Annotated in this window: 96 protein-coding genes, 1 tRNA gene and 3 riboswitches (1 of these 100 running past the window's edge); of the genes, 56 read left to right on the top strand and 41 right to left on the bottom strand. The window is 73.3% G+C overall.

Features of this window, described 5'->3' with window-relative positions:
• The 4 genes from gdhA to PUR56_RS11810 all read left to right on the top strand — a co-directional run.
• Positions 1–532: the 3' portion of an NADP-specific glutamate dehydrogenase gene (gene gdhA / locus PUR56_RS11825; protein WP_329948850.1), read on the top strand. Its footprint begins 848 nt before the window's first position; only the last 532 of its 1380 coding nucleotides appear in the window; its start codon lies beyond the left edge, outside the window; its stop codon occupies positions 530–532.
• 210 nt (positions 533–742) lie between these two features.
• Complete coding sequence (locus PUR56_RS11820) at positions 743–1615, top strand: AraC family transcriptional regulator (RefSeq protein ID WP_329948849.1); 873 nt, start codon at positions 743–745, stop codon at positions 1613–1615.
• 194 nt (positions 1616–1809) lie between these two features.
• Positions 1810–2718, top strand: coding sequence for an NADP-dependent oxidoreductase (locus tag PUR56_RS11815; RefSeq protein WP_329948848.1), 909 nt, complete (start codon positions 1810–1812; stop codon positions 2716–2718).
• A gap of 66 nt (positions 2719–2784) precedes the next feature.
• A complete protein-coding gene (locus PUR56_RS11810; RefSeq protein WP_329948847.1) occupies positions 2785–3549 on the top strand; it encodes a VOC family protein in 765 nt (254 codons plus the stop codon).
• Here the strand turns inward: PUR56_RS11810 and lnt are convergent.
• On the bottom strand, positions 3525–5198 hold the full coding sequence (gene lnt, locus PUR56_RS11805; RefSeq protein ID WP_329948846.1) for an apolipoprotein N-acyltransferase: 1674 nt from the start codon (positions 5196–5198) through the stop codon (positions 3525–3527). The genes PUR56_RS11810 and lnt overlap by 25 nt on opposite strands.
• 216 nt (positions 5199–5414) lie before the next feature.
• Positions 5415–9041, bottom strand: a complete 3627-nt coding sequence (cobN, locus tag PUR56_RS11800; protein WP_329948845.1) for a cobaltochelatase subunit CobN — start codon at positions 9039–9041, stop codon at positions 5415–5417.
• Positions 9042–9369: 328 nt separating this feature from the next.
• Positions 9370–9435: riboswitch (cobalamin riboswitch) on the bottom strand.
• A 180-nt stretch (positions 9436–9615) separates the two neighbouring features.
• Here cobN and PUR56_RS11795 point away from each other — a divergent pair.
• The 4 genes from PUR56_RS11795 to PUR56_RS11780 all read left to right on the top strand — a co-directional run bounded on the left by PUR56_RS11795 (position 9616) and on the right by PUR56_RS11780 (position 15175).
• Positions 9616–10971 (top strand): hypothetical protein, encoded by a 1356-nt coding sequence (locus tag PUR56_RS11795; RefSeq protein ID WP_329948844.1) that lies wholly within the window; start codon positions 9616–9618, stop codon positions 10969–10971.
• Positions 10968–11594 carry a precorrin-8X methylmutase gene (locus PUR56_RS11790; protein ID WP_329880364.1) on the top strand — a complete coding sequence of 209 codons (627 nt, stop codon included), beginning with the start codon at positions 10968–10970 and terminating at the stop codon, positions 11592–11594. The genes PUR56_RS11795 and PUR56_RS11790 overlap by 4 nt, the downstream gene beginning before the upstream one ends.
• A complete protein-coding gene (locus PUR56_RS11785; protein ID WP_329880362.1) occupies positions 11591–13117 on the top strand; it encodes a precorrin-2 C(20)-methyltransferase in 1527 nt (508 codons plus the stop codon). Before PUR56_RS11790 ends, PUR56_RS11785 begins: the two co-directional genes overlap by 4 nt.
• A gap of 528 nt (positions 13118–13645) precedes the next feature.
• Positions 13646–15175: a UDP-N-acetylglucosamine 1-carboxyvinyltransferase gene (locus PUR56_RS11780; RefSeq protein ID WP_329880360.1), complete on the top strand. Its 1530-nt coding sequence runs from the start codon at positions 13646–13648 to the stop codon at positions 15173–15175.
• A 75-nt stretch (positions 15176–15250) separates the two neighbouring features.
• Here the strand turns inward: PUR56_RS11780 and PUR56_RS11775 are convergent, their stop codons facing one another.
• The 4 genes from PUR56_RS11775 to cbiE all read right to left on the bottom strand — a co-directional run bounded on the left by PUR56_RS11775 (position 15251) and on the right by cbiE (position 18612).
• Positions 15251–15790 (bottom strand): DinB family protein, encoded by a 540-nt coding sequence (locus PUR56_RS11775; protein WP_329948843.1) that lies wholly within the window; start codon positions 15788–15790, stop codon positions 15251–15253.
• A gap of 61 nt (positions 15791–15851) precedes the next feature.
• Positions 15852–16601 carry a cobalt-precorrin-6A reductase gene (locus tag PUR56_RS11770; protein WP_329948842.1) on the bottom strand — a complete coding sequence of 250 codons (750 nt, stop codon included), beginning with the start codon at positions 16599–16601 and terminating at the stop codon, positions 15852–15854.
• On the bottom strand, positions 16601–17362 hold the full coding sequence (gene cobM, locus PUR56_RS11765; protein WP_329948841.1) for a precorrin-4 C(11)-methyltransferase: 762 nt from the start codon (positions 17360–17362) through the stop codon (positions 16601–16603). Before cobM ends, PUR56_RS11770 begins: the two co-directional genes overlap by 1 nt.
• Positions 17359–18612, bottom strand: a complete 1254-nt coding sequence (gene cbiE / locus PUR56_RS11760; RefSeq protein WP_329948840.1) for a precorrin-6y C5,15-methyltransferase (decarboxylating) subunit CbiE — start codon at positions 18610–18612, stop codon at positions 17359–17361. Before cbiE ends, cobM begins: the two co-directional genes overlap by 4 nt.
• A gap of 175 nt (positions 18613–18787) precedes the next feature.
• On the opposite strand from cbiE, the gene PUR56_RS11755 reads away from it, so the two are divergent.
• Entirely contained in the window at positions 18788–20248 is a 1461-nt protein-coding gene (locus tag PUR56_RS11755; protein ID WP_329948839.1) for a catalase, read from the top strand.
• Positions 20249–20342: 94 nt separating this feature from the next.
• On the opposite strand, the gene PUR56_RS11750 is transcribed toward PUR56_RS11755, so the two are convergent.
• The gene (locus PUR56_RS11750; RefSeq protein ID WP_329948838.1) at positions 20343–20777 is read right to left on the bottom strand and encodes a gamma-glutamylcyclotransferase family protein; all 435 of its coding nucleotides are present in this window, start codon (positions 20775–20777) and stop codon (positions 20343–20345) included.
• A gap of 331 nt (positions 20778–21108) precedes the next feature.
• Here PUR56_RS11750 and PUR56_RS11745 point away from each other — a divergent pair, with 331 nt between their 5' ends.
• Positions 21109–22140, top strand: a complete 1032-nt coding sequence (locus tag PUR56_RS11745) for an EamA family transporter (protein WP_329948837.1) — start codon at positions 21109–21111, stop codon at positions 22138–22140.
• Here the strand turns inward: PUR56_RS11745 and PUR56_RS11740 are convergent.
• The 9 genes from PUR56_RS11740 to PUR56_RS11700 form a co-directional block, all read right to left on the bottom strand.
• Complete coding sequence (locus PUR56_RS11740) at positions 22118–22699, bottom strand: dihydrofolate reductase family protein (protein WP_329948836.1); 582 nt, start codon at positions 22697–22699, stop codon at positions 22118–22120. The genes PUR56_RS11745 and PUR56_RS11740 overlap by 23 nt on opposite strands.
• A 155-nt stretch (positions 22700–22854) precedes the next feature.
• On the bottom strand, positions 22855–23406 hold the full coding sequence (locus PUR56_RS11735) for an AAA family ATPase (protein ID WP_329948835.1): 552 nt from the start codon (positions 23404–23406) through the stop codon (positions 22855–22857).
• 122 nt (positions 23407–23528) lie between these two features.
• Complete coding sequence (locus PUR56_RS11730) at positions 23529–24161, bottom strand: AAA family ATPase (protein ID WP_329948834.1); 633 nt, start codon at positions 24159–24161, stop codon at positions 23529–23531.
• Between the two features lie 54 nt (positions 24162–24215).
• Entirely contained in the window at positions 24216–24779 is a 564-nt protein-coding gene (locus PUR56_RS11725; RefSeq protein WP_329880345.1) for an EF-hand domain-containing protein, read from the bottom strand.
• A 244-nt stretch (positions 24780–25023) separates the two neighbouring features.
• Positions 25024–25545, bottom strand: a complete 522-nt coding sequence (locus PUR56_RS11720) for a hypothetical protein (RefSeq protein WP_329948833.1) — start codon at positions 25543–25545, stop codon at positions 25024–25026.
• A 107-nt stretch (positions 25546–25652) separates the two neighbouring features.
• The gene (locus PUR56_RS11715; protein WP_329948832.1) at positions 25653–27452 is read right to left on the bottom strand and encodes an ABC transporter ATP-binding protein; all 1800 of its coding nucleotides are present in this window, start codon (positions 27450–27452) and stop codon (positions 25653–25655) included.
• Positions 27453–27483: 31 nt separating this feature from the next.
• On the bottom strand, positions 27484–28476 hold the full coding sequence (locus tag PUR56_RS11710; protein WP_329948831.1) for an ABC transporter permease: 993 nt from the start codon (positions 28474–28476) through the stop codon (positions 27484–27486).
• A 97-nt stretch (positions 28477–28573) separates the two neighbouring features.
• Positions 28574–30325, bottom strand: a complete 1752-nt coding sequence (locus PUR56_RS11705; RefSeq protein ID WP_329948830.1) for an ABC transporter substrate-binding protein — start codon at positions 30323–30325, stop codon at positions 28574–28576.
• A gap of 113 nt (positions 30326–30438) precedes the next feature.
• Positions 30439–31488 carry an ABC transporter permease gene (locus tag PUR56_RS11700; protein ID WP_329948829.1) on the bottom strand — a complete coding sequence of 350 codons (1050 nt, stop codon included), beginning with the start codon at positions 31486–31488 and terminating at the stop codon, positions 30439–30441.
• Positions 31489–31794: 306 nt separating this feature from the next.
• A riboswitch (ZMP/ZTP riboswitch) is annotated at positions 31795–31891 on the top strand.
• A 21-nt stretch (positions 31892–31912) separates the two neighbouring features.
• Between PUR56_RS11700 and PUR56_RS11695 the strand changes: the two genes are divergently transcribed.
• Together PUR56_RS11695 and PUR56_RS11690 are read left to right on the top strand one after the other, a co-directional pair.
• Positions 31913–33370: a glycine hydroxymethyltransferase gene (locus PUR56_RS11695; RefSeq protein WP_329948828.1), complete on the top strand. Its 1458-nt coding sequence runs from the start codon at positions 31913–31915 to the stop codon at positions 33368–33370.
• 408 nt (positions 33371–33778) lie between these two features.
• Positions 33779–34780: a class I SAM-dependent methyltransferase gene (locus PUR56_RS11690; protein ID WP_329948827.1), complete on the top strand. Its 1002-nt coding sequence runs from the start codon at positions 33779–33781 to the stop codon at positions 34778–34780.
• Between the two features lie 132 nt (positions 34781–34912).
• On the opposite strand, the gene PUR56_RS11685 is transcribed toward PUR56_RS11690, so the two are convergent.
• Positions 34913–36607, bottom strand: coding sequence for an APC family permease (locus tag PUR56_RS11685; protein ID WP_443034479.1), 1695 nt, complete (start codon positions 36605–36607; stop codon positions 34913–34915).
• A gap of 286 nt (positions 36608–36893) precedes the next feature.
• Positions 36894–36978 (bottom strand) — tRNA-Leu (locus PUR56_RS11680).
• 513 nt (positions 36979–37491) lie between these two features.
• Between PUR56_RS11680 and PUR56_RS11675 the strand changes: the two genes are divergently transcribed.
• Positions 37492–37971 carry an ATP-binding protein gene (locus PUR56_RS11675; protein WP_329880648.1) on the top strand — a complete coding sequence of 160 codons (480 nt, stop codon included), beginning with the start codon at positions 37492–37494 and terminating at the stop codon, positions 37969–37971.
• Positions 37972–37990: 19 nt separating this feature from the next.
• Here the strand turns inward: PUR56_RS11675 and idi are convergent, their stop codons facing one another.
• Entirely contained in the window at positions 37991–38668 is a 678-nt protein-coding gene (gene idi / locus PUR56_RS11670; protein ID WP_329880329.1) for an isopentenyl-diphosphate Delta-isomerase, read from the bottom strand.
• Positions 38669–39126: 458 nt separating this feature from the next.
• On the opposite strand from idi, the gene PUR56_RS11665 reads away from it, so the two are divergent.
• From PUR56_RS11665 to PUR56_RS11595, 15 genes are all read left to right on the top strand, one after another.
• Positions 39127–39882 (top strand): phosphocholine cytidylyltransferase family protein, encoded by a 756-nt coding sequence (locus tag PUR56_RS11665; protein ID WP_329880328.1) that lies wholly within the window; start codon positions 39127–39129, stop codon positions 39880–39882.
• Positions 39870–40931, top strand: a complete 1062-nt coding sequence (locus PUR56_RS11660) for an iron-containing alcohol dehydrogenase family protein (RefSeq protein ID WP_329948825.1) — start codon at positions 39870–39872, stop codon at positions 40929–40931. The genes PUR56_RS11665 and PUR56_RS11660 overlap by 13 nt, the downstream gene beginning before the upstream one ends.
• A gap of 91 nt (positions 40932–41022) precedes the next feature.
• Positions 41023–41760 (top strand): CDP-alcohol phosphatidyltransferase family protein, encoded by a 738-nt coding sequence (locus PUR56_RS11655; RefSeq protein ID WP_329880646.1) that lies wholly within the window; start codon positions 41023–41025, stop codon positions 41758–41760.
• A gap of 113 nt (positions 41761–41873) precedes the next feature.
• Positions 41874–42719 (top strand): glycosyltransferase family 2 protein, encoded by an 846-nt coding sequence (locus tag PUR56_RS11650; RefSeq protein WP_329880644.1) that lies wholly within the window; start codon positions 41874–41876, stop codon positions 42717–42719.
• A gap of 196 nt (positions 42720–42915) precedes the next feature.
• The gene (locus PUR56_RS11645) at positions 42916–43842 is read left to right on the top strand and encodes an ABC transporter permease (protein WP_380362178.1); all 927 of its coding nucleotides are present in this window, start codon (positions 42916–42918) and stop codon (positions 43840–43842) included.
• A gap of 70 nt (positions 43843–43912) precedes the next feature.
• The gene (locus PUR56_RS11640; protein WP_329880642.1) at positions 43913–44689 is read left to right on the top strand and encodes an ABC transporter ATP-binding protein; all 777 of its coding nucleotides are present in this window, start codon (positions 43913–43915) and stop codon (positions 44687–44689) included.
• 343 nt (positions 44690–45032) lie between these two features.
• Positions 45033–45962 carry a squalene synthase HpnC gene (gene hpnC, locus PUR56_RS11635; RefSeq protein ID WP_329880323.1) on the top strand — a complete coding sequence of 310 codons (930 nt, stop codon included), beginning with the start codon at positions 45033–45035 and terminating at the stop codon, positions 45960–45962.
• A 41-nt stretch (positions 45963–46003) separates the two neighbouring features.
• Entirely contained in the window at positions 46004–46861 is an 858-nt protein-coding gene (gene hpnD / locus PUR56_RS11630) for a presqualene diphosphate synthase HpnD (protein WP_329948909.1), read from the top strand.
• A gap of 145 nt (positions 46862–47006) precedes the next feature.
• Positions 47007–48443, top strand: coding sequence for a hydroxysqualene dehydroxylase HpnE (gene hpnE / locus PUR56_RS11625; RefSeq protein ID WP_329948824.1), 1437 nt, complete (start codon positions 47007–47009; stop codon positions 48441–48443).
• A 155-nt stretch (positions 48444–48598) separates the two neighbouring features.
• A complete protein-coding gene (locus PUR56_RS11620; protein ID WP_380362183.1) occupies positions 48599–49687 on the top strand; it encodes a polyprenyl synthetase family protein in 1089 nt (362 codons plus the stop codon).
• 7 nt (positions 49688–49694) lie between these two features.
• Positions 49695–51788 carry a squalene--hopene cyclase gene (gene shc, locus PUR56_RS11615; RefSeq protein WP_329948823.1) on the top strand — a complete coding sequence of 698 codons (2094 nt, stop codon included), beginning with the start codon at positions 49695–49697 and terminating at the stop codon, positions 51786–51788.
• Positions 51785–52477, top strand: coding sequence for a 5'-methylthioadenosine/S-adenosylhomocysteine nucleosidase family protein (locus PUR56_RS11610; RefSeq protein WP_329948822.1), 693 nt, complete (start codon positions 51785–51787; stop codon positions 52475–52477). The genes shc and PUR56_RS11610 overlap by 4 nt, the downstream gene beginning before the upstream one ends.
• A 2-nt stretch (positions 52478–52479) precedes the next feature.
• A complete protein-coding gene (gene hpnH / locus PUR56_RS11605) occupies positions 52480–53505 on the top strand; it encodes an adenosyl-hopene transferase HpnH (protein WP_329880316.1) in 1026 nt (341 codons plus the stop codon).
• A gap of 125 nt (positions 53506–53630) precedes the next feature.
• Positions 53631–55556 (top strand): 1-deoxy-D-xylulose-5-phosphate synthase, encoded by a 1926-nt coding sequence (gene dxs / locus PUR56_RS11600; RefSeq protein WP_329948821.1) that lies wholly within the window; start codon positions 53631–53633, stop codon positions 55554–55556.
• Positions 55546–56955 (top strand): aspartate aminotransferase family protein, encoded by a 1410-nt coding sequence (locus tag PUR56_RS11595; RefSeq protein WP_329948820.1) that lies wholly within the window; start codon positions 55546–55548, stop codon positions 56953–56955. The genes dxs and PUR56_RS11595 overlap by 11 nt, the downstream gene beginning before the upstream one ends.
• A 153-nt stretch (positions 56956–57108) precedes the next feature.
• On the opposite strand, the gene PUR56_RS11590 is transcribed toward PUR56_RS11595, so the two are convergent.
• The gene (locus PUR56_RS11590; protein WP_329948819.1) at positions 57109–57381 is read right to left on the bottom strand and encodes a DUF6343 family protein; all 273 of its coding nucleotides are present in this window, start codon (positions 57379–57381) and stop codon (positions 57109–57111) included.
• Positions 57382–57501: 120 nt separating this feature from the next.
• Here PUR56_RS11590 and PUR56_RS11585 point away from each other — a divergent pair, with 120 nt between their 5' ends.
• Positions 57502–57690 carry an I78 family peptidase inhibitor gene (locus PUR56_RS11585; protein WP_329948818.1) on the top strand — a complete coding sequence of 63 codons (189 nt, stop codon included), beginning with the start codon at positions 57502–57504 and terminating at the stop codon, positions 57688–57690.
• On the opposite strand, the gene PUR56_RS11580 is transcribed toward PUR56_RS11585, so the two are convergent.
• Together PUR56_RS11580 and fabG are read right to left on the bottom strand one after the other, a co-directional pair.
• Positions 57641–58483, bottom strand: a complete 843-nt coding sequence (locus PUR56_RS11580) for a phosphatase PAP2 family protein (protein WP_329948817.1) — start codon at positions 58481–58483, stop codon at positions 57641–57643. The genes PUR56_RS11585 and PUR56_RS11580 overlap by 50 nt on opposite strands.
• A 232-nt stretch (positions 58484–58715) precedes the next feature.
• Positions 58716–59483, bottom strand: a complete 768-nt coding sequence (gene fabG, locus PUR56_RS11575; RefSeq protein ID WP_329948816.1) for a 3-oxoacyl-ACP reductase FabG — start codon at positions 59481–59483, stop codon at positions 58716–58718.
• A gap of 475 nt (positions 59484–59958) precedes the next feature.
• Between fabG and PUR56_RS11570 the strand changes: the two genes are divergently transcribed.
• Positions 59959–60825, top strand: coding sequence for a MarR family winged helix-turn-helix transcriptional regulator (locus tag PUR56_RS11570; protein WP_329880307.1), 867 nt, complete (start codon positions 59959–59961; stop codon positions 60823–60825).
• Between the two features lie 162 nt (positions 60826–60987).
• Here PUR56_RS11570 and PUR56_RS11565 read toward each other — a convergent pair whose 3' ends face one another.
• On the bottom strand, positions 60988–61851 hold the full coding sequence (locus PUR56_RS11565) for an aldo/keto reductase (RefSeq protein WP_329880638.1): 864 nt from the start codon (positions 61849–61851) through the stop codon (positions 60988–60990).
• Between the two features lie 338 nt (positions 61852–62189).
• On the opposite strand from PUR56_RS11565, the gene PUR56_RS11560 reads away from it, so the two are divergent.
• The 11 genes from PUR56_RS11560 to PUR56_RS11510 all read left to right on the top strand — a co-directional run bounded on the left by PUR56_RS11560 (position 62190) and on the right by PUR56_RS11510 (position 73138).
• On the top strand, positions 62190–63980 hold the full coding sequence (locus PUR56_RS11560; protein WP_329948815.1) for an ABC transporter ATP-binding protein: 1791 nt from the start codon (positions 62190–62192) through the stop codon (positions 63978–63980).
• A gap of 145 nt (positions 63981–64125) precedes the next feature.
• A complete protein-coding gene (locus tag PUR56_RS11555; protein ID WP_329880304.1) occupies positions 64126–65922 on the top strand; it encodes an ABC transporter ATP-binding protein in 1797 nt (598 codons plus the stop codon).
• 106 nt (positions 65923–66028) lie between these two features.
• Positions 66029–66274, top strand: a complete 246-nt coding sequence (locus PUR56_RS11550; protein ID WP_329880303.1) for a LapA family protein — start codon at positions 66029–66031, stop codon at positions 66272–66274.
• Between the two features lie 65 nt (positions 66275–66339).
• Positions 66340–67059 carry an amino acid ABC transporter ATP-binding protein gene (locus tag PUR56_RS11545; RefSeq protein ID WP_329948907.1) on the top strand — a complete coding sequence of 240 codons (720 nt, stop codon included), beginning with the start codon at positions 66340–66342 and terminating at the stop codon, positions 67057–67059.
• Between the two features lie 8 nt (positions 67060–67067).
• Positions 67068–67961 carry a glutamate ABC transporter substrate-binding protein gene (locus PUR56_RS11540; RefSeq protein WP_329880301.1) on the top strand — a complete coding sequence of 298 codons (894 nt, stop codon included), beginning with the start codon at positions 67068–67070 and terminating at the stop codon, positions 67959–67961.
• Between the two features lie 14 nt (positions 67962–67975).
• Entirely contained in the window at positions 67976–68620 is a 645-nt protein-coding gene (locus PUR56_RS11535) for an amino acid ABC transporter permease (protein WP_329880299.1), read from the top strand.
• Positions 68617–69486 (top strand): amino acid ABC transporter permease, encoded by an 870-nt coding sequence (locus tag PUR56_RS11530; RefSeq protein WP_329948814.1) that lies wholly within the window; start codon positions 68617–68619, stop codon positions 69484–69486. Before PUR56_RS11535 ends, PUR56_RS11530 begins: the two co-directional genes overlap by 4 nt.
• A gap of 135 nt (positions 69487–69621) precedes the next feature.
• Positions 69622–70536, top strand: a complete 915-nt coding sequence (locus tag PUR56_RS11525) for a LysR family transcriptional regulator (protein ID WP_329880296.1) — start codon at positions 69622–69624, stop codon at positions 70534–70536.
• Between the two features lie 89 nt (positions 70537–70625).
• Positions 70626–71192 (top strand): cysteine dioxygenase family protein, encoded by a 567-nt coding sequence (locus PUR56_RS11520; RefSeq protein WP_329948813.1) that lies wholly within the window; start codon positions 70626–70628, stop codon positions 71190–71192.
• 7 nt (positions 71193–71199) lie between these two features.
• Positions 71200–72294 carry a YeiH family protein gene (locus PUR56_RS11515; RefSeq protein ID WP_329948812.1) on the top strand — a complete coding sequence of 365 codons (1095 nt, stop codon included), beginning with the start codon at positions 71200–71202 and terminating at the stop codon, positions 72292–72294.
• 82 nt (positions 72295–72376) lie between these two features.
• The gene (locus PUR56_RS11510) at positions 72377–73138 is read left to right on the top strand and encodes a spermidine synthase (protein ID WP_329948811.1); all 762 of its coding nucleotides are present in this window, start codon (positions 72377–72379) and stop codon (positions 73136–73138) included.
• 57 nt (positions 73139–73195) lie between these two features.
• On the opposite strand, the gene PUR56_RS11505 is transcribed toward PUR56_RS11510, so the two are convergent.
• The 4 genes from PUR56_RS11505 to PUR56_RS11490 all read right to left on the bottom strand — a co-directional run bounded on the left by PUR56_RS11505 (position 73196) and on the right by PUR56_RS11490 (position 79469).
• Positions 73196–75475 carry a glycoside hydrolase family 18 chitinase gene (locus PUR56_RS11505; RefSeq protein WP_329948810.1) on the bottom strand — a complete coding sequence of 760 codons (2280 nt, stop codon included), beginning with the start codon at positions 75473–75475 and terminating at the stop codon, positions 73196–73198.
• A gap of 467 nt (positions 75476–75942) precedes the next feature.
• Positions 75943–77805, bottom strand: coding sequence for a hypothetical protein (locus PUR56_RS11500; protein WP_329948809.1), 1863 nt, complete (start codon positions 77803–77805; stop codon positions 75943–75945).
• A 147-nt stretch (positions 77806–77952) separates the two neighbouring features.
• Positions 77953–78714: a TetR/AcrR family transcriptional regulator gene (locus PUR56_RS11495; protein ID WP_329948808.1), complete on the bottom strand. Its 762-nt coding sequence runs from the start codon at positions 78712–78714 to the stop codon at positions 77953–77955.
• A 245-nt stretch (positions 78715–78959) separates the two neighbouring features.
• The gene (locus tag PUR56_RS11490; protein ID WP_329880286.1) at positions 78960–79469 is read right to left on the bottom strand and encodes an NUDIX hydrolase; all 510 of its coding nucleotides are present in this window, start codon (positions 79467–79469) and stop codon (positions 78960–78962) included.
• Positions 79470–79531: 62 nt separating this feature from the next.
• Here PUR56_RS11490 and PUR56_RS11485 point away from each other — a divergent pair, with 62 nt between their 5' ends.
• The gene (locus PUR56_RS11485; protein ID WP_329948807.1) at positions 79532–80752 is read left to right on the top strand and encodes a serine hydrolase domain-containing protein; all 1221 of its coding nucleotides are present in this window, start codon (positions 79532–79534) and stop codon (positions 80750–80752) included.
• 7 nt (positions 80753–80759) lie between these two features.
• Here PUR56_RS11485 and PUR56_RS11480 read toward each other — a convergent pair whose 3' ends face one another.
• From PUR56_RS11480 to PUR56_RS11470, 3 genes are all read right to left on the bottom strand, one after another.
• Complete coding sequence (locus PUR56_RS11480) at positions 80760–81083, bottom strand: nuclear transport factor 2 family protein (RefSeq protein ID WP_329880284.1); 324 nt, start codon at positions 81081–81083, stop codon at positions 80760–80762.
• 225 nt (positions 81084–81308) lie between these two features.
• Positions 81309–82832, bottom strand: coding sequence for an acetaldehyde dehydrogenase ExaC (gene exaC / locus PUR56_RS11475; RefSeq protein ID WP_329948806.1), 1524 nt, complete (start codon positions 82830–82832; stop codon positions 81309–81311).
• 518 nt (positions 82833–83350) lie between these two features.
• Complete coding sequence (locus PUR56_RS11470) at positions 83351–84298, bottom strand: terpene synthase family protein (RefSeq protein ID WP_329880282.1); 948 nt, start codon at positions 84296–84298, stop codon at positions 83351–83353.
• Between the two features lie 293 nt (positions 84299–84591).
• On the opposite strand from PUR56_RS11470, the gene PUR56_RS11465 reads away from it, so the two are divergent.
• The 7 genes from PUR56_RS11465 to PUR56_RS11435 all read left to right on the top strand — a co-directional run bounded on the left by PUR56_RS11465 (position 84592) and on the right by PUR56_RS11435 (position 95500).
• Positions 84592–87636, top strand: coding sequence for an ATP-binding protein (locus tag PUR56_RS11465; RefSeq protein ID WP_329948805.1), 3045 nt, complete (start codon positions 84592–84594; stop codon positions 87634–87636).
• Positions 87637–87928: 292 nt separating this feature from the next.
• Positions 87929–89011 carry an aldose epimerase family protein gene (locus PUR56_RS11460; RefSeq protein ID WP_329948804.1) on the top strand — a complete coding sequence of 361 codons (1083 nt, stop codon included), beginning with the start codon at positions 87929–87931 and terminating at the stop codon, positions 89009–89011.
• Between the two features lie 313 nt (positions 89012–89324).
• Positions 89325–90602 carry an extracellular solute-binding protein gene (locus PUR56_RS11455; protein WP_329948803.1) on the top strand — a complete coding sequence of 426 codons (1278 nt, stop codon included), beginning with the start codon at positions 89325–89327 and terminating at the stop codon, positions 90600–90602.
• Between the two features lie 115 nt (positions 90603–90717).
• The gene (locus PUR56_RS11450; protein WP_329948802.1) at positions 90718–91719 is read left to right on the top strand and encodes a carbohydrate ABC transporter permease; all 1002 of its coding nucleotides are present in this window, start codon (positions 90718–90720) and stop codon (positions 91717–91719) included.
• Between the two features lie 37 nt (positions 91720–91756).
• Positions 91757–92671: a sugar ABC transporter permease gene (locus PUR56_RS11445; protein ID WP_329880275.1), complete on the top strand. Its 915-nt coding sequence runs from the start codon at positions 91757–91759 to the stop codon at positions 92669–92671.
• A 77-nt stretch (positions 92672–92748) separates the two neighbouring features.
• A complete protein-coding gene (locus PUR56_RS11440) occupies positions 92749–94455 on the top strand; it encodes a glycoside hydrolase family 13 protein (RefSeq protein WP_329948801.1) in 1707 nt (568 codons plus the stop codon).
• A 25-nt stretch (positions 94456–94480) separates the two neighbouring features.
• Positions 94481–95500: a LacI family DNA-binding transcriptional regulator gene (locus tag PUR56_RS11435; RefSeq protein ID WP_329880273.1), complete on the top strand. Its 1020-nt coding sequence runs from the start codon at positions 94481–94483 to the stop codon at positions 95498–95500.
• Between the two features lie 65 nt (positions 95501–95565).
• Here PUR56_RS11435 and PUR56_RS11430 read toward each other — a convergent pair whose 3' ends face one another.
• Positions 95566–95766: a hypothetical protein gene (locus tag PUR56_RS11430; RefSeq protein WP_329880272.1), complete on the bottom strand. Its 201-nt coding sequence runs from the start codon at positions 95764–95766 to the stop codon at positions 95566–95568.
• A gap of 189 nt (positions 95767–95955) precedes the next feature.
• Complete coding sequence (locus PUR56_RS11425) at positions 95956–97299, bottom strand: transglycosylase family protein (RefSeq protein WP_329948800.1); 1344 nt, start codon at positions 97297–97299, stop codon at positions 95956–95958.
• A riboswitch (cyclic di-AMP (ydaO/yuaA leader) is annotated at positions 97291–97472 on the bottom strand. (Overlaps the previous gene by 9 nt.)
• 244 nt (positions 97473–97716) lie before the next feature.
• Between PUR56_RS11425 and PUR56_RS11420 the strand changes: the two genes are divergently transcribed.
• Entirely contained in the window at positions 97717–99936 is a 2220-nt protein-coding gene (locus tag PUR56_RS11420; RefSeq protein WP_329948799.1) for a hypothetical protein, read from the top strand.
• A gap of 137 nt (positions 99937–100073) precedes the next feature.
• On the opposite strand, the gene PUR56_RS11415 is transcribed toward PUR56_RS11420, so the two are convergent.
• Positions 100074–100985: a sirohydrochlorin chelatase gene (locus PUR56_RS11415; protein WP_329948798.1), complete on the bottom strand. Its 912-nt coding sequence runs from the start codon at positions 100983–100985 to the stop codon at positions 100074–100076.
• A gap of 526 nt (positions 100986–101511) precedes the next feature.
• Between PUR56_RS11415 and PUR56_RS11410 the strand changes: the two genes are divergently transcribed.
• Positions 101512–101757 (top strand): DUF397 domain-containing protein, encoded by a 246-nt coding sequence (locus tag PUR56_RS11410; RefSeq protein WP_329880265.1) that lies wholly within the window; start codon positions 101512–101514, stop codon positions 101755–101757.
• Between the two features lie 357 nt (positions 101758–102114).
• Here the strand turns inward: PUR56_RS11410 and PUR56_RS11405 are convergent, their stop codons facing one another.
• Positions 102115–102636, bottom strand: a complete 522-nt coding sequence (locus PUR56_RS11405; protein ID WP_329880263.1) for an ATP-binding protein — start codon at positions 102634–102636, stop codon at positions 102115–102117.
• A 415-nt stretch (positions 102637–103051) separates the two neighbouring features.
• Between PUR56_RS11405 and PUR56_RS11400 the strand changes: the two genes are divergently transcribed.
• The gene (locus PUR56_RS11400) at positions 103052–103918 is read left to right on the top strand and encodes a helix-turn-helix domain-containing protein (protein ID WP_329880262.1); all 867 of its coding nucleotides are present in this window, start codon (positions 103052–103054) and stop codon (positions 103916–103918) included.
• A gap of 60 nt (positions 103919–103978) precedes the next feature.
• Here the strand turns inward: PUR56_RS11400 and PUR56_RS11395 are convergent, their stop codons facing one another.
• Positions 103979–104584: a TetR/AcrR family transcriptional regulator gene (locus PUR56_RS11395; protein WP_329948797.1), complete on the bottom strand. Its 606-nt coding sequence runs from the start codon at positions 104582–104584 to the stop codon at positions 103979–103981.
• A gap of 231 nt (positions 104585–104815) precedes the next feature.
• Positions 104816–106333: an MFS transporter gene (locus PUR56_RS11390; protein ID WP_329948796.1), complete on the bottom strand. Its 1518-nt coding sequence runs from the start codon at positions 106331–106333 to the stop codon at positions 104816–104818.
• Positions 106334–106420: 87 nt separating this feature from the next.
• Here PUR56_RS11390 and PUR56_RS11385 point away from each other — a divergent pair, with 87 nt between their 5' ends.
• Positions 106421–106873: a MarR family winged helix-turn-helix transcriptional regulator gene (locus tag PUR56_RS11385; RefSeq protein ID WP_329948795.1), complete on the top strand. Its 453-nt coding sequence runs from the start codon at positions 106421–106423 to the stop codon at positions 106871–106873.
• An 18-nt stretch (positions 106874–106891) separates the two neighbouring features.
• Here PUR56_RS11385 and PUR56_RS11380 read toward each other — a convergent pair whose 3' ends face one another.
• The 5 genes from PUR56_RS11380 to PUR56_RS11360 form a co-directional block, all read right to left on the bottom strand.
• The gene (locus PUR56_RS11380) at positions 106892–107839 is read right to left on the bottom strand and encodes a M56 family metallopeptidase (RefSeq protein ID WP_329948794.1); all 948 of its coding nucleotides are present in this window, start codon (positions 107837–107839) and stop codon (positions 106892–106894) included.
• Positions 107840–108037: 198 nt separating this feature from the next.
• Entirely contained in the window at positions 108038–108679 is a 642-nt protein-coding gene (locus PUR56_RS11375) for a DUF5134 domain-containing protein (RefSeq protein ID WP_329948793.1), read from the bottom strand.
• Positions 108680–108824: 145 nt separating this feature from the next.
• Complete coding sequence (locus PUR56_RS11370; protein WP_329948906.1) at positions 108825–109577, bottom strand: amino acid ABC transporter ATP-binding protein; 753 nt, start codon at positions 109575–109577, stop codon at positions 108825–108827.
• A 104-nt stretch (positions 109578–109681) separates the two neighbouring features.
• Positions 109682–110623: an ABC transporter permease subunit gene (locus PUR56_RS11365; protein WP_329948792.1), complete on the bottom strand. Its 942-nt coding sequence runs from the start codon at positions 110621–110623 to the stop codon at positions 109682–109684.
• Positions 110620–111486 carry an ABC transporter substrate-binding protein gene (locus tag PUR56_RS11360; RefSeq protein ID WP_329948791.1) on the bottom strand — a complete coding sequence of 289 codons (867 nt, stop codon included), beginning with the start codon at positions 111484–111486 and terminating at the stop codon, positions 110620–110622. The genes PUR56_RS11365 and PUR56_RS11360 overlap by 4 nt, the downstream gene beginning before the upstream one ends.
• A 262-nt stretch (positions 111487–111748) precedes the next feature.
• Here PUR56_RS11360 and PUR56_RS11355 point away from each other — a divergent pair, with 262 nt between their 5' ends.
• From PUR56_RS11355 to PUR56_RS11345, 3 genes are read left to right on the top strand one after another with little or no spacing between them, the layout of a single operon-like run.
• Entirely contained in the window at positions 111749–113149 is a 1401-nt protein-coding gene (locus PUR56_RS11355; protein WP_329948790.1) for a DUF6421 family protein, read from the top strand.
• A complete protein-coding gene (locus PUR56_RS11350) occupies positions 113146–113901 on the top strand; it encodes an SDR family NAD(P)-dependent oxidoreductase (RefSeq protein ID WP_329880246.1) in 756 nt (251 codons plus the stop codon). Before PUR56_RS11355 ends, PUR56_RS11350 begins: the two co-directional genes overlap by 4 nt.
• The gene (locus tag PUR56_RS11345) at positions 113898–114977 is read left to right on the top strand and encodes a threonine aldolase family protein (RefSeq protein ID WP_329948905.1); all 1080 of its coding nucleotides are present in this window, start codon (positions 113898–113900) and stop codon (positions 114975–114977) included. The genes PUR56_RS11350 and PUR56_RS11345 overlap by 4 nt, the downstream gene beginning before the upstream one ends.
• The last annotated feature ends 366 nt before the right edge of the window (positions 114978–115343 follow it).

Here is a 115343-nt window from a genome sequence, read left to right as displayed (position 1 = left end):
GAAGGGCATCGACCTCGCGCTGCTCAAGGAGGTCAAGGAGGTCCGCCGCGGCCGGCTCACCGAGTACGCGGAGCTGCGCGGCAGCCACGTCCGGTACGCCGAGGGCACCGGTGTGTGGAGCGTGCCGGTGGACGTGGCACTGCCGTGCGCGACGCAGAACGAGCTGACCGGTGCGGACGCGCTGGCGCTGGTCCGCAACGGGGTGCGGGCGGTCGCCGAGGGGGCCAACATGCCGACCACGCCCGAGGCGGTCCGGGTGTTCCAGGACGCCGGGGTGGCCTTCGGCCCGGGCAAGGCGGCCAACGCGGGCGGGGTCGCCACCAGCGCGCTGGAGATGCAGCAGAACGCCTCGCGCGACTCCTGGTCCTTCGCGCGGACGGAGGAGCAGCTGGCCGGGATCATGCGGCACATCCACGACTCCTGCCACACCACGGCCGAGAGGTACGGCCGACCCGGCGACTACGTGCTGGGCGCCAACATCGCCGGCTTCGAGCTGGTGGCGGACGCGATGCTGGCGCAGGGCCTGATCTGACGCGTCGCCGTAGCCGTACCCGCACCTCCCCGACCGGTCCCCGCGGCCGGTCGGGGAGGTGTTCGTCGCCGTGTCGCCGTGCCGCCGTGTCGCCGTCCCCGGGCCGCGGTGACGCGGCGGCCGACCCGACCGGAGCGGGCACAGGATGTCGGGTGCGGCCCGCGGGCGCTGCCTACGGTGGAACGCAGTAAGGGAAAGGACGGGGCGCGGATGCTGGAACGGCTGAACCAGGCCATGGAGTACATCGAGGAACACCTCGACGGGACGGTCGAGGTGGCGGAGCTGGCGCGGATCGCGACGACGTCGGAGTACCACTTCCGGCGGCTGTTCTCGGCGCTGGCCGGGATGCCGCTGTCGGAGTACCTCCGGCGCCGGCGGCTCACCCTGGCCGGGGCCGAAGTGCTCTCCGGCGAGCGGACGTTGCTCGATGTCGCGGTCCGGTACGGCTACACCTCCGGCGAGGCGTTCGCCCGGGCGTTCCGTGCGATGCACGGGGTCGGCCCGGGGGAGGCGCGGCGCGGCGGTGCGGTGCTCGTCTCGCAGCCCCGGATGTCCTTCCGGCTCGTCATCGAAGGGAGCAGCAGCATGCGGTACCGCATCGTGGAGAAGCCGGCGTTCCGGGTGGTCGGCAGACGGGCCCGGGTCCCGCTGGTCCACGTGGGGGTCAACCCGGCCATCGCCTCGTTCATCAGGGGGCTCGGCCGGGAGACCGTCGACCGGATCGCGGCCCTCTCGGACCAGGAGCCGGACGGCGTCGTCTCGGTCACCGAGTTCTTCTCGGACAGCCGGGAGGAGGGCGTCGAACTCGACTACTACCACGCGGTGGTGGCCGGCGCGGAGGTCGAGGTGCCGGAGGACCTGGACGTGCGCGAGGTCCCGGCCGGCACCTGGGCCGTCTTCTCCAACACCGGGACGTTCCCGCAGGCGTTGCAGGAGATGTGGCGGGACGTCTACACCCAGTGGTTCCCGTCCAACCCGTACGAGTCGCGGCCCGGCCCGGACATCCTCCGCACCCGCTTCCCCGCGGAGGCGGGGCAGGCCGAGGCGGAGATCTGGGTCCCGGTGGCCCGCGCGGGGCGGTGACGGACGACGGCTGACGGTGCCCGCCGGGCAGCGGGCGGCGGGCACCGTCAGCCGTCGTCCGTCCGCGCCCGTCCGCCGGCCCGGCCCTCCGCCCGTTCGGCCCAGCACCACCGGCCCGCCCGACGCCCCGCCCGCATGCTGGGCGGGGAAGCACCGAGGCGGCCGGGGGCCGGCGAGCGAGGAGTGGATCGAGGATGGCCGAGGCGTTCGGGTTCGTCGACTACGGCGGGCCGGAGAAGCAGGAGTTCCTGGACCGGCCCGTGCTGGAGCCGGGACCGGGACAGCTCGGGATCGCGGTGCGGGCGGCCGGGGTGAACCCCGTGGACTGGAAGGTCCGCCGGGGTCTGCTCGGCCGGGACCGGGAGCTGCCGGCCGTCATGGGCCAGGAGGCGGCGGGCGTGGTGGAGCGGGTCGGGCCCGGGGTGACCGGCTTCACGCCTGGCGACGAGGTGTTCGGGATCGCGGCGGCCGGGGCGTTCGCGGCCCAGACGCTGCTGCTCGCGCGGATGAGCGCGCCGAAACCGGCGAAGGTCGGCTTCGACCAGGCCGCCACCCTGCCGGTGGCGGCGGCGACGGCCGACGACGCGGTCCGGGACGTCGGGGTGGGCGCCGGGCAGACGCTGCTGATCCTCGGTGTCTCCGGCGGTGTGGGCAGCGCGGCCGCCCAGATCGCCCGCAGCCGGGGCATCCGCGTCATCGGCACGGCGAGCGACGCCAACCGCGGCTACGTGGAGTCCCTGGGGGCGGTGCAGGTCCGGTACGGCGCCGGGGTCGCCGAGCGGATCCGGGCGGTGGCCCCGGACGGGGTCGACGGGATCCTCGACCTGGTCGGCGGCGACGACGTGCGGGCCGCCGCGACCACGCTGGCGGACCGTTCCCGGCTGGTCGCCACCTCCGACCCGGCCGCCGCGGCCGAACTCGGCGGCCGGTTCGTCACCCGCTCCACCACGCCGGAGACGCTCGCCGCGCTGGCCGGGCTGGTGGCCGCAGGCGAGCTGGACCCGCAGATCAGCGCCCGCTACCCGCTGGCCCGCGCCGCCGAGGCGCTCGCCCTGGTCGAGTCGGGCCACGCGCGCGGGAAGCTCGTCCTCGAAGTCGCCTGAGCGGCGTCCCCGGCCACCGATCCACCCCGGTCCGCCCGGACCGCCGAACAGTCCTGAGGAACGCGGATGAAGATCGACGAGGTAGCGGTCGGCGGCCCGTGCTGGGTGGAGCACGGCAGCACCGACCCCGTGGCGGCCCAACGGTTCTACGGCGAGCTGTTCGGCTGGCGGCCCGAGACGGACGAGCGGCCCGAGGCCGGCGGGTACACCTTCATGAGGCTGGACCGCGCGATCGCCGCCTCCGTCTCCCCGCTGTACGGCGAGGGGCAGCCCACCGCGTGGACCGTCTCGTTCCTGGTGGCCGACGCCGACGACGCCGCCGCCCGGATCACCGGGGCGGGCGGCAGTGTCGTCGTCCAGCCGATGGACGCACTCGACTTCGGCCGGTTCGCGATCGTCGCGGACCCGTCCGGTGCGGTGTTCGGGCTCTGGCAGGCGGGACGCCTGGTCGGCGCCGAGGTGCTCAACGCCCCCGGCGCGCTCGGCTGGGTGGAGCTGCTCACCCGGGACCGGGAGGGCGCCGCGGCGTTCTACCCGGCGGTGTTCGGCTGGACGGTCGGCCCGTCCGGGCAGTACACCCAGTGGGGCCTGGCCGGCGACGACTTCGGCGGCATGCTGGTGATGGGCGAGAACTTCCCCCCGCAGGTGCCGCCGCACTGGCTGCCGTACTTCGCGGTCGCCGACGTGGACGTGTCGGCGTTCCGGGCGGGCAACCTCGGCGCGGACGTGCTGATGGCCCCGGCCGCGGTGCCGGACGGCCCGCGGATCGCCGTCCTGCGCGATCCGCAGGGCGCGGCGTTCGGCATCTACCTGGCGGGCTCCGAGGGCTGACCGTCCGCCGCCGGGGCCGGCCGGCCCTGCGCGGACCTGCCCGTACCGCGTCCGCGCAGGGCGCCGACCGCGGCGCCCGCCGTCACCAGCAGGGCCGCCGGCGGCACCACGTCCCCGACCCGGTCGTACCAGGTGAGCGCGGACGGCGCGGTCAGCGGCAGCCGGACGACCAGCGTGCCCGTCCCGTCCGTGCCGAGCCGGGCGAGCTCGCGCCCCTGCGCGTCGAAGGCGGCCGACACCCCCGTGAGCGAGGCCTGGACGGCCGGCCGGCCGGTCTCGGCGGCCCGGATCGCGGCCAGCGACACGTGCTGCTCGGGCGCCCAGGTGCGTTGGAACGTCGAGGTCGAGGACTGGTAGACGAGCACCCGTGCACCCGCCCGTGCGGCCGTCCGGGAGAGGTCGGGGAACGCCGACTCGAAGCAGATCAGCGCGCCGACCGGCAGCGCGCCGCCCGCGCGGTCGACGGCCGGCAGGAGGTGGAAGGCGCTGCCGGGGGCCCGGTTCTCGCCGGCCGCCCGGCTGACCCCGGCCACCCAGCCGAGCACCGGCCGCAGCGGTACGTACTCGCCGAACGGCACCAGCCGGATCTTGCGGTACCGGTCGACGATCCCGTCCGGCGAGATCAGCACCGCGTCCTTGGAGATCCGTCCGTCGGCCTTGCGCGCGTCCTCGCCGGCCAGCACCCGGGCGCCGGTCGTGGCGGCCAGCCCGCGCAGCCGGTCGAGCGCCGCCGGGTCACGGTCGAGGTCGGCGGTGGTGCTGGACTCGCCCCAGACGACCAGGTCGACGGGCCGTCCGCCGAGGGCCTCGGTGGCGCGGACACCCGCCTCGAAGCGGGCCTGCGGTTCGTCGACGATGCCGGGCTGGACCAGGGCGAGGGTGATCGCGCCACCGGCCCCGCCCGCCCCGGCCCCGCCCGCCCCGGCCCCGCCCGCCCCGGCCGGTTCGGGCGCGGGTCGCAGGGCGAAGAGCAGCGGCCCGGCGGCGAGCAGACCGGCCACCACGAGGGCGGCCACCGTCCGGGGCCGCCGTTCGGCGGCGGTCAGCACCACCAGGACGGCGGTGTTGACCGCGACCACGGCCGCGCTGACCAGCCAGATCCCGCCGATCGAGGCCAGCGCGAGGACGGTCGGGTGCTGCCACTGGGTGGCGCCGATCAGGGCCCACGGCCCGCCGAGGGCGTGCCAGGACCGCGCGTACTCGGTGGTCAGCCAGACCGCGGCGACGACCACCGGTGCGAGCAGCGCCCGCCGGGTGGTCGGCGGCGGGTGCAGCAGCCCCCACACCGCCGCGCCGACCCCGGCCTGGAGCGCGCCGAACAGCACGGCGAGCAGCGGAAGCGCGGGCCCGACGGACGGCACCAGCCAGTACATGCCGGTGAGGATGAAGCCGGCGCCGAACCACCACCCCCGCACCGCCGCCTCGCGCATCCCGGGTGCCCGCTGCATCAGCAGCAGCCCGGGGACGAGCGCGACCCACGCCAGCGTGGCCAGCCCGGGCGCCGGGAAGGCGAACACCGGCACCGCCCCGGCGGCCAGCGCGGCCAGCCGTGGCCGGTACCGGGCGGCCCGGTCCGGGCGGCCGGGAGCGGCGACGGCCGCGGGACCGGCGGGACCGGCGGGACCGGTGAGCAGGGAGCGTCGCGACATGCCCCGTATTGTCCGCTCGGCGCGGCCCGGTCACCAGCCCTGTGATCACCCGAACGGGTCCGGCGTGTCGCGGGACGGCCGTGCGGGTCCGTACGGACCCGCACGATCCCGGAGGGGGCGTGCGAACGCCGTGCGCCGCCCGCGAGGGATCGCGGGCGGCGCACGGGGGGACACCACCGGACGGTGGGGCGACGGGCGGGAACCGCCCGGGGCGGCTCAGCCGTCCTCGCCCTCCAGGTCACCCTCGGTCTCCAGGAACGCCGCCTGCAACTGCTCGATCAGCTCCGGGTCCGGCTTCTCCCAGAGCCCGCGGCTCGCCGCCTCCAGCAGGCGCTCGCTGATGCCGTGCAGCGCCCACGGGTTGGCGTCCGCCAGGAACTCCCGGTTGACCGGGTCCAGCACGTACTCCTGGGTGAGCTTCTCGTACATCCAGTCCGCGACCACGCCGGTCGTGGCGTCGTACCCGAACAGGTAGTCGACGGTGGCCGCCATCTCGAAGGCGCCCTTGTAGCCGTGGCGGCGCATCGCCTCGATCCAGCGCGGGTTGACCACCCGGGCGCGGAACACCCGGGCCGCCTCCTCGGTGAGGGTCCGGGTGCGGACCGTCTCCGGCCGGGTCGAGTCGCCGATGTACGCGGTCGGCGCCTTGCCGGTGAGGGCGCGCACGGTGGCCACCATGCCGCCGTGGTACTGGAAGTAGTCGTCCGAGTCGGCGATGTCGTGCTCGCGGGTGTCGGTGTTCTTGGCGGCGACGGTGATCCGCTTGTACGCGGTCTCCATCTCCTCGCGGGCCGGCCGCCCGTCCAGCCCGCGCCCGTACGCGTAGCCGCCCCAGACCGTGTACACCTCGGCGAGGTCGGCGTCGGTGCGCCAGTCGCGGCTGTCGATCAGCTGGAGCAGGCCCGCGCCGTACGTCCCCGGACGGGAGCCGAAGACGCGGACGGTGGCCTTGCGCTCGTCGCCGTGGACGGCGAGGTCGGCCTGGACGTGCGCGCGGACGTAGTTGTCGGCCTCCGCCTCCTCCTGGGCGGCGGCGAGCCGGACGGCGTCGTCCAGCAGGGCGACCACGTGCGGGAAGGCGTCCCGGAAGAAGCCGGAGATGCGCAGCGTGACGTCGATGCGCGGGCGGCCCAGCTCCTCCAGGGAGATCGTTTCCAGGCCGGTGACCCGGCGGGAGGCGTCGTCCCAGACGGGGCGGACGCCGAGGAGCGCGAAGGCCTCGGCGATGTCGTCGCCGGCGGTGCGCATCGCGCTGGTGCCCCAGAGCGAGAGCCCGACCGACGGCGGGCAGGCGCCGTCGTTGTCGGCCCGGTAGCGCTCGACCAGCGAGGCGGCCAGGGCCTGCCCGGTCTCCCAGGCGAGCTTGCTGGGTACGGCCTTCGGGTCGACGGAGTAGAAGTTGCGGCCGGTCGGCAGCACGTTGACCAGCCCGCGCAGCGGCGAGCCGGACGGCCCGGCCGGGACGAAGCCGCCGCGCAGCGCGTGCAGCACGGCGTCCAGCTCGCCGGTGGTGGCGGCCAGCCGCGGCACCACCTGGGCGGCCGCGAAGTCCAGCACCTCGCGGACCGCCGTACGGACCTGCTCCGGCAGCTCGGCGGTGACCTTCTCGACCGCCTCCGGGGCCCAGTCCTCGGCCTCCATCGCCTCGACCAGCTCGCGCGCCGCGGCCTCGGCCGCGTCGGTGGCACCGAGGGTGAGCGCGGACTCGTCCAGGCCGAGCGCCTCGCGCAGGCCGGGCAGGGCGTTGACGCCGCCCCAGATCTGCCGGGCGCGCAGGATGGCGAGCACGATGTTGACCCGGTCGGTGCCGGCCGGGGCCTGGCCCAGGACGTGCAGGCCGTCCCGGATCTGGGCGTCCTTGATCTCGCAGAGCCAGCCGTCGACGTGCAGCAGGAAGTCGTCGAAGCCGTCGTCCTCGGGGCGCTCGTCCAGGCCGAGGTCGTGGTCGAGCTTGGCGGCCTGGATCAGCGTCCAGATCTGGGCGCGGATCGCGGGCAGCTTGGCCGGGTCCATCGCGGCGATGTTGGCGTGCTCGTCGAGCAGCTGCTCCAGGCGCGCGATGTCGCCGTAGGAGTCGGCGCGGGCCATGGGCGGGACGAGGTGGTCGACCAGGGTGGCGTGGGCGCGGCGCTTGGCCTGGGTGCCCTCGCCCGGGTCGTTGACCAGGAAGGGGTAGACCAGCGGCAGGTCGCCGAGGGCGGCGTCGGGGCCGCACTCGGCGGAGAGCGCGGCGGTCTTGCCGGGCAGCCACTCCAGGTTGCCGTGCTTGCCGAGGTGGACCACCGCGTGGGCGCCGAAGCCGCCGTCGGCCTGCTCGGCCGCGATCCAGCGGTAGGCGGCCAGGTAGTGGTGGGACGGCGGGAGGTCCGGGTCGTGGTAGATCGCGACCGGGTTCTCGCCGAACCCGCGCGGGGGCTGGATGAGGACGAGCAGGTTGCCGGAGCGGACGGCGGCGAGCACGATGTCGCCGTCCGGGTTCTGCGAGCGGTCGACGTACAGCTCGCCGGGGGCCGGGCCCCAGTGCTCCTCGACCCGGGTGCGCAGCGCCTCGGGCAGGCCCGCGTACCAGCGGCGGTAGTCGGCGGCCGGGATACGGACGGGGTTGCGGGCCAGCTGGTCCTCGGTGAGCCAGTCCTGGTCGTAACCGCCGGCGGCGATCAGCGCGTGGATGAGGGCGTCGCCCTCGTGCTGGCCCTCGGCCGACTCGTCGAGCCCGGGCAGGCCGGTGCCCAGGTCCATGCCCTCCTCGCGCAGCGCGGTCAGCAGCCGCACCGCGCTGGCCGGGGTGTCCAGACCGACCGCGTTGCCGACCCGGGCGTGCTTGGTCGGGTAGGCGGAGAGGACGAGCGCGAGCCGGCGCTCGGCGGCCGGGATGTGCCGCAGGCGGGCGTGGGAGACGGCGATGCCGGCGACCCGGGCGGCGCGCTCGGGGTCGGCGGCGTAGACGGTGAGGCCGTCCTCGTCCAGCTCCTTGAAGGAGAACGGGACGGTGATCAGGCGGCCGTCGAACTCGGGCACGGCGATCTGGGTGGCGGTGTCCAGCGGCGAGAGGCCGTCGTCGCTGGCCTCCCACTGGGCGCGCGACCAGGTCAGGCAGAGCGCCTGGAGGATCGGCCGGTCCAGGGCGGCGAGCGCGCCGGCGTCCCAGGCCTCCTCGTCGCCGCCGGCCTGCGCGTCGGCCGGGCGGGTGCCGCCGGCGGCCAGCACGGTGGTGACGAGGGCGTCGGCCTCGCCGAGGGCGGCCAGCAGGTCGTCCTCGGCGCCGCGCAGCGAGGCGCAGTAGTACGCCCGGGCCTGCGCGCCCCGGTCCTCGATCGCCCGGCAGAGGGTCTCGACGAAGGCGGTGTTCCCGCTCATGTGGTGGGCGCGGTAGTAGAGCACGGCGATGACCGGGCCGCCGTCGGTGCGGGCGGTGCGCTCCAGCGGTCCCCAGGCGGGGGCGGAGGCGGGCGGCGCGAAGCCGTGGCCGGTGAGCAGCACGGTGTCGGAGAGGAAGGCGGCCAGCTCGGCGAGGTTGGCCGCGCCGCCGTGCGCCAGGTAGGCGTGGGCCTCGGCGGCGATGCCGGCCGGCACGGTGGACAGCTCCATCAGCTGGGCGTCGGGCGCCTGTTCGCCGGTCAGGACGACGACGGGGCGGGGGCCGGCCAGCAGCGCGTCCAGGCCCTCCTGCCAGGCACGGCGTCCGCCGAGCAGGCGGACCACGACCAGGTCGGTGCCGTCGACCAGGGCGGGCAGGTCCGCGGGCGTGAGCCGGGCCGGGTTGCCGAGCCGGTAGCGCACCGGTCCCTCGGCGGAGCGGGCGCTGAGCAGGTCGGTGTCGGACGTCGACAGCAGCAGGATCATGCGAAGGCCCTCCCGGCCTCGGAGGCGCCCCGAGCCGAAGGGCACGCCGGCGTGGAATGTGACGAGTGACGAGCGACTGGCGAAGGACGGCGGAACACCGGAGCGGGGGCCCCTCCGGCCCGGCGGCGGGCAGGGAGGGCGTGCGTCAACGGCGGGTCCGGGAGCCCGGCGGATCCCTCCGGCCCGCCTGGGGCAGGGAGGGGGAGCGGCCGAGTCACGGTGGACCGGACCGCGGGAGCGGGCATGCGGCGGCGCATGGCTTTTCGAGCCTTCCTCGGGGTCCGCGCCCCGGGCCGGTGGAGGACGGCAGGAGTTCCTGGCTCCCGCGGTCTCCCGGCGTTCCGGTGGACCGCGGTCACAGTGGCGGGACCGCACCGGGCTCGCACCGGTTTCCTCCCCTGCGCCGTCGCTGGCGTGTGGGCGGCCTGCGGGGACCGCCCGCCAGCATCGTACGGGGTGTGGCTGACCTGGGGGAGTGCCCTTCGGCAAGGCGCTCTTCCGGCACCGGGTCCGGCTCGGTGCTGTGACCTTCGGTACGGCGGCATCCGATCGGATCATCGGTATGCTCGCCGCCATGCCACCGACATCCGACGCCGTCACGCCGGGCGCCGCCGCGCCCGACCGGGGGCGTGCGGACGTCTGTCCGGGGGCGCTTCGTCTGCACACCGCCGACGACGGCGCCCTGGCCCGGGTCCGCCTGCCGGGCGGACTTCTGACGGTCCGTCAGGCCGTGGCGCTGGCCGACGCCGCGGAGGCGCTCGGCGACGGCGCGCTGGAGACCACCTCGCGCGGCAACGTCCAGCTGCGCGGACTGGCTCCGGACTGCGGCGGCGAACTCGGCGAACGGCTGCGCGCCGCCGGCCTGTTGCCCTCGGACACCCACGAGCGGGTGCGCAACATCGTGGCCTCGCCCGGCCCGTCGGACGGCGGTCGCACCGGCGTCGACGTGCACGCCTGGGCCCGCGCGCTGGACGCCGGCCTCTGCGCGAGCCCGTGGGCGACCGGCCTCTCCGGCAAGTTCCTGTTCGCGCTGGACGACGGCCGCGGCGACGTCGCCGCGCTGGACGCCGATGTGACATTGATCGCAGGCCGGGACGGGACCGCCCTGCTGCGCCTCGGCAGGGCCGCCACCGCGCGCGCCGTCCCCGCCGCCCGGGCGGTGGAGGCGGCGCTGGACGCCGCCCGTTCCTTCCTGGAGGCCCTGCGCGTCTCCGGGGCAGGGGCCTGGCACCTGCGCGAGGTCCCCGGCCTGCTGCCGCCCGGCGACGTCCCGCTGCCCGACCTGCCCGGACTGCCGGTGCCGCTCGGCGCGCTGCCCGGCGGGCTCTCCGTCGGACTCCGGTTCGGCCGGGCCACCGCCGCGCAGTGGCGCGTCCTGGCCGCCGCCGCCGAGGGGGAGCTCCGGCTCACCCCGTGGCGCGGTGCCGTCCTGCCGAGTGCCCCGGCCGACCGGCTGCCCGCCCTGACGGCGGCCGGGTACCGTACCGAGCCGGGCTCGGCCTGGGACCGGGCCACGGCCTGCACCGGGCTGCCGGGCTGCGCCAAGTCGCTCGCGGACGTCCGGACGGACGCGGCGCGGGCACTGGACGCGACGGCGGCTCCGGTCGTCGTGGTGCCGAGCCCCGCGGTGGCGGGCCCCGTGGCGCCGGCCGCCCCGGCCGGTACCGGCGTCCTGCCGGTGCACTGGTCCGGCTGCGAGCGGCGCTGCGGCCACCCGGCGGGACGCTGGGTGGACGTGCTGGCGACCGGGCGGGGCTACCGCGTGAGGGTGTCCGGCACCGCTCCGGAACCGCCCGGCGGTCCCGCGGGCAGCGTGACGGGCAGCCCTGCGAGCAGTCCCACGAACGACCCGGTGAACGACCCGGTGAACGATCTGACGAACGAGGAGACGGCCGTGGCGGTCGCCGCGGCCAGGAGGACCACCAAGTGATCGAGTACGAGAAGGACGGCGCGTCCATCTACCGCCAGTCCTTTGCCACCATCCGGGCCGAGGCCGACCTCGCCGCGCTCCCCGCGGACGTCTCCCAGGTCGCCGTGCGGATGATCCACGCCTGCGGCATGGTCGACCTGGTCGAGGACCTGGTGTACTCGCCCGGCGTGGTCGCCTCCGCCCGTGCCGCCCTGCGCGCCGGCGCGCCGATCCTCTGCGACGTCAACATGGTCGCCAGCGGCGTCACCCGCAAGCGGCTGCCCGCCGACAACGAGGTGGTCTGCACCCTCACCGACCCGTCCGTGCCCGAGCTGGCACGGGCGATGGGCAACACCCGCAGCGCCGCCGCGATGGAGCTGTGGCTGCCCCGGCTGGAGGGTGCGGTGGTCGCCGTCGGCAACGCGCCGACCTCGCTCTTCCGCCTGCTGGAGATGATCGAGGCCGGCGCCCCGCGCCCGGCGGCGGTGATCGGTGTGCCGGTCGGATTCATCGGCGCGGCCGAGTCCAAGGAGGCCCTGGCCGTGCACCCCGCCGGCCTGGAGCACCTGGTGGTGCGCGGCCGGCGCGGCGGCAGCGCGATGGCCGCCGCTGCGATCAACGCGATTGCGAGCGAAGAAGAGTGACGAACCATCAGGACGACAGTGTGACGACCGGCCGGCTCTACGGGGTCGGCCTGGGCCCCGGTGACCCGTCGCTGGTGACCGTCCGCGCCGCCGAACTCATCGGCAAGGCCGACGTCGTGGCCTACCACAGCGCGCGGCACGGCCGTTCGATCGCCCGGTCCATCGCCGAGCGGTACCTGACGACAGGTCAGATCGAGGAGAAGCTGGTCTACCCGCTCACGGTGGAGACCACCGACCACCCCGGCGGCTACCGGGGTGCGCTGGACGACTTCTACACGGAGGCCGCCGACCGGCTGGCCGCCCACCTGGACGCCGGCCGTGACGTCGTGGTGCTGGCCGAGGGGGACCCGTTCTTCTACGGCTCCTACCAGCACATGCACAAGCGCCTCGCGGACCGCTACCCGACCGAGGTGGTGCCCGGCGTGACGTCGGTCAGCGCCGCGGCCGCCCGGCTGGGCATGCCGCTCACCGAGGCCGACGAGACGCTCACCGTCATCCCGGGCACGCTGCCCGAGGAGGAGCTGACCGCGCGGATCGCCGCCGCCGACTCCGCCGTCGTCATGAAGCTCGGCCGCACCTTCCCGGCCGTGCGCCGCGCCCTGGAGCGGGCCGGCCGCCTCGGCGACGCCCAGTACGTCGAGCGCGCCTTCATGGAGGGCGAGCGGACCGCCCCGCTGGCCTCGGTCGACGCCGAGACCGTCCCCTACTTCGCGGTCGCCGTGCTGCCCAGCAGGGTCGCGCCGCTGGAGCCCCCGGCGCCGGCCCTGGAGGGCCCGGGCAGTGTGACCGTGATCGGCACCGGCCCGGCCGGCCCGCTCTGGCTCACCCCCGAGGCGCGCGGCGCCCTGTCGGCCGCCACCGATCTGGTCGGCTACACCACCTACCTGGACCGGGTGCCGGTGCGCCCCGGTCAGGCGCGGCACGGCTCCGACAACAAGGTGGAGTCCGAGCGCGCCGAGTTCGCCCTCGACCTGGCCCGCCGCGGCCACCGGGTCGCGGTCGTCTCCTCCGGCGACCCGGGCGTCTTCGCGATGGCCACCGCCGTCCTGGAGGTCGCCTGCGAGGAGGCCTACCGCGAGGTGCCGGTCCGGATCGTCCCCGGCATGACCGCCGCGCACGCCGCCGCCTCCCGGGCGGGCGCCCCGCTCGGCCACGACTACGCGGTGGTCTCCCTCTCCGACCGCCTCAAGCCCTGGGACGTCGTCGCCCGTCGTCTGCGGGCCGCCGCCGAGGCCGATCTCGTCCTCGCGCTCTACAACCCCGGCTCGCAGTCCCGCACCACCCAGGTCGGCCGTGCCCGCGACCTCCTGCTGGAGTACCGGGCCCCGGAGACCCCGGTGGTCATGGCCCGCGACGTCGGCGGCCCCACCGAGCGCGTCCGCACCGTACGCCTCGCCGACCTGGACCCGGCCGAGGTCGACATGCGCACCGTCCTCCTCGTCGGTTCCTCCCAGACCCGGCACGTCACCCGGTCCCCCCACCCCGACGTCACCTGGACCCCCCGCCGCTACCCCGAGGCCTGACCTCCCGGCCGCGGCCCCTCGGGGTCCGACCACCGGGCACCCCGCTCCGGCGGGGTGCCCGGTGGTCGCGGTAGATCTCGGAACGGTGGCCGACCCTGACCGCGAGGACGAGTAGCAGGCCACCGTCGACGGTGGAGATCACCCTCGTCCCGGCGCTCCTCGACGAGGCGCACCGGCTCGCGCTCCTCCCACTGCCGGTACTCGCGCAGGAACTCTGTCGGGACGACGGCGGCCACTTCCGGCCCGCGGCGGCCACCGACCGGCGCGCGTTCCCGAATTCCGCGCTGATCGCGTCGGTGCGGGAGCGGCGGTCCGGTTCCACGGTGCGGGTCCGGGGTCGAGTCGGGTCGCGCCGCCGTCGGCGATGCCGTCGGGTCTGCTGACGGCTCCTTCTGTCTCGGTCGTGTCATAAGAACTTCGCTGTGATGTGAAGATCTGACGCCCATACGGGGAGGGAAACGGACAAATGTCGCGTCACATGGGAGGCCGATCCTGGCGCTATCTCAGTCATGAGATATGGTCTGGCAGGTGACAGGCGACTATCTCACCCGTATCGGCACCCTCATCCGCACCGCGCGTCAGCACCGCGGTTGGTCCCAGGCTCAGCTCGGCGAGGCCCTCGGCACCAGCCAGAGCGCGGTCAACCGCATCGAACAGGGCAAGCAGAACGTCAGCCTTGAGATGATCGCCCGCATCGGCGAAGCGCTCGACAGCGAGATCGTCTCCCTCGGCTACGCAGGCCCGATGCACCTGCGGGTCGCCGGCGGCACCCGGCTCTCCGGCGCGATCGACGTCCGTAGCAGCAAGAACGCCTGCGTGGCCATCCTCTGCGCCTCGCTGCTCACCACCGGCCGCACCACCCTGCGCAGCGTCGCCCGCATCGAGGAGGTCTACCGCATCCTCGAAGTGCTCAACAGCATCGGCGTCAAGAGCCGCTGGACCAACGACGGCCGCGACCTCGAACTCACCCCGCCCGCCGAGCTCGACCTCGACGGCATGGACGTCGAGGCCGCCCGCCGCACCCGCAGCGTGCTGATGTTCCTCGGCCCGCTGATGCACCGCGCCGACCGGTTCGCCATCCCCTACGCCGGCGGCTGCGACCTCGGCACCCGCACCGTCCAGCCCCACCTGACCGCGCTGCGCCGCTTCGGCCTGGAGGTCGCCACCACCGGCGGCGCCTACCACGCCTCCGTCCAGCCCGGCACTCCGCTGGACCGGCCGATCGTGCTGACCGAGCGCGGGGACACGGTCACCGAGAACGCCCTGCTCGCCGCCGCCCGCCACGACGGCGTCAGCGTCATCCGCAACGCCTCGCCCAACTACATGGTCCAGGACCTCTGCTTCTTCCTGGAGAAGCTGGGCGTCAGGATCGACGGCGTCGGCACCACCACCCTCACCGTCCACGGGGTCCCCGAGATCACCTGCGACGTCGACTACACCCCCGCCGAGGACCCGGTGGAGGCGATGAGCCTGCTGGCCGCCGCCGTCGTGACCGGCTCCGAGCTGACCATCCGCCGGGTGCCGATCGAGTTCCTGGAGATCGAGCTCGCGGTGCTGGAGGGCATGGGCCTCGACTACGACCGCACCGCCGAGTACCCCGCCCACAACGGCCGTACCCGGCTGGTCGACCTCACCGTCCGCCCGTCCAAGCTGACCGCGCCGGTCGACACCATCCACCCGATGCCGTTCCCCGGCATCAACATCGACAACGTGCCGTTCTTCGCCGCGATCGCCGCGGCCGCCCACGGCACCACGATGATCCACGACTGGGTCTACGACAACCGCGCCATCTACCTCACCGAACTCACCCGTCTCGGTGCGGACATCAAGCTGCTCGACCCGCACCGCGTCCTCGTCCAGGGCCCGACCCGCTGGCGCGCCGCCGAGATGGTCTGCCCGCCGGCCCTGCGCCCCGCGGTCGTCATCCTGCTGGCGATGCTCGCCGCCAAGGGCACCTCGGTGCTGCGCAACGTCTACGTCATCAACCGCGGCTACGAGGACCTCGCCGAGCGCCTCAACTCCATCGGCGCGCAGATCGAGACCTTCCGCGACATCTGACGGAGCGCGTCCGTCGGCACGTCGGTTCGGTGCCCGGCCCGGGATCGGAGGATCCCGGGCCGGGCACCGGCGTGTTCACTCGCCGGTGCGGCCGTCGAGGTGTTCGCGGAGGAGGTCGGCGTGGCCGTTGTGGCGGGCGTACTCCTCGATCATGTGGGTGAGGATCCAGCGGAGCGAGTAGGCGTCGTCGCCGTCGGCCCCGGCGCTCCCCCGGTAGTGCCCGACGAAGTCCAACGACTCCGTGGCGGCGACGAGTTGCCGGGCGTGCTCGCACTCGCCGCGCCAGACGGCGAAGGCCTCCTCCGGATCGGCGTCCTCGACGTCGAACTCGCTGAAGCTCCCGTCGGGGCGCTTCCAGTAGCCGGGCACGGCCTCGTCGGCGAGGACGTTGCGGAACCAGCCGCGCTCGACCTCGGCGAGGTGGCGGGCCAGGCCGAGCAGCGAGAGGTCGGAGGGCGCGAGGGGGCGGGCGCGGAGCTGTTCGGTGGTCAGTCCGGCGCACTTCATCACGAACGTGGCCCGCTGGTGGTCCAGGAAGGTGACCAGGGTGGCACGCTCGTCGGCGGTGCGGAGGGGTTCGGTCCGCGCGGCGTCGGCGCGATCGTAGGCGTCCATCGGATCATGCTCGCAGGGCGGTCGGCCCACGGCACCGGGTTTTCGAGGGGCGGACGCGGGCCTAGGCCCTCGGGTCGAGCCCGGCGATCCACTCCTGCGCGGCTCCGACGGTCTCCACGACCGGGACGCCGGCCGGGAGCGGCGGACGCTCCACGACCACCACGGGCAGGGCCAGTTCACGGGCGGCCGTGAGCTTGGGGGCGGTGGCCGCGCCGCCGCTGTCCTTGGTGACCACGACGTCGATGCGGTGCTCGCGGAGCAGCGCGCGTTCGCCCTCCAGCGTGAACGGGCCGCGGTCCAGCAGGACGTGGAGCGAGGCGGGCACCGGCGGCTCGGGCGGATCGACCGACCGGGCCGTGAAGTGCAGACCGTCGAGGTGGGCGAACGCGCCGATGCCCTGCCGTCCGGTGGTGAGCAGGATCCGCCGGCCGAGCGGGGGAAGCAGCTCCGCCGCGGCGGCGAGGGAGGCGGCCGGGTGCCAGCGGTCGCCCTCCACCGGCGTCCAGCCGGGGCGGCGCAGTGCGAGCAGCGGCACGCCGGTCGCGGCGGCGGCCTCGGCGGCGTTGCGGGACATGACGGCGGCGAACGGGTGGGTGGCGTCGACCACGGCGTCCACCCGTTCGGCGCGCAGCCACGCGGCGAGGCCGTCCGGACCGCCGAAACCGCCGATCCGGACCTCGCCGACGGGCAGCCGCGGGTCCGCGACCCGCCCGGCGAGGGAACTGGTGACCCTGAGCGGCGAGCCGGCCAGGGCGGCGGCGAGCGTCCGCGCCTCGGTCGTCCCGCCGAGGACGAGCAGGTGGGGCGCCACTACGACCCGCAGGGCTCGTGCGGGCGCTCGCGGTCCGCCGAGTAGAGGTGGCTGTCGCGGAACTGCTCGGCGGCGAGGGTCCGGCCGACGATGATCACCGCGGTGCGGACCACGCCCGTCTCCTTCAGCTGTCCGGCGATCGAGCCGACGGTGCCGCGCAGCACCAGCTCGTCCGGCCGGCTGGCCATCGCGACGACGGCGGCCGGGCAGTCGGCGCCGTAGTGCGGCAGCAGCTGCTCCACCACGTCGTCGACGTACCCGGCGGCCAGGTGCAGGACGAGCAGGGCGCCGCTGCGGCCGAGGGTGGCGAGGTCCTCGCCCTCCGGCATGGGGGTGGCGCGCTTGGCGATCCGGGTGAGGATGACGGTCTGGCCGACGGTCGGCACCGTCAGCTCGCGCTTGAGGGCGGCGGCCGCGGCGGCGAAGGCCGGCACGCCGGGTACGACCTCGTACGGGACACCGGCCGCGTCGAGCCGGCGCATCTGCTCGGCGACGGCGCTGAACACGGACGGGTCGCCGGAGTGCAGGCGGGCCACGTCCTGTCCGGCCCGGTGGGCGCGGACCAGCTCCTCGACGATCTGGTCGAGGTTGAGGTTGGCGGTGTCGACCAGGCGGGCGCCCAGCGGGCACTCGTCCAGCAGCTCGCGAGGCACCAGACTGCCCGCGTAGAGGCAGACCTCGGCGCGGGCCAGGATCCGCTGGCCGCGCAGGGTGATCAGGTCGGCGGCGCCGGGGCCGGCCCCGATGAAGTGGACGGTCACGAGGCGTTCTCCCGGGGGGTGAGGGGCTGGGCGGCAGGCTTGGCGGCGGACCACTGGGTGACCGGCATGGCCTGGCGCCAGCCGGTGAAGCCGCCGACCGGGACGGCGTGGGCGACGGCGAGCCGCAGCAGCTCGCCGCCGTGCCGCCGGTACCACTCGGTGAGCAGTGCCTCCGACTCCAGGGTCACGGTGTTGGCGACCAGCCGCCCGCCCGGCGCCAGCGCGGTCCAGCAGGCGTCCAGCAGACCGGGCGCGGTGAGCCCGCCGCCGACGAACACGGCGTCGGGGCCGGGCAGCCCGGCGAGCGCGGCGGGTGCGGCGCCGGTGACGACGCGCAGCCGGGGGACACCGAGCGCGGCGGCGTTGCGGGCGATCCGCTCGGCCCGGACGGGGTCGCGTTCGACGGTGACGGCCCGGTTGTCGCGGTGCGCGCGCAGCCACTCGATCGCGATCGACCCGGAGCCGCCGCCGACGTCCCAGAGCAGTTCGCCGGGGACGGGCGCGAGGGTGGCCAGGGTGGCGGCACGGACGTGGCGTTTGGTCAGCTGGCCGTCGTTCTCGTACGCGCCGTCGGGCAGGCCGGGGACGACCGGGGTGCGGGGGCCGGTGTCGCCGAGGTCGGCCGCGATCAGGTTGAGCCGGTCGCCGGGCGGGTGCGGCCAGCCGTCGGCGGGCCCGTCGAGCTGCCGTTCGGCGGGGCCGCCGAGCTGTTCCAGCACCCGCAGCCGGGCGGCGCCGAAGCCGCTCGCGGTGAGCAGCGCGGCGACGGCACCGGGCCCGTCGGCGTCGGCGCTGAGGACGAGCAGGCGGCGCCCGGGGTTGAGGGCTAGGCGCAGGGCGTCCAGGGGGCGGCCGACCAGGCTGACGACCTCGGTGGACTCCAGCGGCCAGCCGAGCCGGGCACAGGCGTACGTCACGGAGGAGGGGTGCGGCAGGACGCGCAGCCGGTCGGGGCCGGCGATCTCCGCGAGGGTGCGGCCGATGCCGTAGAACATCGGGTCGCCGCTGGCCAGGACGGCGACGCGGCGGTCCGCGTACCGGGCGAGCAGCCCCGGGACGGCCGGGCGCAGCGGGGTCGGCCACGGCACCCGTTCGGCGGAGACCTCGTCCGCGGGGAGGAGGTCGAGCTGCCGGGGGCCGCCGATCACCACCTCGGCCGTCCGCAGCGAGGCCCGCGCGGTGCCGGCGAGGCCGGGCCAGCCGTCCGCCCCGATCCCGACGACGGTGAGCGGGGGAGGCTGCTGGGGCACCGGGGGGCTCCTTGTGGATCTGCGGGGGTGGCTCGGGGCCCGCCGGCCGGGTTTGCGGTTTCGGCCCCGGGGCAGCCTACCTGGCGCTGTCCGTCCGGGGGGTGGCCAGGGTGCATGCCCTGCCGGGCGGGGTTAGCGTCGACCGGGGGGACCTCAGCACGCAACGGAGGGCACCATGTCCGAGTCAGCGGTCCCGTACACCACCAACAACGCCGGGATCCCGGTGCCGAGCGACGACAACTCGCTCACGGTGGGGAGGGACGGCCCGATCCTGCTCCACGACCACTACCTGATCGAGAAGATGGCCCAGTTCAACCGTGAACGGGTGCCGGAGCGGGTGGTGCACGCGAAGGGGTCCGGGGCGTACGGCGTCTTCGAGACGACGGAGGACGTCAGCCGCTACACGAAGGCGACGTTGTTCCAGCCGGGCAAGCGGACGGAGATGCTGGCCCGGTTCTCGACCGTCGCCGGTGAGCAGGGCAGCCCGGACACCTGGCGCGACCCGCGCGGCTTCGCGCTGAAGTTCTACACCGAGGACGGCAACTACGACCTGGTCGGCAACAACACGCCGGTCTTCTTCGTCCGCGACACGATCAAGTTCCAGGACTTCATCCGCTCGCAGAAGCGGCGCACGGACAACGGCCTGCGCGACCACGACATGCAGTGGGACTTCTGGACGCTCTCGCCGGAGTCCGCCCACATGGTCACCTGGCTGATGGGGGACCGCGGCCTTCCGAAGTCGTACCGGCACATGAACGGGTACGGCTCGCACACCTACATGTGGATCAACTCCGGTGGCGAGCGGTTCTGGGTGAAGTACCACTTCAAGACCGACCAGGGCGTCGAGTTCCTCACCCAGGCCGATGCCGACCGGCTGGCCGGCTCCGACCCGGACCTGCACCGCGAGGACCTCTGGCAGGCGATCGACGGGGGCAACCCGCCGTCCTGGACGCTGTACGTGCAGGTGATGCCGTTCGACGAGGCGCCCGGTTACCGGTTCAACCCCTTCGACCTCACCAAGGTCTGGCCGCACGGCGACTACCCCCTGGTCAAGGTCGGCACGATGACCCTGAACCGCAACCCCGAGGACTACTTCGTCCACATCGAGCAGTCCGCCTTCGAACCGGCCAACCTGGTGCCCGGGATCAGCGTCTCGCCGGACAAGATGCTGCTCGGCCGGATCTTCTCCTACCCCGACACCCACCGGTACCGGATCGGTCCCAACTACGCGCAGCTGCCGCCGAACCGGCCGCACGTCCCGGTGCACTCGTACGCCAAGGACGGCCCGATGCGGTTCGACCCGGCCCGTACCGCGGCGCCGTACGCGCCCAACTCCAAGGGCGGGCCGGCCGCGGACCCGAAGGTGTACGACGATCCGTCCGCCGGCTGGCAGACCTCCGGCGACATGGTGCGCGAGGCCTACTCGCTGCACGCCGAGGACGACGACTGGGGTCAGGCAGGCACGATGGTCCGCAAGGTGCTGGACGACGCGGAGCGCGACCGGCTGGTCTCCAACATCGTCGGGCACCTCAAGGGCGGGGTGAGCGATCCGGTGCTGGACCGGGCGGTGCAGTACTGGCGCAACGTCGACAAGGCGCTCGGCGACCGGGTCGCCTCGGGCGTGGGCAAGGACTGACGCCCGAGGTGCGAGGGCGTGACGACCTGAGCGCGTGACGACCTGAGGGCGTGACGGCGAGGGAGGGCGCGGGCCGAGGACGGGGCCCGCGCCCTCAGCGTGCCCGCAGCCAGTCCCCGGACGCGATCAGCGCGGGGTGCGCGCGCAGCCGGGCGGCGACGTCCGGGCCGGCCAGGTACACCCACGCCTCCGCCGTGCCGCCGTCGGCGGTCCGGACGGCCAGCCGCTCCCGGACGTACTCCCCGGTGCCGTCCGTCCGGCAGTCCTCCAGGCGGTCCAGGGCGGTGAGCGCCTCCGGGTACGCGCCCCGGCGGACCGTGACGAGTTCGCCGACGATCCGCCGCCCGGGCGCGGCGTCCGGTACCGCGTAGGGGAACCCCGGTCCCTCGTGCAGGGCCGCTCCTTCCAGGACCGCGCCGCGGACCTCGGCGCACCGGCCCGCCAGGTACACGGCGTGGTTGCGCCCGCCGGGGCGGAGCGTGCCGTAGACGAAGAAGGGGAGGTCGGGGGCGGGCGGGGCGGTGGGCATGGGGCTCTCCTGCGGGACCGGGCGGCCGACGGACGGCATCGGCGGGTGACAGATTCCAGCACTCGTCGTCCGCCGGGCGCCACCCCCCGGTCGTCGTTCGTGGTCCGGAGTCCGCGCGCCGCCCGTCGGCCTCCGTCCGCTGCGTCGTCCGCAGCCTCGTCCGCTGCTCTGCCGTCACCCCGCCGCCGGCTGCCGTCCGGTGCCGGGTTTGTCCGGATGGGGCTGCTTTCGGTGCCCGGTGGCCGATCGTCCGGTGATACCCACTGGCGTCCAGGTCGGCTGATGCGGTGTCATGGCGGGTGAACGCCAGTACCGTCTTAGGGGGACACCCATGACAGCACCCGTCGCAGGCAAGCCGGGCGCGGCCTCTGCCGCCGCACCCGCCGGTGCCGCACCCGCACCCGCCGATGCCCGTCCCGCCGGCGCCGGCCCCGTCGACGCGGGCCCCGCCGGTGCCGGTCCCGCGGCGGCGCGGTTGGGAGGGCAGGTGTGGGTGGCCCTCGGGATCGTGTACGTGGTGTGGGGGTCGACGTACCTGGCGATCCGGATCGCGCTGGAGACGATGCCGTCCTTCCTCTCCGCCGCGGCACGGTTCCTGACCGCCGGCCTGCTGCTCGTCGGGTTCGTCGCGCTCCGCCACGGGCGCGAGGGGCTCCGGGTGGACCTGCGGCAGCTGGGGTCCTCCGCGCTGGTCGGCGGGCTGCTGCTGACCGGCGGGAACGGCCTGGTGGTGCTCGGCGAGAACTCGATCCCGTCCGGTCTGGCCGCGCTGGTGGTGGCCGTGGTGCCGCTGTGGATGGTCCTGTTGACGGCGGCGGACGGCCACCGGCCCAAGCCGGTGGAACTGGCCGGCGTCCTGTTCGGACTGGTCGGGCTGGGGGTGCTCTCGGCGCCCGCGATCGGCGGCGACATCGCGATCGGCGGCGTGATCGCGGTGGTCTGCGGCACGGTCACCTGGGCGTTCGGGTCGTTCGCCGCGAAGCGGATCCGGATGCCCGGCAACGTCTTCGCCGCGAGTGCCTACCAGATGCTCGCCGGCGGGCTCGGCAACCTGCTGATAGGACTGGTGCGCGGTGAGCAGCACGGGCTCGACCTCGGCGAGGTCTCCGGGCGGTCCTGGCTGGCACTCGGGTTCCTGGTCGTGTTCGGCTCGCTGGTCGCCTACACCGCGTACGCGTGGCTGTTGCGCTCGGCGCCGCTGACCCTGGTCGCCACCTACGCCTACGTGAACCCGGTGGTGGCGGTGCTGCTCGGCTGGCTGGTGCTGGCCGAGCCACTGACCGGCCCCACCCTGCTGGGTGGGGCGATCGTGGTCGTGGGTGTCTGCCTGGTGGTGAGCGTCAGTCGGACTTCGCGTAAGTGAGGACGGCGACCCCGTTGTCGAAGGTGCGGGACGCTTCGAGTCGGAAGGTGTGCGGCGCGAAGCCCGCGCGGAACATCGGAATGCCCGAGCCGGTCACGACCGGATACTGCTTGACAATCAACTCGTCGATCTCGGGGAGGAGTTGTCCGGCCAGATCGGCGCCCCCGCACAGCCAGATGCCGAGGCCGTCCTCCTGCTTGAGTGCGCGGACCCGGGTCAGCGGGTCGGCGGCCGTGACCTCGACCGCGGGGTCGGGGCTCTGCGTCAGGGAGTGGGAGAAGACCAGCTGTCGCAGGTGGGCGTAGGGGTTGGCGAGCCCGAGGGGCAGCCCCGGTTCGTACGTGCCGCGACCCATGAGCACGGTGTCGAAGCGCCTGTTGGGAGCGTCCGCCGCGCCCAGTGCGGTGCGGCCCGGCGTGGGCAGGGTCTCGGGGAACTCGCCGACCATGAAGGAGAGGAAGTCGCCGGAGACGTACTGCATGAGGACCTCGAAGTCGCCGTCCGGCGCGGCGATGAAGCCGTCGAGGGTGGCGCCGACGTAGTAGGTGAGCTTGCGCATGCACGTCCTTGGGTTTCGGTGAGGGCCTCGCGCCCTGACCACGACAGTTATAGTACTCCGATCGTAGTGGCTGCAAGGGGGATCCGGGAGGAGCTGATCTCCGACCCGTGACCGCGTCCGCCGTCCCGTCCCTCACCTCGTCCGGTGGCTCGCCCTCACCGGTGCGGCGCGGTGCGCGCGAGGACCGCCTCGATCAGGTCCGCCCGCTCGGCCACCCCGGCTGCCGGGACGTCGATCAGCCGGTAGCCGCGCGCCCGGTAGGCCCGCTCGTGCAGCCGCTCGAAGGTCAGCGCGTCCTCGAAGGAGATCCGCCGGGCGGCCGTCGGCTCGACGAAGCCGAGGTTGCGGACGAAGAACACCTCGCTCCGGTAGACGTGTTCGTCGCCGATGCGCCGCAGCTCGGCGGTGAGCGCGGGGGACGCGGGGCGGCCGAGGAAGGTGCGCAAGGCCTCGGTGCAGACCGGGGACCGGTCGTGGAACCGGACCTCCCCGGGCGCCGTCGCCGTCGCCGCCCGCTCGCGCTGCAGGGTGACGACCTCGTCGACGAAACCGGCCCGCGTCCACGGCTCCGGATCCCCGGCGGCCTGCCGGCGGGCGATCACGTCGGTGGCGGCCTCCGCCGTGACGGAGTAGCCGCGGCGGGCCAACTCTGCCAGCAGGGTGGTCTTTCCGGCGCCCGGTGTGCCGGTGAGGATGTAACGACGCACGTCTTCCCCCGTCTTTCCTTCTCTTCCCCTGTTCGCTCCGTCCGTTCCGTCCGTGCCGCCGGTGCCGTCCGTGGGGCTCGTGCCGCCGGTCGACCGGTCGCCGCTGCCGGGCCGCCGTCCGCTCAGACGAACCGGATGTGCCGGACCCCGACCAGGGCGCGTCGAAGGCGCCCGCGCAGCGGGCCGTCGGTGTTCGGCGTGAGTGTCAACCCGGCTGCCGCGGCGAGGTGTTCGGCCACCTGGGGCACGGTGAGGCGGTCGGTCCGGACGTGTTCGCCGAACTCGTCGCGGCTGAGGCGGTCCAGGCAGTGGTCGAGCCGCGACACCGCGAAGCTCTCCCGGCGCAGTGGCGCGTCCTTCCCGGCGACCAGCCGCACGGCGTGCCCGGCCCCGCGTTCGCGCAGCCGTCGCAGCACCTCCTCCCGTTCGGCCAGGAGGGCGAAGTGCCGGACGTCGTGGCCTCGTTCGCGCAGCCGGCCCACGGTCTCGGCGAGGTAGGCGGGCTCGGTGACCGTCATCGGCGCGATCACCGTGCCCCGGTGGTGGCCGAGCGTGCGGTCGAGCACCTCGTACACGCCCTGGCGCCAGGCGGGCAGGTCCTGGAAGTCTCCCCGCAGTGGCCGGGGGGTCATCCGGTGCAGCCCGAAGCCGACCTCCTCGGGGTCGCAGACCACGCTGCCGGGCAGCCGTCGCCGCAGCTCGTGCGACACCTGGGTCTTGCCGCCGCCGAACGGGCCGTTGATCCACAGGAGCATGCCGACCAGCCTACGCCGGGACGCCCGCGCCCCCGGCCGACCCGCCCGGGTCGGTCAGAACAGTGCGGACGGCTTGCCGGCCCACCAGTTGCCGGGCGCGTCGGGGTCGCGACTGGTCCAGAACTCGACGATGCCGGAGACGAATTCGGCGGCGGAGAGCCGCCCGTCACCGTCCAGGTCGAGCCGGCGGAACGCCTCGTCCGCGTCGTCGCGGGAGAGCGCGGAGAAGTGGCCCCGCTGGAAGACGAAGAACTCGCCGGCGTCGACGGTCCCGCTGCCGTCCACGTCGGCGACGGCCAGGAACGCCTCGGCCAGCGTCCCGAAGACGGCCCGTGCGGCGGCCGGGTCGTCGGCGACCGAGAGGGTCGAGGCGGTGAACTGCTCCCGGGTGACCGCCGTGGTGCCCTCCGGCAGGTGGGCGAGGTGCAGGTCGCGCCAGATGGCCAGGTAGGCGCCGACGATCCGTTCCTCCGTCGCCGACCCCTCGGCGTGGCCGAGCGACCGGGCCACCGCGTGCCCCATCAGGACGTGGTCGCGCTCGGTCAGCAGGCCGTCCCCGTCGGCGTCCAGATGGTCGAAGCCGTGGTTGATCTTGGCGACCAGCAGTTCCTCCGACACGGTGCCCCCTCGGTTGGTGATCGCTCCGAAGTCTGCACGCTAACCCGCCGCCGCGCCGTCGCGCAGCCGAAGCCGGCAACCGCCTCCCGCCCCCGCCTCCCGTCCCGGCCGCCCCTGCCGGACCCGCCGCCCCTGCCGGACCCGCCGCCCCTGCCGGCCCGGTGGCGGCCGTCGGCGGCGAGCGGCGCGACACGGGTGTGCCGCACGCTCCTCGCCGCCGACCGTCCCGGGCGGGAGCGCGTCCTCAGCCCGCGCTCCGGAGCGCCGCGTCCGCCAGTCGTTCCGCCAGGTCGCCGAAGGCGGAGCCGAGTTCCTCGTCGGCGACGCCCCCGGCGTAGGACTGGAAGGCCAGCGCGGCCTGGGCCTGGACGGCCGGGGTGGCGTACACGGGGTCGATCGGGTAGGGCTCCCCGGGCGGCCAGGGCAGCGGCCAGTGCTTCGGCCACGGGATCCTGCCGTGCGGGGTGCCGCACCAGTCGTCACCGACCTCGGTGAGGATGTTCCGCACGTTGCCACCGGAGAGGCGGGCGGTGATGGCGGCGTTGGCCACCGCGTTGACGGTGCCGGAGACGGCGAGCCGCAGCTCGGCGGCGCCCGGCGGGATCGGTTGCGGGTCGAGGGTCACGGGCCCGCCGCCGCTGTTGGCGAGGTGCACGTGCCGGGTGGGGCCCAGGACGGGCAGGTGCGGGGTGATGCCGTCGATCGCCTCGGGATGGAGGCGGCCCAACAGGTAGAGGAGGGTGGCGGATTGGCGGACTAGGCTCATCGGAACCCCTTCTTGGGGACGCGCGGGTCACTGCCGGTGATCGATCGTAGACGGAGCGGTGCCGGGGTGCCGGAACCGACACGGCGGGAAGGGGCGCCGGCCGGGCCTCAGTGCGCGGCTGCCAGCAGCTCCCGGGTGTACTCGGTGTGCGGGGCGGCGAACAGCTGGTCCCGGTCGGTGGACTCGACCAGCCGGCCCCGGTGCATCACGGCCACCCGGTCGCAGAAGTGCCGGACCACCGCGAGGTCGTGGGAGACGAACAGGAAGGCGACGTCGAGCCGTTCGCGCAGCTCCATCAGCAGGTTGAGCACCTGGGCCTGGACCGAGACGTCCAGTGCGGAGACCGGTTCGTCGGCGATGATCAGCCGGGGTTCGGGGGCGAGCGCGCGGGCGATGCCGATCCGCTGGCGCTGGCCGCCGGAGAACTCGTGCGGGTAGCGGTCCAGGTGCGAGGACGGCAGGCCGACCTGTTCCAGCAGTTCGGCGGACCGGTCGCGGCGTTCCGCCGGGGTCAGCGCGGTGTGCAGGCTCAGCGGGGTGTCCAGGGTCTGGGCGATCGTACGGCGCGGGTTGAGCGAGGCGTACGGATCCTGGAAGACCAGCTGGATCTCCTTGCTGAGGCGCCGTCGGAGCGCCCGGTCCGGGGCGGTGGCGTCCACGCCGTCGTACCGCACGGTCCCGCCGGTGACGGGCTGGAGGCCGGCCAGGACGCGGGAGGTGGTGGACTTGCCGGAGCCGGACTCGCCGACCAGTCCGAGGGTCTCGCCGGGGGCGATCCGCAGGCTGACCTCCTCGACCGCCCGGACGGGTTCGGCCCGGCGGCCGGGGAAGCGGCGGCGGCCGGGGAAGTGCACGGCGAGGTCCTCGACCTCGACCAGCCATCGACCGTCCCGCGCGGCCCCGCCGGGTGAACCGCCGGGAGCGTCCTGGGGAGCACCGGCTCCGGCACGGGCACGGGCTCCGGTGTCGGCGCCGGAACCGTCGCGCCCGGCGAAGGAGAACGAGGGCGACGGGTCGTCGACCGTCGGCAGCGGCGTGCCCGGCACCGTGTCCAGCGTGAGCGCGGCGCCCACCAGGGCCCGGGTGTAGGGCTGCCGGGGGGAGGCGAGCAGCGACGCGGTCGGGGCGGTCTCCACCTGCTCGCCCCCGCGCAGCACCAGGGTCCGGTCCGTCGTGCCCGCGACCACACCCAGGTCGTGGCTGACCAGCAGCACCGCCGTGCCGTGTTCGCGCTGCAACTCCCCGAGCAGGTCGAGGACCTGGCGCTGGACGCGGGCGTCGAGGGCGGTGGTCGGCTCGTCGGCGATCAGCACGTCGGGGTCGTTCATCAGCGCCATCGCGATCATCACGCGCTGTCGCATGCCGCCCGAGAACTGGTGCGGGTAGTCGCGGACCCGGGTGCCCGGGATGCCGACCCGGTCCAGCATCTCGGCCGCCCGCCGCCCGGACTCGGCGCGCCCGGCACCGGGGTGGTGCAGCCGGTACATCTCGGCGAGCTGCGCACCGACCCCGTGGAACGGGCTGAGCGAGGTGAGCGCGTCCTGGAAGACGAGCGCCACCCGGCCGCCGCGCACCTCGCGCAGCACGGACTCCTCGGCGCCCACCAGCTCCTGCCCGCCCAGCCGGATCGAGCCGGTGACGGTGGTGGTGCGCGGGTCGTGCAGGCCGAGCACGGCGAGTCCGGTCACGGACTTGCCGGAGCCCGACTCGCCCACCAGACCGAGCACTTCGCCCCGGGCCAGGTCGAAGGAGAGGCCGCGTACGGCGGCCACGGGGGCGCCGCCGCGCGGGTCGGCGAAGGAGACGGTCAGGTCGCGGACGCGGAGCACGGGCTCCTCGGCGGGGGCGGATGCCGACGCGGACGCGGCCGTGGCGGCGGGGTCCGGGGTGGTGGCGGGCTCGGTCATCGGGACAGGCTCCAGGAACGGCGGGGCGGGGTCAGCTGAGGCGGATGCGCGGGTCGAGCCAGGCCACCACGAGGTCGGCCAGCGCGACGAAGAGCACGACGAAGCAGGAGGCCAGCAGCACCGCACCGACCACGGCCGGCAGGTCCTGCCCCTCGACGGCCTCGATGGCGAACCGGCCGATGCCGTTCAGCCCGAACACCGTCTCGGTGATCACCGCACCGCCGAGCAGCGCGCCCGCCTCCAGGCCGAGCAGCTGCACCAGCGGTCCGGCCGCGCCGCGCGAGGTGTACTTGAGGTGGGCGCGGAGCCGGCCGAGGCCCTTGCCGCGCGCCGTCCGGACGTACTCCTCGTTCATCGTCTCCAGCAGCTGGGAGCGCGAGAGCCGGGCGAACACGGCCGAGTTGACGAAGCCGAGGACGAGCCAGGGGAGCAGCATCCCGCCGGCCCAGGCGGCCGGGTCGGTGGCCGGCGGGGTGTAGGAGGGCAGCGGTAGCAGCCCGCTGGTGTAGACCAGCCCCCACTGTGCGACGTACCCGAGGAAGTAGATCTGCACGCTGGCGCCGACCAGGGTGAAGCCGGAGAGCAGCTTGTCCGTCCGGGTGCCGTGGCGCAGGGCGGCGACGAAGCCGGTGCCGAGCCCGAACAGCAGCAGGAACGCGAAGGCGCCGACGGCCAGCGAGACGGTGACGGGCAGGTGGTCGACCAGAGCCTCGGTGACCGGCTGGTGCAGCCGGTAGGAGTAGCCGAGGCAGGGCGCGTCGCAGTGGATGACCGAACCGTCGACGTCCTTGATGTCCCGGCCGGCGACGACCCCGGCCAGGTAGTCGGTGTACTGGGCGAGGAGCGGCTGGTCCAGGCCCATGCTCGAACGGACCGCCGCGACCTGGCCGGTGTCGCAGCGCGGACCGCAGGCGGCGCGGGCCGGGTCGGCGGGGGCGGCGTAGAAGAGGACGAAGGCGGCGGCGGAGACCGCGGCCAGGACGGCGATCGCCTGGAGGATCCGCCGCAGGGCGAAGGAGAGCATGGTGGCCGGTCCGAATCAGAGGGCGTCGGGGTGGGCGGCCCCGCCCGCGCGTGCGGTGCACGGCGCGGCGGGCGGGGCCGCCGGGGACTTCGGGGCGTCAGGACTTCAGGTAGACCCAGGCCAGGCTGACCGAGCCGTAGATCGGGTGGATGAACGTCCCGCCGACGTTGGCGCCGCGCAGCTGGTTCATGTTCGGGTAGGCGAACGGCAGGACCGGCAGCTCCTTCATCACGGTCTGCTCCAGCGCGTACAGCTCCTTGGCCTTCTGGCGCGGCTCGCCGATCTGGTTGATCCGGTCGATCTCCTTGTCGACCTCGGCGTTGCGGTAGCGGGCGGAGTTGAGGTCGCTGTTGGCGCGGCCGTCGAAGGAGAACGGGATCAGCGTGGAGGGCGTCGGCCAGTCGACCGAGCTGGTCTCCTCCCACAGGTCGTAGGGGGAGTCGGCGCGGTGCGTCTCGTCCAGCAGCGCCTTGGGGTCGATCGGCTTGGGCACGACGGTGATGCCGGCCTTGGCGAAGCCGTCGACCAGGACCTGGGCGACCCGCTGCCCGTTGGGCGTGTTGGCGTACGCGTAGGTGAGCGAGGCGGGGGCCTGCTTGGCCTTGGCGAGGGTGGCCTTGGCGGCGTCCGGGTCGCCCTCCGGCTTGGCCGGGTCCAGGTCGTACTTCTGCCAGTCGACGAGCGCGGGGGAGCTGAGCGTGGTGGCGAGTTCGCCGGCCCGGGTGCCGCCCTGCACCTGGCGGGCCTGCTGGCGCGGGTAGGCGAGGTGGAGGGCCCTGCGGACCTCGACGTCGGCCACCCGCTCGTTGTTGATCACGAGCTGGGTGACGAAGGCGCCCTGCCGGCCCGAGACGACCAGTTCCTTGGCCTTCGGGTCGGTGTCCACGGTCTGGTACAGCTCGGGGGAGAGCTGGGTGGCGACCGTGGTCGCGTCCGCTCCGCCGTCGCGCCCGGAGAGGATCTCCTGGTTGATGTTGAGCGCTTCCTTGCCGAACGTGAAGACGAACTTCTCCGGGTACTGGTTGCGGATCGGGTCGCTCTCCGGCTTCCAGTGCGGGTTGCGCTCCAGGACCAGGCGGGTGTTCTGGACGTGCTCGACGATCCGGTACGGGCCGCTGGAGTACGGCAGCCGGTCGTAGTCCGTGCCGGTGTCCTTGTCCTTGCGCACCGGGGACGAGGAGGACTGGGCGGCCATGTAGGGCACGTCGGCCTGCGGCTGCGGGAAGTGGAAGACGATGGTGCGGTCGTCCGGCGTCTCGATCGCGGCGAGGTCGCCGTCCTGCGGGCCGCCGTACTTCTTGCGGGCGTCGTCGTAGCTCGCCTCGCCGGTGAGCCACTGCGGCCAGTACGGCGGGCCGACCTCGTAGCCCTTGCCGAAGCTGCGCTGGATGCCGTACTTGACCTGCTGGGAGGTGATCGGCCGGCCGTCCTCCCAGGCCACGCCCTCCTTCAGCCTGTACGTCCAGGTGCGGCCGCCGTCGGCGGGGGTGCCGGTGTCGGTGGCGAGGTCGCCGACCAGCTTCGCCTTGCCGTCCACCACCTGGTACTGGGTGAGCTGGCGGCCCCAGAGCAGCGAGGTGTTGTAGGCGGCGCCCGCGTACACCTTCTGCGGGTCGAGGTGGCGGAAGTCGGTCGCGTTGTAGACGTTCACCGTGCCGCCCGCGCGGGCACCGGGCACGGCGGGGGCCGGTCCGGCGCTCTCCTTCTCGGTGCCGAGCGCGGCGGTCAGCGGCGAGGTGTCCTTCGGCGAGGCGGCGGTGCCGGTGGAGGTGGAGCCCGCGCCGGCCGAGCAGGAGGTCGCCAGCAGGGCGGTCGCGACGACGGCGAGGGACGGTCTGATCCAGCGCATGGCGAATCTCTCCTTGCCCCGGGGGCCCGGGGCGGATAGGTGAACGGCGAAAGAAGGGAGGAAGGTCGGGGAGGGCCGGACGGCCGGCGGCGAGCGGTCGGGGACCGGCCGCCTCAGCGGGCGCTGCGCGGGTCCAGCGCGTCCCGGACGGCGTCGCCGAGCAGGTTGAAGGCGAGGACGAACAGCAGCAGCGCGATGCCGGGGAAGAACATGTACGTCGGATCGGCCTGGAAGACCTCGGAGCCGCGGGAGATCATCCGGCCCCAGTCCGGGATCGGCTCGTTGATCCCGACGCCGAGGAACGACAGCACCGCCTCGGAGGCGACGAACGTCGGCACCGCCATGGTGGCGTGCACCAGCAGCTGCGCCCGGACATTCGGCAGGAGTTCACGGAAGACGATATGGAATCCGCTCGCTCCCATCGCCCGTGCGGACTGCACGAAATCCCTTTCCCGGAGCGACCTGACGGTGGCGCGAAGGGAAAGCGCCAGCGGAATCCAGCCGAACGCGGAGAACACCAGGATGAGGACGAGGAACTGCATCCAGTCGGGTTCCGCGGTGCCGGGATCGACCAGCCGGGACTGGATCACCGGGCTGATCGCGAGCAGCAGGAGCAGCGTCGGGAACGCCAGCAGGACGTTGGAGAGGAAGCCGAACAGCCGGTCGGTGATCCCGCCGAGGTAGCCCACCGCGACCCCGGCCAGCACCCCGAGGGTGGTGGTGACGGCGGCCGCGACGAAGGCGATGAGCAGCGAGGTGCGGATGCCGTAGAGCAGCTGGGTGAGCACGTCGCGGCCGAGACCGGGCTCCAGGCCGAACCAGAACTCCCCGGAGATGCCGCCGTTGGGCGCGACCGGCAGGCCACCGTCGCTGAGCAGGCCGGGAGTGTTCTGGCCGTAGTGCTCGGTCGGGTTCTTGCCGTACAGCGCGGCGATCAGCGGGGCCGCGACGGCGAGCAGGAGGAAGAGGAGGACGACGGCGAGGGAGACGGCTCCCGTGCGGTCGCGGCAGACGCGCCGCAGCAGGCTCGCGGGGGCGGGCGCCCGGTCCGGCGCCGGGCCGGGATCCTGGGAGCCCGACCGGGTGGGCGCCGTGGGCGCCGTGGGTGGCGTCCGGGGGGCCGGCTCCGCGGCGGGCCCTGCGACTGGTTCGACCACTGCCATGAGAGGCGTACTCCCCGAATTCTCCGCCGCCCCGTGGGTGAGGGTGCGCTGACGTGCATTTTCGGGCGGCCGGTCCGGGGGTTTCCCGGTGGGCCGCCGAGCGCCATCAGATCGGATACCGAGGGAGTTCCGCAAATCATTCCCCGGGCCTGTCGTCGGCTTTGTTGCGGGAATGACGGCGGCTTCATTCCGCCGCAATACTGCCGTAGCAGTAGAACGGACATACGCGGACAAAAGTCATGTCATGTCCGCTGTCGTCCCGCATTTTGAGATCTCCGACACAGGAGCGGCGGCGTTGATACGATTCCGGCGGGCCGCGACTGGCGCGCACGGATGGAATCGACCATCGGGAAGCGGCCCCGTGCCGAATCACGTCAAGTCGCCGAGCGCCTGGGCCCCCCGAACCTCCTTCCAGGAGACCGTCATGGCCCAGCAGCCCCACACGGCCGCCACCCCCTCCGCCAACACGGCGTTCCGATCGGCCCTCGACGTCGTCCGCGAGGTCGAACCGCGGATCGCCGCCGCCGTCGGCCAGGAGATCGACGACCAGCGCGCCTCGCTCAAGCTCATCGCCAGCGAGAACTACGCCTCCCCGGCCGTCCTGCTCGCGATGGGCAACTGGCTCAGCGACAAGTACGCCGAGGGCACGGTCGGCCGGCGTTTCTACGCGGGCTGCCGCAACGTCGACACCGTCGAGAGCATCGCCGCCGAGCACGCCCGCGCCCTGTTCGGCGCCGAGCACGCCTACGTCCAGCCGCACTCGGGCATCGACGCCAACCTGACCGCGTTCTGGGCCGTCCTCTCCCAGCGGGTGGAGAGCCCCGCCCTCCGGCGTGCCCGGGTCCGCAACGTCAACGACCTCACCGAGCAGGACTGGGCCCTGCTGCGCCAGGAGCTCGGCAACCAGCGGATGCTCGGCATGTCCCTGGACACCGGCGGTCACCTCACCCACGGCTTCCGCCCCAACATCTCCGGCAAGATGTTCGACCAGCGCAGCTACGGCACCGACCCGGTCACCGGCCTGATCGACTACGACGCGCTGCGCGCCACCGCCCGCGAGTTCCGCCCGCTGATCCTGGTGGCGGGCTACTCCGCCTACCCGCGGCTGGTCAACTTCCGCGTGATGCGCGAGATCGCGGACGAGGTCGGCGCGACCCTGATGGTCGACATGGCGCACTTCGCCGGCCTGGTCGCGGGCAAGGTGCTCACCGGCGACCACGACCCGGTCCCGCACGCCCAGATCGTCACCACCACCACCCACAAGTCGCTGCGGGGCCCGCGCGGCGGCATGGTGCTCTGCACCGCCGAGCTTGCCGAGCACGTCGACCGCGGCTGCCCGCTGGTCCTCGGCGGCCCGCTCTCGCACGTCATGGCGGCCAAGGCGGTCGCGTTCGCCGAGGCCCGCCGCCCGGAGTTCCGGACCTACGCCCGCCAGGTCGTCGACAACGCCCAGGCGCTCGCCGAGGGCCTGCTGCGGCGCGGCGGCACGCTGGTCACCGGCGGCACCGACAACCACCTCGTCCTCGCCGACGTCTCCGGCCACGGCCTGACGGGCCGCCAGGCCGAGGCGGCGCTCCTCGACTCCGGCATCGTCACCAACCGCAACTCCGTCCCGCAGGACCCGAACGGCGCCTGGTACACCTCCGGCGTCCGGATCGGCACGCCCGCGCTCACCACGCGCGGCCTGGGTGTCGCCGAGATGGACGAGATCGCCGCCCTGATCGACACCGTGCTGCGGTCGACCACCCCGGCCGCCACCGCCGCGGGCGCCCCCTCCAAGGCCCAGTACGTCCTGGACCCCGCCGTCGCCGACGGCATCGCCAAGCGCGCCGCCGACCTCCTCGCCGGCTTCCCGCTCTACCCGGGCGTCGACCTGGCGTAGTCGCCCCCGCGGGGTGCGGGGGCGACCCCCGCACCCCGCCGCCGCACCCCGCCCCTGGCGCCGCGGGCGGAGATCATCTCCGTGATGATGACAAATCGGACACCTGGGCGGCAGTATGGATGAACGCTCCTCCGCCCCCCGAACATCTCCGATCAGGTCCTTCCACAGAATCGCCGGGCGGCGAAATACTTTGCTCCGGGCTCTCTCCAACTCCGTTCGGTGACCGGTAGATTGCAGCGAGCTCGGGTACCGGGGCTACCGTTTGCGGCAGGTTGAGCCGCGTTCGCGCGCCCGGTCCGCCGTCCGTCCCGGGCGGTGAACCGGCGGAGACCCGTCACCGACCGGCAGCAGCGCGCCCGGAGACGGGGAGCGGCCGACGGTCGGTCGTACCGTGTAAGGAGCCACCTCGTGACCGACACCGCACTCGGCACCGAGCAGCACCCGCTCACCGAGCCCGCCGTGCTCGACGACGTCCCCGGCTGGTTCTGGGACCATGACCGTCATCTCTTCGAGTGGTTCCTCGGCCGGCAGGAAGCCGCAGGTCTCACCGGCGACCTGCTGGAAATGGGCGCCTACCTGGGGCGCAGCGCGATCGTGATCGGCTCCCACCTGCAACCCGGCGAGACGTTCACGGTCTGTGACCTCTTCGATTCGGACGCCCCGGACGTCGAGAACGCCGCCGAGATGGACATGTCCTACCGGCGGTCGCTCACCCGGACCGCGTTCGAGACCAACTACCTGTCCTTCCACGACAGGCTGCCGGAGATCGTCCAGGCGTCCACCTCCGTGCTGGCCGGCGGCCGCCTCCCGGCCGGCACCTTCCGCTTCGTCCACATCGACGCCTCGCACCTCTACGAGCACGCGGCCTCCGACCTCGACGTGGCCCGTACGGCGCTGGCCCCGCACGGGGTGGTGGCCGTCGACGACTACCGCTCGGCGCACACCCCCGGCGTCGCGGCCGCCACCTGGGAGGCCCTGTTCAACCACGGCCTCAAGCCGATCGTGCTCACCGACAGCAAGTTCTACGGCACCTGGGGCGACCCGGAGCCCGCCCGGCTCGACCTGCTCGCCCGGCGCGGCACCCTCCCGCACTGCGCCATCACCAGCGAGGCGCTCGCCGGGCACCGGCTGGTGCGGATAGGCGGCAGCGCGGAGGGCGCCGCCCCGTCCCCGGTCTCGCGCCACCACGCCCGACTCACCGTCGAGGCCGAACGCCGCGAGGCCGAACGGGCCGCGCACCAGGCCCTCCACGAGGCGGAACTGGAGCGCCGGGCGGCCGTGCTGGACCTGACCGAACGCCGGGCCCTCGCCGCCGAACGCCGCCGCCCGGCCAACGTGGCCAAGCGCGTCGCGGGCGACCTCCTCCCGCCGGTCGTCACCTCCGCCATCCGCCGCGCCCGCCGCGGCTGACCGCCGCACTCCGCCGCAGGACCACCCCGACGAACCCGGCGCCCCCCGCACAGCGGAGCGCGAAAGCGCCGGCCGGAAAGAATCCCGGCCGGCGCTTTCGCGCGGCACACGGGGCCCGCGGCGCCCGGTGCCTCAGACCCGGGAGGGCTGGGCCGTTCGGTGCGGCGGTTCGGCTTCGGTTCCCCCGGTCCCGCCGGCCTCCGCCTCGGCGGCGAGTTCGCGCTTCACCGCGTCGAGGGAGGGGTTGGCCCAGGCGCTGCGGACGCCCCAGGCGTAGAAGGTCAGGCCGATCGCGGCGACGACCAGGAGGTCCCAGCCCCCGGGGAGGTAGCCCTCGCCGCCGAACTCGGTGGAGCCGGCCCACGAGACGCCGGCCATCACGAACAGGTAGGCGATCATCCAGGCGCCGGCCTTGAGGTGCGGCTTCAGCTCGGAGAACGGCTTGCGCAGCTCGTACCAGGCCCAGATCGGCAGCCCGGCGGCCATCAGCAGGATGACCTTGCCGGTCAGCGGCCAGCGGGCCCAGTAGAGCACCAGCGAGCCGAAGACCATGGCGACCGGGGCGATCACGGGCATGGCGCGCAGCCGGACGGGGCGGGGCAGCTCGGGGGCCAGGCGGCGCAGCGCCATCACCGCGACCGGGCCGGTGACGTAGGAGATCACGGTGGCCACCGAGACGATCTCGGCGAGCGAGCCCCAGCCGCGGAAGACCGCGAGGAAGGCGAAGGCGACCACGAGGTTGAGCACCAGCGCCGGGCGGGGGATGCCGGTCCTGCGGTCCACCCGCCCGAACAGGGACGGCAGGTGGCCGTTCTCCTGGACGCCGTGGATCATCCGCGAGGTGGTGGCGGCGTAGATCATGCCGGTGCCGCTGGGGGAGACGAAGGCGTCCGCGTACAGCAGCAGTGCGAGCCAGTTGAGGCCCCAGGCGATGGCCAGGTCGGCCAGCGGCGAGGTGTAGCCGAGGTTGCTCCAGCCGTTCGCCAGGTCCGCCGACGGGATGGCGCCGAGGAAGGCGATCTGCAGGGCGACGTAGATGACCAGGGCGATCAGGATCGAGCCGATCACGGCCTTGGGCAGCGACTTGCCGGGGTTGCGGGCCTCGCCGGCGAGGTTGAGCGGGGACTGGAAGCCGTTGAACGCCCAGACGATGCCGGAGACGGCCACCGCCGTGAACACGGCGCTCCAGCCGTTCGGCGCGAAGCCGCCGTGGTCGGTGAAGTGCGCGGTGTCGAAGTGGGCGAGCAGGAGCGCACCGGCGGTGAGTGTCGGGACGACGACCTTGAAGACGGTGATCGCCGTGTTGGTCTTGGCGAACAGCGTGATGGCGAACCAGTTCAGGGTGAAGTAGCCGACCAGCAGGACGCTCGCGAGCGCCACACCGCTGAGGGAGAGTTCCTTCCCGTCGTACAGGTCCTTCGCCCAGCCGAAGTCCCAGGAGCTCATGTACTGCACCGAGGCGGTCGCCTCGCCGGGTATGACCGAGACGATGGCGATCCAGTTCGCCCAGGCGGCCAGGTAGCCGGCCAGCGAGCCGTGCGAGTACTGCCCGTACCGCACCATTCCGCCGGCCTTGGGGAACATCGACCCGAGCTCGCTGTAGGTGAGGGCGATGGTCAGCGCGACGGCGGCTCCGATCACCCACGCGACGATCGACGCCGGCCCGGCCAGCCGGGCGGCCCGTTCGGCGCCGAACAGCCAGCCCGAGCCGATGATCGACCCCAGCCCGACGGCTGTGAGGCTGATGGTGCCGAGCGAGCGGCGGTAGTTCTGATGGGATGCCGTCGTCGACTCGCGCTCACTCAACGTATCGGTCCTCTGTCTCATCTGCTCATCGGGTATCCGCACAAACGGACAGCAGCTTATGGGGCGAAATCGGACCAAACCTCAGATCGGCCTCAGATTTACCGCAAATCGTCCGATCGTTGCCGTCCCGTGTCCGGTCGTCGGACATTCGGCGGGGGTCGCACCGGGCTTCCGGCGGGGGTCCCGGCGGGACGGGCAGCCGGAAATCCGGGCCGGAAGTCCGGGTCGGAAGTCCGGGCCGTAAACGCACCCGGAAAAAAGAAATTCCCCCGGGGAACTCTTTCGAGTTCCCCGGGGGAATTCACGGTGTCCGAGGGGGGACTTGAACCCCCACGCCCGATAAAGGGCACTAGCACCTCAAGCTAGCGCGTCTGCCATTCCGCCACCCGGACAGGGTGTGTGCTTCGGGGACTTTCTCGGCGCCCCCTCGGCGACAGAGAGAACATTACCAGGCTCCCGGAGTGCTTCTCACCTGCGTTTCCCCGGTGGGGATGGGCGGGGTGACGGGGACGGGTCGCGGATGTGCGCGAAGCGGTGGTTCGAGGGCGGTAAACGGTCGGTTCAGGGGTGGCGAACGGTCGGAAGCGGTCTGGAGCGATCCGACACGGGCAAGTTGTCGACGGTGCCCCGGTCCCGGGGGCGGCTCTCCTAGCCTCTGTGGATCGAGGGCGCCATGAGCGGAACGCCTGATTCCCGGGGTCGCGGACGAAGGGCGGCTGGACGTGGAGCAGACCAGCGAGGAAGAGACAGGGGCCGGGCCGGAGGTGGAGACCGCGGCGGCCGATGCCGGGAGCGGGCCGGCCGGCGCGGCCGGGGCGGTCCGGGACACCGGCGCGGTGCTCGCCACCGCGATCCTGGAGGCCGGAGCGGTCCTCGCCGCCGTGGCGCAGGCGGGAGCGGCCACGGTGGCGCGGGCCGGGGCGGCGGCGAAGGCCCGGGCCCAGGACGGGCCCGCCGAGGGAGTGTGGCGGTTCACCGTGCCGGCCGAGCAGGCCTCGGTGCCGCGGACCCGGCACGCGGTGCGGGACCGGCTGCTGGCCCAGGGCATGGCGGAGATCCGCTACCAGGAGCTGGTGGACGACGTCCTGCTGATCGTCTCCGAGCTGGTCGGCAACGCGGTGACGCACGCCGCGGAACTGTCACCGGAGGTCACCACCGAACTGGCCGTCCAGGACGGCTGGGTGCGGGTCTCCGTCGAGGACGGCGACCCGTACCGGCCGAAGGCGCTGGAGACCGACACCGGCCGGACCGGCGGGCGCGGCCTGCTGCTGGTGAAGAGCATCACGCTGCAGGCCGGCGGGGTGTGCGACGTCGAGCAGGCGGGGGAGGGCGGCAAGGTGATCTGGGCCTCGCTGCCGCTCCCCCGGAGGGACCCGGAGCGCTGAGGCGGGCCGGGCGTCCGTCCTACCAGTCGTTCCCGGCGATCTCCCGGATCCCCGGCAGCGCGGCCTCGAAGACGGTCCGGAACCACACCGAGAACGGCCGGTCCGCCTCCAGCTCGCGCAGCTCCGCGGCGGTGACGAAGGCGTAGTCGTCCACCTCGTCGGGGTTCGGCCGGACCGGCTCGGTGACCAGGCCGACGAACAGGTGGTTCCACTCGCGCTCGATCAGCCCGGACGCCTCGTCCGGCAGGTCGTAGCGGACCGTGCCCGCCTCGCAGAGCAGTGCCGGGGCGACCCCCAGCTCCTCCGCGGTCCGCCGGGCGGCGGCCACGAACGGCGGCTCGTCGGGGTAGGGGTGGCCGCAGCAGGTGTTCGACCAGACGCCGGGGGAGTGGTACTTGCCGAGGGCCCGGCGCTGGAGCAGCAGCCGGCCCTGGCGGTCGAAGAGGAACACCGAGAACGCGCGGTGCAGCCGTCCCGGCTGCTGGTGGGCCCAGAGCTTCTCGGCGGTGCCGATGGTCACGCCTTCGTCGTCGACCAGCTCCAGCAGGATCTCGGCGGGGGCACCGACGGCCTCCGCGCCGGTCGCCACGTCGGTCTCCACATCGAGGCCGGTGTCGAGGCCGGTGTCGAGACCGGTCCCGATCTCCGTGGTGTCCGAGGCGAAGCGCGTCGGATCGGTCGGCAGACTCTGGGGCATGAGGCCTCTTTCGGAAGCTTCGGGAGCAATGGGAGCAACCACGGCACCGGTGGCGTCGCGGTCAAGTCTGCCGTACGGGTGGCACTCCCCAGGGGGTCCCACGCACAACCGGCCGGATCAGGACCGCCCCCGACCCGTTCCGGGCCGCCTGAGGGCATGGGAATAGCAGAGTCGTTCGGAACCTGTTCGACTCCCGTTCGATCAGGTGGCCCGGCCGTACGGGAACGCGCACCTGGGCGTCACCCCTTCTTCACCGCGCCCCGCGCGGCACCCGCGCACCGTGCCGCACAGCCCCCCGGCCGCGTTCGGGCTGGTCGTCGCGGTCGCCTACCATCACATAGGACACGGCGGCCGCACCTCGGCGGCCCCGGGCGCGCCACCCGAAGGGGCCGGCCCCGCCGTCCCGCGGACCGGTAACCGGCGCGGTAGCGCACAGCACGACGGATCAGGAGAACCGCATGATCGGCCTCGTTCTGGCAGCCGGCGCCGGCCGCCGGCTGCGCCCGTACACCGACACCCTGCCGAAGGCACTGGTGCCGGTCGACGGGGAGCGGACCGTCCTGGACCTCACCCTCGGGAACTTCGCCGAGATCGGCCTGCGCGACGCCGCGATCGTCGTCGGCTACCGCAAGGAGGCGGTCCTCGACCGCAAGGCGGCCCTGGAGCGGAAGTACGGCGTCAGGCTCACCCTGGTCGAGAACGACAAGGCCGAGGAGTGGAACAACGCCTACTCGCTCTGGTGCGCCCGCGACCTCTTCGCCGAGGGCCTGCTGCTCGCCAACGGCGACACCGTCCACCCGGTCTCGGTGCAGCGCACCATGCTGGAGGGCAACGAGCGGCTGACCGCCGAGGGCCGCGCCCCGGGCATCCTGCTCGCCCTCGACACGGTGAAGAAGCTCGCCGACGAGGAGATGAAGGTCGTCGTCGACCCGGCCACCGGCGTGCGCCGGATCACCAAGCTGATGGACCCGGCCGAGGCCACCGGTGAGTACATCGGCGTCACCGTCATCAACCCGGCCGCCGCCGCCGACCTCACCGACGCGCTGCGCGCCACCTACGAGCGCGACCCGCAGCTCTACTACGAGGACGGCTACCAGGAGATGGTCGACCGCGGCCTGCGGATCGACGTCCAGCCGATCGGCGAGGTGTCCTGGGTCGAGGTCGACAACCACGACGACCTGGCCAAGGCGCGGGAGATCGCGTGCCAGTACTGACCCGGCTGGTGCCGTCGCCGGTCTTCGTCGAGATCCGCCCGGGCGCGCTCGGCGCGCTCGGCGGCATCCTCGCCGACCAGCGCCTCTCCGCCTCGGGCCGGATCGCGGTGGCGATCAGCAACGGCTCGGGCACGGTGCTGCGCACCCGGCTGGAGCCGGCGCTGCCCGGCGCCGACTGGTACCACGTCGACGACGGCAGCATCGACAGTGCGGTGCGGCTGGCGGACGCGATGCGCGGCGGTCACTACGACACCATGGTGGCCCTGGGCGGCGGCAAGATCATCGACGCCGCCAAGTACGCCGCAGCCCGGGTCGGCCTGCCGCTGGTCTCGGTCCCCACCAACCTGGCCCACGACGGCATCTGCTCGCCCGTCTCCACCCTCGACAACGACGCCGGGCGGGGCTCCTACGGGGTGCCCAGCCCGATCGGCATCGTGATCGACCTGGACGTGATCCGGGACGCCCCGCCACGGTTCGTCGCGGCCGGCATCGGCGACGTCGTCTCCAACATCTCGGCCTGCGCCGACTGGGAGCTGTCGCACGTCGAGACCGGTGAGCCGGTCGACGGACTGGCCGTCGCGATGGCCCGCTCGGCCGGTGAGAACCTGCTGCGGCACCCAGGAAACCTCCAGGATCAGGACCTCCTCACCGCGCTGGCCGAGGCACTGGTACTGTCCGGCATCGCGATGAACATCGCCGGCAGTACCCGGCCCTCGTCGGGCGCCTGCCACGAGATCTCGCATGCCCTGGACGTGCTGTATCCCAAGCGGTCCGCCCAGCACGGCGAGCAGGTCGGCCTCGGCGCCGCCTTCGCCAGCTTCCTGCGGGGCGAGCGCGAGCTGACCGGTCTGATCGTGGAGCGCCTGGCGCACCACGGACTGCCGGTGACCGCCGCTCAGATCGGCTTCACCGAGGCGGAGTTCACCGAAGCGGTGCACTACGCTCCGAACACCCGCCCGGGCCGCTTCACCATCCTTGAGCACCTCGACCTCTCCCCTTCCGCAATCAGGGACGCGTACGCCGACTATGTCCAAGCCGTCAACAGCTGACCGCTCCGCCGCCGGGTCCACGCCGCCGCCGGTGGACCTGACCCGCCGCCCCTCGATCGAGGAGCTGCGCGCGGTGATCCACCCGGAGGGCATGCTCCAGCGCCGCAGCGCGGAGCACTGGGCCGGCCGGCTCTACATGCGGAGCATCTCGCTGCGGATCACCCGCGTGCTCTCCACCGTGACGGCGATCACGCCCAACGGGCTGACCTACCTGATGATGCTCACGGGCGTCCTCGCCGGTGCCGCGCTGGTCCTCCCGGGCCTCGCCGGCGCGGTGCTGGCCGCCGTGCTCATCCAGGTCTACCTGCTGCTGGACTGCGTGGACGGCGAGGTGGCCCGCTGGCGCCGGCAGACCTCGCTCACCGGCGTCTACCTGGACCGGGTCGGCCACTACATGTCCGAGGCCGCCCTGCTGACGGGCCTCGGCCTGCGCGGCACCGACCTGCTGCACCGGGAGGGCCCGGCCTCGCACTGGGAGTGGGCGTTCCTCGGCACGCTGGCGGCGCTCGGCGCGATCCTGATCAAGTCGGAGACCGACCTGGTCGACGTGGCCCGGGCCCGCAGCGGCCTGACGGCGGTCGAGGACAGCGCCGCCGTGCCGCGCTCGTCCGGTGTCGCCAAGGCCCGCCGGGCCGCCTCCCTCCTGAAGTTCCACCGGCTGGTGGGCGCGGTCGAGGCCTCGCTGTTCATCCTCGCCGCGGGTGTCGCGGACGCCGTCCACGGCGGGCTCTTCTTCACCCGGCTCGCGGTCGTCGTGCTGGCCTCGATCGCCATGCTGCAGACCGTGCTGCACCTGCTCAGCATCGTCCTGTCGAACAGGCTCCGGTGAGCGCCGTGAACGTGGACCGGGACACCCCGAACACCCGCGACGTCCAGGGCGCCCCGGAGGGCCCCGGCGCGAGCGCCGCGGACGCCTTCCGGCTCGGTGCGGTCATCATCACCATGGGCAACCGCCCGGCCGAACTGAACGCCCTGATCGAGTCGGTCCGCGCCCAGCAGGGCCCGGCCGTCGAGCTGGCCGTGGTCGCCAACGGCGCCCCGCTGCCCCCGCTCCCCGCGGGCGTGCGCTCCGTCGAGCTGCCGGAGAACCTCGGCATCCCGGGCGGCCGCAACGTCGGCATCGAGCTCTTCGGCCGCAACGGCCGGGACGTCGACGCGGTGCTGTTCCTGGACGACGACGGCCGGCTGCCCGGCACCGACTCGGCCCGCCTGCTGCGCGAGGCCTTCACCGGTGACCCGGAGCTCGGCATCGTGAGCTTCCGGATCGCCGACCCGGACACCGGCGTCACCCAGCGCCGGCACGTGCCCCGGCTGCGCGCCAGCGACCCGCTGCGCTCGTCCCGGGTGACCACCTTCCTGGGCGGTGCCAGCGCGGTGCGCTGCGCGGTCTTCGACAAGGCGGGCCAGCTGCCCGCCGAGTTCTTCTACGCCCACGAGGAGACCGACCTCGCCTGGCGTGCGGTGGACGCCGGCTGGGCCATCGACTACCGGGCCGACGTGGTGCTGCACCACCCCACCACCTCGCCCGCGCGGCACGCCTCCTACTTCCACAACGTGGCCCGGAACAGGGTTTGGCTCGCGAGAAGGAACCTTCCGGGCCTGTTGGTGCCTCTCTATCTGGGAACCTGGTTCCTGCTGACCGTGGCCCGCCGCCCCTCCCCCGAGGCGCTGAAGGCCTGGCTCGGCGGGTTCCGGGCGGGCTGGCGCGAACCCTGCGGTACGCGGCGGCCCATGCGATGGCGTACCGTTTGGCGACTGACCAGGCTGGGCCGACCCCCGGTCATCTGATCTGTCCGATGACCGTACGGTAGACGGATCGGACGGTCGTACAGCCGTACGGCAGGCCGATCGCCGCGGCCGGTGTCACGCACCGGCCGGACTCCCCCCGAGATCCGAGTGGATCCCCCTCGGCGGAAGGCCGGCGGACCCCCCGCCGACCGGCTCGCCCCGACCCGATCCCGCGCGAAGGACGAATGTGTCGACAGTGAGTGAACCCGTCAGCCTCTCAGCCCCTAGGGGGGCGGACACGGGCCTGACCCCCAAGCAGCTGGCGGACAAGTACGGCCTGACGGTCAGCGGCAGACGGCCCGGCCTGTTCGCGTACTCCAAGCAGCTCTGGGCCCGGCGCCACTTCATCTGGGCCTTCGCCACCGCGCGTCTGGTGGCCCAGTACACCGACGCCAAGCTCGGGCAGGTCTGGCAGGTCGTGACGCCGCTGCTCAACTGCGCGGTGTTCTACCTGGTGTTCGGCGAGATCCTGGCCAACAAGGACGACAACCCGTACTACGTGCCGTGGCTCTGCATCGGCGTGTTCATCTTCCAGTTCACGCAGAACGCGGTGCAGTCCGGCACCCGGGCGATCGCGGACAACCTCGGGCTGATCCGGGCGCTGCACTTCCCGCGCGCCTCGATGCCCATCTCGTTCACCCTGATCCAGCTCCAGCAGCTGATGATCTCGATGGTCGTGCTGTTCGTCGTGGTGCTGGCGAGCGGCGTCTCGCCCGGCCGCACCTGGGTGCTGGTGATCCCCGCCCTGTTGCTGCAGTCGATGTTCAACACCGGTGTCGCCCTGATCTTCGCCCGGATCGGCGCCAGGACCAGCGACATCTCCCAGCTGATCCCGTTCGCGATGCGCGCCTGGCTGTTCCTGTCCGGCGTCATGTACAGCATCCAGGACAAGATCAAGGAATGGCCGCCGTTCTGGCAGACGGTGATGGAGATCAACCCCGCCTCCGTGTACATCGACCTGGTCCGCCACGCGCTGGCGCCGGTCATCTACAACAAGCACGAAGCGGTGTTCCTGGAGTTCCCGCCGCACCAGTGGAAGTACGGCATCGCCTGGGGTGTCGGCATGCTGGTCATCGGATACGTCTTCTTCTGGAAGGCCGAGGAGGAGTACGGCCGTGGCTGACACCGACCTGCGCAAGAGCGCGCCGGGCAAGGGCGCGCTGGGCAAGAACGACCTGCCCAAGACCCGTCCGATCTTCGACGCCGACGTGGCCCGCGAGCCCACCGTCGTCGTCGACGACGTCCACATCGTCTACCGGGTGCACGGCGCCGGTTCCGGCAAGGGCAGCGCGACGTCCGCGCTGAGCCGGATCATCAGCCGCAAGCGCTCCGCCGGCGTGCGCGAGGTGCACGCCGTGCGCGGCATCAGCTTCACCGCGTACAAGGGCGAGGCGATCGGCCTGATCGGCTCCAACGGCTCCGGCAAGTCCACCATGCTGGCGGCCATCGCGGGCCTGCTGCCGACCGAGCACGGCGGCATCTACACCAACGGCCAGCCCTCGCTGCTCGGCGTGAACGCGGCCCTGATGAACGAGCTCACCGGTGAGCGCAACGTCGTCCTCGGCTGCCTGGCGATGGGCATGTCGCCGGCCGACGTGAAGAGCCGCTACCAGGAGATCGTCGACTTCTCGGGCATCAACGAGAAGGGCGACTTCATCTCGCTGCCGATGCGCACCTACTCCTCCGGCATGGGCGCCCGGCTCCGGTTCGCGATCGCCGCGGCCAAGACCCACGACGTGCTGCTGATCGACGAGGCGCTGGCCACCGGTGACCAGGCCTTCCAGGCGCGCAGCAAGAAGCGGATCAAGGAGCTGCGCGACGCCGCGGGCACGGTCTTCCTGGTCAGCCACGACAACGCCTCGATCCGCGAGACCTGCGAGCGGACCATCTGGATCGAGCACGGCGAGCTGGTCATGGACGGGCCGACCGAGCTGGTCGTCGGCTGCTACGAGCGCGGCGAGCGCCCGTAGCACCGCACACCCGACCGTGAGGGAGGGCCGGCCGCCGGAGGTGATCCGGGGGCCGGCCCTCCTGCCGTTCGTGCGCCCCGGATCCGCCGGTCGTGCCCCGGGTGGCCCGCCGCCGCCCGGGTGAGCGCCCCGTGCGCCGGGCGAGGCGCTCTTCTCCGGCGCGGCCGACGGTGTCAGGCTGTAGGCGCGGGGGTGGTGTGCCGGACGTGACTCCCGTGGTCGGACGCGTGTCCGACTCGGGCCGATCAGCGGAGCGGTGTAGAACGGGGGAGTGACAGCAGTGTCGGCTTCGGCCCAGCCCAGTAGTGAGTCCCGCCCCGGTGGCGCCCCGGCGGAGAGCCCCGTGGGGGCGACCCTGGACAAGGCGGGCGCGGAGAACTTCCCGGTCGCCCCGTTCTTCCTGCCCGCCGCGTGGCGCGACGACCTGATGGCCGTCTACGGATTCGCCCGGCTGGTGGACGACGCCGGCGACGGCGACCTCGCCGACCCGGCCGGCACCGCCGCACTGCTCGGGGTGGCCGGACCGCCCGCCGCCGTGACCCGTTCGGCGCAGCCCGGTCCGGCCGAGACCGCGTTCCGGCTGGCCCTCCTGGACGGGCTGGAACACGACCTCGACCGGGCGTTCGAGAGCGCCCTGCACCCCCGGACCGCCGAGGCCCCGCGGCACCCCCTGATGCGCTCCCTCGTCCCGCTGCTGGACCGGCACGGGCTGACCCCGGAGCCGTTCCGCCGGCTGATCGAGGCCAACCGGGTCGACCAGACCACCGCCCGGTACGCCCGCTACGAGGACCTGATCGAGTACTGCACGCTCTCCGCCGACCCGGTGGGCCGCATGGTGCTCGCCCTCGCCGACGTCGCCACCCCCGAACGGATCGCGCTCTCCGACGCCGTCTGCAGCGGCCTCCAGATCGTCGAGCACATCCAGGACGTCGCCGAGGACCTCGCCCGCGGGCGGATCTACCTGCCGGCCGAGGACCTCGCCCGGTTCGGCGTGACCGAGGCCGACCTCGCCGCGCCGACCGCCGGCGGCCCGGTCCGCGAGCTGATCGCCTTCGAGGCGGAGCGGGCCCGGACCCTGCTCGACCGGGGCGCGCCCCTGGTGGGTACGGTTCGGGGGAGGCTTCGACTGCTCCTGGCGGGATTCACCGCCGGCGGCTACGCGGCCCTGGCGGCCGTCGAGGCCGCCGGGTACGACGTACTCGCCCAGCAGGCGAAGCCTGACAAGCGCCGCCTCGCAGTGAAGGCGGCGGCCATCTTCGCGAAGGGAAGGTGAACGCCCGCGTGGCGGCATCACCACTGGCGTCGGCGCCGGTCATGGCGGCGTACCGGTACTGCGAGGCAGTGACCGGGCTGCAGGCCCGCAACTTCAGCTACGGGATCCGGCTCCTGCCGGAGCCGAAACGGCTGGCCATGTCGGCCCTCTACGCGCTGGCGCGCCGGGTGGACGACATCGGCGACGGCGACCTCCCGGCCGACCGCAAGGCCGAGGCCCTGCTGCGCACCCGCGAGCTGCTGGACGAGGTCCGGGCCGGCTCGGTGGCGGAGGACGACACCGACCCGATCAAGGTGGCCCTGGCGGACACCGCGCGGCGCTTCCCGATCCCGCTCGGCGGCTTCGACGAGCTGATCGACGGGGTCGAGATGGACCTCAAGGGCGCCGAGTACCAGACGTACGAGGAGCTCAAGGTCTACTGCCGGTGCGTGGCCGGGGCGATCGGCCGGCTCTCGCTCGGCGTCTACGGCTGCGACGACCCCGAGCGCGGGGCCCGCTACGCGGACACCCTCGGCCTGGCGCTCCAGCTCACCAACATCCTCCGCGACCTGCGCGAGGACGCCATGAACGGCCGGACCTACCTGCCCGCCGAGGACCTGGTCCGGTTCGGCTGCCAGGAGGGCTTCGCCCTGTCCAGGCCGCCGGTCGGTGCCGACTTCACCGGCCTGATCGCGTTCGAGGCCGCCCGGGCCCAGGCCGCCTTCGAGGAGGGCCTGCGACTGCTGCCGATGCTCGACCGCCGCAGCCGGGCGTGCACGGCCGCGATGGCGGGCATCTACCACCGGCTGCTCGGCCGGATCGCGGCGGACCCGGAGTCCGTCCTGCGCGGCCGGGTCTCGCTGCCGGGCTGGGAGAAGGCGTACGTCGCGCTTTCCGGGCTCGCCGGGGGGCGTTCTTGATTCTTGCCACAGTTCTGTCACGCTGTGTCAGCGGGGAATCACTTATGGGTAGAGCCGTGTTGACCGCTGTGTTGGGCACGACCGTACTGATCACGGGCGCACCGGCCACGAACGGGCCGCGCGTCGGACACGAGGGGGAGGGCCGATGACCGGGCGAGCCGATGCCGCGCGCCCGGCCGCCGTGGTGGTCGGCGGCGGTCTGGCCGGCATCACCGCGGCGCTGCGGCTGGCCGAGGCCGGCCACCGGGTGACCCTGGCCGAGGGCCGCCCCCGGCTCGGCGGCCTGGCCTTCTCCTTCCAGCGCGGCGAGCTGACCGTCGACAACGGCCAGCACGTCTACCTGCGCTGCTGCACCGCCTACCGGGGCCTGCTGGACCGGCTCGGCGCCGGCCGGCTGGTCCACCTCCAGGACCGGCTCGACGTCCCCGTGCTGGGCGTCTCCGGGCCCGCCGACGCCCCGGTCCGCACGCTCGGCCGGCTCGGCCGCGCCGCCCTGCCCGTCCCCTTGCACCTGGCCGGCAGCCTGGCCCGGTACCCGCACCTGGGCCCGCTCGACCGGGCCCGGGTGGTCCGCGGCGCGCTCGCGCTCCAGCGGCTGGACCTCGCCGACCCGGCGCTCGACGCCGTCTCCTTCGGTGACTGGCTGCGCGGCCAGGGGCAGAACGAGCGGACCCTGGCCGCCCTCTGGGACCTGGTCGGCGTCGCCACCCTGAACGCGCGGGCCGACCAGGTGTCGCTGGCCCTGGCCGCGATGGTGTTCAAGACCGGGCTGCTGTCCGACCCGGGCGCCTCCGACATCGGCACGGCCACCGTCCCGCTCGGCACGATCCACCACGACCGGGCGCTCGCCGAACTGGAGCGGGCCGGGGTGAAGGTCCTGCTGCGCGCCCGCGTGGCGGAGCTCAAGCCGGCCGCGCCGCAGCACGCAGTCCGGCTGGAGGGCGACGGCGAGCCGCTCGCCGCCGACACCGTGGTGCTGGCCGGCGCCCAGGACACGGCCGCCGCCCTGCTGCCGCCCGACGCGATCCCCGGACAGGCCCGGCTGGCGGAGTTCGGCACCGCGCCGATCCTCAACGTGCACGTGGTCTACGACCGCAAGGTGCTGCGCAAGCCGTTCTTCGCCGCACTCGGCTCGCCGGTCCAGTGGGTCTTCGACCGCACCGCGCACTCCGGTCTGGCCGGCACCGAACTCGGCCGGGCCCACCCCGGCGCCCAGTACCTGGCGCTCTCGCAGTCCGCCGTGCAGGACGAGATCGACCTGCCGGTCGCGGAGCTGCGCGACCGGTACCTGCCCGAGCTGGCCCGGCTGCTCCCCGCCGCGGGCGGGGCCGAGGTGCTGGACTTCTTCGTCACCCGGGAGCGCACCGCCACCTTCGACCCGGCTCCCGGGACCGCGGCGCTGCGCCCCGGTCCGCGCACCGGGGTCCCCGGCCTGCTGCTGGCCGGCGCGTGGACGGCCACCGGCTGGCCCGCGACCATGGAGGGCGCCGTGCGCAGCGGCCATGCCGCCGCCGACGCCGTGCTCGCCGCCGCCGGCCACCGCCTTCCGGCGGACCGCGGCGACGGGAGGTGGCCCAGGTGACCCGGGGCCCGCTCGGCGGCGACCCCGGCGACCCCGCCAGACCCGGCGGTCACGCCCCAGGTTCCGGCGGCCCCACCGGTCCGACCGGCCGCATCGACATCGCCAGCGCCCGGCCGTCCCACGCGGCCCGGCACCACCAGGGAGAGGGAACGCACGTGGAGTCACGCACCGGCACTGCCGTCGGAGGCACGGCGCACGCCGAACCGGTCTCGGTGCCGGAGCTGCTCGCCCGCAGCCGCACGCTCTGTACCCCGCCGCTGCGGGCCGCCGTCGCCCGTCTGGCGGCGCCGATGGACACCGTCGCGGCGTACCACTTCGGCTGGATCGACCGGGACGGCACGCCGGCCGCGGGGGACGGCGGCAAGGCCGTCCGCCCCGCCCTGGCACTGCTCTCCGCCCGGGCCACGGGGGCTCCGGCGGAGACCGGTGTGCCGGGCGGTGTCGCTGTTGAACTGGTGCACAACTTCTCCCTGCTCCATGATGATCTGATGGACGGTGACGAGACCAGACGCCACCGGGCCACCGCCTGGACGGTCTTCGGTCCGGCCCAGGCGATCCTGGTCGGTGACGCTCTGGCCACGCTCGGTACGGAGGTGCTGCTCGACGCCGCGACCGCGGGCGGCGCGAGCCCCGTCGATGCCGCGCGCGCCGTCCGGCTGCTCACCACCGCGACCCGTCGGCTCATCGACGGGCAGGCGATGGACGTCGCCTTCGAGCAGCGGGACAGCGTCACCGTCGCCGAGTGCCTGGAGATGGAGGGCGGCAAGACCGCCGCCCTGCTCGCCGCCGCCTCGGCGATCGGCGCCGTCCTGGCCGGCGCCGACGACCGGGTCTCGGACGCCCTCCAGCGGTACGGCCACCACCTGGGCCTGGCCTTCCAGGCGGTGGACGACGTGCTCGGCATCTGGGGTGCCACCGAGGTGACCGGCAAGCCGCACTGGGGCGACCTGCGCCAGCGCAAGAAGTCCCTGCCGGTCGCCGCCGCGCTCGCCGAGGGCGGCGCCGCCTCGCGCGAACTGGCCGAGCAGCTCGCCGACCCCAAGGGGCGCGGCGAGGAGAGCGAGGCCGAGCTGGCCGCCCGTGCCGCGCTGATCGAGCAGGCCGGCGGGCGGGACTGGACCCGGGAGGAGGCCCGCCGCCAGCACACGACTGCCCTCGCCGCCCTGGACGAGGTGCCCATGCCCGACGGGGTGCGCGAGCACTTCGTCGCACTCGCCGAATTCGTGGTGGTACGAGAGAGGTGACGTTACGTTGACAGCAACCGCGGACGGCCGGCTCGACCCTGAGTACGATTCCGAGCCGGTCGCGGTGGGGGGCCTCCCCCCGGCGCTGCTGAGCGCCGGGCGGCGGCAGCCCGAGGGGTCCGCGCCGGCCCGCCAGGCCGGCCGGACCGAACAACAACAGGAACAGCCCGCCTCCGCCGAGGAGGCCCTGGCCCGCGCCACCACTCACCTGCTCTCCCTACAGAGCTCCGAGGGGTGGTGGAAAGGCGACCTGGAGACCAACGTCACCATGGACGCGGAGGACTTACTGCTCCGGCAGTTCCTCGGCATCCGGACGGAGGAGCAGACCAAGGCCACCGCCGAGTGGATCCGCTCCCAGCAACGGGAGGACGGCACCTGGTCCACCTTCCACGGCGGGCCCGCCGAGATCTCCACCACCGTCGAGGCCTACGTCGCCCTCAAACTGGCCGGCGACGACCCCAACGCACCGCACATGCTGGCCGCCGCCCGCTGGATCCGCTCCGCCGGAGGCATCGCCGGGGCCCGGGTCTTCACCCGGATCTGGCTGGCGCTCTTCGGCTGGTGGCCGTGGGAGCGGCTGCCCGAGATGCCGCCGGAGATCATCTTCCTGCCGAAGTGGCTCCCGCTGAACATCTACGCCTTCGGGTGCTGGGCACGGCAGACCATCGTCCCGCTGACCGTGGTCTCCGCGCACCGGCCGGTGCGTCCGGCCCCCTTCCCGCTCACCGAGCTGCACACCGACCCGGACGACCCGTACCCGGTCAGGCCGCTCGCCCGGGCCACCACCTGGGACGGCGTCTTCGAACGCCTGGACAAGGTGCTGCACGCCTACCACCGCCGGGCCCTGCGCCCGCTGCGCAAGCTCGCCGTCGCCCAGGCCTGCCGCTGGATAGTCGAGCGCCAGGAGGCCGACGGCTGCTGGGGCGGCATCCAGCCGCCGGCCGTCTACTCGCTGATCGCCCTGCACCTGGAGGGCTACGAACTGGACCACCCGGTGATGCGGGCCGGCCTCTCCTCCTTCGACCGGTTCACCGTCCACACCGAGGACGGCCGGCGCTGGCTGGAGGCCTGCCAGTCACCGGTCTGGGACACCTGCCTGGCGACCGTCGCGCTGGCCGACGCGGGTCTGCCGCCCGACCACCCCGCGCTGGTCTCCGCCGTCGACTGGATGATCGGCGAGGAGATCACCAGGCGCGGCGACTGGTCGGTCCAGCGGCCCTCGCTGGCCCCCGGCGGCTGGGCCTTCGAGTTCGAGAACGACACCTACCCGGACATCGACGACACCGCGGAGGTGGTGCTCGCGCTCTGCCGGGTCGCCCACCCCGACCCGGCCAAGGTCGGCGGCTCGATCGACCGGGGCGTCCGGTGGAACCTCGGCATGCAGTCCAAGAACGGCGCCTGGGGCGCGTTCGACGTCGACAACACCAGCACCCTGCCGAACAAGCTGCCGTTCTGCGACTTCGGCGAGGTGGTCGACCCGCCGTCCGCGGACGTCACCGCACACGTGGTGGAGATGCTCGCCGAGGTCGGCAAGGCCCGGGACCCGCGCACCCGGCGCGGCGTCGAGTGGCTGCTGCGCAACCAGGAGGCCGACGGCTCCTGGTTCGGCCGCTGGGGCACCAACTACATCTACGGGACCGGCTCGGTGCTGCCCGCGCTGGTCGCCGCCGGTGTGCCCGCCGAGCACCCGGCGATCCGCCGGGCCGTCCGCTGGCTGGAGGACCGGCAGAACACCGACGGCGGCTGGGGCGAGGACATGCGCTCCTACGAGGACCCGGCGCGCTGGGCCGGGCGCGGCGACTCCACCGCCTCGCAGACCGCCTGGGCGCTGATGGCGCTGCTCGCGGCCGGCGAGGGACCGGACGGCCACGCCAACCCGGCCGTCGAACGCGGGGTCGACTGGCTGGTCCGCACCCAGTTGCCCGAGGGGACCTGGGACGAACCGCAGTTCACCGGCACCGGCTTCCCGTGGGACTTCTCCATCAACTACCACCTGTACCGGCTGGTCTTCCCGGTCACCGCGCTGGGCCGCTACCTGCACGGCAGCCCCGCCACCGGCCGGTTCGCCCCCGGTGCCCCGACGATCGGGGCGTCCCGGTGAGGCCCGCCCCGCTGCTGGTCCTCTGCGCGCTCGGCCCCGAGGTGTGGGCCCTGCGCGGAGGGGACTGGCGAGGCTCGGCCGGCGGCCCGCCGGTCCTGGTCCGCACCGGTGTCGGCCGGCGCCGGGCCTCGCTCACGGTCCGGCGACTGCTCACCGCGGCGCCCGGCGGCTACGGCGCCGTCGTGGTGGCCGGCTTCGGAGCGGCCGTCGCACCCGGGGTCACGCCCGGGGACGTGATCGTCGCGGACGGGGTGCGCGACGCCGAGGGGAACCACTTCGCCGTCGACTCCGGCCCGACACTGACCCGCGCCCTCAGGGAGCGGGGCCTGACCGCCCACACCGGCGTGCACCACACCGCCGACCACGTGGTGCGCGGGCTCGAACGGCGCGCCCTGCACCTTCAGGGAGCACTCGCCGTCGACATGGAGGCGGCCGCGGTACTGGCCGCGCTCCGCGAACTGCGCCCCGCCCTGCCCGCCGCCGTGCTGCGGGTCGTGGTCGACACCCCCGAGCGCGAGCTGCTGCGCCCGGGCACCCTGCCGGCCGGCGTCCGCGCCTGGCGGACCCTGCGGGCGACGGTGCCCGCGCTGGTCGACTGGCACCACCGGAACCGGCAGGACCGGGACCGACCGTCACCCGGCACCCTCAACCACCCCACACCCTCGACGCTCCCTCAGGAGGCGAGCTAGCCATGGCCATGCCGTTGCGCCAGACCGTGCGGGTCGGCACCTACCTGATGCAACAGAAGCTCAAGCGGCGCGACAAATTCCCGCTGATCGTCGAACTGGAACCGCTCTTCGCCTGCAACCTGGCCTGCGAGGGGTGCGGCAAGATCCAGCATCCGGCAGGTGTGCTGAAGCAGCGGATGCCGGTCGCCCAGGCGGTCGGCGCGGTGCTGGAGTCGGGGGCCCCGATGGTCTCGATCGCCGGCGGCGAGCCGCTGATGCACCCGCAGATCGACGAGATCGTCCGGCAGCTGGTCGAACGCCGGAAGTACGTCTTCCTCTGCACCAACGCGCTGCTGATGCGCAAGAAGCTCGACAAGTTCACGCCCTCGCCGTACTTCACCTTCACCGTGCACATCGACGGCCTGCGGGAACGGCACGACGCCTCGGTGGCCAAGGAGGGCACCTTCGACGAGGCGGTGGAGGCGATCAAGGAGGCCAAGCGGCGCGGCTTCCGCGTCACCACCAACAGCACCTTCTTCAACACCGACACCCCGCAGACCATCATCGACGTGCTCGACTACCTCAACGACGACCTCAAGGTCGACGAGATGATGATCTCCCCGGCCTTCGCCTACGAGAAGGCGCCCGACCAGGAGCACTTCCTCGGCGTCGAGCAGACCCGGGAGCTGTTCCGCAAGACCTTCGCCGGTGGGAACCGGCGGCGCTGGCGCCTCAACCACAGCCCGCTCTTCCTGGACTTCCTGGAGGGCAAGGTCGACTTCGAGTGCACCGCCTGGGGCATTCCGAACTACTCGCTGTTCGGCTGGCAACGGCCCTGCTACCTGATGGCCGACGGGTACGTGCCGACCTACCGCGAACTGATCGAGAAGACCGACTGGGACAAGTACGGCCGCGGCAAGGACGCCCGCTGCGCCAACTGCATGGCGCACTGCGGCTACGAGCCGACCGCCGTCCTCGCCACCATGGGCTCGCTCAAGGAGTCGCTGCGGGCGATGACCGAGACCGTCGGCTCCGGCCGGAGGCGCTGAGCGCACACCGTCGGCGGGCGGCGCGACCGCCGTACCGCCCCGCCCGGCCCGGGCCTCCGCGCCCGGGCCGGGCCACCCCGCCAGGCGGGGTACCACCGCACCGCTCCGAGTCGTGAGGTGAACCCGTGTCACTGCTCTCCAGCGTCACTTGCCCGGCGGACCTGCGAAGACTCCCGGCCGCCGAACTGCCCCGGCTCGCCGACGAGATCCGCGACTTCCTGATCGACGCCGTCACCAGGACCGGCGGCCACCTCGGCCCGAACCTCGGGGTGGTCGAACTGACGATCGCCCTCCACCGGGCCTTCGACTCCCCGTACGACCGGATCGTCTGGGACACCGGCCACCAGAGCTACGTCCACAAACTGCTCACCGGTCGCCAGGACTTCTCGAAACTCCGCTCCAGGGGCGGACTCTCCGGTTACCCCTCGCGGGCCGAATCCGAACACGACCTGGTCGAGAACTCGCACGCCTCGACCGCCCTCTCCTACGCCGACGGCCTCGCCAAGGCCGCCCAGCTGCTCGGCGAGCACGACCGGAGCACCGTCGCGGTCATCGGCGACGGCGCCCTCACCGGCGGCCTCGCCTGGGAGGCGCTCAACAACATCGCCGACGCCAAGGACCGGCCGCTGGTCATCGTCGTCAACGACAACGAGCGCTCCTACGCGCGCACCATCGGCGGCCTCGCCAACCACCTCGCCACGCTGCGCACCACGCAGGGCTACGAGCGGTTCCTCTCCTGGGGCAAGGACGCGCTGCAGCGCACCCCGGTCGTGGGCCAGCCGATCTTCGACGCGCTGCACGGCGCCAAGAAGGGGTTCAAGGACGCCTTCGCGCCGCAGGGCATGTTCGAGGACCTCGGGCTCAAGTACCTCGGCCCGATCGACGGCCACGACCTGGCGGCCCTGGAGTCCGCGCTGACCAAGGCCCGCGGCTTCGGCGGCCCCGTGATCGTGCACTGCCTGACGGTCAAGGGCCGCGGCTACCGGCCCGCCGAACAGGACGAGGCGGACCGCTTCCACGCGGTCAACCCGATCGACCCCTACACCTGCCTGCCGATCTCGCCCAGCGGCGGGGTCTCCTGGACGTCCGTCTTCGGCGAGGAGATGCTCGCCATCGGCGCGGAGCGTCCGGACGTGGTGGCGATCACCGCCGCCATGCTCCAGCCGGTCGGGCTGGCCAAGTTCGCCAAGGCCCACCCGGAGCGGACCTTCGACGTCGGCATCGCCGAGCAGCACGCCGTCACCAGCGCCGCCGGCCTGGCCACCGGCGGGCTCCACCCGGTGGTGGCGGTGTACGCGACCTTCCTGAACCGCGCCTTCGACCAGGTGCTGATGGACGTCGCCCTGCACCGGCTGGGCGTCACCTTCGTGCTGGACCGCTCCGGGGTGACCGGGCCGGACGGCGCCTCGCACAACGGCATGTGGGACATGTCGATCCTCCAGGTCGTCCCCGGCCTGCGGCTCGCCGCGCCGCGCGACGCCGACGAACTCCGCGTCCAACTGCGCGAGGCGGTCGAGGTCGCGGACGCCCCGACCGTGGTCCGCTTCCCGAAGGGGACCGTCGGTCCGGCCGTCCCGGCGGTCGAGCGGATCGGCGGCGTGGACGTCCTGCTGCGGACCGCCGAGCAGCCGGAGATCCTGCTGGTCGCAGTCGGCACCACGGCCGCCTCCGTACTGGACGCCGCCCGGCTGCTGCTCGCCGAGGGGTTCACCGCGACCGTGATCGACCCGCGCTGGGTCAAGCCGGTCGACCCGGCGTTGCCGGCCCTCGCCGCCGGGCACCGGCTGGTCGTCACCGTCGAGGACAACGGGCGCACCGGAGGGGTCGGCACGGCCGTCGCCCAGGCACTGCGCGACGCCGACGTGGACGTCCCGGTCCGGGTGCTCGGACTGCCGCAGGAGTTCCTCGGGCACGCCGCCCGCGGCGAGATCCTGGAGGAGACCGGCCTGACCGGTACCGGGGTCGCCGCCCAGACCGCCGCCTTCGCCAAGAACCTGCTACGGGCCAGAGGACTACCGAACCGAGGAGCGAACCAGCACCATGCCGGCTGACCCCGACGACCGCACCGAAGCGCGCTTCGACCTCGCCGCCCTGCTCGCCGAGCGCGGCGGCGAGCGGTACGAGCTGCAGAGCCGCTACCTCAATCCGCAGCTGTCGCGGATGCTGCACACCATCGGCTTCGACAAGTTCTACGAGCGTGCCAAGGGACAGTACTTCTACGACGCCGAGGGCAACGAGTACCTCGACATGCTCGCCGGCTTCGGCATCTTCGCGCTCGGTCGGCACCACCCGGTGGTCCGCTCGGCGATCCAGCAGGTGATGGACCTCGACCTGCCCGACCTGGTCCGTTTCGACTGCTCGCCGCTGCCCGGTCTGCTGGCCGAGCGGCTGTTGTCCCACACGCCCGGACTGGACCGGGTCTTCTTCGGCAACAGCGGCACCGAAGCGGTGGAGACGGCGCTCAAGTTCGCCCGGTACGCCACCGGCCGGAAACGGGTCCTCTTCGCCGACCACGCCTTCCACGGGCTGACCACGGGTTCACTCTCGGTCAACGGCGAGGGTGGCTTCCGCAAGGGCTTCGACCCGCTGCTCCCGGACACCGCCGTCCCGCTCGGGGACCTGGGGGCGCTGGCCAAGGAGCTGAAGCGGGGCGACGTCGCGGCCCTGATCGTCGAGCCGATCCAGGGAAAGGGCGTGCAGGCGCCCCCGCCCGGCTGGCTCCGCGCGGCCCAGGAGCTGCTGCACGAGCACAGGGCGCTGCTGATCTGCGACGAGGTGCAGACCGGCATCGGGCGCACCGGCGACTTCTTCGCCTACCAGTACGAGGAGGGCGTGCTGCCCGACCTGGTCTGCGCGGCCAAGGCGCTCTCCGGCGGCTATGTGCCGGTCGGCGCGACGCTCGGCAAGAGCTGGATCTTCGAGAAGGTGTACTCCTCGATGGACCGGGTGCTGGTCCACTCGGCCAGCTTCGGGTCCAACGCGCAGGCGATGGCGGCCGGGCTGGCGACCCTGGAGGTCGTCCGGGACGAGCAGGTGGTGGAGAACGCCGCCAAGGTGGGCGAGTACTTCCGGGGGCGGCTGACGGCGCTCGTCGACACGTACGAGCTGCTCGCCGAGGTGCGCGGGCGCGGTCTGATGATCGGCATCGAGTTCGGCCGACCGAAGTCGCTGAAGCTGCGGACCGGCTGGACGGCGCTGCAGGCGGCCCGCAAGGGGCTGTTCGCCCAGATGGTGGTCGTGCCGCTGCTGCAGCGGCACCGGATCCTCACCCAGGTGTCCGGCGACCACCTGGAGGTGATCAAGCTGATCCCGCCGCTGATCATCACCGAACGGGACGTCGACCGCTTCATGGACGCGTTCACCGAGGTGATGGACGACGCGCACCGGGGGAGCGGTCTGATGTGGGACTTCGGGCGGACCCTGGTGAAACAGGCGGTCTCCAACCGCTGAGCGGTCCGGCCGGTCCGCGCGGCCGGTCCTGACAGTGGATCCGTGCGGCCGGCCCGTGCTGCCGGTCCGTGCGGCCGGGGAGGTCGGGCGCCGGGGTGTGGGGGGATCGGGAGGCCGGGCGTGCCGGCTTCCCACTCCGTGGGAGGCACCTCGTCAGAGCTCGGTCCGGCGGCGCCGGATCACGACGACGAGATCGACGACGGCGAACAGCGTGAGGACTCCGCAGGCCACGGCGAACCCGGTCAGGGTGGACCGGCTCGGCGCGCCGAACTCCGGGGCGTTCGCGGCCCAGACCGCGAAGCCCACGGTGGCCAGGGCGAACAACGGGGTGAAGGTCAACGAGAGCAGGTAGCGCAGCCGGAGGGCACTGCGGGCGGTGGCGGGCTCGGTGCCGCTGCGCCACCGGCGCGGGGCGGTGGTGGGCATCCGCGGTCACCTCCCGGGTCGGCCGCCGGTGCCGGCCACCGGCGCCTGCCGTCGGTACGGGTCCTCGTACGGCGGTCTACGATTCCAGCGTACGTCCGGGATGCGAGCCGGGGAGGGGCGATGACGGACGCCGACGCGGAAGGTTACGCGGGGCTGCGGGTGGAACGGGCCGAGGAACTGGCCCGGAGGCACGGATGGGCCTCGGTGCGGGTCATGGCGCAGGGAGCGGCGATGACCATGGACTACCGGGAGGGGCGGCTCAACCTCGCGGTGCGCGACGGGGTGGTGGTGCGCAGCTGGGAGGGGTAGCCGGGGCGCTCGCCGGGACGCCCCGGCCGGCCCCGCCGGGCCCGGTCCTCGCCGGCGGCCGGCCGAGGCGTCGCTCGACGGCGAGGACCAGCGGTTCCAGCAGGGGGAGCGAGAGCAGGACGAGCAGGCCGGCCGCCCAGCCGGCCAGCACGTCCGTCACCCAGTGGGTCCCCAGGTAGACGGTGGTGAGCCCGACCGAGCAGGCGGTGGCGCCGGCGAGCACCGCCCCGGTGCGGCGCCACCGGCCCGCGAGGTAGGCGAGCACGCCCCAGGTGACCACGGCGTTGGCGGTGTGTCCGGAGGGGAATATGGTGCCGCCGGAGAAGAGCTCGGGCGAACCGACGTAGTGGGCGTAGTGCGGGCCCAGCCGGCCCGTGACGATCTTGACCGTGCCGACCGTGAGGTTGAGCAGCAGCAGCGCGGCGCCCGTCACCAGCAGCGGGCGGATCCGGCCGAGCCGGCGGGCGCGCCAGCCGATCCAGACGAGTACGGCGACGGCGGACGGGCCGCGCTGGCCGGCCACCACCCAGTTGTCCAGCAGTGGCTCCGGCCCTGGCCAGCGTTCGTGGGGCCGGGCCAGACGGACCGCCCAGTCCAGGTCGACCAGGGCGGTGTCGAGCAGCACCCCGGCGACGACGAGCAGGTAGCCGAGGCCGGTGAGGCCCAGCAGGACGGTCTGCCGACGGCCGAGCGGCGGCTGCGGGGACGGGCGGGAGGCGGGCCCGCCGGTGGTGCGCAGGCCCCGGCGGCGGGTGGTGGTCGGGGACTCCGGGAGTTCACTCGGCGCGTGCACGCCGGTGACCATACCCACCGCGTCCGGGTGATTCCCGGCGGAATTCGGAATTCTCCGACAAAGCCGTGAAGCGACGAAAACCGCAGTGTTCGGGGCCGGTTTTCCGACGATTTCGGTTCGAATGCCCGTCCGGTCGTCGCGCGGGATTTCCCTGGTGCCGGGAAAACGGACGGAGCGGGAGACCGGGTCGAGCCGGTTCCCACTCCGTGGTAACCCTGGGTAGGTCCGGTGCTCAGTCGAGCGGGCCGCCCGCGACGTAGACGACCTGGCCGGAGACGAATCCGGCCGCCTCGCCGGCGAAGAACGAGACGGCGTGCGCCACGTCCTCGGGCACGCCGACCCGCTGGACCGGGATCTGTGAGGCGGCGGCGCGCTTGAAGTCCTCGAAGTCCATGCCGACCCGGGCGGCGGTGGCCGCGGTCATGTCGGTGGCGATGAATCCGGGGGCCACCGCGTTGGCGGTGATGCCGAACTTGCCCAGTTCGATCGCGAGGGTCTTGGTGAAGCCCTGCAGACCGGCCTTGGCGGCCGAGTAGTTGGCCTGGCCGCGGTTGCCCTGGGCCGAGGAGGAGGACAGGTTGACGATCCGGCCGAAGCCGGCATCGACCATGTGCTTCTGGACCGCGCGGGTCATCAGGAAGGCGCCGCGCAGGTGCACGTTCATGACCGTGTCCCAGTCGGACTCGGTCATCTTGAAGAGCAGGTTGTCGCGGAGTACGCCCGCGTTGTTGACCAGGACGACCGGGGGACCGAGTTCGGCGACGATCCGGTCGACCGCGGCCTGGACCTGTCCGGCGTCCGAGACGTCGGCGCCGACGGCGACGGCGCGACCGCCCGCGGCGGTGATCCGGTCCACGGTCTCCCGGCCGGCGGCCTCCTGGAGGTCGAGGACGGCCACGGCGTAGCCGTCGGCGGCCAGCCGGAGGGCGGTGGCGGCCCCCAGGCCGCGCGCGGCGCCGGTGACGACGGCGACCCGGGGTGCGGTGGTCTGCTCGGTCATGCTCACTCTCGTCTCTCTCGGATCTCGCTCGCGATCTCCCAGGGATCTCCCAGGGATCTCCCAGGCGGCACTCGGGGACCTCCGGGGGTCGTGCGGAGCGCCCGGGGAGGACGGGGGCCGTCGAGGTGGCCACACCCTACCGGTGAGTAGGGGGTGCGGCCAGGGCCGAAGGCGCAGGTGACCGAGGGTAAGGACCGACCGGTCGGCTTTCTCCTGCGAACGGGTTACTGCCGGGTCGGCGCGGCGCGTAAATATGCCAATGTTGCCGAACCTGCGTCTACTATCCGCCCCTGCCTGCCAGCGAGGGCCCGCCGTTTGTATAGTGTCCGCCAGCAGCCACCGGCTGCACGGCTGGAGCGCCCTCCCTCATAGCGGGACGCCCACTCGCCGTTACTGCCCCACCCGGGTGTCCCACACACACCGGGTGTGACATCGGGACGGATACATGGTGCTGGGGGAGATCCCGACGACCCGTGTGTCCGCGCGACTGCAGCAGTCGCCCGGACACCTGATCCGCGTTGCACAGCAGGTCCACACCCGTCTGTGGTCCGAACACGTCGGAGCCGATCTCACGGCTCCGCAGTTCGCGGTCCTGCTGGTTCTCGCCCTCGAACCGGGCGCTGACCAGCGAACGGTCGGAGAGCGTGCTTCGCTCGACAAGGCCACGATGGCCGAGATGGTCGCCCGGTTGGTCCGGCGCGGCCTCGTACTGCGGCGCCGAGACCCGGCCGACGGCCGGCGCAAGCTGCTCGCTCTCTCGCAGAGCGGCGCCCAGGCTGTCCGGGAGGCCACCGGCGGGGTGGTCCGCGTGCAGCGCACGCTCTTCGAGCCGCTGACTCCGGAGGAGCAGCTGGAGATCGTCCGTGTGATGGCCAAGATAGCCAGGCTGGAACCGGCTCAGGTCGCCGTCCTCACGGACGCGCGACCGATGCTGGACGCCCAGCGGGCGATCGGCTACCTCATCCGGGTGAGCCAGCAGGTGCACACCAAGCTCTGGACGGAGCACGTCGGTTCGGAGCTCACGGCGCCGCAGTACGCGGTGCTGGACGCTCTGGAGCTGGAGCCGGGCGCCGACCAGCGGACGGTCGGCGAGCTGGCCTCGCTGGACAAGGCCACGATGGCCGAGATGGTCAGCCGGCTGGTCCGGCGCGGCCTGGTCCAGCGTCGCCGCGACCCCTCGGACGGACGGCGCAACCTGCTCTCGCTCTCACCGGCGGGGCAGGACCTGCTGCACCGCTCGGCCGCGGGCGTGGCGCAGGTCCAGCTGCTGCTGCTGTCTCCGCTGGAGGAGCACGAGCACGAGGCGGCGCTGGCGCTGATCGCCAAGGCGGCCAGGCTGTAGCTTTCGCTTCGAGCTTCAGCCAAAACGATTCGCCAACGGATCGGAGGCCGTCGACGGTTCGTGGTTCGTGCAGGTCGACGCGGCGCAGGCCGCCTTCCCGGAAGAGGGGGGGGGCGGCCTGCGCCGTCGGCGGCACCCTGCGGGGCGCCGGACCGGGAACGGTCAGTTCCAGTCGAACTCCTGCGGGTCCGGACCGATCCGCTTGCCGGTGGCGATGCCCGCGACGGCCGCGAGGTCGTCGGCGTCCAGCTCGAAGCCGCCGACGTCGAGGTTCTCCTTGATCCGCGACGGGGTGACCGACTTCGGGATCGCGATGATGCCGCTCTGCAGGTGCCAGCGGAGCACCACCTGGGCGACGGTGCGACCGTGCTTGCCGGCGATCCGCGCCAGGGCCGGCTCGGCGAGCAGATCCTTGCCCTGACCCAGCGGGCTCCAGGCCTCGGTGGCGATGCCGTGCTCCGCGTGGAAGGCGCGCAGCTCCTCCTGCGGGAAGTACGGGTGCAGCTCGACCTGGTTCAGTGCCGGCACCACCGAGGCCTCGTCGAGCAGGCGGGTGAGCTGCTCGGCCCCGAAGTTGGAGACGCCGATCGACTTCGCCCGGCCGTCGGCGCGCAGCTGCTCCAACGCCTTCCAGACGTTGAGGTAGCTGCCGTGCATCGGGCGGGGCCAGTGGATCAGGTAGAGGTCGACGTAGTCGAGGCCCAGCCGGTCCAGCGACGCGTCGAACTCGCGCAGCACCGCGTCCCGGCCCTGCTCGCCGGACCAGTCGCGGGTGCCGGAGTTCCACAGCTTGGTGGTGATGTAGAGGTCCTCGCGGGCCAGACCGCCGGCGAGCGCCTCGGTGACCGCCTGGCCGGTGCCGGTCTCGTTCTCGTAGACCGCGGCGGTGTCGATCGAGCGGTAGCCGGACTCGAGCGCGGCGCGGACGGCGGGGGTGGCCTCCGCGTCCGGCACCTGCCAGACCCCGAAGCCGAGCTGGGGGATCTGCGAGCCGTCGTTGAGGGTGACAGTGGGGATGTTGCTCACGGGAAGGAGTGCCCTCTCCTGGTCGTCCATGGGGTTCCGATGGGGGCAACCTGCGGGGTGCCGGGAATGTTCCCGGCGCCCCAAAGAATTTTCCGACGCCTGGTACCGGCGTGCGCATCGGCTGTCCGGCGGCTGTCCGGCGGCTGCGCGACGGCCGCGTGACCGGCCGCGCGGCGGGGCCGGCGCCCGTCGGGGTGCGGCAGACCGCCGGAAAACCTGTTGCGTGGGTCACATCCGGGTTGGCAGTCTCGCTGCCATGACCTCCTGACCGACCCCGGGCCGTGACCGCACCGGCCCCTCCGAGCCCTCCGCCCGCACCGCCTCCGCAACGGAGCGTCATGCCGCTCGAAACCCTCCCCCTGGCCGACCCCGGCCGCCCCGACCTCACCTCCCCGCTCGCCTTCCTGCGCTGGCTCCAACGCGGCCAGCGACGCGGGCAGGTGCTCGCCACCTGCTGGTCGCTGCTGGAGATGGGCGGCCAGGCGGCCCTGCCGGTCCCGGTCGGCCTGGGCATCCAGGCCGCCGTCGACGGCGACGCCGCCGGCCTCTGGCGGGCCGGCGGCGTCGCCCTGGCGCTCGCCGCGGTGTCCTCGGTGGGCACCGTCCTGCTGCACCGCCAGGCGGTCTGGAACTGGATCCACGCCGCGACCCAGGTCAGACAGCTCGTCGCCCGCCAGGCCTCCCACCTCGGGGCCGGACTCTCCCGGCGGATCGCCACCGGCGAGATCGTCGCGGTCGGCAGCGGCGACGTCGAGAAGATCGGCTGGTACGTCGAGCTGGTCGCCAGGCTGCGCGGTGCCGTCCTCGTCTGGCTGGCCGTCAGCACGGCGGTGCTGGTCACCCAGCCGGTCCTCGGACTCGCCGTGCTGCTCGGGGTGCCGGTGCTGGCGGCCTCGGTGTGGCCGCTGCTCGGCCCCTTCGAGCGCCGGTACACGGAACAGCGGGCGCTCGGGGGCAAGGCCACCGAGCTGGCCGCCGACACGGTGGCCGGGCTCCGGGTGCTGCGCGGCATCGGCGGCGAGGAGCTCTTCCTCGCCCGGTACCGTGCGGCGTCCCAGCAGGTCCGCGCCGCGGCCGTCCGCTCGGCCCGGATCTGGTCCCTGATGCAGGCCCAGCAGGTCCTGCTGCCGGGCCTGTTCGTGGTCGGCATCACCTGGTACGGCGCCCATCTGGCCGCGTCCGGCCGGATCTCGGTCGGCACCCTGGTCGCCGTCTACGGCTCGACGGCCTACCTCGCCGCCCCGCTGCGGATCCTCGGCGAGGCGGCCCACGCCTGGAGCGTGGCCCGCGTCTCGGCCGGGCGGGCCGCGCGGGTGCTCGCGCTCGACCGGACCGACGGGACCGCCGACGCGGGACTGTCCGGTGCCGCGCAGTCGGACCTGTTCGACCCGGCCACCGGGCTGACCGCCCGGGCCGGCCGGCTGACCGCCGTGGTCTGCGGCGACCCGGACTTCGCCGGTGCGCTGGCCGAGCGGCTCGGCGGGCACGTCCCGACGGCCGAGGGCGCGCGACCGGAGCCGTCGGTGCGGCTCGGCGGCACCGAGCTGGACTCCGTCCCGCTGGCCGAGGCGCGGGCCGCCGTCCTGGTCCACGACAAGGAGCCGGTGCTGCTCTCCGGCACCCTGGCGGGGCTGTTCGACATCCCCGCCTCCGGGCGGGTCGAGCCCGTCGACGCACTGGCCGCCGCCTGCGCCGAGGACGTCCTGGACGCCCTGGTCGACGGCTCGCCCACCTGCGGGGGCGACGCCATGCGGGCGGAGATCACCGAGCGCGGACGCTCGCTCTCCGGAGGGCAGCGGCAGCGACTGGCGCTGGCCCGCTCGCTGCTGGCCGACCCGCCGGTCCTCGTCCTGGACGAGCCGACCAGCGCGGTGGACGCGCACACCGAGTCCCGGATCGCGGCCGGGCTGCGCAGGAGCCGGGAAGGGCGCACCACCGTGGTCTTCGCGACCAGTCCGCTGCTGCTGGACCGGGCGGACCGGGTGGTCCTGGTCCGCGACGGGCGGGTGGCGGCGGCCGGGCGTCACCGCGACCTGATGCGGACCGAGCCGGGCTACCGGGCGGTGGTCACCCGCGCGGAGGAGCCGTCGCCGGCGGGGGAGCCCGCGACCGTGGGGGAGGCGGTGTGAGGCCGACGGACCCCTGCGGCCCGTCCTCCCGGCCGCACCGCCACCCCCGTGGTGCCCGTCGCGCCCGTGGTCCTCGTGGCCCCCGTGGTGCCGGGGGTCCTCGTGGCCTCCGCGCCGACGTCCGAGAACAGCTGAGGAGCACCCCATGAAGCCCCCCGTCCATCAGGAGCAGGGGCCGGCCACCACCCTTCCGGTCGGCTCCCCGGTCGCCGTGCGGTCCTACCTGCGGCTGCTGGCCCGACGCCACCGGGGCGGGTTCGCCGCCGTGGTGGGTCTGCACGCGGTGGCCACCACGGCGGGGCTCGTCGGGCCCTGGGTGCTGGGCACCCTGGTCGAGTCGCTGGCCACCGGCACCGTCGGAGCCACCGTCACGGTCGCCGTCGCCTGGTACCTGGTGGCGCTGGCGGTGCAGTCGGCGTTCACCTGGTGGTCGCGGCTGCGCGGCAGCGTCCTCGGCGAGCGGGTCCTGGCCGATCTGCGCGAGGACTTCCTGGTCCGCTCGGTGGCGCTGCCGACCGGGGTCCTGGAGCGGGCCGGCACCGGGGACCTCGTCTCCCGCGGCACCACCGACATCGACCGGCTGGACAAGTCGGTCCGCGAGGCGGTGCCGGAGCTGGCCGTGGCGATCGTGTCGCTGCTGCTGGTGCTGGGCGCCCTGGTCGCCACCTCGCCGCTGCTCGCGCTCACCTCGCTGATCGGCCTGCCGCTGCTGCTGGCCTCCTCCCGCTGGTACTTCCGGCGGGCCCCGCAGTCGTACCGGAACGAGTCGGCCGGGTACGCGGCGGTCAACACCGTGCTGGCCGAGACGGTGGACGCCGGTCGGACGGTCGAGGCACTGCGCCTCGGTGACCAGCGGGTCCGGCTGACCGACCGCAAGCTGGCGGAGTGGATCGCCTGGGAGCGGTACACCCTCTGGCTGCGCACGGCCTGGTTCCCGACCATCGACGCGGTCTACACCCTGGCGGTGCTCGGCACCCTGGTGCTGGGCGGGCTGTTCACCCTCCGGGGCTGGATCGGCGTGGGCGAGCTGACCACCGGGGTGCTCTACGCCCAGGCGCTGACCGCCCCGGTCGACCTGATCCTGCGCTGGTACGACGAGCTGCAGATCGGGCAGGCCTCGCTGGCCCGGCTGGTCGGGGTGCACGAGGTGCCCGAGCAGGAGAGTGACGAGGCGGCCCGGCCGAGCGGACGGCGGGTCGAGGCCCGGGACGTCCGCTTCGGCTACCGCGAGGGCGTCGACGTGCTGCACGGCATCAGCCTGGACGTCGCGCCGGGCAGCCGGGTCGCCCTGGTCGGGCCGTCCGGGGCGGGGAAGTCCACCCTGGGGCGGCTGCTGGCCGGCATCTACGCGCCCGGCCGGGGCAGTGTGACGCTCGGCGGGGCGGCGCTGTCGCGGATGCCGGCCGAGCGGGTCCGGGCCGAGGTCGCGCTGGTCAACCAGGAGCACCACGTCTTCGTCGGCACGCTCCGGGACAACCTGCGGCTGGCCGCGCCGGACGCGGACGACGCCGAGTTGCGCGGGGCCCTGGACGCGGTGGACGCCGGTGACTGGGTGGACGCGCTGTCGGCGGGGCTGGACACCGAGGTCGGTTCGGGCGGCGCCGCGCTGACCCCGCCGCAGGCGCAGCAGCTGGCGCTGGCCCGGCTGGTGCTGGCCGATCCGCACACCCTGGTGCTGGACGAGGCCACCTCACTGCTGGACCCGCGGGCCGCCCGGCACCTGGAGCGCTCGCTCGCCAAGGTGCTGGAGGGCCGGACGGTGATCGCCATCGCCCACCGGCTGCACACGGCGCACGACGCGGACGTGATCGCAGTGGTCGAGGGCGGCCGGATCAGCGAGTACGGCAGCCACCCGGACCTGGTGGCGGCCGGTGGTCCGTACGCGGCGCTCTGGCGGTCCTGGCGGGACGAGCCGTCGGAGACCCGGCCCGGGGGCGTCTGACGGAGAGTGACGGGCGGTAAACCCGCGCGGGGCGTGGTTGCCCCGTGCGGGTTACTCCCGGGCGCGTAGCCGGGCAAACCGGCCCATTCGACCGCAGACTTCGCGTGTGACCAAGATTTCAGACGGTTCGTCCGGCACCAAGCGCAGCGAGATCGGCGGGATCCCCACCCGGTACATCGGGATCGGTGTCATCGTCGTGCTCGCGGTGTGGTTCCTGTTCGCCAACCTCGACAAGGTGAAGATCCAGTTCTGGGTGTTCACCGTGACCGCGCCGCTCTGGATCGCCCTGCTGGCCACGCTGGTCGCCGGTGGCGCGCTCGGCTGGCTGCTGAAGGGCCGGAGCGGGCGGTGACCGACGCACCGGAGCCCCCGCCCGGGTCCGGGCCGGGGCCCTCGGCCTTCACGCCCTTGATCGAGATGCGCGGCGTCAACAAGCACTTCGGCGAGTTGCACGTCCTCCAGGACATCGAGCTGACCATCGGCCGGGGCGAGGTCGTGGTGGTGATCGGTCCGTCCGGCTCCGGCAAGTCCACCCTGTGCCGGGCGATCAACCGCCTGGAGCCGATCGAGTCCGGGTCCATCGTGATCGACGGCCGGCCGCTGCCCGAGGAGGGCAAGGGCCTGGCCCGGCTGCGGGCCGAGGTCGGGATGGTGTTCCAGTCCTTCAACCTGTTCGCGCACAAGACCGTGCTGCAGAACGTGTCGCTGGCGCAGGTCAAGGTCCGCGGGCGGTCGAAGGGGGAGGCGGACGAGAGGTCCAGGGCGCTGCTGGAGCGGGTCGGGCTGGCTCCGCAGGCGGCCAAGTACCCGGCACAGCTCTCCGGCGGCCAGCAGCAGCGCGTCGCGATCGCGCGTGCCCTGGCGATGGACCCCAAGGCACTGCTCTTCGACGAGCCCACCTCGGCGCTCGACCCGGAGATGATCAACGAGGTGCTGGACGTGATGCGCCAGCTGGCGCACGAGGGCATGACCATGATCGTCGTGACCCACGAGATGGGGTTCGCCCGGGCCTCCGCCAACCGGGTGGTCTTCATGGCCGACGGGCGGGTCGTCGAGGACCGCTCTCCGGAGGCGTTCTTCGGCGCTCCGGAGAGCGAGCGCGCCCGGGACTTCCTCTCCAAGATCCTGAAGCACTGAGGCCGCGCGTGAAGAAGATCGTGACCGCCGCCGTCGTGGCCGCGGCCGTGCTGCTGGCGGCCTGCGGCAAGGAGGGCACCCCGCCCCCCAAGGGGCCGCAGCCCAGCGCGCTCCCCAGCTACCAGGTGGAGAGCGGCGCCGGCATCACCGGTTCGTCCACCCTGGACGCGGCCCGCAGCCGGGGTCACCTGGTGGTCGGGGCCAAGGAGGACCAGCCCTACCTGGGGCAGAAGAACCCGGCCACCGGGCAGTACTCCGGCTTCGACATCGAGATCGCCAAGATGGTCGCCGCCGACCTCGGGTTCGCCCCGGACCGGATCGAGTTCAGGACCATCGCCTCGGCCAACCGCGAGACCGCGCTGCAGAACGGCCAGGTCGACTACTACGTGGGCACCTACACCATCAACGACAACCGCAAGAAGCTGGTCGGCTTCGCCGGGCCGTACTACCTGGCCGGACAGTCACTGCTGGTGCGCCGGAACGACACGACCATCAACGGGCCGGAGGACCTGGACGGCAAGAAGGTCTGCTCGGCGGCCGGCTCCACCCCGTACCAGCGGATCCAGAAGGACTACCCGAAGGCCCGGCTGATCGGGTACGACAGCTACTCGGCCTGTGTCGACAACCTGATCACCTCCCAGGTGGACGCGGTGACCACGGACAACACCATCCTGATGGGCTACGCGGCCAAGGTGCCCGACGAGCTCAAGGTGGTCGGGCCGCTGTTCTCCCAGGAGCCGTACGGGATCGGCACGCCCCGGAACGACACCGTGCTGCGCGGGGCGCTGAACGACGCGCTGGCGCACCACGAGGAGAACGGTGACTGGCGCAAGGCCTACGACGCGACCCTCGGCCTCTCCGGGGTGCCCGCGCCCACCCCGCCGCCGATCGACCGGTACTGAGGAGGGGCCGGCCTGTGAAGACGCTGACCGACAACTGGTCGACCTACTGGGAGGGCTTCCTCGGCACCCTCTCGCTGTTCCTGGTGAGTGCGGTGCTGTCGCTGGTGCTCGGCGTGCTGGTCGCGAGCTTCCGGGTCTCGCCGGTGAAGCCGCTGCGGGTGTTCGGCACCACCTGGGTGACGCTGCTGCGGAACACCCCCCTGACCCTGCTCTTCTTCATCGTGGTGCTGGGCCTGCCGCGGTTCGACATCACGCTTCCGTTCTTCACCTTCGCGGTGCTCGCGCTGGGCTGCTACACCTCGGCGTTCGTCTGCGAGGCGATGCGGTCGGGCGTCAACACGGTGCCCACCGGTCAGGGCGAGGCGGCCCGCAGCCTGGGCATGACCTTCGGCCAGACGATGAGCCTGGTCGTGCTGCCGCAGGCGTACCGGTCGGTGATCGCCCCGATCGGCAGTGTGATGATCGCGCTGGCGAAGAACACGGCGATCGCCGGCTCGTTCAGCGTCACCGAGCTCCTCGGTACCTACCGGACCATCAACGAGCTGGGCTACAGCATCGTCTGGACCTTCGTCTGGATCGCGGTCGGCTACCTGGTCATCACGCTCGCCGTCAGTGCCGTGTTCAACCTGCTGGAACGACGACTGGCGGTGTCGCGATGACGGTGGAATCCTCGGCGCTCTACGACATCCCGGGGCCCAGGGCGCTCGCCCGGCACCGGCTGTACGGTGCGCTCGCGCTGCTGGCGATCGCCGCACTGCTCGGCTGGATCGTCTACATGCTGTTCCACACGAACCAGTTCACCGCCGAGAAGTGGACGGCCTTCGAGTACAAGGGGGTCCAGGAACTCCTGCTGCGCGGGCTCGGCAACACCCTCAAGGCGTTCGGGTGGACAGTGCTGTTCGCCCTGCCGTTCGGTGCGCTCTTCGCGGCCGGACGCCTCTCGGACCACCGGGCGGTGCGCTGGTTCTCCACCCTGGTGGTCGAGTTCTTCCGGGCCATGCCGGTGCTGGTGATGATCTTCTTCATCTTCGTCGCGCTCAAGGTCGCGCCGCTCTGGGCCCTGGTGGCCGGTCTGGTGCTCTACAACGGTTCGGTGCTCGCGGAGGTGTTCCGGGCCGGCGTGCTGGCGGTGCCCAAGGGGCAGAAGGAGGCCGCTTTCGCGCTCGGCCTGCGCAAGACCCAGGTGATGGCCTACGTCCTGGTGCCGCAGGCCAACCGGGCGATGCTGCCGGCGATCATCAGCCAGCTGGTGGTGGCACTGAAGGACACCTCGCTGGGCTTCCTGATCACGTACGAGGAGTTCCTGCACGCGGGCAAGCTGATCGCCACCAACCTGGACTACGACCTGCCGTTCATCCCGGTGGTGATGGTGATCGCGCCGGTCTACATCGGGATGTGTCTGCTGCTCTCCTGGTTCGCGCGATGGATCGAGCAGCGCAGCCGGCGCAGCCCACGGGTGCGCGGCGGGGCGCCGGTGGCCGACGCGGAGGTGTCGATGGGGCTGCCGCCGGCCGCCCAGCCGTAGCCGGGGGTGCGCGAGGGGTGCGCGAGGGATGGGCGGTTCGCCGGTAAACCATAGGTGCCGCCGGGGTTAGGCTCCACTCCTCCAAACTCTGCTTATGATTGCCGGGATGTGGCACGGCGGCCGGGCGGAGGGGCGATGGAGCCGGTATTCGACTCACGGCATATCAGGACCTTCCACGAGGTCGTCCGGGCCGGCTCCTACTCGGCGGCGGCCCGCGAACTCGGCTACACCCAGCCCGCCATCACCCAGCAGATGAAGGCCCTCGAACGGACCGTCGGCCTGCCGCTCTTCACCCGGGCCGGACGCGGACTGCGCCTCACCGAGGCCGGCGAGGCGCTCGCCCGGCACGCCGAACAGATCCTCGGCAGCCTCGCCGCCGCCCAGCAGCAGCTCGCCGCGCTGGCCCGGCTGCGTGCCGGACGGGTGCGGGTCTGCGCCTTCCCCAGCGCCAACGCCACCCTGATCCCCGAGACGATGGCCCGGCTGCTCGCCGAACACCCCGGCGTCCGGGTCGAACTGCTGGAGGCCGAGCCGCCGGACTCCGTCCAGCGGCTGCTCCGCGGCGAGTGCGACATCGCCCTGGCCTTCCGTTATCCGGGCGCCCCGGCCGAGCTGCCGGAAGGTCTGGACGAGATACCCCTGATGGAGGACCTGCTGACCGTGCTGCTGCCGGTCGGCCACCCGCTCGGGCGGCGGCACGCCGTCCGGCTGGCCGATCTGGACGGCGAACGGTGGATCGCCGGCTGTCCGCGCTGCCGGGCCAACCTGCTGCACGTCTGCGCGGAGGAGGGGTTCGCGCCCGACATCGTCTTCTCCACCGACGACAACCTCGCCGTGCAGAGCCTGGTCGCCGCAGGGGTGGGGATAGCCCTGATGCCGGCCCTGGTCCTCTCCTTCATGTGCCACCGCAAGGTCACCGGCCGGGCCGTCGAGCCGCACCTGCGCCGCCGGGTCAGCGCGTACGTGCTGCGCGAGCACCGGCGGATCCCGGCGACCGCGCTGGTGCTGGACCACCTGCGGTCCGCGGCCGCCGCCCGGGTGGGGTGCTGACCGCTCCTGACAATCCATAAGCGTTCTTATGGGGAGAGCTAAAGATCCCTCGTTGGACGTGATAGGTCGGGCGGGTCGAACCTGCTCGTATGACACCCTCAGCCACGGTCGGGAGCGGCCGGCTCACCGAGCGCATGACCGCCCTCGTCGGCGAGATCCGCGCTGTCGTCGACCGCGGCCTGCCTCCGGAACTCACCGCCTACCTCGTCGGCGAACGACTCGCCCCGCACCTCGGCGACGCCGACCTGCTCACCGCCGACCAGCGCGAGGGCGACCCGGACCGCTACCGCCAGCACGTCCTGCACGCCGAGGCCGACGGGTCCTTCTCCGTCGTCGCCCTGGTCTGGCTGCCCGGCCAGCAGACCCCGATCCACGACCACGTCTCCTGGTGCGTGGCCGGCGTCCACCAGGGCCAGGAGAGCGAGACCCGCTACCGCCTGGTCTCCGACGGACGGTCCGCCCACCTGGTCGAGACCGAGCACGTGGTCGGCCCCGCCGGCACCGTCGCGGCCTTCGCCCCGCCGGGCGACATCCACCTCGTCCGCAACGCCTGCACCTCCACCGCCATCTCCATCCACGTCTACGGCGCCGACGTCGCCAGGCTCGGCACCAGCATCCGGCGGGTCTACCGGCTGCCCGCCGGCGACCCCCGGTGAGCCCCGCATGGCACTGATCGTCCGGGAACGGCGGGTCCGCACCCGCGCCCTCCCCCCGCTCGGCGGGGACACCCCCGGCCTGCTGCTCGCCGCGCTCGGCGTGGCCGCGGCCCTCGCCGTCCACCAGGCCGTCCCCGCCGTACCCAAGCTCACCGCCGCCGTCGTGCTCGGCGTCGCCGCCGCCCACCTGCCCGGGCTGCGCCCGGTGGTCCGGGGTGCCGCCCGGCCCGGGCTCTCCACCGCCGGACGCCGGCTGATGCGGATCGGCATCGTGCTGCTCGGCCTCAAGCTCGGCCTGGGCGACGTGCTCGGTCTGGGCTGGGCCACCGTCGCCATGGTGCTCGCCGTCGTCGCCGCCACCTTCGCCGGCACCTGCTGGCTCGGCCGCCGGCTCGGCCTGCCCGGCGACCAGCCGCTGCTCGTCGCCACCGGGTACTCGATCTGCGGCGCCTCGGCGATCGGCGCGGTCAGCCAGGCGGCCGGCAGCGACGAGGAGGACGTCGCCGCCTCCGTCGCCCTGGTCACCCTCTGCGGCACCCTGGCCATCGCCGTCCTGCCGCTGCTCCAGCACCCGCTGGGGCTGGACGAGGCGGAGTTCGGCCGCTGGGTGGGGGCCGGGGTGCACGACGTCGGGCAGGTGGTCGCCACCGCGCAGACCGGCGGGGCGGGAGCCCTGCGCGAGGCGGTGCTCGTCAAACTGATGCGGGTGATGCTGCTGGCCCCGCTGGTCGCCGGGGTCGCGCTCACCGCCCGGCGCGCCCGCGCGCGGACCCGGTCGGCCGCCGACGGCGTCGCGGCGGCCGGTGCGTCCGGCGGTCCGGCGGGCGGTCCGGTCGGGAAGCGGCCGCCGCTGGTGCCGCTCTTCGTCGCGGGATTCCTCGCGATGATCGCGCTGCGCACCACCGGGCTGGTGCCGGAGCCGGTGCTCCGGCTCGCCGGCGACGCCCAGGAGCTGCTGCTGGCAGCCGCGTTGTTCGGGCTCGGCAGCGCCGTCCACCTGCCGACCATGGCCCGCACCGGCGGGCGGATCGCCCTGCTCGGGCTCGGATCCTGGGTGATGGTGGCCGGTGTCTCGTACGCGGGGGTGCTGGTCACGAGGTGACCGGGGCCCGGCCCGCGCTGGGCTATTGTCGGGCGGGTAGGCCGATCGTCCGAAGCTCCCGAAAACCGGAGGGGATTCGCGCATGTCCACCGCACTGCCGGAACGGGACGGCTCGGACGCCGTCGTCACGCTCGACCGGCGCGAGGGGCCCTTCGGAGAGGTGGTGCTGCGGCAGCGCGGGCGGCACTACGAGATCATCGCCAACGGCTGCTTCCTGATGGACACCGCCGACGGGCGCTCCGAGCGACTGCTGATCCAGGCGGCGCTCGACGAGTTGGACCGGACCGGCGACCAGGCCGGGCTCGGCGACCAGGCCCGGACCGGCGACCAGGCCCGGCCCGGCGGTCCGGAGCGGCCGGCCGTGCTCATCGGCGGGCTCGGGGTGGGTTTCTCGCTGGCCTACGCGGCCGCCGAACGGCGGTGGGGGCGGATCGCCGTCGTCGAGCGGGAGAGCGCGATCATCGACTGGCACCGGAACGGTCCGCTGGCCGCCTTCTCGGCCGGCGCGCTGGGCGACGAGCGGGTCGAGGTGCTCCACACCGACCTGCTGGAGTACCTCGCGGTGGCGGACGGCGCCCGCTACGACGCGCTCTGCCTGGACATCGACAACGGCCCGGACTGGACCGTCACCGACTCCAACGCCGGGCTGTACGGCGCGGACGGACTGGCCGTGCTCCGGCACCGGCTGGAGCCGGGCGGGGTGCTGGCCGTCTGGAGCGCGCAGCCGTCCCCCGCCTTCGAGGAGGCGCTGCGCGCGGCGGGCTTCCTGGACGTGGTCACGCACGAGATCCCGGTGGCCCGGGGCGTGCCGGACGTCGTGCACCTGGCCCGCCGCGCGCGGTGAGCGCACGACGGGCCAGGCGGGTCCTGACCGGCCCGGTCGACCCGGGCCGTCGTCCGGCTACTTCAGACCGTTGTCCACCGCGGCCATCAGCTCGCCGCTCGCGGTGTCACCGTCGAAGGCCCAGATCATCGCTCCGGCCAACCCCTGGGACTTGATCCAGGCGGTCTTCCGGGCGATCTCGGTCGGGTCGTCGTAGGTGTAGAAGACCGAGCCGTTGTAGATGTACGAGTGGCCGGCCACCGGGTCCCGGTAGATGGTGTAACCACCGCTGGTGGCCATCTCCTTGAGCTTCCGGTAGTCCTCGAACCCGGCCTCGTAGGTGCCCGGGCCGGGGCCCGTCGCGGTCTGGAAGAGACCGTTGGTGGTGCCGCGCGGCACGCCCGTCCAGCCTCGACCGTAGAACGGGATGCCCAGCGTGAGCTTGCTCTTCGGGGCGCCGCCGTTGACGTACGCGCCGATCGCGACCTCGGAGCTGAACTGGCGGGCCGGCGGGTTAGGGTCGCCGGCCGCGACCTTGATGCCGGACTGCTGGTTGGTGACCATCTCCCAGCCGCCGTGGTAGTCGTAGCCCTGGATGGTGGCGAAGTCGAAGGCGCCGAACAGGCCGGGGATGTCGATGCCGGCCGTGATCTTCGCCGGGTCGGCCGGGAGGAAGGCGCTCAGCGTGTAGTGCTTGTTGGTGGTGGCGCCGAGCGCGTCCAGCTGGCGACGGAACTCCTGGGCGACCAGGGTGTAGTTGGCCTTGTCGGCGGGCCGGAAGATGTTCCCGGTGTGCCCGTCGGAGTTCGGCCACTCCCAGTCGAGGTCGATGCCGTCGAAGATGCCGGCCGCACTGCCCGCGCCGCCGCGGCCGTCGATCACCGGCAGGTTGCCCTTGATGTACATGTCGATGCAGGAGCTGACCAGCGCCTTGCGGGAGGCGTCGGTGGCGGCCGCGTCGGAGAACCACTTGCTGTAGGACCAACCGCCCAGCGAGATCTGGATCTTGAGGTTGGGGTACTTGGCCTTGAGCTGCTTCAGTTGGTTGAAGTTGCCGGCCAGCTTCTGGTCCCAGGTGTCGGTGGTCCCGGCCACCGAGCTGCCCGCGTCCCAGCCCTTGCCGTAGTCGGCCCAGGCGTCACCGGCACCGTCGCCCGCGTTCGGGTCGTTGTCCGGCCCGGCCGCCTTGTTGGTGATGAAGCACTGCTTGGTGGTCGGGTGGATGTTGGCGAAGGCGTAGTTGAGCGTGGTGAGCCGGCCCGCCGAGCCGGAGGTGTCGAGCTTCTTCACGCTGTACCCGCGGGCGTAGATGCTCCACTGGGTGAAGTAGCCGATCTTCAGGTTGCCGGGGTTGCTGCCCCCGGGCTTGGTCTTGCCGGTCACCGGGCCGGAGGCGGGCGAGACGTTGCCGGCCGCGTCGCGGGCCTTGACCGTGAAGGTGTACTCGGTGTCCGGCGCCAGGTTGCCGACGGTGGCGGACGCCGAGGGGACGGTCGCGGCCAGGGTGGTGCCGGTGTAGACGTCGTAGGCGGTGACGCCGACGTTGTCGGTGCTGGCGGTCCAGGTCAGCGAGACCGAGTTGGCGTCCGAGCCGGTCACCGTGGGGGTGCCCGGGGTGGTCGGAGCCTGCCTGTCCTCGACCGGCGGCTGGGTGGTGGCGCTGACCGGTCCGGCCGCCGCCGAGCGGTTGCCCGCCGCGTCGAAGGCCTGGACGGTGAACTGGTAGGCGGTGCCCGCGGTCAGGCCCTGCACGGTGACGGACGTGGTGGCGCCGTCGGTGGTGGCCACCTTGGTGCCGTCGCGGTAGACGTCGTAGCCGGTGACGGCGAGGTTGTCGGTGCTCGCAGCCCAGGACAGGTCGACCGTGGTCTGGGTGACGGTGCCCGTCCGGAGGTTGCCCGGGACGGTCGGCGCGGTCTGGTCCCCGCCGGCGCCGTCACACGGCTGCCCGTTCAACTTGCAGTTCAGCAGGGCCTTGTAAGCGCCGGAGTAGGCGATGTTGAAGCCGACGTTGTACGTGCCGCCGACCGGCAGGGTCGAGGCCCAGCCGGGGTTCTTGACCGTGACGTGCGAGGCCGAGGTGGTGTACGTCGCGTTCCAGAGGCCGGCCACGGTGTTGCCGGTGGGCAGGTCGAACTCCAGCGTCCAGCCGTTGATCGGGGCGCTGGAGCCGTTGGTGATGGTGTAACTGGCGTCGTAGCCGCTTCCCCAGTCGCTGCCCTTGGTGAAGGTCGCGGTGGCCGACCCGGCAACGGCGGAGTCGGCGTTGGCGATGGCGGCGGGGAGGGCGGCGGCGAGCAGCGGGACGAGTAGCGTCCCGGCTGCCAGCAGCGGCAGGCTGATCCGACGTCTGCGCATGGATATGGCTCCTGTCCTGGGGTCCCGGGGCAGGCCCGGACGCCCCGTAACCCGTGGGGAGGTGTCAGGTGCGTGGAGCAGCGAGCTCCGGCCATGGGGGCGGCGCGGAACCGGAGTCCTCGGGCCGTCGGGGTGCCACGGAGGATCCTGTGCCGAGAGTAGGGAGCAGATCGGCAACTGGCAATAGGTCTGTACCAGTTGTCGGTCGTGGGCATGACGGGCCGCCCGGACGGCCTCAGTTGACCTTGGCTTTCGTCAACTGGGCCTCGTCGGAGTGATGTTGTGGCCGAATGCAGTGCGGCGAAAGCGGCGCGGGTGCGGCTCCCGGCAGGGGCGCGGGGGCGGCCGTCGCCCCGGGCCGGCGGGAGCGACGGCCGGGCGGTCGGGCCTCGATGCGGTCGGTCGGGCGGTCGGGCGGTCGGGCGGTCGGAGGGGGCGGTGGGCCGTCCGGCGGTCGGGTGCGGGGCTCAGCCGAACGGGCCGGGCTCCGGAGCGGCGGCCGGTGGCGGGGCCGGGCGGTCCTCCGGCTGCGGGGCGAACGGGTTGAAGTCCGGGGGCGGGACCATGACCGGGGTGCCCTTGGGCCGGGGCCCGGGCTCGTCGGCGTTCCCGGCGGCGCCCCCGGGTGCGGGAGGGGCGGCGGGCGGCGGCGGGACCGGGGCGGACCGCAGCAGGACGGTGGTGCCGAACGGGTCCTGCGGACGGTCGGCCGCCGTCACCGTGCCGAACGGGTCGGTGACCGGGACGGCCGGGGGCGGCCCGGCCGGGACGGGCGGGGCGGGCTGCGCGTCCGGCTGCGGGGCGAAGGGGTCGAAGTCCGGGGGCGGCACCATCACGGGGGTGCCCTTGGGCCGGGGCGGCAGATCGGCGTCACCGGCGTCAACGGTGCCCCCGGCGCCGGGGGCACCGTCGGGGACGAGGATCGGCCGGGCCGGGGTCGGGTCGGCGACCTGCGCGAAGGGGTTGAAATCGGCGGGCGGGACGCGAACGGGCGTGCCCCGCAGGTCGCCCGGGAGCGGGGCGGCGTCGGCCGGCACCGCGTCGGCAGGTGCCGCGTCCGCCGGGGCCGCCGCGTGCAGCGCGGGCGCGGGTTCGGCCGGCGGCGAGGGGACGGGAACCGGGACGGCCTGCGCCGGGGCGGGCGCGGCCGGCGCGCCGGGCACGCCGTCCCAGCCGAACTGCACGCTCTTCAGCAGCTCCGCGAACACGTCCGTGTACAGCTCCCAGTCCTGCGGCTGGGCGGTGCTGAGCTGGACGCAGAGCACCGAGGCGCCGTCCGGCAGCGGGACGAACGCCTCCACCACCGACGTGACCGCCCAGCGGCGCACGCCGTCCGCGGCCAGCGGGCCCGGCACCGGGACGCTGCGGCCCTCCACCAGCACGGCGGCCGGTCCGGCCGGCAGCAGCACCGTCCAGACCTCGGCGTGCCGGCGGACGGTGGCCAGCTCGGTGGCCAGCCCGGTGATCGGCAGCGGGTGCCGGGCGAGCGAGACCACCAGGGTGGCGTCGGCGGGCCGGCCGTCCGCCCGGAGCGCGGCGACGCCCGCGTAGACGGCGCCCGAGGCGCAGACCGCGTCGGCCAGCGTGGCGGCGATCACCGCGAAGTCGCGGCGGCCGGCCGGCTCGGCGCCGCTGAACAGCTCCTCGGCGGTCTCCGCCAGGTGCGTGGCCAACTCGGCGGCGGCGGCGCCGGCGGCCGGGTCGACGCCCCGGACGGACGGGGAGCCGCCGGCCGGGCCGAGGGGCACCGTTCGGGCGGAGACCCCGGGAGGTCCGCCCGGGGAGGTCAGCGCGTGGAAGCCCGGCGGGACGACCAGGCGGACCTCCGAGCCGGCGCCGGTGGCGAGTTCGACCGGCTGCCGGGTCTGCTGCCCGGCAGCGAGTGCCGCCAGGGGGGCGGTGAACGGCGGGCGGAGCTTCGGGTCGGCGGGCTCGCCGGTCACGGGGAGCTCGAACCGGGCGGCGGTCAGGACACCAGGAGCGTCGGGCGAGGCGCCGCGGACCGGGCCGGCGGTGCCGTACCGGCTCAGCAGCGCGCCGGTCGCCAGCGCGGAGACCTCGGCTCCGGTGCCCGGGCGGGCCGTTCCGGCGGTGATCACGGTGCCGAGCCGGTCGACGGCGGTGTGCACCGGTCCGTTGGGCGCGAGGGGCAGGTCGAACAGGGCCTCGGCGGCCGGGCCGCTCACCCGTAGGGCGGTCAGCGAGGACGCCGGGTGGCGTGAGGTCCGGGCGTCGAAGAGGGCGTCGGTGAGCGTTCCGAGCGTCGCGGAGATCCGCTCCGCCGCCGCGAAGGGGTTGGCCTCCGCGCTGAACTGGCCGTCCTGGGTCAACTGTTGAGCCCCCCGCTCTGCTCGGTGTGCGTTCGGTGGTCCGGGGACCCGGGCCCGGGGTGACCGGCGGGCCGTCAGATCCGTGCCCATTCCTATCAGAGGCCGCCGACGTGGCAGAACCTGCCGTCGGCGGCCCGGCCCGGCCCGTCAGGCGTCGGCGGGCGCGGGGCGTGCGGGTGGTGCCACGTCGGCGGCCTGCCCGGGGGCCGGCCCGACGGCCAGGGCGGTGACCGCCTCGGCGAGGCCCGGGACGGCGAACAGCCCTGCCAGGTCGCGGACCAGCCGCCCGGTCGGGCCGTCCGGCCGCTCGTCGGCGAAGAATCCGGTCAGCTCGGCGGCGAGCGCGGGCTCCCGGGCGGCGGTCAGCGTGAGCGCCGCGACGAACTCCTGCACCAGGTGCAGCTGCAGCTCCTCCAGCGGCACCGAGCGGTCGGCCAGCCACTCCAGCGAGGTGATCTCCGCGTTGGCGATCCACGCGCGGACGGTGAGCCGCAGGCCCGGACCGGGCTCGGGCACTGCCAGGTGGCCCAGGATCTGGTCGTGCGCGGCCCGTCGGACCTCGTCGATCACCGCCGAGGTGTTGGTGCTGGCCGCCACCGAGCCGCCGCGCAGCAGCGCCGCGAAGCCGGGGCCGTGGCTCTGCACGAAGTCCAGGTAGCGGCCCATGACGCGGTGGAGGCGCTCCGAGAGCGGGCCCTCGGCGGGTTCCTCGAACCGGGCCGCCAGCTCGCGGCCCGCCCGCCGCAGCGACTCCTCGTACAGGGCCTGCTTGCCCGGGAAGTAGTGGTAGACCAGCGGCCGGGAGGCGCCGGCGGCGGCCGCGATGTCGTCGATCGACACCTCCTCCGGCGGGCGGAGGCTGAACAGCTCCAGAGCGACGGAGATCAGCTGCTCGCGCCGCTCGTCCACGCTGAGGCGCCGGCGCGTGCGCTCGCCGCTCCCGCGCCCGGGGCGCTCAGGGCGCTCGCCGCTCCCGGGGCGCTCGGCGGGCGACGGGTGCGCTGCGTGTTCCGGGCGCGGGCCGCCCGCGGGCCGGGCCGTTCCTTCCGGCACCGCCGGGCCCTCGGGCCGCGCCGGGCCGTCCGGTCGTTCCGAGCGCGCGGGGGAGGGGGCCGACGGCGTGCGGGATGCCATGCGCGCCACCTTATCCGGCGTTACCCCGCGTACCGCTCCAGGTAGCGCCGGTACGCCTCCCGGCCGTCCGGCACGAACTCGTCCCGGGCCAGCCGCTCCGTCAGCTCGGCGGGGGTCAGCCACGTGTGCCAGGCGACCTCCGACTCCTGCGGCGCCACCGGGCCGTCCCACTCGGCCTCGTACACGTCGGACCACCAGCCCAGCCCGTCACCCCGGAACAGGAACCGGAACAGCGGGCGCGGGGCGATCCCCTCGACGCCCAGTTCCTCCTCGGCCTCCCGGACGGCTGCGTCCTCGTACGTCTCGCCGGAGCCCACCACCCCGCCGACGAACATGTCGTGCGCGCCGGGGGCGAACAGCTTGGTGGCCGTGCGCCGGTGGACGAAGATCCGCCCGGCGGGGTCCCGGACCAGGACGAAGACGCACCGGTGGAGCAGTCCCCGCCGGTACACCTCCCCGCGCGGGGCGATCCCGATCACCCGGTCGTGCTCGTCGACGACGTCCAGCAGCTCTTCGGCAGGGTTGGTCATGACCGACAGGTTAGGGTTTCCGGGCGATCGACGGACACATGTGCGGAAGAGGGCGACACGCGGTGGTGGAGATCTGGGGCGAGACGGCCGAGGGCTTCGAGCCCGTACGGGAGGCCTTCGCGCGCAACTTCCGCGAGTACGGCGAACTCGGCGCGGCCTTCGCGCTCTACGTGCGCGGTCGCAAGGTGGTCGACCTGTGGGGCGGCGACGCCCGGCCCGAGGTCGGCGGGCGGCCCGCGCCGGCCGTGCCGTGGACCGCCGACACCGCGCAGGTGCTGCGCTCGGTGACCAAGGGCCTCACCGCCACCACCGCGCTGCTGCTGGCCGAGCGCGGGCAGCTCGACCTGGACGCGCCGGTGGCCGCGTACTGGCCGGAGTTCGCGGCGGCCGGCAAGGAGCGGGTGCCGGTGCGCTGGCTGCTCTCGCACCAGGCGGGCGTGCCGGCGCTGGACGTGCCGCTGCGCCTGGAGGACGTGCTCACCTGGGAGCGGGCGGTGGCCGCGGTGGCCGCCCAGGCCCCCGCCTGGGAACCCGGCACCGCGCACGGCTACCACCCGTACACCTTCGGCTGGCTGGTCGGCGAGGTGGTGCGGCGGGTGAGCGGGCGGACGGTCGGCCAGTACTTCGCCGAGGAGATCGCCCGGCCGCTCGGCCTCGACCTGTGGATCGGGCTGCCGTCCGGCGCCGCGCCGCGGGTCGGCCGGCTGGTCGACCTGCCGGCGCCGGCGGCCGCCCGGACGGGGCCGAGCGGGCTGCGGCTGCGCCCCAAGCAGGCGGTCCGGGACGCGTACCAGGACCCGACGTCGCTGACCGCCCGCGCGTTCGCCTCGGTCCGGCCCGGGGTGGACCTCAACGATCCGGCGGTGCAGGCCGCCGAGATCCCCGGCGCGGGCGGGATCGGCACGGCCCGGTCGCTGGCCCGGTTCTACGCGGCGCTGGCCGGCGTGGCCGACCGGCACGGCGGCAGCGGCGGGACGCTGCCGCCGCTGCTCGGCCCGGAGGTGCTGGCCCGCGCGGTCGGGCCGGTGGTCAGCGGACCGGACCGGGTGCTGGTCGTCAACTCCACCTTCGGGCTCGGCTTCTTCCGCCACGGCCCGACCGCGCTGATGTCCTCGCCGGCGGCGTTCGGCCACCCGGGCCGGGGCGGCTCGCTGGGCTTCGCCGACCCGGACCTCGGGATCGGGTTCGGCTACGTGACCAACGGGATGCAGCCCGGCGTCACGGGGGACATCCGCTCCCGCACGCTGATCCGGGCGGTGCGGGGCTGTCTCGGCCTGTCCTGAGCGGGCATCAGGCCTGACCGGTCTCGAAGCGGCTGATCCGGCCGCCGTCGACGGTGAACCGCCAGGCGGTGCGCATCTCGCCCCAGGTCTCGTTGCTGTAGTTGGCGACCAGCGCGCGGCCGCCGTCGGACTCGGACTGGACGTCGATGTGGCCGCGGCTGGTGAAGATCTCGCGGTCGATCCAGTCCTGCAGGTCGCGGTCGGAGCCGTCGTCGGCCATGGTCGCGTCGGGAGCGAGCAGCGCGACGAAGGCCGCGCGGTCGCCGGCGTTGATCGCGGTGACGGCGGCGCGCACGGTCGGGTCGGACAGTTTGGCGGTGGCGATGGTCATCCGGTCTCCCAGGGGTGAAGGGTCGGGTACCTCCTGTTTAGGGCGTCGGCCGGGACTCGCCGGGCATGTCGGCGGCGCGTCGAGGATATGGAGGGATTCATGTGCTTAGATCCCGATACGGGTGATTTGCCCTCGGGTCCCCGGCTGAGCCACGGGGAGTGGCGTACGGAGTGGGAAGTCGGCCGGCCCGACTTCCCACTCCGCGTATCTGCCGGGCCCGGCGCCCTAGAAGAGGCCCTGGGCGTCCGGCGCGTAGCTGACCAGCAGGTTCTTGGTCTGCTGGTAGTGCTCCAGGACGGCCTTGTGGTTCTCCCGGCCGATGCCCGAGTTCTTGTACCCGCCGAAAGCCGCGTGCGCGGGGTACGCGTGGTAGCAGTTCGTCCACACCCGGCCGGCCTGGATGGCGCGTCCGGCCCGGTAGGCGGTCGCGCCGTCGCGGGTCCAGACGCCGGCGCCGAGCCCGTACGGCGTGTCGTTGGCGAGCGAGATCGCGTCGTCGAAGTCCTCGAACCGGGTGACGGCGAGCACCGGTCCGAAGATCTCCTCCTGGAAGATCCGCATCCCGTTGACGCCCTCGAAGACCGTGGGCGTCACGTAGTAGCCGCCGGCGAGGGAGCCGCCGAGGTCGGCCGGCTCCCCGCCCGCCAGGACCTTGGCCCCCTCGGCCTGGCCGATCTCGATGTAGGAGAGGATCTTGCGGAGCTGCTCGTCGCTCGCCTGGGCGCCGACCTGCGTCTCCGTGTCCAGCGGGTTGCCCTGACGCAGCGCGCGCACCCGCTCCAGGCCGTCGGCGAGCAGCCGGTCGTACACCGCGGACTCGATCAGCGCCCGGCTCGGGCAGGTGCAGACCTCGCCCTGGTTGAGGGCGAACATCGCGAAGCCCTCGACGGTCTTGTCGTAGAAGGCGTCCTGCTCGGCGGCGACGTCGGCGAAGAACAGGTTCGGGCTCTTGCCGCCGAGTTCCAGCGACACCGGAATCAGGTTGCCGCTGGCGTACTGGGAGATCAGCCGGCCGGTCGTGGTCTCGCCGGTGAAGGCGATCTTGCGGATCCGGTCGCTGGAGGCGAGGGGCCGGCCGGCCTCCAGCCCGTAGCCGTTGACCACGTTGAGTACGCCGGGCGGCAGCAGGTCGGCGGTCAGCTCGGCCAGCAGCAGGACGGACGCGGGGGTCTGCTCGGCGGGCTTGAGCACCACCGCGTTGCCCGCGGCCAGGGCCGGGGCGAGCTTCCACACCGCCATCAGGATCGGGAAGTTCCACGGGATGATCTGGCCCACCACGCCCAGCGGTTCGTGGAAGTGGTACGCCACGGTGTCCTCGTCCAGCTGGGAGAGGCCGCCCTCCTGGGCGCGCAGTGCGCCGGCGAAGTAGCGCAGGTGGTCGACGGCGAGCGGCAGGTCGGCGGCCAGGGTCTCGCGGACCGGTTTGCCGTTCTCCCAGCTCTCCGCGACGGCGAGCCGCTCCAGGTTCTGCTCGATGCGGTCGGCGACCCGGAGCAGGACCTGGGCCCGTTCGGCGGGCGGGGTGCGGCCCCAGGCCGGGGCGGCGGCGTGGGCGGCGTCGAGCGCGGCCTCGATGTCCTCGGCGGTGCCGCGGGCCACTTCGGTGAAGACCTCGCCGGTGACCGGACTCGGGTTCTCGAAGTACTGGCCCAGGACGGGCGGTGCCCACCGGCCGCCGATCCAGTGGTCGTAGCGGGGGCGGTAGCCGACGACGGATCCGGGCTGGCCCGGGGGCAGGTAGACCGGCATGTTCTGGGTGCCTCCTCGCGCTGTCAGGCGCCGTCACGGCACGCGGGCCGGGCGGCGCGCCGGGCCGCGGCAGGGGGCGGCCCGGCGGAGGGTACGGACACACACGCGGGTCGGGCGCCCCTCACCGGGACACCCGCCGGGCAGCACCCTAGCCGGGGACGGCCGGTTCGGCTACGGTCCGTACGGCCGGGGTCGACGGAGGGTGGCGGTTTCCGGTCGCCCCGGAACCGGGTGCCCGCGCGCCGGGCTGACAGGTGCTGGGGCGTGCCCCCGCCCCCCTGCGGCCCCCGTGCGCCCGCGTCCGGTCGAACGGCACGCGCCCCCGGAGCCCGCCTCGCGCCCGGCGCAGCCACCGCGCGCCGGGCGCGAGGACTGCGCCGGTAGCGAGAGGAGGGGGAGCGAGGGGGCTGCGGAGAGCGGGCGCCGTCGGGCGCCGGGGGCGCGCACCGTGGGGCGCCGACCGTCGACACCGGATCGGGACGGCCCGGTGGCGGGCGGCGAGGGGCCGCCAGGGGCGGCTAGGCGGCCTGGTAGCGCCCCGTGCGGCGCTCCCAGCTCAGGTATCCGGCCAGCCAGGTGAGGAGGCCGTCGGCGTACCGCTGGGCGAGGCTCCGTTCGACCCGGGCGAGGCCGAGTTCCCGGTGGACGTCGGGCAGCCGGTCGTGGAGTCCCCGGCAGCGTTCCACCATCAGCTGCGCCTCCCCCATCACCACGGAGCAGGCCTCCTCGGCCGAGCAGTTCCGTTCCCGCTGCACGATCATCACCAGGTTGTTGACGTCGCCGCGCGGGGCCTCCAGCGGGTACGACCGCACGTCGTTGGTGAGCGACGGGATGTCGGCGGCGAGCTGGCGGAGCTGGCGCAGCACCGGGTGGTGCAGGACGGCCGGGGGGACCTCGAAGTGGCCGAGCCGTTCGACCATGTCGAAGATGGTCTCCATGGCGGCGGTCCCGCGCCGCAGGACCAGGTACCCGTCGCGGTCCGGTGGCCGTGGGGAGATCCGGCCGGCCGCCTCGGCGGGGTGACTGGCGAGGTACCACTCCCAGTTGTACGCGGCGCGCGCCTGCCAGCGCGCGGGCATGCCCTGGGCGCTGCGCTCCCAGAGGTCGGCGAAGGCGGTCTCGACGGCGGAGTCAGGGTGGGGGCGGGCGCCGTGCAGGACGGAGATCAGCCGGTCACAGATCGGCGCGACCTCGGTGGGGCGGCGGCCGAGCGGTCCGTCGAACTGATCGTCGAACAGGAAGTAGAAGCCCATCAGGTCTGCGGCCAGGGCGAGTTCGTCGGGACCGGCGTCGGGGTAGCCGAGGGCGGCGAGGTCGACCACCTCCCAGTGCGCGTACGACGGGTGGGTCGGGTCCGGCAGCAGCGGGTGACGGGTCAGCCAGGCGCGGTGCAGTTCGGTGGCGTACGGCCCGTGGGGGCTGCGACGGTGCGGGAACGGAATCTGAAGTGAGGTGTCGTCAGACATCGGACTCCCGGGGCGGCGAGGGGTGGGGGTGCTGGCGGTACTGGGCGTGACGGTGGGGGAGTTGAGGAATTTCGGCCGTGCGGGAAATGCGGCTGTGCCATGATCAACCCACTACGCGGGGCGTAGAGTATCTGATGCAATGATCGGACGTTAGGGATATAGGGCAATTGCCCTTGGCAAGGCCTTCGAACCCTCGATCTCGGCCCCGGCCTGCGTGAATGGATTCCACCCCGCCTCCGGCGGCGCTAACCTCGGCTCCACGGGCAGGGATCGGCGAGGCGGAGGGCGCGACGGTGACCGAGCGGGACAACGAATTCCGGGCGGAGGCGGTGCCCGGCGGACCGGAGGCGGCGGCTGCCCCGAACCGGGTCAGGTTGCGTGACCGCGACGCCGAACTCCGCTCGGCCGAGGCCGCCGTGGACAAGCTCTGCCGCGAGTTCGCCGCCGGCGGCACCGAGATCGGCGAACTGCTCACCTTCTCCGGCCGGCCCGGCATCGGCAAGACCACCCTGCTGCACGAGGTCCGACGCCTCGCCAAGCTGCGCCCGGGCGCCACCGTGCTCTTCGCCCGCGGCGGCGAGCGCCAGTTCAACGAGCCCTACCACGTCCTGCGGCAGCTGCTCCAGCCCGTGCTCGGCAGTCTGAAACCCGGAGAGTTCCGCCAGGTGATGGGCACCTGGGAGGAGGTCGTCGGCCCGGCGATGGGCCTCAAGCAGCCCAAGCAGGGCGCCCGCCGCCTCGACCCGCAGGGCGTCCGTGACGGCCTCGACTACGTCCTCACCCAGCTCGCCCCGCGCCGCGCCCCGCTCGTGATGATCGTCGACGACCTGCACTGGGCCGACCTCGAATCGCTCGCCTGGCTCTCCCAGTTCGCCGTCCGGGCCCGCGAGCTCCCGGTCCTGCTCGTCTTCGCCTACCGGGACGACATCGCCGACTGGCCGACGGAGTCCCAGGACCACCACAGCGCCGTCACCGGACTCGCGACCCGCAAGCACGAGTTGAGCCGTCTCTCGCTCGTCGCCGTGACCGACATGATCCGTGCCGAACTCGGCGACCGGGCCGAGGACGCCTTCTGCTACGAGTTCTGGAACGTCGTCAACGGCAACCCGTTCGAGGTCGTCGCCCTGCTCGACCAGGTCCGCGACCAGGAGCTGGATCCGGTCGAGGAGAACTCCCACCAGCTGCGCGAACTCGCTGTCGACGCCACCGGGATGACCCTCAAGAGCTGGCTGGACCGGCTCGGCGCCACCACCCTGCGGTTCGCCTGGGCCGCCGCCATGCTCGGCACCGACATCCGGCAGGACCTCGCCGCCCGGATCTCCACCCAGAGCGGCGAGGGCGCCCGCGAGTCCATCAAGGCGCTGCGCAAGCAACGGGTGCTCACCCAGACCCCGAACGGCAACCTCGAGTTCGTCCACCCGCTGATCGCCAGCTCGATCTACAACACCATGCCGGAGGCCACCCGGACCGGCATGCACGGCGTGGCCGCCGCCGAGATCGAGAACGCCGGGCTCGGTCTGCTCGCCGCCTCCCGCCACCTGGTGGAGACCTTCGCGGGCGAGGGCGACGACCGCACCGTCCGCAAGCTCCGCCGGGCCGCCGCCGAACACCTGCTGATCGGCGCACCCGAGGCCGCCCAGCGCTGCCTCCACCGCGCACTGGCCGAACCGCCGGACGACCTGGACCGCGCCGAGGTGCTGTACGAGCTCGGCTGCTCCGCGCTGCTCACCGACCCGATCGCCACCGTCAACCAGCTGAAGCTCGCCCTCGACCCGGAGGAGGGTCCGCTGCGCGCCTCGCTGCGGGTGGACGCCACCTTCCGGCTCTCGGAGGTGCTCGCCCACAGCGGCGAACTGCGCCAGGCCGCCGTGGTCTGCCAGGAGGAGGCCGAGCGCACCGTCTCCGATCCCGCAGGACGGCTCAGGCTGGAGGCCGCCTCGTTCATGTGGCACGCCTACCGCAAGTCCGAGGAGGACGGCCCGGCCCGCTCCGCCCGGCTGGGTGCGCTCTGCGACAGCCTCTCCGGGCGGGACGCGGCCGACCGGGCCGTCCTCGCGATGCGCGCCTGGGACCTCACCCTGCGCGGCGAGCCGTCCGCCGAGGCGCTGCGGTACGCCGACGACGTCCTCGACAACGGCCGGCTGCCCAAGGGCCTGGGCTGGACCGACAACACCTGGGGCTTCGAGCTGCCCGCCACCCTCGGCCTCTCCTACACCTACAACGACCGGATCGCGCAGGCCGAGCGGCTCTTCTCGGACGCCATCATCCAGTTCGAGGTGGCCGGCTGGAGCGGTGCCCACCGGGGCTTCGCCTACTTCCTGATGGGCCTGGCCCGGTTCCGGCGCGGCCTGCTCGCCGAGGCCGAGGACTTCCTGCGCCGGGCGCTGCGGCTCTCCGAGCGGATCGGTCCCAAGCTGCCGCTGGCCTGGGACGCGGTGGGTGTACTGGTCGACACCCTGATCGCCCGCGGCCGGCCCCGGGAGGCCTGGGACCTCGCCATCGGCTTCGGTTTCCACCCGCCGTACCACGCCACCGCGATGGTGCTGCCGGACGCGGCCTCGCTGTACGGCAAGCTGCTGCTCGCCGTGGACCGGCCCGCCGGTGCGGCCGCCGCGCTCACCGAGGCCGGTGCCCAGCTGGACCTGCGGGGCTGGCACAACACGGTCTGGGCGCCGTGGGCCGGGCACCTGGCGATCGCCCTGGCCGGGGACGAGCCGGAGCGCGCCCGTGCGTACGCCCGGAGGTCCGTCGCGGACGCCGAGCGGTTCGGCACCGCCTCGGCGATCGGCACCGCGCTGCGGTTGTACGCCCAGATCGAGGACGGCCAGCAGGCGGTCGAGCTGCTGGAACGGGCCGTGGCGCACCTCGGGCAGTCGCCGGCCGGTTACGAGCACGCGGTGGCGCTGGTCGACCTCGGGGCCGCGCTGCGCCGGGTCGGACGGCTGGAGGACGCCCAGGAGTACCTGTACCAGGGGATCGAGCTGGCACAGCACTGCGCCGCCGACGGGCTGGTCGACCGGGCCCGGCGCGAGCTGGCCAACTACGGGCTGCGGCCCAACCGCCTGGGCGACGTCCGGGAGATGCTCAGCCAGCCCGAGTGGGACGTCGCCCGGCAGGCCGTCCGCGGCGTGCCGCCGCAGCGGATCGCGGAGACGCTGGACCTCCCGCTCAGCCTGGTCAACCGCCGGCTGGCCGCGGTCTACCGGAAGGCCGGCAGCGGCCCGGACGGCCTGGCCGCCGCGCTCGGCCTGCCGCCCGGCCAGCGGGACGCCGCCGGGGCGGACGGTCTCGGGCCGGACGGACTCCGGCTCGACGGCGACCTCCCCGGCGGGACGTGACCGGACCGGGCACCGGTGGCACGGGCATCGCCGGCACGGGCACCGGCGGTGCGGCGGTGCGGCGGTGCGGCGGTCGGCGGGGAGAGCGTGTGGCGGACGGCGGGCGCGCGGCGTCGGCGCGTCCGTCGGCGGGTGAGGTGCCGGGCGGCGCGCGGAGACTTCATGAGCGCCCCCGCCATGGTGCTCCTCGTTAGGCTTTCGCCCACGGGGGCCCGCCGAGGCGCAGTCCCCCGGACGGGACCCGGAACCAGCGCGGGGGCGGTGCACCGCCCCCGCAAGTGAGGAGCAGGCCATGGCGACGCCCCCGGCGAACGGGCCGCAGGCGACCACCGTGCGGCACGAGCCTTTCGAGCCCGCGGGTGCGGGCGCCGCCATCGAGCGCTGGACCCTGCAGGCCGGCCCGTACGAGGCGAGCGTGCTCTCCCTCGGTGCCACCCTGCACACCCTGGTCGCGCCCGACCGGCAGGGCCGTCCGGCGCAGCTGCTGCTCTCCACGGACCGGCTCACCGAGATCCTCGGCCCGGCCCGGCACTACGGCACCGTGGTCGGCCGGTACGCCAACCGGATCGACCGCAGCGCGGTCACCGTCGGGGGCGAGGAGTTCCCGCTGGCCCCGACCGGCAACGGAGTGACCCTGCACGGCGGCCCGGACGGGTTCGCGCACCGGATGTGGGCGGCCGAGGAGCTGCCCGCCGGCGTGCGGCTGCGGCTGCACAGCCCGGACGGCGACCAGGGCTTCCCGGGCGCGCTCGACGTCACCGTCGACTACACGCTCGCCCCGTCCGGGGAGCTGACCGTCGAGTACCGCGCCGTCACGACCGCGCCGACCGTGATCAACCTCACCAACCACGCCTACTTCAACCTGGCGGGGGAGGGCACCGGGGACGTCCTCGGCCATCTGCTCACCCTGGACGCGGACGGCTACACGCCCGCCGACGAGCGGCAGATCCCGTACGGCAGGGTCGAGCCGGTGGCCGGTACGCCGTTCGACTTCACCACCGCCCGGCCGATCGGCAAGTCCGTGCACGACGAGCACCCGCAGCTGACCGGTCCCGGCGGGTACGACCACAACTGGGTGCTCCGCCCGCGTCCGGCCGACGGCGACCCGGTCCGGGCCGCCCTGCTGGAGGACCCGGTCAGCGGCCGCACCCTGGAGGTGCTGACCACCGAGCCGGGTCTCCAGGTCTACACGGCCAACGCGTTCCAGGGGGCGGTGACCGGCGCGAGCGGGGTGCCGTACGGGCCGTTCGCCGGGGTCGCGCTGGAGACCCAGCACTTCCCGGACTCCCCGCACCACCCGGAGTTCCCGAGCACCGTGCTCCGCCCGGGGGAGGAGTTCCGCTCGGTCACGGTGCTGCGACTGGGCGTCTCCTGACCCCGCCGCTGCAAGCGGATTTCACCGGTTTTCAGTACGGAGGGTGGCCCCGGCGGCTTCGGTCGGCCGGGGCGAACCGGACATAGCGCCACAACTTCCACACCTGTCAACTACCGTGCGGCAACGTGAAGGACACGTGGGCGTAACGATCGCCGTTTCTTGCAGAAACTTGCTGCAAGGGCTTTCCGCGGAGATTGCCCCGCTGTTAACTTCCTTCCGAGCCCGACGGCAGCAACGGTGCGGTCGGCGCGAGGCAGCCATTATGCGCCTGCCTCCCTACATCTCGGGCACCCCCACCCTCCAAGGAGTTCTCATGCGGCGTGGCATCGCGGCCTCTGCCCTCGTTGTGGCCCTCGCGGTCTCGATGGCTGCCTGTGGCAGCAGCGGCTCCAGCTCGGACGGCAAGGCCGACGGGCCGGTCACCCTCACCTACTGGGACACGTCGAACGCCACCAACGAGGCGCCGAACTACCAGGCGCTCGTCAAGAAGTTCGAGGCCGCCAACCCGGGCGTCAAGGTCGACTTCGTCAACGTGCCCTTCGACCAGGCGCAGAACAAGCTCCAGACCGCGATGGGGGCCAAGGGCGCTCCGGACGTCTTCCGCTCCGAGGTCGGCTGGACCGCCGCCTTCGCCAAGGCCGGCTTCCTGGAGCCGCTGGACGGCACCCCGGCCGCCGCGGACGTCGCCGGCTTCCAGCCCAGCCTGATCCAGCAGGCCAAGTACGAGGGCAAGCTCTACGGCGTCCCGCTGGTCACCGACACCCTCGGCCTGCTGTACAACAAGGAGCTCTTCGCCAAGGCCGGCATCACCGCCGCCCCCGCCACCTGGGACGAGCTGAAGACCGCCGCCGCCGCGGTCAAGGAGAAGGCCGGCGTCGACGGCTTCTGGCTGAAGGCCGCCGACGGCTACTACGCGATGCCGTTCCTGTTCGGCGAGGGCACCGACACCGTCGACGCCAAGGGCAAGAAGATCACCGTCACCTCGCCCGAGGCGGCCAAGGGCATCGAGACCTACAAGACGCTGTTCACCTCGCCCGGCACCGCCAAGGCCGACGTCACCACCGACGCCTACGCGCACATGATGGACGCCTTCAACAGCGGCAAGGTCGCGGCGATCATCCAGGGCCCGTGGGAGATCACCAACATCTACAAGGGCACCGCCTTCGCCGACAGGACCAACCTCGGCATCGCCCCCGTCCCCGGCGGCTCCGCGGGCCAGGCCGGCGCCCCCACCGGCGGCCACAACATCTCCGTCTACGCCGGCGCCGACAAGGCCCACAAGGACGCCGCCGAGAAGTTCGCGGCCTTCATGACCTCGGCCGAGAGCCAGGCGTTCGTCGCGCAGAAGAACTCCACCCTGCCGACCCGCACCGACGCCTTCACCCCCGAGGTCAAGGCCGACCCCGGCATCGCCGGCTTCCAGGCGGTCCTCTCCAGCGCCAAGCCGCGTCCCGAACTGCCCGAGTACAGCTCGCTGTTCGCCTCGCTGGGCACCAACCTCGGCAAGATCGTCCAGGGCACCTCGACCCAGGACGGCCTGAACACCGTCGCCACCGACTACGCCAAGCTCCTCCCGGGCTTCGCCAAGTAGTCCTCCCCGTAGCCGTCCGGCCCGCCGCCACCCCTCCCGCGCGGGCCGGACGGCCGGACCCGTAGCAGCAGTCGCCGAAGCGAGGCGGCGGACCTCCCCGAGAAGGTGTCGAACAATGTCAGTCGCCGTGCAGGGCGCCACCGGCAAGGGCAGCCGGGAGCGCGATCCGCGACCGGGCCTGATGGAGCGCCTGAAGCGCTCGTACGCCAAGCACTGGTACGCCTACGCGATGATCGCGCCGGTCGTGCTGGTGCTCGGCGTGCTGGTGCTCTACCCGCTCGCCGAGGGACTCTGGCTCACCCTCACCGACGCCAACAGTCTCAACGTCGCCCGCAAGATCGGCGCCAACGAGATCCCGGCCTCCTACACGTTCGTCGGCCTCGACAACTACGCCGACATCCTCTGGGGCCCCGGCTCGTACGACCGCTTCTGGTCGCACTTCGTCTGGACCATCGCCTGGACGGCGCTCTGCGTCGGCCTGCACTACACCATCGGCCTCGGCCTCGCCCTGCTGCTCAACCAGAAGCTGCGCGGCCGGGCCGTCTACCGGATGCTGCTCATCCTTCCCTGGGCCGTGCCGACCTTCGTCACCGTGTTCTCCTGGCGCCTGATGCTCGCCGACGGCGGAGCCGTCAACGGCGTGCTGTCCGCCCTGCACCTGCCCGAACCCGGCTGGCTGGACGACCCGACCGCCCAGAAGGCCGCGGCCGTCCTGGTCAACACCTGGGTCGGCGTGCCGTTCATGATGATCTCGCTGCTCGGCGGCCTCCAGTCGATCCCGGCCGAGCTGTACGAGGCGGCCGAGATGGACGGCGCCACCGCCTGGCAGCGGTTCCGGCACGTCACCCTGCCGGGACTGCGCACCGTCTCCTCCACCGTGGTGCTGCTCGGCGTGATCTGGACGTTCAACCAGTTCGCCGTCATCTTCCTGCTGTTCGGCAACGGCGCGCCCGACGCCCAGCTGCTGGTCACCTGGGCGTACCGGCTCGGCTTCGGCCAGCAGCCCCGGGACTACGCGCAGTCCGCCGCCTACGGCGTCATCCTGCTCTCGATCCTGATCGTCTTCACCGCCTTCTACCGCCGCTGGCTCGCCCGCAACGAGCAGGCGAACGGCTGACCCGGCCCACCCAGCGACCACGAAGGCAGGCATCCCGATGAGCAGCACCACCACCGACCGCCCCACCCCCCTCGCCGCGCGCCCCGCGGCCCCGGCCGCCCGGCCGGCCAGGGTCCGCCGGCGCGGCGAACCCTCCCCGCTCGGCAAGGCCCTCGCGCACGGCACGCTGATCCTGGCCAGCCTGGTCGCACTCTTTCCGGTGGCGTGGATCCTCTACGTCTCGCTCGGCCCGGACAAGACCGACTACCTCCACCCCGGCGAGATCATGGACAAGCTGACGCTGTCCAACTACCGCACGGTGCTGTTCGACACCGACTTCGTCCACTGGTTCGGCAACGCCTTCCTGGTCTCCGGCGCCACCACCGTGGTGGGCGTGCTGATCGCCGCCTCCACCGGCTACGCCGTCTCCCGGATGCGCTTCCCCGGCCACCGGCCGCTGATGTGGTCGCTGCTGGTCACGCAGATGTTCCCGATCGCGGTGCTGATCGTGCCGATGTACACGATCCTCTCCCAGCTCGGTCTGCTGGACAGCTACCTGGGCCTGATCCTGGTCTACTCCACCACCACCGTGCCGTACTGCGCCTGGCTGCTGAAGGGCTACTTCGACACGATCCCGGTGGAGATCGACGAGGCCGGCCGGGTCGACGGGCTCAGCCCGTTCGGCACCTTCTGGCGGCTGGTGCTGCCGCTCGCCCGCCCGGGCCTGGCGGTGGCCGCGTTCTACTCCTTCCTGACCGCCTGGGCCGAGGTCGCCTTCGCCTCCACCTTCATGCTCAGCTCCGACAAGTACACGCTGGCCGTCGGCCTGCAGACCTTCGTCAGCGAGCACGACGCCCAGTGGAACCTGATGGCCGCCACCGCGGTGCTGATCGCGATCCCGTCGTCGGTCCTCTTCTACCTGGTGCAGCGCCACCTGGTGACCGGTCTGACCGCCGGCGCCTCCAAGTCCTGAGCGCGCCCGGACCGCCGCTCCCCGCGCCCGACCGATCCTCCGATCCCCGCTCCTCTGATCCCCGAGGGATACCGTCCATGACCCAGAACCTGGCCGACACCTCCCGGCCCGCCGCCGACGCCACCGCTCACGAGGCCGGTGCCGGCGCGGACAGAGGCTGGTGGCGGGACGCGGTCATCTACCAGGTGTACCCGCGCAGCTTCGCCGACTCCAACGGAGACGGCATGGGCGACCTGCCCGGAATCCGCAGCCGCCTGCCCTACCTGCGCGACCTCGGCGTGGACGCCGTCTGGCTCTCGCCGTTCTACGCCTCCCCGCAGGCCGACGCCGGCTACGACGTCGCCGACTACCGCGCGGTGGACCCGATGTTCGGCACCCTGATGGACGCCGACGCGCTGATCCGCGACGCGCACCGGCTGGGCCTGCGGATCATCGTCGACCTCGTCCCCAACCACTCCTCCGACCAGCACGAGTGGTTCAAGCGCGCGCTGCGCGAGGGTCCCGCCTCCCCGCTGCGCGACCGCTACCACTTCCGCCGCGGCAAGGGCGCGAACGGCGAACTGCCGCCCAACGACTGGGAGTCCATCTTCGGCGGCCCGGCCTGGACCCGGACCGAGAACCCGGACGGCACCCCCGGCGACTGGTACCTGCACCTGTTCGCCCCGGAGCAGCCCGACTTCAACTGGGAGAACCGGGCCGTCGCCGACGAGTTCCGCTCCATCCTCCGGTTCTGGCTGGACATGGGCGTCGACGGCTTCCGCATCGACGTCGCCCACGGCCTGGTGAAGGCCCCCGGCCTGCCCGACCTCGGCGGCTCCGACCAGCTCAGGCTGCTCGGCAACGACGTCATGCCGTTCTTCGACCAGGACGGCGTGCACGAGATCTACCGCAGCTGGCGGAAGATCCTCGACGAGTACCCGGGGCAGCGGATCGGCGTCGCCGAGGCGTGGACCCCGACCGTCGAGCGCACCGCCAACTACGTCCGCCCCGACGAACTGCACCAGGCCTTCAACTTCCAGTACCTGGGCACCTCCTGGGACGCCGCCGAGCTGCGCGCGGTGATCGACCTCTCGCTCGACTCGATGCGCCCGGTCGACGCCCCCACCACCTGGGTGCTCTCCAACCACGACGTCACCCGGCACGCCACCCGGTTCGCCAACCCGCCCGGCCTCGGCACCCAGATCCGCACCGCCGGCGACCGCGCGCTCGGCCTGCGCCGGGCCCGCGCCGCCACCCTGCTGATGCTCGCGCTCCCCGGCTCCGCCTACGTCTACCAGGGCGAGGAGCTCGGCCTGCCGGACGTCACCGACCTGCCCGACGAGGTCCGTCAGGACCCGTCGTTCTTCCGCAAGGCCGGCCAGGACGGCTACCGCGACGGTTGCCGCGTCCCGATCCCGTGGTCCGGCACCGAGGCCCCGTACGGCTTCGGCCCGACCGCCGGCGGCCCCAGCTGGCTGCCGCAGCCCGCCGAGTGGGCCGGGCTCAGCGTCGAGGCGCAGACCGGCGACCCGACCTCCACCCTGGAGCTGTACCGCTCCGCACTGGCCGTCCGCCGGGCCCGGGCCGAGCTCGGTGCCGGCACGGGGGTCGAGTGGCTGGAGAGCCCGGAGGGCACCCTGGCGTTCCGCCGCGGCGCGTTCGTCTGCACGGTGAACACGACCGCCGGCCCGGTCCGGATACCGGTGCCCGGCCGGCTCCTGCTGAGCTCCGCCGGCGCCGACCCGCTGATCGACGGCGGCGGGACGGTGCTCGCACCGGACAGCACCGACTGGTGGGCGGTCTGACGTGGTTGCAATAGGCTCTGGGACCGTGACTACGGCGCGACTCTCAGACATCGCGGCGCAGGCGGGGGTCAGCGAGGCCACCGTCTCCCGCGTGCTCAACGGCAAGGCGAACGTCTCGGCCGCCACCAGGCAGACCGTGCTGGCGGCACTCGACGTGCTCGGGTACGAGCGGCCCACCCGGCTGCGCCAGCGCAGCGCGGGCCTGATCGGGCTGATCACCCCGGAGCTGAGCAACCCGATCTTCCCCGCGCTGGCCCAGGTGATCGAGCAGGTGCTGAGCCGGCACGGCTACACGCCGGTGCTCTGCACCCAGACGCCGGGCGGCTCCACCGAGGACGAACTGGTGGAGATGCTGGTCGACCGGGGCGTGGCGGGCATCGTCTTCGTCTCAGGCCTGCACGCGGACACCACCGCCGACCACGACCGGTACGCCCGGCTGGCCGGCCGCGGGGTGCCGTTCGTGCTGATCAACGGGTACAGCGAGAAGATCGACGCGCCGTTCATCTCGCCGGACGACCGGGCCGCGATGTGGATGGCCGTCCAGCACCTGGCCGAACTCGGCCACGAGCGGATCGGGCTGGCCGTCGGGCAGCGCCGGTACGTGCCCGTGCTGCGGAAGATCGAGGGGTTCACCGCCGCCCTGTGCGAGGTGCTCGGGCGCACCCGGGAGGAGGCCGAGGGCCTCGTCCACCACACCCTGTTCAGCGTGGAGGGCGGCCACGCGGCGGCCGGCGCGCTGCTCGACAAGGGCTGCACGGCGATCGTCTGCGGCAGCGACATGATGGCGCTCGGCGCGATACGGGCCGTCCGGCAGCGGGGCCTGACGGTGCCGCAGGACGTCTCGGTGGTCGGGTTCGACGATTCGCCGCTGATAGCGTTCACCGAGCCGCCGCTGACCACCATCCGCCAGCCGGTGGAGGCGATGGCCACCGCCGCGGTGGACGCCCTGCTGGAGGAGGTCGGCGGAAACGCCGCCCAGCGCGGGGAGTTCATGTTCCAGCCCGAGCTGGTGATGCGCGGCTCGACCGGCGCAGGCGCGCGCTGACGGATCGGACGAACGGCCGGGGTCCGGGAGCAGGCCGCTCCCGGACCCCGGCCTCGTCGTGCGGATCAGCCCTCCTGGACGGCCGGGCGGTCCGGGGTGACCCGGTGGCCGTCGGCGGCGTCGCCGGTCCGGGTCTCGGTGCGCCGCCCCCGGTCCAGGTAGTCGCGGAGGATCAGTTCGACGGCGTCCTGCGGGCTCTTCGTGCCGGACAGCATCATCGCGTCGATCGCGAGGTTGGCGTCGAGCGTGACGGTGACCTGGGCCATGGTGACTCCTCCTCGGGGACAGAGCAGCAGCATGCCTGGTGCGGCCGGATTTGACCATGACCTTCCGGGGCGGGGCGTGCGAGGTTCCGGGGGCGGTCCGGCGCGGGACGCACCGGGGCCCCCGGGGAGGGAGCGACCTGGCTCCTCCCCGGGGGCCCCGGGCTTTCGCGGGTCAGACCCGGCCGTGGGTCAGACCCGGCCGGCGAAGTCCGGGGCCCAGTTGGCCAGGGTCTGGGTCCGCACGCCCGACCTCGGGTTGGCGGCCTCGACGTACTTGCCGTCACCGATGTAGAGCGCGACGTGGTGGACGCCGGAGTCCTTGCCGTTGTTGGACCAGAACAGCCGGTCGCCCGGCTTGAGGGCGTCGAGCGAGACGTGCGTGGACGCGGCGGCCTGGTCGGCGGCGACGCGCGGGACGGTGATGCCCGCGGCGCGCAGCGCGGCCTGGGTGAGGCCGGAGCAGTCCCAGCCGCCGTTGCCGGTGCCGCCGTAGACGTAGGCCTGGCCGACCTTCGACTGGGCGAAGGAGACGGCCGCGGCCATGCTGCCGGTGGCGGCCTGGGCCGGGGCCGGGGTCTCGGCCTGGGCGGCGGGCTTGGCGGCCGGCTTGGTGGCCGGGGCGGGGGTCTGGGCGGCCGGCTCGGTGGTGGCGGTGCCGGTCCCCGCGTCCTTGGCCCGGTTGAACCAGTCGAAGCCCTTGCCGGACTCCTCCGAGGCCTGGTTGCCCTTGGCCCGGTCGCCGAAGGTCAGGTGCTGGCCCGGGTAGATGCTGTGCGGGCCCTCGGTCAGGGTGGCGCGGTTGAGCTCGTAGAGCCGCTCCCAGCCGCCCTGGACGTCGTTCTTGTCGGCGATGGAGGAGAGCCAGTCGCCGACGGCCACGGTGTAGTCGGCGGACTGCTTCCGGTCGCCCTGCTGACCGCCCTGCTGGCCGGTCTGCTGGCGCCACTGGCGCCCGTCCTGGCCGCCGTCGCCCTGGCGGGCGGCGTCGGTGGCGGCGGGAGCCTGCGCCTGCGGCTGGGCGGCCTTGGGCGCGGCGGGCTGCGTGGCCTTCGGCTGGGCGGCGGGCTTGGCGGCCGGGGCCGGGGTCTGGACGGCCGGCTTGGCGGCGGCCGTGGAGGTGTCGACGGCGGCCGGGGTGCCGCCCTTGGTCAGGCCGGCCTTGACCGAGCAGACCGGCCAGGCACCGGGGCCCTGCACGGCGAGCACCTTCTCGGCGATCGCTATCTGCTGGTCCTTGGTGGCGAGGTCGGCGCGCGCGGCGAACGAGGTGCCGCCGAACTCGGCCCAGGTGGAGCTGGTGAACTGGAGTCCGCCGTAGAAGCCGTTGCCGGTGTTGATGCTCCAGTTGCCGGTGCTCTCGCACTGGGCGACCTTGTCCCAGGTGGCGACGGAGGCGGCCGAGGCGGTGCCGGTGGTGAGGCAGGGGATGGTGAGGCCGATGCCCGCGACGCCGAGGGTGGCGATGGCGCGACGGGTGCGGCTGGACAGGCGGGTGCCGTTGGTGGGCAGCATGAAGACGCGGTCCTCTCCCACGCCTGCGAGGTGAGCTGTCGGATTCGGGCTGGAGTTGCCCGGCCGCGCTGTGGACGCGGCTTCACCCCTAGCCCTGGTCGGTCCGGGGACCGGCCTGGGCGAACTACCTGTGGTTCCCCCGCTCCTGCCGTGGTGCTTCGTACTTCCAGCGCACCCGACGGCAGGACTCGGCGTTGCAGGGGAGCTGGGTCCGTGTGGCCACGAACGGGGAGCACGTTAAGCAGAGCCGCCTTCAAACCGCAAACATGTGTGAGGCACGTCACTGTTTGCGAAATCCGTGGTGGGCGGCTGTCCTTCATGATCAGAAATGACCGATTTCATGCAACGCCCGTCGCGGTCAACGCAACTGCCTATGCTTCAGAGCGTCGGTAGGACGCCGGCGCCGCCGCAGCCGCCCGTGGGGAGGGCTACGCACCGATGGCCATGGACGAGGACCCGGACCCCGCCCGGCCGACCGGCCGGACGCGCGGAGCGCATCGCAGGGCAAAGCATCGCAGAGCGGACATCCCACCCGAACCGCCCCTAACTCCCTTAAGTCGCCGCACTTTACTGCGCTGGCTCGCCGTCGGCACCGCCTTCGCGGCGGTCAGCGGCGAGGAGGTGCTGCGGCGCTCGCTGAGCGGCCCGACCGAACCGGTCGCCGCCGTCGCCGGATCGTCCACGGCCGTCGGCGCGGACCGGACGGGAGCCGGAGGCCACGGTGGGGCGTCCCCCGAGGCCGCTCCGGTGGGCGCCGCGCCCGAACAGCCGGCCCCCGCGCCCACCGTCGACCAGAGCGGCCGCCGCTGGTCCGACCCGGCCGGCTGGGGCGGTGCCGTGCCCGGCCCGAGGAGCACCGTGCGGATCACCGACCGGGTGCTGCTCGACACCGACGCCGCCGTCGGCACGCTGCTGGTGGAGCCGACCGGCGCCCTCACCTTCGCCGCCGACCGCACCCTCACCCTCGCCGCCACCGGGAACGTCGAGATCCGCGGCGCCCTCGCCCTCGCCCCCGACGGCACCCACACCCACACCCTGCGCTTCCCCTCCGTCGACGAGAGGCGCTTCCAGGGGGACGGCATGAAGGTCGTCGACACCGACGTGGGCCTCTGGGTCACCGGCGCCGGCTACCTGCGGCTCGACGGCGCCGCCAAGACCGCGTGGGTCCGCGCCGACCGCGAGTTGAAGGCCGGCGGCACCGAGCTGGCCCTGTCCGCCCCGCCCGCCGGCTGGCTCCCCGGCGACGAACTGGCCGTCACCCCGACCGGCCCGCCCGACCGGGAGGGCTTCGCCGCCCACTACGACCTCGTCACCGTGCGGTCCGTCAGCGGAGCCACCGTCACCCTGGAGTCGCCGCTGAAGCACGCCCACCCCCTGGTCGCCGCCGGAGGGGGCGTCACCGTCGGCGCCGAGGTGCTCAACCTGACCCGCACCGTCCGGGTCGAGGGCACCGCCGAGGGCCGCGCCCACGTCCACCTCACCAGCTCCCGGCGCGCCGACGTCCGGCACGCCGCGCTGCGCTGGGTCGGCCCGCGCGCCGACACCAAGGAGACCTGGAGAGGACAGGACGGCACCGCCCCGGTCACCGCGGCCGTCCTCGGCCGGTACGGGCTCCACTTCCACCAGCTCGGCGACGCCACCCGCGGGACCGTCGTCGAGGGCGTGGTCGTCCGCGACGCCGGCAGCCACGCGTACGTGCCGCACGCCAGTCACGGCATCACCTTCCGCAGCTGCATCAGCCACGAGACCTGGGAGGACGCGTACTGGTGGGACGGGCCGCTGGACACCCGCACCCCGCAGCGCCCCTCCGACGACATCGTCTTCGAGTCCTGCGTCGCCTCCCGCACCCTGCTCGAACCCCACCCCCGCGCCTACCGGCTGACCGGCTTCAACCTCGGCGCGGGCACCGGCGGCAAGGCGGTGGACTGCGTGGCCGTCGGCGTCCAGGGCGCCGACGGGGCCTCCGGTTTCGAGTGGCCGGAGAACAGCGAGGGCGTCTGGACCTTCGAGCGCTGCCTGGCCCACAACAACCTGCGGGACGGCATCTTCGTCTGGCTCAACGCCCGTCAGCACCACGTGGTCACCGAGTTCGCCGCCTACCACAACGGCGGCTGGGGCATCGAGCACGGCGCCTACCTCAACGACTTCGACTACACCGCGAGCGTGCTGTACGGCAACGCGGGCGGGGGAGTGGCGCTGCACTCGCTCGGCCGGGACGAGGGCACCGTGTTCGACGGACTGCTCGTCGACGCGGCCGGGCAGAGCGACTTCGCCGTCTCCACCGCCCGGCACGAACTCGCCGGACAGGCCGTCACCTTCAGCCGGAGCCGGTTCACCGGCTACCGGCGGGCCGGCGTGGCCTTCCGGGCCACCTCGGACGGGCAGCCGGACGACGTGCTGCTGCTGGACTGCGAGTTCGGCGGCAACGAGCTCTGGCTGGACCCGGAGGCCGTGCGGCCGAAGAACATCCTGCTGCGCCGGGCCGGGCAGACCGAGGTGCTCAAGGTCCGCAAGCCGGACGAGGAGGGCGCAGCGCAGCCGCAGTGGAACGCCGCCGCCGCACCGGTGGCCACCTTCGCGGCGCAGTCCCGGCCGGTGCGGCTGCCCGCCCTGAAACTGAAGGACGCGGCCTCGCCCACCAGTCGGGTCGGCCGCTGAGGCCGCCCCGGCGACCGCGGCGGCGGTGCGGGGTCCCGGTCCGGCCGGAGGGCGGGGGACCGGACCGTTCCGGCCGGTGCGAGCAGCCGAAGGGGCCCGGAACGGATGCGTTCCGGGCCCCTTCGGACGGGCTTGCGCTACTGGGCGGCGTGCCGTCCGCCGGAGGGCTCCGCGGCGCCGTCCCCGGCCTCCGCGGCCTGCGCGTCGAAGTCGACGGCCGGCAGCGTGGCCAGGTAGGTGGAGGCGATCAGCTGGCCCACCGTCGGGTACGCGCCCAGCGGGGCGGCCGACGGGCAGCCGGACTCCTCGGCTGCCGTGGCGAGCAGCTCGGAGTCCGCCTCCGGGCCGATCACCAGGGGGGCCAGCGCCGGGTTCTGCGAGCCCATCTCCCGGAGGTGGGCGACGGCCGCGGCCACCGAGCCGGGCAGGTCGAGCGCGGCGGGGACGACGGGCACGGCCAGCCGGGCGGCCAGCAGCATGCCGGTGATCCCGGCGGCGTCGGCGGCGGCCTGCCCACCGACGGTGGTGAGCACCACGCCGTCGGCGGCGGTCGCGATGGCGAAGAGCCGGGCCCGGTCGGCGCGGGCCAGACCGGCCTCGGAGAGGCGCACGTGCACGGCCTCGGCCAGCAGCGGATGCGGGCCCAGCACGTCGGTGACGGGGGCGCCGTACTCGGCGGCGAGGGCGTACAGGTCGGTCAGGAAGTCGTGCGGGCCGGGCACGAGGGGCACGATGACCGGCGTGGGCAGGCCGGCCTCGGCCGCCTCGTCCAGCAGTTCGGCGACGGTGCGCTCGGCGCCGATTTCGGCGCCGTGGGCCGGAAGGTAACCGGCTGCCGTCTGCACGCCGTTCTGCTCGCTGCGGACGATGGACAGCAGCTCCTCGACCACGGACCGGGATTCCGGTCCGGCGGCCGCGGGCACGGCGAGCAGCAGGACCGGCGAACCGGTCGGGATTTCGGGGCGCTCGGGACGGCGGTGGCGCCCCCGCGCACGGGAGCCTGGGGTTCGGACGGGCAGTGGCGCGCCCGGGATGGCTGCGGTGCTCATGGCGGAGATCGTAGGACATTCCCCCGCCGTGCTCGCAGTCGGCTGCCGTACGAGGAGGGGCGGCCCATCCGAAAACCGGACATAACCGGCCCGAACCCGGTTTCTCTCCCGGTATCCGCTCAGATGCGAGAGGAGGAGCTCCGCGTTGCAGGAGGGGCGCGTGAGATGTCTCACAGGGCGGGCATCGTCTGACGGAGGGTCACAGTGGGGTCACAGCGGTGCGACTCCGGGCTCCCGAAGATCAACATTCAGCGGGTGGTCGCCTACGGGCCGTCATCGACATCCGGCCGATTCGGTCGACTATGTCCACTTACGTACCGTCAGGTGCGCGGCTCGTGAAGAGTTCCGGTTCGGTGTCGAAAAGCCCGTGCACCTGCAACGTCCCGTGCTGATGCACGTGCACTGGAGCTATCATCACGTCAAGTGAGGCGTTGTGCCGGGCCGGTACGGGGCCGGCCGAGCCGTTCGGCTGAGAGCCGGGGCGCCGAGCTGGACGACCCACTCCGGAGCTCTTCGGGAGATTTCTATGCACGACACGTTCGACACGTACAACGGGATGGCCGCTGCGGACCTCAAGGGCGTGGTCTGGCAGAAGAGCCTGCACAGCAACTCTCAGGGCAACTGCGTCGAGTTCGCCGCCCTCCCGGGGGGCGATGTGGCGATGCGCAACTCCCGCTTCCCGGACGGTCCGGCGCTCATCTACACCCGGGCCGAGATCGAGGCCCTGCTCCTGGGGGCCAAGGACGGGGAGTTCGACCACCTGGCGGTCTGACCGGCCGCCGGCTCCACCATCGGGGGGCCGTCGTGGGTGCTGACACCACGACGGCCTTTGTCTTACCGGCTCCGCCGCCCTGCGAGCCGTCGTGCCACGAGCTGCCGTTCCGCCGGCCCGGCCGCCGTTCGCGGGCCCTCGCCCGCCAGCCGCCGTTCCGCCCGCCAGGGTCACCCGCCGTCGCCGCCGTGCCGAGCCGCCGCACGCGGATCGGAGGGGCGCACCGCCGCAAGGGTGGCCGGTACCCGCTGCCCGAGGGTCACCGATCGCCGTTGCCGGGGTGTGTCGCGCTGGTGTGTGGTCTCCCGCCGGGCGGTGTGGTGCTCCCGGGGGTCCTGTCACGGGTCGTGCGCCGTGCTAGGCCGAGCGTCGGTGCCGTCCGCTCATCTCGGGGGCCGGGATCGACCGTTGTTCCGGTTCCGCCTCGAACAGCGCCCAGACGACCTTGCCGCCGCCGAGCGGGTGCCAGCCCCAGGAGTGGCTGAACGAGTCGACCAGGTGGAGGCCGCGGCCCGACTCCGCCACGAAGTCGGCCTCCCGCGCCACCGGGCCGATGTTGCTGGGGTCGCTCACCGCGCAGACCACCTGCGGGGAACGGTGCACCAGGCTTATTCGGATCGGCAGCCTCCCCTCGGCTGCGCACTGCATGGGAAAGTCGTAGTCGTCCGCCGCACCGGGGCGCGCGCCGATCGCGTGCCGCAGGGCGTTGGTCACCAGCTCCGAGGCCACCAGCGCGACGTCGTCGAAGAGCTCGCCCAGGCCCCAGCGGTGCAGGGCGGTTCTGGCGAAGTCGCGCGCGGTTCTGACGGCTTCATATCGAGGAGCGAGCGTACAGGTGACCACATGGGGGTCGACTGCCAAAGCCGTTCCGGTGCTCATGAAGAGCTCCTCCCATAAGGGGGCGGACACGGCTGGACCCGCCGGGGTCATGCCGGTCACCTCCGACTCGCTCGGCCGCACGGCCGCCCACTCGACCAGGCGCGCGCGCACAAGGGCCCGGAGGCGCGGGGGCGCTGCCGGGCCTGTGCACGGAGTCGCGCGTGGGGTCGACGCGGAGCCCGCGGGATTGCCAGGGATGTGCAGGTGCACGTGCACCATCGTCCTCTGCGCTCACTGCAGATGCAAGAGTCGATTCACGTGCAGTCGTTCAAATGGCATATGCAAGCGCCGGATGCACGTGCATCCTGGTGTGCGGAGTACAGAACTGATAGGAACATCCGTCAGTATCGGCACCGTGAGCGCTCAACTGATGGCAGACTGTGCGCTGTTTGCCCTAGGTGGAGGTTAGGACCACATGACCACAGTTCAGCCGGGCGGCGGCTCGATGGTCCGCCGGATCCTCCTCGGCTCCCAGCTGCGCCGCCTCCGGGAGGGGCGCGGCATCACCCGCGAGGACGCGGGCTACGCGATCCGTGCGTCCGAGTCCAAGATCAGCCGCATGGAACTCGGCCGGGTCAGCTTCAAGGAACGCGATGTCGCGGACCTGCTCAGCCTCTACGGAGTGGACGACGGCCTGGAGCGCGAGGCGCTGCTCGGGCTGGTCCGCGAGGCCAACAAGTCGGGCTGGTGGCACAGCTTCAACGACGTCCTGCCGGGTTGGTTCCAGACGTACGTCGGTCTGGAGGAGGCCGCCGCACTGATCCGCACCTACGAGGTCCAGTTCGTCCCCGGCCTGCTCCAGTCCGAGGAGTACGCACGGGCGGTTTTCGGCCAGAGTCGGCCGGTGATCAGCGAGGAGGAGGTCGAGCGCAGGGTCAGCCTGCGGATGCGCCGCCAGAAGCTGCTCACCGAGGGCGAGAGCCCCCGCCTCTGGGCGGTCATCGACGAGGCGGCGCTGCGCCGTCCGGTCGGTGGGCCGAAGGTGATGCGCGGCCAGGTCCAGTACCTGATCGACGCGGCCGAGCAGGCCAACGTCGTGATCCAGGTCATGCCGTTCCGCTTCGGTGCGCACGCCGGTGAGTCCGGTGCGTTCACCATCCTGCGCTTCCCCGAGCAGGACCTGGCGGACGTCGTGTACCTGGAGCAGCTGACCAGTGCGCTGTACCTCGACAAGCGCGACGACGTCGACGCCTACATCCAGGTGATGGAGCGGCTCTGCGTGGACAGCCTCACGCCCGAGCGCACCATCGACCTGCTGGCCTCGATCCTGAAGGAGCGCTGAGCGCCGGACGTCCCCGTCCGCCGCGCGCCGCTCCACCGGACGGCCGCCGGCCCCGCGGTCTCAGCCGCGGGCCGGCGGCCTTTCGCGTTCCGGCGGGAGCGGCTGCGGCGGGCGGCCGAGGTGCCAGGGCAGGTCGTAGCGGCTGAAGAGGTCCGCGCGGATCGGCGCCAGCGGCACCTCCGCGCCCGGGAGCAGGACGCCTATGCAGCCGCCCATCAGGGCGCTGCGCAGCACCGCGTGCTCCGCGACGGGGTCGGGCGCACCCCAGTCGCGCAGCAGTTCCTGGAGGATCGAGCCGAGCCGTTGCTGCTCGGGGTCCTGGACGAAGGCGCCGGTGTCCGGGTCGAGGATCAGCGCCAGGTGCGAGCGCATCACCCGCGGGTGGTCCATGGCGAGGCCGAGCACCGCGTCGATCGCCCGGGCCAGCCGGGCCTCCGGTGTCGCGTCGGGCGCGAGCTCGCCGAGCGCGGTGGAGAGCTCCTGGTGCATCATCCGGTGGGTCGCCGACTGCATGAGCAGCCGTTTGCCGTCGAAGTAGTACGAGAGCAGTCCGCGGGCCAGTCCGGCCCGTTCGGCGATGTCGGTCAGCGTGGTCCCGGCGTATCCGTGCCGGTCGACCAGTTCGACGGTGGCCCGCATGATGCGTCGCCGGGAACGCTGACGCATCTCCTCATTGACCGAATCCCCGCGAGGTGCCATCGTTTCTGCTCCGTACGTTCGTTGGCTGTCGGCCAATATACTGGCGCGGCCGGCGACCGGACCGCGGCCCCCGGGCCTTGGGCCGGGCGGCGGCGTTCGGTTCGTACGGAGGCGCCGGCTCTACCAACACGGGGGTTTGGTGGAGCCGGCGCCCGCCCGGGGACTCCGTCCCGGGCCTGGTGGAACTCGTACCGCTGTTCAGCTCTTGGTCAGAACCTCGCCGCCCCGGTCGACCAGGTCGACTGACGGATAATCATAGTCCGGTACGGAGAAGTGAGGTGCCTTCGTCCGCCGGTCGAGAACGGCGCCCGCGACGGCGATCACGAAACCGACCACCGCGATCCCGGTGATGAAGAGCAGGGCGGGCCGGTAGCCGTCCAGCTGGGCCTGCGCGCCGGTGCCGCCGCCGCTGCCGGCGGTGATGATGGCCGTGGCGCCGGCCAGGACGACCGCGGTGCCGACCTGGATCGCGGTGTTCACCAGGCCGGAGGCCAGTCCCTGCTCATCGTCGGCGACGCCGTCGGTGGCGGCGATGTTCACCGAGGGGAAGGCCAGCGCGAAGCCGACGCCGAGCAGGATGATCGACGGCAGCACCAGCACCGGGTACGAGCTGTGCTCGTCGAGCCGGAGGAAGAGCGCGAACGCGCCGACCAGGGCGAGCAGGCCGATCGGCAGCAGCCGGCCGGTCCCGAAGCGGTCCACCACGGGACCCATGAACGGTGCCGACAGGGCGATCATCGCGCCGGCGGGCAGCAGCCCGAGCGCCATCTCCAGGGCCGACCAGTCGAGCAGCTCCTGGAGGTAGAGCGTGACCACGAACTGGAAGCCGCCGTACGCGCCGGTCATCGCGAACGCGATCACGTTGGCGCGGGCGACCGAGCCGTTGCGGAAGATCCCGAGCCGGACCAGCGGGTGCGCGGTGCGGCTCTCGACGAACAGGAAGGCGGAGCCGAGCAGCGCCACGACGGCGAACGAGCCCAGGGTGCGCAGGCTGAGCCAGCCGGCGCCCTGCGCCTCGGTCACGGTGAAGACCAGCAGCAGCACGGTGGCGGTGCCGGTGATCGCGCCGAGCACGTCGTACCGGCCGGTGGCCTTCTCCCCGGCGGCCGGGCGGGGGAGCAGCCGGACGGCGAAGACGAGGGCGAGCAGGGCGATCGGGACGGGCATCAGGAAGGTCCAGCGCCAGCCGACCGAGGTGAGCACTCCGCTGAGGACCAGGCCGAGCGAGAAGCCGCTGGCCCCGCAGGTGGTGTAGATCGACAGTGCCCGGTTGCGGGCCGGGCCCTCCGGGAACGTGGTGGTGATGATCGACAGGCCGGCCGGCGCGGTGAAGGCGGCGGCGACGCCCTTGATGAAGCGGGCGGCGATCAGCAGGCCGCCGTCGTCGACCAGGCCGCCGAGCAGGGAGGCGGCGGCGAAGACGGCGAGTGCGACGAGGAAGACCCGGCGGCGGCCGAGCAGGTCGGCGGTCCGGCCGCCGAGCAGCAGGAGCCCGCCGTAGCCGAGTACGTAGCCGGAGACCACCCACTGGAGGGTGGAGGTGGAGAGGTGGAGTTCGGAGCCGATGGAGGGGAGCGCGATGCCCACCATCGAGATGTCCAGGGCGTCCAGGAACAGCGCGGCGCAGAGCACGATCAGCGTGCCCCAGAGGCGGGGACTCCAGCGCGGAGCCCCCTGTGATGAATCGTCAGACGTCGTGACGGTCGCGGTGGTCATGGGCAAGAGAGTACATGCACGTGCATTCAATGCAAGTGAATAAGATGTTAACGCATAAGTTGCTTCCGCATGTGATACCGTGGCGGCGTGGCTGAACTCGACCCCCACGATTCCCACGACTCCCCGGCGGAGGCCGGTCTGGTCGTCCAGTGGCGCGACCTGCTGGCCCGGCAGGCCCAGACCGCCTGCCTCCTCGACCGTGAACTCGGCGAGAAGCACGGCCTGGGCATGAGCGAGTTCGAGGTGCTGGAACGCCTCGTCGAGGGGTGTGACGGCAGTGGCGGGCACGGGCTGCGGATCCAGGAGCTGGCCGACACCGTGCACCTCAGCCAGAGCGCGCTCTCGCGGCTGATCGGCAGGCTGGAGAAGGCCGGGCTGGTCACCCGCGCGATGTGCACCAGTGACCGGCGCGGCATCCAGGTCGCGCTCACCGAGGCCGGCCGTCGGCGCTACACGGAGGCCCGTCCCCTGCACCGCGAGGTGCTCTCCCTCACGCTCGCCGACGAACCGGTGCGCGCCTGCGGGACGACCCTGGACTGACGGGGCCGGAGGCCGGCGCTACAGCAGGGACGCGAGGCCCGGTGCGGCGGCCGTCAGCACGACCGCCACCGGCGCGGCCAGGGCGGCCAGGGTCAGCTGCAGGCGGTGCGACACGGAGAGCCGGGGGCGCCCGGCCAGCAGCCGGTCCACCCGCTTCGGCGACTGGGCCATCCCGGGCGGGCAGGAGCCGAACACCCCGCGCCCCAGGTTGAGTTCGGCCAGTGCCAGGGCGGTGGTGTGCCGGCCGTGCCGCCGCGCGGCCCGGTCGTCCGCCGCCAGCTCCACCAGCTCGCCCACCTGATTCCGGAAGGCGCTGAAGACGCCGACCCCGGGGAAGCCCGAGGCGAGCGCCTGCGCGCCCTGCGCCAGCCAGTGGTGCCGGGCCCGGACGTGCCCGCGCTCATGGCTCAGCACCGCCTCCAACTCCCGGTGGGTCAGCTGCCGGAGCGCCCCCGTGGTGACCACCAGCCGGGAGTTGTGCCCGGGCAGCGACCAGGCCCCGGGCCGGACGTCCTCCAGCACCACCAGTCGCTCCCGGCGCTGCCGTGCGTCGTCGATGGAGCCCGGCAACTCAGGTGACAGCGTGGCCAGTTCGGCATGCCGGTGAGCGCGCAGCGCCTTCGCCGAACGGACCTCACGGGTCAGCGCGAACAGCGTCTGCAGCCCGCCCGCGGCCAGCACCGCCGCGCAGAGCCGGCCCCAGCCCTCGGCGTTGTGCAGTCCGTACGCCGCCTCCACGCCGTGCGGTGCGCCCGTGAACAGCAGCGACCGCAGGTCGGGGAGCGCGGCCGAGGCGGCCAGCAGCAGGCTCAGCGCACAGCACAGCAGTACGGCCACCACCAGGCACTGCCAGACCAGCAGCGCCAGCACGGGTTCGCGGTCCACCCAGCGGGCCCGGGTCAGCCGCCGGGGAGCGGCGGTGGCGAGCAGCAGTCCGAGCAGCAGCAGGCCGAGCAGGGCCGTCATGGCATGGGCTCCCCGGGGACGCACGGAGCGCGACAACGCGCTTCCCGTCCAACCTAAGCGCTGCCGGCGCGGCGTGGTACGACTTTCGGCCACCAGTGACCAACGCCACGGCTGTTCGGCGGCCGCGCCGCGAGGACGGTGCGGCGCCGCGACGGCCGTCCGGTGCCGCGCCCGCGACGGTGGGCGCGGGCGCCGGTGTCACATGGTCAGGAGCATGGCGAACATGCCGATGCCCATCGACAGCCGCCAGGCCCGGGGCAGCGTCGCCGAGGCCGCCGGCAGCCCGCCGGGCCCGCCTCCGGCACCGCTGAGCAGCCTGCTGCCCGACCAGAGCGCGTACCCGCCGAAGTAGAGCAGCAGGGCGCCGGTCAGTGCCGGCGATCCGGCCGCGGACGGGTGGTGGCCCGCGTGCCCGGCGGCGGGTGCGGTGGCCATCACGAGTGCCATGTAGGTCATCGCCAGCGCGCCGACCGCGTGGTGCAGCCGGTGCGCCCGCCGCTCCGGGCGGTACGCGGCGGCCAGCAGCAGGGCGACCGCGGGCGGGCCGAACAGCCAGGCCCAGGCGACGCCCGGTACGGCCGTCCCGGTCACGGCCATGGCGGCCATGCCGAAGCCCATCAGGGCCTCGGAGGCATCCGACTCGTACGCGTGCAGCCGGTGCGCGCGGGTCGCCCCGGTGGCCCCGGTCCTTCTCGGGCCGGGCGTCCTCGGTGCGGTTCCGGCTCCGGCCGCTCCCGGGGGCGGCGCAGGGGGAGTACGGCGCAGGCGGGTGAGGCAGTAGCCGCCGGAGGTCGCGGCGAGGGCGGCCAACAACCAGCTGACGAGGGCTGATCCGTGCAACGGCGGCCTCCCGGGCGGTGACGGGCGGGGGTACCGTCCACGATCACGGCCCGGGGCCGCGTGCAGCAGGGCGCGTGCGGGGGCGCATGGTGGTGCCCGGCGGGGTGGGCCCACCGGCGGGCGCCGGACTGCCGCACAGGTCCGGCTACCCGGAGAGCCGCCCGGAGGCGATGACCCGGCTCAGGAACCGCCGGGTCCGCTCCTGCTGCGGCGCCCCGAACACCCGCTCCGGCGAGCCCTGTTCGAGTACCACCCCGGCGTCCAGGAAACAGACCTGGTCGGCGACCTCGCGGGCGAACCCCATCTCGTGCGTCGCGACCAGCATCGTCATGCCCTGCTCCTTGAGGTCGCGCACCACCGAGAGCACCTCGCCGACCAGCTCCGGGTCGAGCGCCGCGGTGATCTCGTCGAGGAGCAGCAGCCGCGGCCCGGTGGCGAGCGCCCGCACGATGGCCACCCGCTGCTGCTGGCCGCCGGAGAGCCGGTCGGGGTACTCCCGCGCCTTCGCCGCCAGGCCCAGCCGGTCGAGCAGCTCGTGCGCCCGCGCCTCGGCCTCGGCCCGGGCCAGACCGTGCACCCGGCGCGGGGCGAGCGTCACGTTCTCCAGCACGGTCATGTGCGGGAAGAGGTTGTAGGCCTGGAACACGACGCCGATCCGTCGTCGCACGGCGTCCTCGTCGGCACGCGGGTCGGTGATCTCCGCGCCGTCCAGGAAGACGGCGCCGTCGTCGATCCGCTCCAGCAGGTTGACGCACCGCAGGAGCGTCGACTTGCCGGAGCCGGAGGCGCCGATCAGCGCCGTCACCGAGTGCTCGGGGACGGTGAGGTCCACGTCGCGCAGGACCGCCTGGCCGTTGAAGCTCTTGCGCACCGACTCCAGGCGCAGCACGGGCTTCACCGGCCCGCCCGACGGCGCGGCCCCGCCCGACGGCCTGGGCACACCCGGTCGTACGGCGGACGTGCCCGGCGGGCGGCCTGCCGCGTCGTCGGACGGACGGCCGGTCACACCGCACCTCCCTGCTGGCGTCGGCGGTTCATCCGGGTGGTGAGCCAGCCGGTGAACCGGGTGAGCGGGATGGTCAGCACCACGAAGACGAGTGCCGCCACCAGGTACGGGGTGGAGTTGAACGACCGGCCGTTGATGATCTTCGCCGCGTACACCGCGTCGATCACCCCGCCGATCGAGACCAGTCCGGTGTCCTTCTGCAGGCTGACCAGGTTGTTGAGGAGCGGCGGCACCACCCGGCGGACCGCCTGCGGCAGCACCACGTACCGCATCGCCTGCGCGTTGGAGAGGCCCAGCGACCGGGCGGCGGCCCGCTGGCTCGGGTGCACCGACTCGATGCCGGCCCGGAACACCTCGGACACGTACGCCGCGTACGTGAGCACCAGCGCGGCGCCGCCCAGCCACAGCGGGTCGGTGGTGACACCGGTCAGTCGCAGCGCCGGCACCCCGGTGATCATCACCAGCAGGCAGATGATCATCGGCAGGCCGAGGAAGAAGTCGACGTAGGCGGTGGCGAGCAGCCGCACCGGCAGGAAGACCGGCCCGCTCAGGGTCCGCAGCACCGCGAGCAGCAGGCCGAAGAAGAGGATCAGCACCCCGCAGACGGCCATCAGCTCCAGGTTGATCCGCAGTCCCTTGAGCACCTCGGGCAGTGCCTGCCGGGCGTACTCGGCACTGAGGAAGGACCGCCGCACGGCCGGCCAGCCGGGCGAGCCGACCACCAGCAGGACCAGCGCCACCGCCGTCACCAGCGTCGAGCCGGCCGCGATCAGCGCCGAGCGGTGGGCCCGCCGGCGCCGGTACGCCTCGTGGGCGAGCCGTCTCGCCGACGGCCGGTAGCCGTCGTCGGCCGCGCCCGGGCCGGCCGGCTCACCCGGGCCCGCCGGCGTCCCCGGGTCGGCGGACCCCCCGGAGAGCCCCTTCACGGTGTCGCTCACTGGAGGACGGGGGCCGAGACGGCGTCCGAGAGCCACTGCTTCTCCAGCTTCGCCAGCGTCCCGTCGGCCCGCAGCGCGTCCACCGCGCCGGAGACGCAGCCGGTCAGCTTCGAGCCCTTGTCCAGCACCAGGCCGAACTGCTCACCCTTCGCGGAGCCCGCCAGCTGGCCGACCACCTGGGCGTCCGTCACCTCGGCCCCGGTGATGTAGAACGCCGTCGGGAGGTCGACCACCAGGGCCTCGACCTGACCGTTCCTCAACGCGGCCTTCGCCAGGTCGTTGGAGTCGAAGACGGCCGGCCGGGTGGTCGGCCTGATGGTGTCGGTGACCGCGTCCAGGCTGGTGGTGCCGACCTGTGCGCCCAGCTTGGCGCCCCTGAGATCGGCGAGGCTCCGGGCCGAGGCGGCCTTGGAACTCTTCAGCGCGATCACGGCCTGGCGCACGTCGTAGTAGCCGGAGGAGAAGTCCACCGCCTGCCGGCGCTCGGCACTGATCGACACCTGGTTGATGTCGAAGTCGAAGTTCTTCGGACCGGGCGCGGTCGCCGTGCCGAACGGAGCGACCACCCACGTCACCTTCTCCTTGGGGTAGCCGAGCTTCTCCGCCACCGCGTGGGCGACCGCGGACTCGAAGCCCTTGCCGTTCGCCGGCGCGTCCTCGGCGAACCACGGCTCGTACGCGGGCTTGTCGGTGCCGATGGTCAGCGTCCCCGCCGCCCGGGTGGGCAACGCGCCCGGCGCGCAGCCGCCGGCCGTGCTCGCGGCCGCGGGGTTCCCGTCGGACGCGGTGTCCTGCGGAGCACAGGCGGCCAGCACGGCACCGGCGAGCAGGAGGGCGGCGAGCGGCTTTCGGGGGAGGGGCATGGCGGGGCTCCCGGGAGGAAGGGGACGGACCGGTCGGGTGGGGAACCTCCCCCGGTGGCGACGCCGGAACACGCGCGGCATGGTCGGCTTACCGGGCTTCGTCCGCTCTGTCCCGGAAGATCCCGGCAGCTGTTCACACGGACGACATACGGTCTCCGACCCCGGTTACCGCAGATCCGCCGCCAGGTGCCCCCTTGAACAGAAGAACCTTTCGTACTTATGGTGGTCTCGTTGAAAACCCTCCTGTCGAAGTGAGTCCCCGATGCAGAATCTTTCGCCAAGGCTCGCCGTGGCGGCCGACGCCCCGGTCGAGTCCCTCGCCGGCCACCCGGCCTGGCTGCGGCTCAAGGAAGCTGTCGAGGCCCTGCGCCCCCTGCAGTCCAAGGACGGCTCCATCGACCTGTCCGTCGTCGAGCGCCGGACGGTCGACCCGCTGGTCGCCACCGTCCGCACGGCCGTCGCGGAGCTTGCGCCGCTCTTCCCGCACGACGCGGCCTACCTGGCCGCCGTCGACGTGGACCTGGCCAAGTGGGCCGACACCGGCTACCGGGAGCCGGACTTCCTGGACTCGCTGCTCGCCTTCCAGCCCGCCGAACAGCGCGAGGACGGCCTGGAGCACCTGGTCGTCTTCCCGATGTACACCCAGAACGGCAACCCGAACCGCAACCTCGAAGCGGTCCTGCTGAACGTCGTCTGGCCCGACTGGCTGGCGGAGCTGGAGCGCACCCGCTTCGACAACCCGATGTTCGTGCCGATCACCTTCACCGACTTCACGGCCGGCTACGACACCAACTCCGCCGTCCTCTTCCCCGAGACCGTGGCCGTGCGCAAGGCGCCGGAACGTTTCACCTGGGGCGGCATCTTCTGCGACCGTGAGGCCGCCCGCTTCCGGGTCGTCTCCACCAACGCCGTCGAGCTGCTCGGCCTGGAGATCCCGGCCGACGCCGAGAGCCTGCTCCAGGACCAGGAGCGCTCGCAGCAGACCTTCGTGCTGTGGGACCTCATCCACGACCGCACCCACAGCCACGGCGACCTGCCGTTCGACCCCTTCATGATCAAGCAGCGCAGCCCGTTCTGGATGTACGGCCTGGAGGAGCTCCGCTGCGACCTCACCACCTTCAAGGAGGCGGTGAACCTGGAGGGGGAGGGCAACGAGCACGCCCGCGACGTCCAGTACGCGATCCTCTTCGACCGCCTCTTCCGCTTCCCGGTCAGCGGCGACCGCGTCCGCAACTACGACGGCCTCGGCGGTCAGCTGCTCTTCGCGTACCTGCACAAGCACGACGCGCTGCGCTGGCGCGACAACCGCCTCAGCATCGACTGGGAGCGGGCCCCGCAGGTCACCAACGCGCTCTGCGCCGAGATCGAGACCCTCTACCGCGACGGCATCGACCGTCCCAAGCCGGCCCACTGGATCGCCGCCTACGAGCTGGTCTCCCGCTACCTCACCCCGCACCCCGCCTCCACCTGGGCGAAGGGCTCCGCGGCGCTGCCGTTCGACATCACCGAGGGCAAGGCCCTCAACAAGGCCCTGTGCGACGCTGTGCTCCCCGACGAGTTCCCGCTGAGCATGTTCTACGAGGCCCTCTCCAAGAAGCTCAGCGGCGTCATCGCCTCGACCACCGGCATCACCGGTGCCGGCCTGCAGGGAGTTGCCGCGTGACCACCGCACCCAAGGGACCGCTCAGCGGCAAGGTGATCGCCGTCGCCGGCGCGAGCGGCCCGGCCGGCCAGGCCGTGCTGCGCCGCCTCACGGCGGACGGCGCCACCGTCATCGGCGCCGACATCGACGCCCAGCGGCTGGAGGCCGCCCTCGACACCGTGCGCGTCGCCGTGCGCGGAGCCAGGGTCAGCGGCCAGGTCATCGACCTCCTCGACCCGCAGGAGGTCCACGACTGGGCCGACCACCTGGAGGCCGAGCACGGCCACGTCGACGGCCTCCTCCACCTGGTCGGCGGCTGGCGCGGCAGCAAGACCTTCTTCGACACCCGGATCGACGACTGGGACTTCCTGCACGACACCGTCGTGCGGACCCTCCAGCACACCTCGCTGGCGTTCCAGCCCGCCCTGGTCCGCAGCGGTGGCCGCTACGCCATGATCTCGGCCGCCGCCGCCCACAAGCCCACCGCGGGCGGCGCCGCCTACGCCGCGGCGAAGGCCGCCACCGAGGCCTGGACGCTCGCCATGGCGGACTCCTTCACGAAGGAGACCACCGCCGAGGACGGCAAGCCCACCGCCGCGGCTGCCATCCTGGTGATCAAGGCGCTGGTCAGTCCCGAGATGCGGGCCGAGAAGCCGGAGGCGAAGTTCGCCGGCTTCACCGACACCGCCGACCTCGCCACCACCCTGGCGGGCCTCTGGGACCGCCCCGCAGAAGAACTGAACGGACAGCACCTGTGGCTGACAGCCCGATGACCGACCCCACCCCGCAGACGGACGCCGTCCGGCGGCACGACCCCGCCGTCCGCGGCTTCGCCAGCGACAACTACGCCGGTGTGCACCCGGAGGTCCTCGCCGCGATAGCCCTCGCGAACGGCGGCCACCAGGTGGCCTACGGCGAGGACGACTACACCGCCCACCTCCAGGACGTCTTCCGCCAGCACTTCGGCGACAAGGCCGAGGCGCACCCCGTCTTCAACGGCACCGGCGCCAACGTCGTCGCCCTGCAGGCACTGCTCCCGCGCTGGGGTGCGGTGATCACCGCCGAGTCGGCCCACATCAACGTGGACGAGGGCGGCGCCCCGGAGAAGATGGGCGGCATCAAGCTGCTCACCGTCCCCACGCCGGACGGCAAGCTCACCCCCGAGCTCATCGACCAGCAGGCCTGGGGCTTCGGCGACGAGCACCGCGCGCAGCCGCTCGCGGTCTCGATCACCCAGAGCACCGAGCTCGGCACCCTCTACACCGTGGAGGAGATCCGGGCGATCGTCGACCACGCGCACCAGCTCGGCATGCTGGTCCACGTGGACGGCTCCCGCCTGGCCAACGCCGCGGCCTCGCTCGGCGTCCCGCTGCGCGCCTTCACCACGGACGTGGGCGTCGACGTGCTCTCCTTCGGCGGGACGAAGAACGGCCTGCTGTTCGGTGAGTGCGTGGTCGTGCTCAACCCCGAGAAGGTCCGGAACATCAAGTTCCTCCGCAAGACCTCGATGCAGCTCGCCTCGAAGATGCGCTTCGTCTCGGTCCAGTTCGAGGCGCTGCTGGCGGGTGACCTCTATCTCCGCAACGCCGGCCACGCCAACGCCATGGCCAGCCGCCTCGAGGCCGCCGTCCGCGGGATCGAGGGCGTGACGGTCGTCCGCCCGGTCAGGGCGAACGCCGTTTTCGCGATCCTCCCCCGCGAGGTGAGCGAGCGGCTGCAGAAGCGTTACCGCTTCTACTTCTGGAACGAGCACACCGGAGAGGTCCGCTGGATGTGCTCGTTCGACACGACGGAGGCTGACATCGACGCCTTCGCGACGGCCATCGCCGAGGAGATGGGCCGCGTGTGACAGGCCTCTGACATTCGTCCGACCCGTGTCCTGCACGCGTCCGGCGCCTGCCGAAGGCCTGCTCGAACCGCGGATCGTCCCGTCCTGCCGCCGCAGGACGGGACGATTTGCATGTGGCGTGCCGATCGCCGTACAGTTCCGGAGTCGCCGCGAGAGAGCGGGGGCAAGCGGAAAGCAAAATCCGATGAATGAAACTCCGGAAAACGGAGCGGAAAACGTCTGATAAGCTGGAAACACGAAAGAACGAAGCGCCCGGAGGGCCGGTGTGAAAGCCGCCTGAAGGAAGTGTCCGTTCCTTGAGAACTCAACAGCGTGCCAAAAGTCAACGCCAGATATGTTGACATCCCCGGCCTCGGACTTGTTTCG

The organism is Streptomyces sp. BE303 (genome assembly GCF_036290945.1).
Classification (GTDB): Bacteria; Actinomycetota; Actinomycetes; order Streptomycetales; family Streptomycetaceae; genus Kitasatospora.
Note: the sequence above shows the minus strand (reverse complement) of the source record. Positions and strands in the feature narration are given on the sequence as shown.

Excerpts from the sequence above, each read along its gene's own strand:
- PUR56_RS11555 (WP_329880304.1), top strand. The coding sequence starts at position 64,126 with ATGAAGCCCCCCGTCCATCAGGAGCAGGGGCCGGCCACCACCCTTCCG.
- PUR56_RS11520 (WP_329948813.1), top strand. The coding sequence starts at position 70,626 with ATGACACCCTCAGCCACGGTCGGGAGCGGCCGGCTCACCGAGCGCATG.
- PUR56_RS11750 (WP_329948838.1), bottom strand. The coding sequence starts at position 20,777 with ATGCCCACCGCCCCGCCCGCCCCCGACCTCCCCTTCTTCGTCTACGGC.
- PUR56_RS11665 (WP_329880328.1), top strand. The coding sequence starts at position 39,127 with ATGATCGGCCTCGTTCTGGCAGCCGGCGCCGGCCGCCGGCTGCGCCCG.
- PUR56_RS11445 (WP_329880275.1), top strand. The coding sequence starts at position 91,757 with ATGAGCAGCACCACCACCGACCGCCCCACCCCCCTCGCCGCGCGCCCC.
- PUR56_RS11390 (WP_329948796.1), bottom strand. The coding sequence starts at position 106,333 with ATGACCACCGCGACCGTCACGACGTCTGACGATTCATCACAGGGGGCT.
- PUR56_RS11505 (WP_329948810.1), bottom strand. The coding sequence starts at position 75,475 with ATGCGCAGACGTCGGATCAGCCTGCCGCTGCTGGCAGCCGGGACGCTA.
- PUR56_RS11460 (WP_329948804.1), top strand. The coding sequence starts at position 87,929 with ATGGCGACGCCCCCGGCGAACGGGCCGCAGGCGACCACCGTGCGGCAC.
- PUR56_RS11450 (WP_329948802.1), top strand. The coding sequence starts at position 90,718 with ATGTCAGTCGCCGTGCAGGGCGCCACCGGCAAGGGCAGCCGGGAGCGC.
- PUR56_RS11530 (WP_329948814.1), top strand. The coding sequence starts at position 68,617 with ATGACGGTGGAATCCTCGGCGCTCTACGACATCCCGGGGCCCAGGGCG.
- PUR56_RS11430 (WP_329880272.1), bottom strand. The coding sequence starts at position 95,766 with ATGGCCCAGGTCACCGTCACGCTCGACGCCAACCTCGCGATCGACGCG.
- hpnE (WP_329948824.1), top strand. The coding sequence starts at position 47,007 with ATGACCGGGCGAGCCGATGCCGCGCGCCCGGCCGCCGTGGTGGTCGGC.
- PUR56_RS11455 (WP_329948803.1), top strand. The coding sequence starts at position 89,325 with ATGCGGCGTGGCATCGCGGCCTCTGCCCTCGTTGTGGCCCTCGCGGTC.
- PUR56_RS11710 (WP_329948831.1), bottom strand. The coding sequence starts at position 28,476 with ATGCTCTCCTTCGCCCTGCGGCGGATCCTCCAGGCGATCGCCGTCCTG.
- PUR56_RS11440 (WP_329948801.1), top strand. The coding sequence starts at position 92,749 with ATGACCCAGAACCTGGCCGACACCTCCCGGCCCGCCGCCGACGCCACC.
- hpnD (WP_329948909.1), top strand. The coding sequence starts at position 46,004 with ATGGCGGCGTACCGGTACTGCGAGGCAGTGACCGGGCTGCAGGCCCGC.
- PUR56_RS11775 (WP_329948843.1), bottom strand. The coding sequence starts at position 15,790 with ATGGACGCCTACGATCGCGCCGACGCCGCGCGGACCGAACCCCTCCGC.
- idi (WP_329880329.1), bottom strand. The coding sequence starts at position 38,668 with ATGCCCCAGAGTCTGCCGACCGATCCGACGCGCTTCGCCTCGGACACC.
- PUR56_RS11360 (WP_329948791.1), bottom strand. The coding sequence starts at position 111,486 with ATGCCCCTCCCCCGAAAGCCGCTCGCCGCCCTCCTGCTCGCCGGTGCC.
- PUR56_RS11400 (WP_329880262.1), top strand. The coding sequence starts at position 103,052 with ATGACCACAGTTCAGCCGGGCGGCGGCTCGATGGTCCGCCGGATCCTC.
- PUR56_RS11510 (WP_329948811.1), top strand. The coding sequence starts at position 72,377 with ATGTCCACCGCACTGCCGGAACGGGACGGCTCGGACGCCGTCGTCACG.
- PUR56_RS11405 (WP_329880263.1), bottom strand. The coding sequence starts at position 102,636 with ATGAGCACCGGAACGGCTTTGGCAGTCGACCCCCATGTGGTCACCTGT.
- PUR56_RS11585 (WP_329948818.1), top strand. The coding sequence starts at position 57,502 with ATGACGGACGCCGACGCGGAAGGTTACGCGGGGCTGCGGGTGGAACGG.
- PUR56_RS11515 (WP_329948812.1), top strand. The coding sequence starts at position 71,200 with ATGGCACTGATCGTCCGGGAACGGCGGGTCCGCACCCGCGCCCTCCCC.
- PUR56_RS11655 (WP_329880646.1), top strand. The coding sequence starts at position 41,023 with ATGCTCCAGCGCCGCAGCGCGGAGCACTGGGCCGGCCGGCTCTACATG.
- PUR56_RS11810 (WP_329948847.1), top strand. The coding sequence starts at position 2,785 with ATGAAGATCGACGAGGTAGCGGTCGGCGGCCCGTGCTGGGTGGAGCAC.
- PUR56_RS11415 (WP_329948798.1), bottom strand. The coding sequence starts at position 100,985 with ATGAGCACCGCAGCCATCCCGGGCGCGCCACTGCCCGTCCGAACCCCA.
- PUR56_RS11820 (WP_329948849.1), top strand. The coding sequence starts at position 743 with ATGCTGGAACGGCTGAACCAGGCCATGGAGTACATCGAGGAACACCTC.
- PUR56_RS11595 (WP_329948820.1), top strand. The coding sequence starts at position 55,546 with ATGCCGGCTGACCCCGACGACCGCACCGAAGCGCGCTTCGACCTCGCC.
- PUR56_RS11355 (WP_329948790.1), top strand. The coding sequence starts at position 111,749 with ATGCAGAATCTTTCGCCAAGGCTCGCCGTGGCGGCCGACGCCCCGGTC.
- PUR56_RS11480 (WP_329880284.1), bottom strand. The coding sequence starts at position 81,083 with ATGACCATCGCCACCGCCAAACTGTCCGACCCGACCGTGCGCGCCGCC.
- PUR56_RS11700 (WP_329948829.1), bottom strand. The coding sequence starts at position 31,488 with ATGGCAGTGGTCGAACCAGTCGCAGGGCCCGCCGCGGAGCCGGCCCCC.
- PUR56_RS11650 (WP_329880644.1), top strand. The coding sequence starts at position 41,874 with ATGGGCAACCGCCCGGCCGAACTGAACGCCCTGATCGAGTCGGTCCGC.
- PUR56_RS11410 (WP_329880265.1), top strand. The coding sequence starts at position 101,512 with ATGCACGACACGTTCGACACGTACAACGGGATGGCCGCTGCGGACCTC.
- PUR56_RS11745 (WP_329948837.1), top strand. The coding sequence starts at position 21,109 with ATGACAGCACCCGTCGCAGGCAAGCCGGGCGCGGCCTCTGCCGCCGCA.
- PUR56_RS11685 (WP_443034479.1), bottom strand. The coding sequence starts at position 36,607 with ATGAGACAGAGGACCGATACGTTGAGTGAGCGCGAGTCGACGACGGCA.
- PUR56_RS11720 (WP_329948833.1), bottom strand. The coding sequence starts at position 25,545 with ATGAGCCTAGTCCGCCAATCCGCCACCCTCCTCTACCTGTTGGGCCGC.
- PUR56_RS11695 (WP_329948828.1), top strand. The coding sequence starts at position 31,913 with ATGGCCCAGCAGCCCCACACGGCCGCCACCCCCTCCGCCAACACGGCG.
- hpnH (WP_329880316.1), top strand. The coding sequence starts at position 52,480 with ATGGCCATGCCGTTGCGCCAGACCGTGCGGGTCGGCACCTACCTGATG.
- PUR56_RS11420 (WP_329948799.1), top strand. The coding sequence starts at position 97,717 with ATGGCCATGGACGAGGACCCGGACCCCGCCCGGCCGACCGGCCGGACG.
- PUR56_RS11395 (WP_329948797.1), bottom strand. The coding sequence starts at position 104,584 with ATGCGTCAGCGTTCCCGGCGACGCATCATGCGGGCCACCGTCGAACTG.
- PUR56_RS11815 (WP_329948848.1), top strand. The coding sequence starts at position 1,810 with ATGGCCGAGGCGTTCGGGTTCGTCGACTACGGCGGGCCGGAGAAGCAG.
- PUR56_RS11545 (WP_329948907.1), top strand. The coding sequence starts at position 66,340 with ATGCGCGGCGTCAACAAGCACTTCGGCGAGTTGCACGTCCTCCAGGAC.
- PUR56_RS11490 (WP_329880286.1), bottom strand. The coding sequence starts at position 79,469 with ATGACCAACCCTGCCGAAGAGCTGCTGGACGTCGTCGACGAGCACGAC.
- PUR56_RS11755 (WP_329948839.1), top strand. The coding sequence starts at position 18,788 with ATGTCCGAGTCAGCGGTCCCGTACACCACCAACAACGCCGGGATCCCG.
- PUR56_RS11345 (WP_329948905.1), top strand. The coding sequence starts at position 113,898 with ATGACCGACCCCACCCCGCAGACGGACGCCGTCCGGCGGCACGACCCC.
- fabG (WP_329948816.1), bottom strand. The coding sequence starts at position 59,483 with ATGACCGAGCAGACCACCGCACCCCGGGTCGCCGTCGTCACCGGCGCC.
- PUR56_RS11470 (WP_329880282.1), bottom strand. The coding sequence starts at position 84,298 with ATGTCTGACGACACCTCACTTCAGATTCCGTTCCCGCACCGTCGCAGC.
- PUR56_RS11590 (WP_329948819.1), bottom strand. The coding sequence starts at position 57,381 with ATGCCCACCACCGCCCCGCGCCGGTGGCGCAGCGGCACCGAGCCCGCC.
- PUR56_RS11560 (WP_329948815.1), top strand. The coding sequence starts at position 62,190 with ATGCCGCTCGAAACCCTCCCCCTGGCCGACCCCGGCCGCCCCGACCTC.
- cobN (WP_329948845.1), bottom strand. The coding sequence starts at position 9,041 with ATGATCCTGCTGCTGTCGACGTCCGACACCGACCTGCTCAGCGCCCGC.
- PUR56_RS11730 (WP_329948834.1), bottom strand. The coding sequence starts at position 24,161 with ATGCTCCTGTGGATCAACGGCCCGTTCGGCGGCGGCAAGACCCAGGTG.
- PUR56_RS11795 (WP_329948844.1), top strand. The coding sequence starts at position 9,616 with ATGCCACCGACATCCGACGCCGTCACGCCGGGCGCCGCCGCGCCCGAC.
- lnt (WP_329948846.1), bottom strand. The coding sequence starts at position 5,198 with ATGTCGCGACGCTCCCTGCTCACCGGTCCCGCCGGTCCCGCCGGTCCC.
- PUR56_RS11525 (WP_329880296.1), top strand. The coding sequence starts at position 69,622 with ATGGAGCCGGTATTCGACTCACGGCATATCAGGACCTTCCACGAGGTC.
- exaC (WP_329948806.1), bottom strand. The coding sequence starts at position 82,832 with ATGCCGGTCTACCTGCCCCCGGGCCAGCCCGGATCCGTCGTCGGCTAC.
- PUR56_RS11705 (WP_329948830.1), bottom strand. The coding sequence starts at position 30,325 with ATGCGCTGGATCAGACCGTCCCTCGCCGTCGTCGCGACCGCCCTGCTG.
- PUR56_RS11740 (WP_329948836.1), bottom strand. The coding sequence starts at position 22,699 with ATGCGCAAGCTCACCTACTACGTCGGCGCCACCCTCGACGGCTTCATC.
- PUR56_RS11715 (WP_329948832.1), bottom strand. The coding sequence starts at position 27,452 with ATGACCGAGCCCGCCACCACCCCGGACCCCGCCGCCACGGCCGCGTCC.
- PUR56_RS11380 (WP_329948794.1), bottom strand. The coding sequence starts at position 107,839 with ATGACGGCCCTGCTCGGCCTGCTGCTGCTCGGACTGCTGCTCGCCACC.